The 115,343-nt window shown below is 43.1% G+C and carries 90 protein-coding genes and 4 tRNA genes (2 of these 94 cut by a window edge); 39 read left to right on the top strand and 55 right to left on the bottom strand.

Annotation, left to right across the window (positions count from 1 at the left end):
* The 13 genes from ACIGBM_RS00580 to ACIGBM_RS00640 all read right to left on the bottom strand — a co-directional run.
* Positions 1-773 carry the 5' portion of a hypothetical protein gene (locus ACIGBM_RS00580; protein WP_397476420.1) on the bottom strand. The gene continues 520 nt to the left of window position 1, outside the view, so only the first 773 of its 1,293 coding nucleotides appear in the window; the start codon lies at positions 771-773; its stop codon lies beyond the left edge, outside the window.
* Between the two features lie 136 nt (positions 774-909).
* Complete coding sequence (tatC, locus tag ACIGBM_RS00585; RefSeq protein WP_397476421.1) at positions 910-1,734, bottom strand: twin-arginine translocase subunit TatC; 825 nt, start codon at positions 1,732-1,734, stop codon at positions 910-912.
* The gene (gene tatB, locus ACIGBM_RS00590; RefSeq protein ID WP_397476422.1) at positions 1,731-2,117 is read right to left on the bottom strand and encodes a Sec-independent protein translocase protein TatB; all 387 of its coding nucleotides are present in this window, start codon (positions 2,115-2,117) and stop codon (positions 1,731-1,733) included. The genes tatC and tatB overlap by 4 nt, the downstream gene beginning before the upstream one ends.
* 55 nt (positions 2,118-2,172) lie before the next feature.
* Positions 2,173-2,457, bottom strand: a complete 285-nt coding sequence (tatA, locus tag ACIGBM_RS00595; protein ID WP_057758575.1) for a Sec-independent protein translocase subunit TatA — start codon at positions 2,455-2,457, stop codon at positions 2,173-2,175.
* Between the two features lie 77 nt (positions 2,458-2,534).
* A complete protein-coding gene (locus tag ACIGBM_RS00600; protein ID WP_397476423.1) occupies positions 2,535-5,000 on the bottom strand; it encodes a copper-transporting P-type ATPase in 2,466 nt (821 codons plus the stop codon).
* Positions 5,001-5,140: 140 nt separating this feature from the next.
* Positions 5,141-5,419 carry a DUF5676 family membrane protein gene (locus tag ACIGBM_RS00605; RefSeq protein ID WP_296207164.1) on the bottom strand — a complete coding sequence of 93 codons (279 nt, stop codon included), beginning with the start codon at positions 5,417-5,419 and terminating at the stop codon, positions 5,141-5,143.
* A gap of 431 nt (positions 5,420-5,850) precedes the next feature.
* Positions 5,851-6,336, bottom strand: coding sequence for a DUF305 domain-containing protein (locus tag ACIGBM_RS00610; protein ID WP_397476424.1), 486 nt, complete (start codon positions 6,334-6,336; stop codon positions 5,851-5,853).
* A 27-nt stretch (positions 6,337-6,363) separates the two neighbouring features.
* Positions 6,364-7,488: a copper resistance protein B gene (locus tag ACIGBM_RS00615; protein ID WP_397476425.1), complete on the bottom strand. Its 1,125-nt coding sequence runs from the start codon at positions 7,486-7,488 to the stop codon at positions 6,364-6,366.
* Positions 7,489-7,513: 25 nt separating this feature from the next.
* Positions 7,514-9,214, bottom strand: a complete 1,701-nt coding sequence (locus ACIGBM_RS00620; protein WP_397476426.1) for a copper resistance system multicopper oxidase — start codon at positions 9,212-9,214, stop codon at positions 7,514-7,516.
* 98 nt (positions 9,215-9,312) lie between these two features.
* Positions 9,313-9,960, bottom strand: a complete 648-nt coding sequence (locus tag ACIGBM_RS00625) for a DUF411 domain-containing protein (RefSeq protein WP_397476427.1) — start codon at positions 9,958-9,960, stop codon at positions 9,313-9,315.
* Between the two features lie 139 nt (positions 9,961-10,099).
* Positions 10,100-10,693: a cytochrome c gene (locus ACIGBM_RS00630; protein ID WP_197102716.1), complete on the bottom strand. Its 594-nt coding sequence runs from the start codon at positions 10,691-10,693 to the stop codon at positions 10,100-10,102.
* Positions 10,694-10,783: 90 nt separating this feature from the next.
* On the bottom strand, positions 10,784-11,062 hold the full coding sequence (locus ACIGBM_RS00635; RefSeq protein WP_397476428.1) for a hypothetical protein: 279 nt from the start codon (positions 11,060-11,062) through the stop codon (positions 10,784-10,786).
* Between the two features lie 134 nt (positions 11,063-11,196).
* On the bottom strand, positions 11,197-11,523 hold the full coding sequence (locus ACIGBM_RS00640; RefSeq protein ID WP_189585232.1) for a hypothetical protein: 327 nt from the start codon (positions 11,521-11,523) through the stop codon (positions 11,197-11,199).
* 218 nt (positions 11,524-11,741) lie between these two features.
* On the opposite strand from ACIGBM_RS00640, the gene ACIGBM_RS00645 reads away from it, so the two are divergent.
* Together ACIGBM_RS00645 and ACIGBM_RS00650 are read left to right on the top strand one after the other, a co-directional pair.
* Entirely contained in the window at positions 11,742-12,461 is a 720-nt protein-coding gene (locus ACIGBM_RS00645; protein ID WP_397476429.1) for a heavy metal response regulator transcription factor, read from the top strand.
* Between the two features lies 1 nt (position 12,462).
* On the top strand, positions 12,463-13,932 hold the full coding sequence (locus ACIGBM_RS00650) for an ATP-binding protein (RefSeq protein ID WP_397476430.1): 1,470 nt from the start codon (positions 12,463-12,465) through the stop codon (positions 13,930-13,932).
* Positions 13,933-14,663: 731 nt separating this feature from the next.
* Here ACIGBM_RS00650 and ACIGBM_RS00655 read toward each other — a convergent pair.
* Positions 14,664-15,026, bottom strand: coding sequence for a hypothetical protein (locus ACIGBM_RS00655; RefSeq protein WP_397476431.1), 363 nt, complete (start codon positions 15,024-15,026; stop codon positions 14,664-14,666).
* Positions 15,027-15,061: 35 nt separating this feature from the next.
* Between ACIGBM_RS00655 and ACIGBM_RS00660 the strand changes: the two genes are divergently transcribed.
* Positions 15,062-15,862 (top strand): SIR2 family NAD-dependent protein deacylase, encoded by an 801-nt coding sequence (locus ACIGBM_RS00660; protein WP_397476432.1) that lies wholly within the window; start codon positions 15,062-15,064, stop codon positions 15,860-15,862.
* 102 nt (positions 15,863-15,964) lie between these two features.
* On the opposite strand, the gene ACIGBM_RS00665 is transcribed toward ACIGBM_RS00660, so the two are convergent.
* From ACIGBM_RS00665 to ACIGBM_RS00680, 4 genes are all read right to left on the bottom strand, one after another.
* Positions 15,965-16,963 carry an adenosine deaminase gene (locus ACIGBM_RS00665; RefSeq protein WP_397476433.1) on the bottom strand — a complete coding sequence of 333 codons (999 nt, stop codon included), beginning with the start codon at positions 16,961-16,963 and terminating at the stop codon, positions 15,965-15,967.
* A 200-nt stretch (positions 16,964-17,163) separates the two neighbouring features.
* Positions 17,164-17,688: a TPM domain-containing protein gene (locus tag ACIGBM_RS00670; protein WP_102078696.1), complete on the bottom strand. Its 525-nt coding sequence runs from the start codon at positions 17,686-17,688 to the stop codon at positions 17,164-17,166.
* Between the two features lie 71 nt (positions 17,689-17,759).
* Positions 17,760-18,956 carry a TPM domain-containing protein gene (locus ACIGBM_RS00675; protein WP_397476434.1) on the bottom strand — a complete coding sequence of 399 codons (1,197 nt, stop codon included), beginning with the start codon at positions 18,954-18,956 and terminating at the stop codon, positions 17,760-17,762.
* A 123-nt stretch (positions 18,957-19,079) separates the two neighbouring features.
* On the bottom strand, positions 19,080-19,712 hold the full coding sequence (locus tag ACIGBM_RS00680; protein WP_397476435.1) for a LemA family protein: 633 nt from the start codon (positions 19,710-19,712) through the stop codon (positions 19,080-19,082).
* A gap of 956 nt (positions 19,713-20,668) precedes the next feature.
* Between ACIGBM_RS00680 and ACIGBM_RS00685 the strand changes: the two genes are divergently transcribed.
* Positions 20,669-22,216, top strand: a complete 1,548-nt coding sequence (locus ACIGBM_RS00685) for a sodium:alanine symporter family protein (protein WP_201569401.1) — start codon at positions 20,669-20,671, stop codon at positions 22,214-22,216.
* Between the two features lie 455 nt (positions 22,217-22,671).
* Here the strand turns inward: ACIGBM_RS00685 and ACIGBM_RS00690 are convergent, their stop codons facing one another.
* On the bottom strand, positions 22,672-23,277 hold the full coding sequence (locus ACIGBM_RS00690; RefSeq protein ID WP_057758535.1) for a fasciclin domain-containing protein: 606 nt from the start codon (positions 23,275-23,277) through the stop codon (positions 22,672-22,674).
* Between the two features lie 423 nt (positions 23,278-23,700).
* The gene (locus tag ACIGBM_RS00695; protein WP_397476436.1) at positions 23,701-24,255 is read right to left on the bottom strand and encodes a fasciclin domain-containing protein; all 555 of its coding nucleotides are present in this window, start codon (positions 24,253-24,255) and stop codon (positions 23,701-23,703) included.
* A gap of 577 nt (positions 24,256-24,832) precedes the next feature.
* On the opposite strand from ACIGBM_RS00695, the gene metH reads away from it, so the two are divergent.
* The gene (gene metH, locus ACIGBM_RS00700) at positions 24,833-28,636 is read left to right on the top strand and encodes a methionine synthase (RefSeq protein ID WP_397476437.1); all 3,804 of its coding nucleotides are present in this window, start codon (positions 24,833-24,835) and stop codon (positions 28,634-28,636) included.
* Between the two features lie 199 nt (positions 28,637-28,835).
* Positions 28,836-29,765: a bile acid:sodium symporter family protein gene (locus ACIGBM_RS00705; RefSeq protein ID WP_397476438.1), complete on the top strand. Its 930-nt coding sequence runs from the start codon at positions 28,836-28,838 to the stop codon at positions 29,763-29,765.
* Between the two features lie 318 nt (positions 29,766-30,083).
* On the opposite strand, the gene ACIGBM_RS00710 is transcribed toward ACIGBM_RS00705, so the two are convergent.
* The 11 genes from ACIGBM_RS00710 to ACIGBM_RS00760 all read right to left on the bottom strand — a co-directional run bounded on the left by ACIGBM_RS00710 (position 30,084) and on the right by ACIGBM_RS00760 (position 48,032).
* Positions 30,084-31,544, bottom strand: a complete 1,461-nt coding sequence (locus ACIGBM_RS00710; protein ID WP_397476439.1) for a VWA domain-containing protein — start codon at positions 31,542-31,544, stop codon at positions 30,084-30,086.
* A complete protein-coding gene (locus ACIGBM_RS00715) occupies positions 31,535-33,115 on the bottom strand; it encodes an AAA family ATPase (RefSeq protein ID WP_397476440.1) in 1,581 nt (526 codons plus the stop codon). Before ACIGBM_RS00715 ends, ACIGBM_RS00710 begins: the two co-directional genes overlap by 10 nt.
* 212 nt (positions 33,116-33,327) lie before the next feature.
* Positions 33,328-33,480, bottom strand: coding sequence for a DUF2256 domain-containing protein (locus ACIGBM_RS00720; RefSeq protein ID WP_397476441.1), 153 nt, complete (start codon positions 33,478-33,480; stop codon positions 33,328-33,330).
* A gap of 45 nt (positions 33,481-33,525) precedes the next feature.
* A complete protein-coding gene (locus ACIGBM_RS00725) occupies positions 33,526-33,696 on the bottom strand; it encodes a DUF2256 domain-containing protein (RefSeq protein WP_010196547.1) in 171 nt (56 codons plus the stop codon).
* A gap of 266 nt (positions 33,697-33,962) precedes the next feature.
* The gene (locus tag ACIGBM_RS00730; RefSeq protein ID WP_397476442.1) at positions 33,963-40,166 is read right to left on the bottom strand and encodes a DNA repair ATPase; all 6,204 of its coding nucleotides are present in this window, start codon (positions 40,164-40,166) and stop codon (positions 33,963-33,965) included.
* A gap of 308 nt (positions 40,167-40,474) precedes the next feature.
* Complete coding sequence (locus ACIGBM_RS00735; protein WP_397476443.1) at positions 40,475-42,550, bottom strand: hypothetical protein; 2,076 nt, start codon at positions 42,548-42,550, stop codon at positions 40,475-40,477.
* Between the two features lie 280 nt (positions 42,551-42,830).
* Positions 42,831-43,487: a hypothetical protein gene (locus tag ACIGBM_RS00740; protein ID WP_397476444.1), complete on the bottom strand. Its 657-nt coding sequence runs from the start codon at positions 43,485-43,487 to the stop codon at positions 42,831-42,833.
* Positions 43,488-43,629: 142 nt separating this feature from the next.
* The gene (locus tag ACIGBM_RS00745) at positions 43,630-44,592 is read right to left on the bottom strand and encodes a Xaa-Pro aminopeptidase (RefSeq protein WP_397476445.1); all 963 of its coding nucleotides are present in this window, start codon (positions 44,590-44,592) and stop codon (positions 43,630-43,632) included.
* 377 nt (positions 44,593-44,969) lie between these two features.
* Positions 44,970-45,455 carry an META domain-containing protein gene (locus tag ACIGBM_RS00750; RefSeq protein WP_397476446.1) on the bottom strand — a complete coding sequence of 162 codons (486 nt, stop codon included), beginning with the start codon at positions 45,453-45,455 and terminating at the stop codon, positions 44,970-44,972.
* A 347-nt stretch (positions 45,456-45,802) separates the two neighbouring features.
* A complete protein-coding gene (locus ACIGBM_RS00755; protein WP_397476447.1) occupies positions 45,803-46,909 on the bottom strand; it encodes a lipase secretion chaperone in 1,107 nt (368 codons plus the stop codon).
* Positions 46,910-46,955: 46 nt separating this feature from the next.
* On the bottom strand, positions 46,956-48,032 hold the full coding sequence (locus ACIGBM_RS00760) for an esterase/lipase family protein (protein ID WP_397476448.1): 1,077 nt from the start codon (positions 48,030-48,032) through the stop codon (positions 46,956-46,958).
* 298 nt (positions 48,033-48,330) lie between these two features.
* Here ACIGBM_RS00760 and map point away from each other — a divergent pair, with 298 nt between their 5' ends.
* Complete coding sequence (gene map / locus ACIGBM_RS00765) at positions 48,331-49,122, top strand: type I methionyl aminopeptidase (RefSeq protein WP_371548431.1); 792 nt, start codon at positions 48,331-48,333, stop codon at positions 49,120-49,122.
* Positions 49,123-49,361: 239 nt separating this feature from the next.
* Complete coding sequence (glnD, locus tag ACIGBM_RS00770; RefSeq protein ID WP_397476449.1) at positions 49,362-52,118, top strand: [protein-PII] uridylyltransferase; 2,757 nt, start codon at positions 49,362-49,364, stop codon at positions 52,116-52,118.
* A gap of 81 nt (positions 52,119-52,199) precedes the next feature.
* Here the strand turns inward: glnD and ACIGBM_RS00775 are convergent, their stop codons facing one another.
* A complete protein-coding gene (locus ACIGBM_RS00775; protein WP_394125112.1) occupies positions 52,200-52,871 on the bottom strand; it encodes a hypothetical protein in 672 nt (223 codons plus the stop codon).
* A gap of 261 nt (positions 52,872-53,132) precedes the next feature.
* On the opposite strand from ACIGBM_RS00775, the gene dapC reads away from it, so the two are divergent.
* The 8 genes from dapC (at position 53,133) to ACIGBM_RS00815 (ending at position 62,190) form a co-directional block, all read left to right on the top strand.
* Positions 53,133-54,362, top strand: coding sequence for a succinyldiaminopimelate transaminase (gene dapC, locus ACIGBM_RS00780; RefSeq protein WP_397476450.1), 1,230 nt, complete (start codon positions 53,133-53,135; stop codon positions 54,360-54,362).
* Positions 54,363-54,515: 153 nt separating this feature from the next.
* Entirely contained in the window at positions 54,516-56,483 is a 1,968-nt protein-coding gene (locus tag ACIGBM_RS00785) for a DUF294 nucleotidyltransferase-like domain-containing protein (protein ID WP_397476451.1), read from the top strand.
* An 82-nt stretch (positions 56,484-56,565) separates the two neighbouring features.
* Positions 56,566-57,171: a 3'-5' exonuclease gene (locus ACIGBM_RS00790; protein WP_397476452.1), complete on the top strand. Its 606-nt coding sequence runs from the start codon at positions 56,566-56,568 to the stop codon at positions 57,169-57,171.
* Between the two features lie 151 nt (positions 57,172-57,322).
* Positions 57,323-59,365, top strand: a complete 2,043-nt coding sequence (locus ACIGBM_RS00795; protein ID WP_397476453.1) for a D-alanyl-D-alanine carboxypeptidase/D-alanyl-D-alanine-endopeptidase — start codon at positions 57,323-57,325, stop codon at positions 59,363-59,365.
* Positions 59,366-59,434: 69 nt separating this feature from the next.
* Positions 59,435-59,920: an ABZJ_00895 family protein gene (locus tag ACIGBM_RS00800; RefSeq protein WP_397476454.1), complete on the top strand. Its 486-nt coding sequence runs from the start codon at positions 59,435-59,437 to the stop codon at positions 59,918-59,920.
* A gap of 182 nt (positions 59,921-60,102) precedes the next feature.
* Positions 60,103-60,642, top strand: a complete 540-nt coding sequence (locus tag ACIGBM_RS00805; RefSeq protein ID WP_397476455.1) for a DUF421 domain-containing protein — start codon at positions 60,103-60,105, stop codon at positions 60,640-60,642.
* A gap of 85 nt (positions 60,643-60,727) precedes the next feature.
* Positions 60,728-61,216, top strand: coding sequence for a 23S rRNA (pseudouridine(1915)-N(3))-methyltransferase RlmH (gene rlmH / locus ACIGBM_RS00810; RefSeq protein WP_057758501.1), 489 nt, complete (start codon positions 60,728-60,730; stop codon positions 61,214-61,216).
* 83 nt (positions 61,217-61,299) lie between these two features.
* Positions 61,300-62,190 carry a class III extradiol ring-cleavage dioxygenase gene (locus ACIGBM_RS00815; RefSeq protein ID WP_082624549.1) on the top strand — a complete coding sequence of 297 codons (891 nt, stop codon included), beginning with the start codon at positions 61,300-61,302 and terminating at the stop codon, positions 62,188-62,190.
* Between the two features lie 35 nt (positions 62,191-62,225).
* Here ACIGBM_RS00815 and ACIGBM_RS00820 read toward each other — a convergent pair whose 3' ends face one another.
* Both ACIGBM_RS00820 and ACIGBM_RS00825 read right to left on the bottom strand, forming a co-directional pair.
* Positions 62,226-63,719, bottom strand: coding sequence for an amidase (locus ACIGBM_RS00820; RefSeq protein ID WP_057758499.1), 1,494 nt, complete (start codon positions 63,717-63,719; stop codon positions 62,226-62,228).
* A 324-nt stretch (positions 63,720-64,043) separates the two neighbouring features.
* Positions 64,044-67,406, bottom strand: coding sequence for a DNA translocase FtsK 4TM domain-containing protein (locus ACIGBM_RS00825; protein ID WP_397476456.1), 3,363 nt, complete (start codon positions 67,404-67,406; stop codon positions 64,044-64,046).
* A gap of 547 nt (positions 67,407-67,953) precedes the next feature.
* On the opposite strand from ACIGBM_RS00825, the gene trxB reads away from it, so the two are divergent.
* The 3 genes from trxB to ACIGBM_RS00840 are packed head-to-tail and all read left to right on the top strand — an operon-like array spanning position 67,954 to position 70,247.
* Positions 67,954-68,976, top strand: a complete 1,023-nt coding sequence (gene trxB / locus ACIGBM_RS00830; protein WP_057758497.1) for a thioredoxin-disulfide reductase — start codon at positions 67,954-67,956, stop codon at positions 68,974-68,976.
* Positions 68,977-69,783, top strand: coding sequence for a leucyl/phenylalanyl-tRNA--protein transferase (gene aat / locus ACIGBM_RS00835; RefSeq protein WP_397476457.1), 807 nt, complete (start codon positions 68,977-68,979; stop codon positions 69,781-69,783). It abuts the gene before it with no gap.
* A 29-nt stretch (positions 69,784-69,812) separates the two neighbouring features.
* A complete protein-coding gene (locus ACIGBM_RS00840) occupies positions 69,813-70,247 on the top strand; it encodes a MerR family transcriptional regulator (RefSeq protein ID WP_397476458.1) in 435 nt (144 codons plus the stop codon).
* 93 nt (positions 70,248-70,340) lie between these two features.
* On the opposite strand, the gene rimI is transcribed toward ACIGBM_RS00840, so the two are convergent.
* From rimI to ACIGBM_RS00900, 12 genes are all read right to left on the bottom strand, one after another.
* Positions 70,341-70,835: a ribosomal protein S18-alanine N-acetyltransferase gene (gene rimI, locus ACIGBM_RS00845; protein WP_397476459.1), complete on the bottom strand. Its 495-nt coding sequence runs from the start codon at positions 70,833-70,835 to the stop codon at positions 70,341-70,343.
* A gap of 157 nt (positions 70,836-70,992) precedes the next feature.
* Entirely contained in the window at positions 70,993-72,183 is a 1,191-nt protein-coding gene (gene tuf / locus ACIGBM_RS00850) for an elongation factor Tu (RefSeq protein ID WP_057758488.1), read from the bottom strand.
* Between the two features lie 278 nt (positions 72,184-72,461).
* Positions 72,462-72,779, bottom strand: coding sequence for a DUF6122 family protein (locus ACIGBM_RS00855; RefSeq protein WP_102090523.1), 318 nt, complete (start codon positions 72,777-72,779; stop codon positions 72,462-72,464).
* Between the two features lie 209 nt (positions 72,780-72,988).
* Positions 72,989-73,063, bottom strand: a tRNA-Thr gene (locus tag ACIGBM_RS00860).
* A 103-nt stretch (positions 73,064-73,166) separates the two neighbouring features.
* Positions 73,167-73,240: transfer RNA gene (locus ACIGBM_RS00865), tRNA-Gly, on the bottom strand.
* An 84-nt stretch (positions 73,241-73,324) separates the two neighbouring features.
* Positions 73,325-73,408: transfer RNA gene (locus ACIGBM_RS00870), tRNA-Tyr, on the bottom strand.
* A 67-nt stretch (positions 73,409-73,475) separates the two neighbouring features.
* Positions 73,476-73,551 (bottom strand) — tRNA-Thr (locus ACIGBM_RS00875).
* Between the two features lie 192 nt (positions 73,552-73,743).
* Positions 73,744-75,240: an anthranilate synthase component I gene (gene trpE / locus ACIGBM_RS00880; protein WP_397476460.1), complete on the bottom strand. Its 1,497-nt coding sequence runs from the start codon at positions 75,238-75,240 to the stop codon at positions 73,744-73,746.
* Positions 75,241-75,415: 175 nt separating this feature from the next.
* The gene (locus tag ACIGBM_RS00885) at positions 75,416-76,489 is read right to left on the bottom strand and encodes an FHA domain-containing protein (RefSeq protein ID WP_397476461.1); all 1,074 of its coding nucleotides are present in this window, start codon (positions 76,487-76,489) and stop codon (positions 75,416-75,418) included.
* A gap of 157 nt (positions 76,490-76,646) precedes the next feature.
* Positions 76,647-77,498 (bottom strand): RsiV family protein, encoded by an 852-nt coding sequence (locus ACIGBM_RS00890; RefSeq protein ID WP_397476462.1) that lies wholly within the window; start codon positions 77,496-77,498, stop codon positions 76,647-76,649.
* Positions 77,499-77,700: 202 nt separating this feature from the next.
* Positions 77,701-79,296, bottom strand: a complete 1,596-nt coding sequence (locus tag ACIGBM_RS00895; RefSeq protein WP_397476463.1) for a peptide chain release factor 3 — start codon at positions 79,294-79,296, stop codon at positions 77,701-77,703.
* A 205-nt stretch (positions 79,297-79,501) separates the two neighbouring features.
* Positions 79,502-80,404, bottom strand: coding sequence for a hypothetical protein (locus tag ACIGBM_RS00900; protein WP_397476464.1), 903 nt, complete (start codon positions 80,402-80,404; stop codon positions 79,502-79,504).
* Positions 80,405-80,672: 268 nt separating this feature from the next.
* Between ACIGBM_RS00900 and ACIGBM_RS00905 the strand changes: the two genes are divergently transcribed.
* The 4 genes from ACIGBM_RS00905 to ACIGBM_RS00920 all read left to right on the top strand — a co-directional run bounded on the left by ACIGBM_RS00905 (position 80,673) and on the right by ACIGBM_RS00920 (position 85,823).
* On the top strand, positions 80,673-81,086 hold the full coding sequence (locus tag ACIGBM_RS00905; protein WP_057758473.1) for an Ohr family peroxiredoxin: 414 nt from the start codon (positions 80,673-80,675) through the stop codon (positions 81,084-81,086).
* Positions 81,087-81,348: 262 nt separating this feature from the next.
* Positions 81,349-84,327: a DNA polymerase I gene (gene polA / locus ACIGBM_RS00910; protein ID WP_397476465.1), complete on the top strand. Its 2,979-nt coding sequence runs from the start codon at positions 81,349-81,351 to the stop codon at positions 84,325-84,327.
* Positions 84,328-84,691: 364 nt separating this feature from the next.
* Positions 84,692-85,150, top strand: coding sequence for a hypothetical protein (locus ACIGBM_RS00915; protein ID WP_397476466.1), 459 nt, complete (start codon positions 84,692-84,694; stop codon positions 85,148-85,150).
* Between the two features lie 289 nt (positions 85,151-85,439).
* Complete coding sequence (locus ACIGBM_RS00920; RefSeq protein WP_397476467.1) at positions 85,440-85,823, top strand: hypothetical protein; 384 nt, start codon at positions 85,440-85,442, stop codon at positions 85,821-85,823.
* Positions 85,824-85,937: 114 nt separating this feature from the next.
* Here ACIGBM_RS00920 and hemH read toward each other — a convergent pair whose 3' ends face one another.
* On the bottom strand, positions 85,938-86,957 hold the full coding sequence (gene hemH, locus ACIGBM_RS00925) for a ferrochelatase (RefSeq protein WP_102090514.1): 1,020 nt from the start codon (positions 86,955-86,957) through the stop codon (positions 85,938-85,940).
* A gap of 468 nt (positions 86,958-87,425) precedes the next feature.
* On the opposite strand from hemH, the gene ACIGBM_RS00930 reads away from it, so the two are divergent.
* From ACIGBM_RS00930 to ACIGBM_RS00950, 5 genes are all read left to right on the top strand, one after another.
* Positions 87,426-88,796 (top strand): homoserine O-acetyltransferase, encoded by a 1,371-nt coding sequence (locus ACIGBM_RS00930; RefSeq protein ID WP_397476768.1) that lies wholly within the window; start codon positions 87,426-87,428, stop codon positions 88,794-88,796.
* A complete protein-coding gene (gene metW / locus ACIGBM_RS00935) occupies positions 88,793-89,401 on the top strand; it encodes a methionine biosynthesis protein MetW (RefSeq protein ID WP_057758464.1) in 609 nt (202 codons plus the stop codon). The genes ACIGBM_RS00930 and metW overlap by 4 nt, the downstream gene beginning before the upstream one ends.
* A 413-nt stretch (positions 89,402-89,814) precedes the next feature.
* Positions 89,815-90,396 (top strand): tetratricopeptide repeat protein, encoded by a 582-nt coding sequence (locus ACIGBM_RS00940; protein WP_057758462.1) that lies wholly within the window; start codon positions 89,815-89,817, stop codon positions 90,394-90,396.
* A gap of 150 nt (positions 90,397-90,546) precedes the next feature.
* Positions 90,547-91,674 (top strand): HNH endonuclease, encoded by a 1,128-nt coding sequence (locus tag ACIGBM_RS00945; RefSeq protein WP_397476468.1) that lies wholly within the window; start codon positions 90,547-90,549, stop codon positions 91,672-91,674.
* A 191-nt stretch (positions 91,675-91,865) separates the two neighbouring features.
* The gene (locus ACIGBM_RS00950) at positions 91,866-92,939 is read left to right on the top strand and encodes a rhodanese-related sulfurtransferase (RefSeq protein ID WP_397476469.1); all 1,074 of its coding nucleotides are present in this window, start codon (positions 91,866-91,868) and stop codon (positions 92,937-92,939) included.
* A gap of 149 nt (positions 92,940-93,088) precedes the next feature.
* Here ACIGBM_RS00950 and serA read toward each other — a convergent pair whose 3' ends face one another.
* Positions 93,089-94,315, bottom strand: a complete 1,227-nt coding sequence (serA, locus tag ACIGBM_RS00955) for a phosphoglycerate dehydrogenase (RefSeq protein WP_057758460.1) — start codon at positions 94,313-94,315, stop codon at positions 93,089-93,091.
* Between the two features lie 336 nt (positions 94,316-94,651).
* On the opposite strand from serA, the gene ACIGBM_RS00960 reads away from it, so the two are divergent.
* Positions 94,652-96,088, top strand: a complete 1,437-nt coding sequence (locus tag ACIGBM_RS00960) for an FAD-binding oxidoreductase (protein ID WP_397476470.1) — start codon at positions 94,652-94,654, stop codon at positions 96,086-96,088.
* A gap of 98 nt (positions 96,089-96,186) precedes the next feature.
* Here ACIGBM_RS00960 and ACIGBM_RS00965 read toward each other — a convergent pair whose 3' ends face one another.
* A complete protein-coding gene (locus ACIGBM_RS00965; protein ID WP_397476471.1) occupies positions 96,187-96,816 on the bottom strand; it encodes a BLUF domain-containing protein in 630 nt (209 codons plus the stop codon).
* A 537-nt stretch (positions 96,817-97,353) separates the two neighbouring features.
* Between ACIGBM_RS00965 and ACIGBM_RS00970 the strand changes: the two genes are divergently transcribed.
* From ACIGBM_RS00970 to lspA, 4 genes are all read left to right on the top strand, one after another.
* On the top strand, positions 97,354-98,991 hold the full coding sequence (locus ACIGBM_RS00970; protein WP_102094613.1) for a carbon-nitrogen hydrolase family protein: 1,638 nt from the start codon (positions 97,354-97,356) through the stop codon (positions 98,989-98,991).
* A gap of 196 nt (positions 98,992-99,187) precedes the next feature.
* Complete coding sequence (locus ACIGBM_RS00975) at positions 99,188-99,736, top strand: protein disulfide oxidoreductase (protein WP_397476472.1); 549 nt, start codon at positions 99,188-99,190, stop codon at positions 99,734-99,736.
* 449 nt (positions 99,737-100,185) lie between these two features.
* A complete protein-coding gene (gene ileS / locus ACIGBM_RS00980; protein ID WP_397476473.1) occupies positions 100,186-103,047 on the top strand; it encodes an isoleucine--tRNA ligase in 2,862 nt (953 codons plus the stop codon).
* Positions 103,040-103,684: a signal peptidase II gene (lspA, locus tag ACIGBM_RS00985; RefSeq protein ID WP_397476474.1), complete on the top strand. Its 645-nt coding sequence runs from the start codon at positions 103,040-103,042 to the stop codon at positions 103,682-103,684. Before ileS ends, lspA begins: the two co-directional genes overlap by 8 nt.
* A gap of 144 nt (positions 103,685-103,828) precedes the next feature.
* On the opposite strand, the gene ACIGBM_RS00990 is transcribed toward lspA, so the two are convergent.
* Positions 103,829-104,497 carry a DUF1294 domain-containing protein gene (locus ACIGBM_RS00990; protein WP_397476475.1) on the bottom strand — a complete coding sequence of 223 codons (669 nt, stop codon included), beginning with the start codon at positions 104,495-104,497 and terminating at the stop codon, positions 103,829-103,831.
* Between the two features lie 183 nt (positions 104,498-104,680).
* Here ACIGBM_RS00990 and ACIGBM_RS00995 point away from each other — a divergent pair, with 183 nt between their 5' ends.
* Together ACIGBM_RS00995 and ACIGBM_RS01000 are read left to right on the top strand one after the other, a co-directional pair.
* Entirely contained in the window at positions 104,681-105,178 is a 498-nt protein-coding gene (locus tag ACIGBM_RS00995; protein ID WP_397476476.1) for a peptidylprolyl isomerase, read from the top strand.
* Between the two features lie 100 nt (positions 105,179-105,278).
* Positions 105,279-106,319, top strand: a complete 1,041-nt coding sequence (locus ACIGBM_RS01000; RefSeq protein ID WP_397476477.1) for an aldo/keto reductase — start codon at positions 105,279-105,281, stop codon at positions 106,317-106,319.
* 158 nt (positions 106,320-106,477) lie between these two features.
* On the opposite strand, the gene ACIGBM_RS01005 is transcribed toward ACIGBM_RS01000, so the two are convergent.
* Entirely contained in the window at positions 106,478-107,278 is an 801-nt protein-coding gene (locus ACIGBM_RS01005; protein WP_191114729.1) for a 1-acyl-sn-glycerol-3-phosphate acyltransferase, read from the bottom strand.
* Between the two features lie 306 nt (positions 107,279-107,584).
* On the opposite strand from ACIGBM_RS01005, the gene hflX reads away from it, so the two are divergent.
* The 4 genes from hflX (at position 107,585) to ACIGBM_RS01025 (ending at position 111,821) form a co-directional block, all read left to right on the top strand.
* Complete coding sequence (hflX, locus tag ACIGBM_RS01010; RefSeq protein ID WP_057758442.1) at positions 107,585-109,012, top strand: ribosome rescue GTPase HflX; 1,428 nt, start codon at positions 107,585-107,587, stop codon at positions 109,010-109,012.
* A 376-nt stretch (positions 109,013-109,388) separates the two neighbouring features.
* Positions 109,389-109,823: a CidA/LrgA family protein gene (locus ACIGBM_RS01015; protein ID WP_397476478.1), complete on the top strand. Its 435-nt coding sequence runs from the start codon at positions 109,389-109,391 to the stop codon at positions 109,821-109,823.
* Between the two features lie 16 nt (positions 109,824-109,839).
* Entirely contained in the window at positions 109,840-110,529 is a 690-nt protein-coding gene (locus tag ACIGBM_RS01020) for an LrgB family protein (RefSeq protein ID WP_397476479.1), read from the top strand.
* 485 nt (positions 110,530-111,014) lie between these two features.
* Positions 111,015-111,821 (top strand): lytic transglycosylase domain-containing protein, encoded by an 807-nt coding sequence (locus tag ACIGBM_RS01025; protein ID WP_397476480.1) that lies wholly within the window; start codon positions 111,015-111,017, stop codon positions 111,819-111,821.
* Positions 111,822-111,992: 171 nt separating this feature from the next.
* Here the strand turns inward: ACIGBM_RS01025 and tsf are convergent, their stop codons facing one another.
* The 4 genes from tsf to ACIGBM_RS01045 all read right to left on the bottom strand — a co-directional run.
* Positions 111,993-112,874 carry a translation elongation factor Ts gene (tsf, locus tag ACIGBM_RS01030; RefSeq protein ID WP_290175556.1) on the bottom strand — a complete coding sequence of 294 codons (882 nt, stop codon included), beginning with the start codon at positions 112,872-112,874 and terminating at the stop codon, positions 111,993-111,995.
* Between the two features lie 360 nt (positions 112,875-113,234).
* A complete protein-coding gene (gene rpsB, locus ACIGBM_RS01035; RefSeq protein WP_335731855.1) occupies positions 113,235-114,026 on the bottom strand; it encodes a 30S ribosomal protein S2 in 792 nt (263 codons plus the stop codon).
* Positions 114,027-114,489: 463 nt separating this feature from the next.
* A complete protein-coding gene (locus tag ACIGBM_RS01040; protein WP_057758429.1) occupies positions 114,490-114,939 on the bottom strand; it encodes a chemotaxis protein CheX in 450 nt (149 codons plus the stop codon).
* A 35-nt stretch (positions 114,940-114,974) separates the two neighbouring features.
* Positions 114,975-115,343, bottom strand: partial view of a chemotaxis protein CheX gene (locus ACIGBM_RS01045; protein WP_201607363.1) — the 3' portion only. It continues 81 nt past the right edge of the window; only the last 369 of its 450 coding nucleotides appear in the window; its start codon lies off the right edge, out of view; it ends in the stop codon at positions 114,975-114,977.

A 115,343-nucleotide genomic window follows, 5' to 3' on the forward strand; every position in this document is an offset into this window, starting at 1 on the left:
TGGTTAGGGTTTTCAAATGCAAAGTCGACCAGACGATTGTATATCATATCGATTTTCTGTCCATGGGCTGTCAGAGCACCATCGACATAGTCGAGTTCAGAGGGATCTAGTATCACAGTGTCAACGCCCTTAGCTTGGAGCAGTTGACGTGCTAACTGGAACTCCAAAAACATGAACTGATTCTTAGGGTCATTATCGATAATAGCTATGCGATTAGGCATGGCAGTAGCTGATTGTCGCTGCCACTCTTGTATGAACATGCTAGTGACAGCTTCTTCAAACCCATCAAGCATTTTAGTAATATCAGCACTTTGCTCAGAAGGGTGGCAGCATTGTTTTTGTGCACGGGCAAGTGCTACGTTTAAAAATGCGCCTCCAGCGTTAGTATTGATCTCAATAAGTTGAGGGCCATCGCTACCTAAGTGAAAGTCATAACCCATAAAGGCTCCTATTGGCCCTGGATCGAAAGCAGCAATTTTGGGTGCCCATGACAATACTTGCTGTTGGTAAGATGGAAGTTTAGCAGCCGACTCAATAGCTGCGACGATTCGCACCATTGTCTCTATCTCTGTTTTAGGGACGAACACTGGTGTTGCTGAAAAAAGCTTATTAAGCTCGTTCGCTCCTATTGGATTGTTTCTAGTTTCCATTAATTGATCTTGAAGGCTTGTATTGAGCGCTTTACGATTGAGAGTAATGCAGTAGCACTCTTGATTCAGTTGATTTGCAAGACCGTCATTAGTTTCTTCGTTGTTGCTGGTTAAGTGTTTCATTTAAACCTCGTCGTTAAGTAGAGTGCTTACGCTGACATACTCTAGTAAACAGCAAAAAACAAAAGGGGTATTTGGCGTTTTTACGATGATGCTAGTTGCTTTTTAATGTCTCACTTCCTGAGTCTAAAGCGGTGCTTCATTCCTCTTTGATTAACATTTTTGCTAAGAATAAACCCAACTCAAACAATAGCCACATAGGAATCGCTAGCAAGAGCATGGATATGCCATCAGGCGGTGTTACTACCGCTGCAACCGCAAAGCAGCCGACAATGATATAACGACGCTTGTCTGCTAAACTCTGAGTAGAAACGATTCCAACCATTATCAGTAGTAAGGTAACCACTGGAATCTCAAAAGTCAGTCCAAACACCATAAACAACTTGAGGGCAAAGCTCAGATAGCTATCAATATCGGTCATCGGTATAACGTTCTGCGGCGCGAATAGGATAAAAAATTTCAATACACCTTTGAGCACGACAAAGTAGGCAAAAGCAACCCCCGTATAAAATAGAAATATCGAAGACAACAGCACAGGAATAGCAATTTTCTTCTCTTTTTTATATAAGCCAGACGCTATAAATGACCAAATTTGATACAGGATATAAGGCATCGCTAAAAATGCAGCGACAAAAACCGTTAAGCGAATGGGTGCCATAAAGTTTGACGTTATATCAGTGGCAATCATGGTCGAATTGATGGGTAACTGCGCCACTAATGGGTCTGATAAAAGATTATAGAGCTCTCGTGAAAACCCTACCAATGCTAAGAATATAATCAAGACGGCCACGCATATTTTGATGAGATGCTTGCGTAGTTCAATCAAGTGTTCAGTGATAGGCATATCACTGAGCGTACCTAACCTATCTCCAGACTCATTATTCTGTGTTGTATCTGTTGGCGCCTCAAGTTCCGTAGCAGCGATTTTTTCTTGTCGACTTTTTCGCTTTTTAAATAGGCTCACTGATCCGCTTCCTGTTTAATGAACGAGGAGGAAGTATTCGGTTGATGCTCTTTATCATAAGAGGTGATTGGTTGATGTGAAGCGTCTAAGCTTTGGTTCTGCGACTGCTCAAATTTTTGCATACTACCGCGCATCTCTGCTAGTTCACGCTTCATATCTGACTCAGTCTGACGAATTTTTGCAAGCTCATTTTGCATTTGTTGGCGCGTTTCAGCCAGATCAAGCTCAGCTTCTATTTCAGACTGTAGAGTGGATACTGTACGGCGCAGTTTGGCATACCATTGCCCAGCCGTACGCGCGGCCTGCGGCAGTTTTTCTGGACCCAATACGATTAAGGCTATGACGCCAAACAAGAGTAACTCGGAAAACCCGATATCAAACATAACAGTCACATATATTAAAAGACTATTTAGTGCCGCTAATTATAAGCGGTTCGCTTCATACTTTGTGCTGATCATCAGTGGTGACAGGGCTGATTTCTGTATCATCAGCCTGAGCCCCTACCTGTGTATTTAAATCATTACTTGCAACTGGACTACTATTTTCATGGTCAAGTGCACGATTATTGCGAGCATGCTCGGTTTCTTCATCTTTGACTGCTTCTTTAAAACCCTTTACTGCACCGCCTAAATCTTTACCAGCATTTTTAAGCTTAGCGGTGCCAAATACGACCACCACCACAACCAATAAAATCAGCCAATGTGTAATAGAAAAACTACCCATAACGATATCCTTATTTTTAAATTCTAATAAAACCCGTATTGGGCATTACGTTTTGACAATTTTTCCTAACATTCATATCACAAGTCTAACCTACGTAGTCTAAGCGCGTTAACAATCACCGAGAATGACGACAAGCTCATAGCTGCCGCTGCTATCATTGGACTAAGTAGAAGCCCAAATACGGGATAGAGCACACCTGCGGCAATTGGGACACCAAGTGCATTGTAAATAAAGGCAAAAAACAGGTTCTGTCTGATATTGCGCATGGTGGCTTGGCTAAGCTTATAAGCTTTAGCAATACCCATTAAATCACCTTTTAGCAGGGTAATACCCGCACTCTCCATCGCCACATCTGTTCCTGTACCCATAGCGATACCAACATTCGCCTGCGCTAGTGCGGGCGCATCGTTGATACCGTCACCTGCCATTGCTACCAATTTACCGCTATCTTGCATCTCTTTGACGATACGGTTTTTGTCCTCTGGTGAGACGTCGGCATGGACTTCATCGATACCTAATTTATTGGCGACTGCCTGCGCGGTTTTTTCGTTATCACCCGTTAGCATGACGACTTTTAGTCCCGCGTCATGAAGCAGTGAAATAGCCTCTTTGGTGCTTGGTTTAATAGGGTCAGCGACTGAAATAATACCAGCAGCTTTACCATCTATAGCCACAAACATGACTGTTTCACCGTCTTTTCTACGGACATCAGCTTTAGTAGATAAATCCTGATCGAAGCTGTTTAAACGCTCCATAAGCTTAGAGTTACCAATAGCGATGTTCTTACCATCGACCACGGCTTGTACGCCTTCGCCAGTAGTCGAATTAAAGTCAGTAGCTTTAGGAATAATGAGTGATCTTTCTTGAGCCGCTCTAACGATAGCTTCTGCTAAAGGATGCTCGCTTGCACTTTCTACTGCAGCTACCAATGCGAGGAACTCGTCTTCATCTTGACCTACCTGCGCGTCAATTGCAGTAAGCTCGGGCTTACCAGCGGTCAGTGTTCCGGTCTTGTCGACGACAATAGTATCGACTTTTTCCATACTCTCTAACGCTTCAGCATTTTTGATAAGGACGCCATTCTGAGCACCCTTGCCAGTACCGACCATAATCGACATAGGTGTGGCGAGTCCTAAAGCACAAGGGCAAGCGATGATTAACACTGCAATAGCGTTGACCAGTGCAAAGGCCATAGCGGGCTCAGGGCCGAATATCGCCCAGACAATAAAGGTAATGACGGAGCAGATAAGCACGATCGGTACGAACCACCCAGCTACCTTATCTACCAATTTCTGTATAGGTGCGCGGCTACGCTGAGCTTCGGCAACCATTTGTACAATTTTGGATAATACCGAATCTGCTCCGACATTGACCGCTTCGACCAATAGCGTTCCGGTGCCATTTACCGTACCGCCAGTGACTGTATCTCCTTGTGCTTTTGATACAGGGATTGGCTCACCCGTTACCATTGATTCATCAACATTACTATTGCCATCGATCACTGTACCATCTACGGGTAATTTCTCACCCGGTTTAACCCGTAGCTTATCGCCAGTGACGACCTCATCAAGCGAGACTTCGACTTCGTTGCCATTTTCATCGACACGTCTTGCAGTCGGCGGTGCGAGCTCAAGCAATGCTCGAATCGCGCCTGAAGTTTGACTTCTGGCTTTGAGCTCTAATACTTGACCCAAAAGTACTAAGGTTACAATGACAGCTGCCGCTTCGTAATACACACCGACTTGACCATTAGCGTCTCTGAAACTGTCTGGGAAAATATTGGGAAAAAAGGTCGCGACAATACTAAAAATATAAGCAGCGCCTACGCCTATCGCAATCAAAGTAAACATATTGAGATTGCGGCTTTTTATAGACTGCCAACCACGGACAAAAAACGGGGCGGCGCCCCAAAGCACGACAGGGGTCGCAAGCACTAACTCAGCCCATTGTAAGATCTGTGAGGAGATACCATACTGACTGAAATTAACTACGTTTACGTCAAACATACCGCTCATCACATATATTAATAGCGGTACAGTCAGTACTGTACAAACCCAGAATCGACGAGTCATATCATCGAGCTCTGAGGTATCTTCTTCACCGATAGTAAGCGTTTCAGGCTCAAGTGCCATGCCGCATATTGGACAGCCACTATTCTCAACATCTCTGACTTCAGGGTGCATAGGACAGGTGTAGACCGTGCCATCATAATCAGCAGGAACTTTGTCGTATTTACCGCCTTTGATAGATTTTACATCAGTGCTGTTAGAAGTATCCGCTCCATGACCATGACAACTTGCATGACTGTCTTCATCAACAACCTCGTCTTCAGGTTTAAGGAACATGCCGCATATCGGACAATCGCTCTTTTCAGTATCCCTGACCTCAGGATGCATAGGACAGGTATAAACGGTTCCGCTATAGCCAGTTGGCACCTTATCGTAAGTGGTATCTTTATTAGGTTCTATGCCTGTATTCACTGTACCGTCACAGCAATCATGGTCTTCGCTGTCCGAAGTATTTTTTGTCGTATCGTGTTTCATGACTATGTTCCCGTTATTGATTGCAATGATAGTTTAGGGCTAAGTCGCCAGCTTTTGATCCCATCCAAGATTAGGGCACTGTTCGTCGTTCTAAGCATAGCTGACCTATCTGAGCCGAAGATTCAATGGCTACGCTAGACTCATCGTGCTTTGGCAAACCAGCGATATAGCGGTACAAACACAATCGCGAAATACCAACCATAAAGATAGGATTCGACAAATCCAATTAGGAAACCTGACCATGTCAGCCATTCAAAACCAGGTAGCAGCGGTGCCCAAGCCTCATGCATACTTATCTGCTCAGGTGCGAGTAGGCCAAAGACTATGCACAAGAGATAGCTGATGAGCAGAAACAGAGAAACGCTGTTGCCCACAGGACCAATTCTTAAAGTATTCGCTTTTGAATTCAATTCGTTCATCTTGACTCTCCTTGGTAGATGCTATACACCGCTTTCGTCACCACCAAACAACGGTATGGTATATGACCCGAACATCCGAACCAGAAAGCTCTGCGCAATAATTATATAAAATTACATCAGCAGAGCATTAAAACTGGTCGTCAAACAGTCTCTATATACTTGATGCAAGTACGTCGCAGCACCGCCAGCTGACGGGTAAGCGTTAGAGATTTTGATATAGGAGTAAGCACTAAAAGAGACAACAATTGCAGCAGCCAAAAGGCCAGTGGGGAAAGTGAACCATGCATACTCAGCCTTTTATTGCTTTTTCATGAGCAATGTTTTGATTCTGCAGTGAAAGTAGCTTTGAATAAAAAGACCTATATGCTTACGTCTATTATTTGATAGACCATTATTTTATTTGTTTAAAATACTCCTATCAGTATAGATCGTTATTCAAGCTCATCAATCAATTGCTTCATCTCAGCGATCTCACGCTTTTGCGCTTTTATAATATCGTCAGCAAGCTTTTGTACACGCGGATCTTCAATATCAGCGCGACTACTAGTGAGAATGGCAATCGAGTGATGCGGTATCATCGCTTGCATCCAATCGACTTGGTCGACCGTTGCTTGTGATCTGACGCCCCAGATACCGACAGCAAACATCAATACACTCAGGCCATAGATCATCAAATTGACCTTGGTCTTCTTATACATATTGGTCATAAATGCCAACATGACCACTGCCATACCGGCACCCATGTAAAGCGCCATATAAGCTCGGGTCTCACTAAAGTAAATATGATCCCATTCATAAGTATTGAAATACATCATGATGTACATCACGATCGTAGACGTCACAATCATCAGGGTGAACTTTACATACGGGTTCATGCCCTGTTGATGATTCATGGTGCTTTGACCTGAAGTATTCATAGTATATCCCCTATTATTTTAATAATATTAGAACCAGAATTTGACCCCCGCAGTCAAACTACTGCTATCAACCGATTCATTTTCTTGACGTCGTAGACCACGAGCCTTGCCAAGCGCTGTCTCATAACTAACACCCACATAAGGGGCTAATTGGCGACTGAACGTCTCGTAAGTCAGCCTGACCTCAGTTTCCATCTCATTGAAGCCTTTGGTAATGCCATTATCATGGTCATCTTTACTAAAGGCAGTTAATTCAACCTCCGGTATGACCACCCAATGCTGATCTAAACGCCATTCGTACTCTGCGCCCAAATCAAGACGAAGCTGACCATCGGTATATAAGTAGGCTCTCGCATCCGTTTCGATGAAATACGGTGCGGTACCGACGATGCCTGCCATCACGGCAGCGTTATCGTTTTCAGTATCATAAGCGACACCAGCTTCACCATTCCAAAAAATACTCAGTGGTTTCCAATAAGCAAGCGAGCTCAAGCTATCAATTTCTTTATCATCTTTAGTCTGAGCACTACCTTCCGTGCGTAGCCTTATACGATTACTATCAGTACCATACCAACCCGTCGCCTCGAAGTTGATTTGATCCTCATCAAACTGATAGCCCAAGTCATCTACTGAGACTCCCCATAATGGCATGCTGCCCATCATCATTGGCTTACCATACTGCCCGTATGGAACTCCGTTTGAATAGTCTGGACTGCGAGCATCGGCTGGTGGCTGCCCGCCTTGCATCCCAGACATATCCATACTGCCATGATCCATGCCCGACATGTCCATGCCACTGTGATCCATACCAGACATATCGCCCGACATGTCCATACCGCTGTGATCCATACCAGACATATCGCCCGACATGTCCATACCGCTGTGATCCATATCAGACATATCGCCCGACATATCCATGCCGCTGTGATCCATATCAGATATATCGCCTGACATATCCATGCCGCTGTGATCCATATCAGACATATCGCCTGACATATCCATGCCGCTGTGATCCATATCAGACATATCGCCCGACATATCCATACCACTATGATCCATATCAGACATCTCAGCAGCTGTTGCAAAGGATGATGTGAGCAAGACTAGCGATGACAAACCAATAAATGGCAGATTTTTCTTAGATATTTTCATAATAAGCCTCATATTTGAAGGTTTGTTAAACAACGGCAACTTCTCGGAACATACCGGCTTCCATGTGATAAAGCAGATGGCAATGCCACGCCCATCGTCCAAATTCACCCGTCACATCAAAGCTAATCTTTTGCGCAGGTTGCACCACAATCGTATGTTTACGTACCTGAAAGTCTCCAGATGGCGTGCGCAAATCGCTCCACATACCATGCAGATGCATCGGATGGTTCATCATCGTGTCATTGACTAAGGTGATACGCACGCGCTCGTTAGGCTTAATATTTACAGGCGTTGCATCCTTAAACATGACACCATCTAACGCCCAAATATAGCGCTCCATGTTACCCGTTAAATGTAGCTCGATCTCTCTAGTAGGCTTGCGCTGCTCCGCAAATATAGCCTCATCCACGGAATGTAATTGGTCATAAGTCAAAACCTTTCTATCAATATCACGCAGGTTGATACCGGGGTCATCGAGGTTTATACGTGGACTGTCGACACGCATATCAGATTTGAAGTCATACTCGGTCTTAGCATGCTTTGCTTTGTAGCCTTTGTCACCCATCGCACCCATCATATCGGCCATGGTCAGCCACTCAATCTTGTCCATAGCAGGTATTGCAGCTCGCGCGCCTTTTTTGGTCGCAAGCGTGGTCGCGACATAGCCTGAACGATCGATATTTTGGGCAAATATGGTATGTGCGTCTTGAGTCGGCGTGACAATGACGTCATAAGTCTCAGCAACGCCAATACGGAAGTCATCAATCGCAACGGGTGCGACGTCAATACCATCTGTTGCCACCACAGTCATTTTGAGACCCGGTATACGCACATCAAATATCGTCTGTGCTGAGGCGTTGATAAAGCGTAGTTTGACGGGCTGTCCCGCTTTCACTAGCTGCGTCCAATTGGCTGCGGTGGTCTTACCATTCATCAGATACGTAAAGGTTTTTTCACCAGATAGATCGGTGAAATCCGTCGGCATCATGCGCATCTGATTCCACATTTTGCGCTTGTCATAAGCGGCTTCTAAATCTGTTGCGGCAATATCAGACAATAGCTTTTTGAAGTCTGGCAAGTGGTAGTTATCAAAGTCAGCACGCTGCTTTAAAAGTTTCAAGAGGTTATGCGGATCGCGGTGCGTCCAATCACTCAGCACGATTACATGGTCTTCAGCGACTGGATGACGCTCACGGCCTTTTGGCTCAATCACAATGGCACCCAGCATACCGGTTTGTTCTTGGAACCCACTGTGTGAGTGATACCAATAGGTGCCTGATTGTTTGAGTTTGAATGTATAGGTAAAGGTACTGTTCGCAGGAATGCCATCGAAACTGATACCTGGCACCCCATCCATCTCAAAAGGTACGAGCAGACCATGCCAATGGATAGAGGTTGATTCATCCATCTGATTATGGACACGGATGATGACTGTATCGCCTTCACGCATCTTTAGCGTTGGTGCTGGCAATGAGTCATTGATGAGTGTCGCCATGCTCTTTTTACCGTTCACAATAGCGGACTGTTTACTGACGTATAAGTCAAACTCTGTACCGGTTAGAATGGGTACGATATGGTCAGCTTTATCACTGTTGATGGCTACGTTTTGTTGCCCTTTACCGAGCGCACTATTGGCAATAGACGGCAGCGTAGATAGCATGGATGCCCCTAACAAGGTAGAAGATCCTGTCAAAAAACGCCTGCGATTGAACATATTCTTGTTCATAATAATTTACCTAACTTAATCCGTGAAATGGGAGTTGAGTTCATATAACTGTTGGCTCATTAATAGAACAGAATGAGCTATGTAATGCTTTAATCAAACTAGATTTGCTGCTGCGGTGAGTCAATGGTTGCATAAATGGCTGTTGAGCCGTCTTTGTTAAGCTGCATCACTTTATACGGCATAAATTTATCTTGGTATTCCATACCTGGGCTACCGACTGGCATGCTCGGTACGGCAAGACCAATCGCATCACTTGGCGGATTCTTTAGAAACTGCGCCATATATTTGGCAGGGACATGGCCTTCAAAGACAAAGCCATCGGTAGTAACGGTAGTATGGCAAGAGCGCATTTGCTGTGGTACGCCATAACGATCTTTAAACAAAGACACGTCGGCAACATCATGGACAGCTGCGCTTAACCCATTGTCTTCTGCGTGGCCGACCCACTCTTTACAGCAACCACAATTGGCATCTTTATAGACGGTGGCTGACACATTTCGCAAAATAGTTGATTGGGTATCTAAATGAGCACTGACAGGTATTATTCCGGCTTGTGGTTGCTCTATTAGCGCGGTTTTTTGCGTAGCGGTAGTTGGCTCAGTCGCTGGTTTTGAGTCAGTAGCAGCGGCATTAGGTTGACTACAAGCGGCAATCGCTAGCGATAGTGGTAATACCACGATCGCTGAGAGCACACGGCCAGATATCAGATTATGTTCATTAATAAATCTATTAGTATAGCGTCTCATAAAACCACTCCTGAGCGTCTATCTGACGGTCACATTTATAAAAATTAAAGCCGTAACACTGACCAAAGTAGTACTGGTAAAGCTTAAAACTCAAATCGCAAAAGGCAGCACTATTAAGCACTGCATCTTTTACGAAAAATCAATGTTGCATTCCGGATCCATCACCTGACATATCCATCTCACCATCAAATGACATGCCCAACATATCATCGTCTATCCTAGTGGTTAGCATGGTGTACTGGTTTTCATTCAATTCAGGTAACGATCTGATAAAAGCGACCATTGCCCACATTCTATCATCATCGTGCGAAGCGCCCCATGCTGGCATACCTGATGCCATAATACCGTGTTTAATGGCCCAAAAGGCTTGCTGAGCACCGGCATCTGTTTTATAGCGTTCAACCAATTCAGTATTGGTAAAATTGGGCGGCTTTGGATATAAACTTGCACTAAAATCAGTACTTTCTACTCCAGGAGATAAGTGACAGCCTGCACACATATCTTTATAGTCTGCCCCGCCCGAGCTGATCATTTCTGTCTTTTCTAGGTTTGGAACCGCAATGTCCTTACTAGCATTCGCTATTGAACGCGTACGTGCCGTTTCTAAAAAATTGTAAACCAGTGGACTATGGGCTTGATCAGCACCGATATTTATCACGCCACTGGTCACCACAATAAAAATGCCCACAATAGCGACAAAGACAGTAAGCAGTATTCCTAGTAAAAACTTCATAGGTTTGTCCTAAAAATCCATTTTTGTTAATACCCAATTACTGCTCGACAAAACCATCTAACAATAATATTGAATTTCTACGATCAATGTCTAAGAATCACTTTTACTAGTAACACAGTGCTTTTGGTACATCGCTTTCATTTTTCCCATATTGGTCATCATAGCTTTCATAGCAGGATCCTTCATATCCATTTTACTATGATCCATTTTGCCCATCATTTGCATGTGCTTTTCCATTTTTTCACAATTCATCTGATCTTTTTCAGCATGCATTTTTGGGTCATGTGCCAAAGCAGAGGTTGAAACAACTAAGGCTATAGCAGTTGCTACGATTGATTTAGACAGTGGCATTGATTTGAATAGTGACATGGTAAATCCTTATTTGATTTGGTATAAAGTCAAAAAATCTTTGGGATGTTAAGTTATTTTAAAGCATACTTCATTGATTCTGACAGAGAGATGACAGCAAGATTACAATATTGTCATCTTGCTGTTTTTAGTTTTTAATGTTGCTTGTATTCATTTAGTATTGAGGCAGCATTAGAATCACGATCACGTCCATACTTATCTACGAAATACTTTTCAGACTGTAGATGCTGATCTTTGTGTTCGATCTCACAAGCCACTCGTGCATCATTATAGCGCTTCATTTGCGTACTAGAAACTTGCGCATCGTTGTGATCCAAGTTTTTTGCAAAGTCAGTAACCGCATCACAGTTATTGATGACTGACGTACTTAGCTCGGTAGTGTGCGCATTAGCCGCAGTAATACCAATAAGTACAGAAGCCGATAGTAGTACTGCTTTTTTGAATGAACCATATGTTTTCATGTAAAACCTCTTTTGTAAGTTGTTAGATATTTGAATTGATTACCTGTGAAAATAATTCATAGTCGCTAGGTATGAACAACTATGTTTCATTCATACAGATTAGCAAATGAAGACTGACAATCTGATTACGAACAGATGACATCTTTGTCAGCTACCAGTCAATTTTGTCATCTGTGTGGGTTAAAATTAAATAATTATAATCGTACTGAGGAATTACCATGAAAGTACTGCTGGTAGAAGATGAGTTGAAGCTTGGCGAGTACATAAAAAAAGGCTTAACGGAAGCTGGGTTTATTGTGGATCATCACCTAACAGGTTTAGATGGCTATCATGCATTGATGACGGAAGAATTTAGCGTGATACTGATGGATGTCATGCTACCTGATGTTAGTGGCTTTGAGCTGGTGCGCAATTACCGAGCGGCAGGTAAGCGTACTCCCGTGCTGTTTTTAACGGCAAAAGATGACTTAAGTGACAAAATAAAAGGGATTGAAATTGGGGGCGATGATTATTTAACCAAGCCTTTTGCGTTTGCAGAATTGATCGTCAGAATCAAAAGCTTATTACGACGTGCCAATCAATCCGATTATCAAAGTACGATTATGCAAATAGCGGATCTTAAAATGGACATTGCCAAGCGCACTGTGCATAGAAAAGACAAGGCTATTAAGCTCACGGCAAAAGAGTTCTCATTATTACAGTTTTTATTAGAGCGCCGAGGTGAGGTGCTACCGCGCTCAGTCATTGCTTCTCAAGTATGGGATATGAATTTTGAAAATGATACCAATGTGATTGATGTGGCGATAAGGCGTCTTCGCATAAAAATAGATGATGATCATGAGGCAAAGCTGATTCATACTGTGCGTGGTATGGGTTACCGATTGGAGGCACTAGCTACTGAAGTCCAAAGTGGTGCGGACGGAGACTATTCTAAATAGCATGAACCATACACTCAAAAATCGGCGCTGGTCATTGCTATGGCGAACTATTTTCTTATTAACAGTCTTCGTTATTATCTCTCAGGTCACCATCTATGCGTGGGTGCAGCGCTCTGTGAGTGGACACTTTGAGCAAATGGACTCAGAGATTATCACCCATGCGGCTTTTAACCTGCGCAAACGCATGATTGATGTTAACGATCACATAGAACCATTCACAGTGTCAAAGTCCCAATCACTCATTAATGACAATCACTTGCATTCCTCTTGGCTAGATTATGATTTAAAAACCTTAGTAGCAGATAAAAAAGGCAAATTATTATCCAGTGACCCTAGTAATTTCATTCATAATTTACCGCCCGATTTTAGCTTGTTATCACTATGGCAGGATCATCACGATCAGCAGTTTATGATCAAGATAAATAATAGGCATTACCGAGCAATTATTATTCCAAATCAAGAGGTTTTGGCGTTTATTGCATTACCTATCGATGTGCATCATCAATATCTTATCCAGTTCAATCGCCAGCTGAGCTTGATACTTACTGCCATCACCTTATTATTGGTTTCAGTAGCGGCATTAGGTGTTTATTGGGGTTTTGCTCCTCTGGCCACTATCGTACAAAAAATGCAAGGCATAAACCTCCAAAGGTTAGACGAAAGAGTTGGGGTTTACGATATGCCGTTAGAACTGCGGCCACTAGCAGAGTCTTATAATTCGATGATGGTCAAGCTTGAAAGCAACTTTGAATCTTTGTCACGATTTTCAGACAATATCGCTCATGAGCTGCGTACCCCAATAGCGACACTGAGTACACAAACGCAGGTCATGCTAACTAAGCCAAGAGAAGGCAACGAATACATCGAGCAACTGCATCATCAGCATGATACGTTAGAGCAGCTGTCAGCCATGATAAACAATATGTTGCTACTGGCAAAAACTCAGAAAGGATTAAGTGACTCGCAAATTAATCACGTAGATACTGAAAACCTAATCACCAAGCTCGTTGATTACTATGAAATGATTGCAGAGGATCGAGGGATAACTTTTGAAAGATCAGGCGAATTTAAGACAGTATTAGGTGATGAAGGCCTATTGCAGCGGCTGTTTGCCAATCTGATGTCAAATGCCATTTATTACGCCGCTAGTGACAGTATTATCACAATATCCGCTACCATCCTCACCTCAACCACCTCACTTAATGTGGCTAAAGATGAGGTTCGACCCTCAAAGCAGCAATGGTTAAGGATAACGATGACCAATCGCTTAGACAAACCGTTAAACCAGAGTGAAGTTGATAAGTTATTTGAGCGATTCTATCGTCACGATAAGACCAGCCATCAGCATTCAGGCACAGGATTGGGGTTATCTATCGTTCAGGCTATCGCTAATGCTCATAAAGGTACGGTTAGTATCACTATCAAAGATGAGTATTTTTTTGAGGTTACTGTAGGATTATTGATGGCTTAACAAGGTAAATCAAAAGAAGATAATCTAAAAACGTTGTTGTCAAAAACTCAATATCAGAGTATTTGCAAGTGTAGTCCAGAACAGTTTCTTCAACGCATTCGAAAACTCGTTAAGATCTAAACTACGGCTGAAATGCCTGACTGTTTTTTCGAAATTATAGCAACTCATTTCTACAGTAATTTATTCCGATATTACTTTGATGAGTTAATAATTCGCTTAATCAGTAATTTCTGAAAAATTTAAGTATAAAATACATACATTAAAACCATAAATAATGTCTAAATTTTATACTTAACTAGTGACCAAAATTGATATCAATGTTGCTATAAAATACTTTAAAATACGCTAAACGTCATGGCATAAAATTCTTCCTATCCCTTTATTTATAACGTATAGTAGGTTTATATACATCAAAGTCATTTAACGAAATATGGTGGTTCTAGCCTCCGAAGCCGAGGGTCGTGGGTTCGATTCCCGCCGAGCGCACCAATCATACTGTTTACAATCTTGCTCTACCCTTCCCTTAGTACTCTCTTAAACTTCCTATACTTATTAAACCTACATATCAAAATATTTGTGGTTTTTCTGTGCTTGTATACTTCTAGTGCTCTCACCTATAGTCGATTCAGTATAATTTGGATACAAGGAAGCCGAGTGAAAGTACTACAAGTAGTAGACTGAGCGAGACTGACACCGTAGCCAATTGATAGAGGATTGACTATATAGCAAAATTACTCTGCATCTTGTAAATTGGCAGTCAATTGAGCACGGCTGGGTATACGGTGATAATTAATCACTGGCACATCACCCAAACGGCGCTGACCTTCAGCAATCTTTTTATCAATCGTAATTATCACAATTTTTTTATCTTGTTTGCTAACGAGCAAATGATTTGCCTTACGTGTGACTCGATAATCAGCAAAATGCTGTTTTAATATCGCTGATGTTTTTTGCAGCACATCATTCGGTGTTGCATTTTTTGATTTTGCGCCGCTATGCTTTTCGCCTACTTTTGTGCCGCGCGATTTTGCCACGAACCATAAAACTGCGATGACAGCGAACAATATGACAAGCCACCAAATACCGTCTATCATAAGTAAAAACATCCATTATTAGCAAGGGTTGGCTCATGTTAGCAGAATTATCACTAGTGTTAATAGCAGAAGTAAAACTTGCAGCACAACTACTGGCGTCGAAACAGCGTATTTGCGTTTTGACTGGAGCTGGCATTTCAGCAGAAAGCGGCATCCCAACGTTTCGAGATAAGCAAACAGGACTGTGGGAGAACTATGGTGTCGAAGACTTGGCCACCCCTGAAGCGTTCACTCGTGATCCAAAGCTGGTGTGGTCATGGTATCAGTGGCGTCGGCAAATGGTCGCAGACAAAGCACCAAATCCTGCCCATCATGCGTTGGCTCAGTGGCAGTATCATGCGCAAACCTCCGATCAGCAAGTGACACTCATCACCCAAAATGTCGATGATTTGCACGAGCAAGCTGGTAGCGCAGTGACTCACCTGCATGGTCATCTGTGGCGTAACCGCTGTGGTCAGTGTGAGACACCCTATCAAGATCAATCGAGAGCGTCGTACGACAATCAAGGCACCATGAGCTTTGATAAAACACTGCTTATCTGCCCGCATTGCGACGATTACATCAGACCAGATATTGTTTGGTTTGGCGAAGCTCTACCTGTACAGGCCTGGCAGGCTGCCGAAGATGCTGCGGCTAATTGCGAAGTGTTTATCAGTATCGGTACCTCAAGCTTGGTTTATCCGGCTGCTGGATTATCACAGCTAGCCAAACAAAACGGCGCGCAAGTTATTGAGATAAACCCCGACCCAACGCCAAATACTATCGTCGATATCACATTAGCAGAAAAGGCAGGAATCGTTTTACCACTGCTTATAGAAGAGATTACTACTTTATAAATGCTACTACTTATAAACATTGCTGCATGACAGACAATAAAAAAGGCTTAACGATTTATATAAATCATTAAGCCTTTGCTACTAAGAATAAGCTCGTTAAAGTTATTTCAATGCAAGATCAACTCTCGCCAAGTAAGCTTCTTTTAACTCATCACTGATAAATGCCGATTTAAACGAGTTTTTGACCAACGTGATAACATCGTCTTCCGTAATCGGTAAATTCTCATATAGATTGATAAAGTTTTGATTCACGTAGCCTTTGAAATACGCAGGATCATCCGAGTTAACGCTGATATTTAGACCGTAATCTAAAAGCTCTTTAATATTGTGCTCTTTATAAGTCTCAAAGACTTTTAGCTCGATATTTGAGTTCGGGCAAACCGTCAGTGGCATCTGCTCATCTTTAAGTCTTTGCATCAACTCTGGGCTTTTTATAGACTGCACACCATGATCGATTCTATTGATATTCAATAAATCTAGCGCTTCATAGATGTACGAGAAGTCTGCTTCCTCGCCTGCATGAGCGACCAACTTAAAGCCTTCTTCTTTGGCCTTTTGGAAGACTTCTTTAAATTTCGATGGTGGGTTACCCAACTCTGATGAATCCAGACCAACACCGATGATGTCGTCTTTATACTCTAGTGCTTGCTCTAATGTCTCAAACGCTTCTTCTTGCGATAAATGACGCAAGAAACACATGATGATACATGACGTGATACCGTATTTTGCTTTGGCATCTGCAAGCGCTTCTTTGATACCTGTAATGACCGCTTCAAAAGGCACGCCGCGTTCGGTATGCGTCTGCGGATCAAAGAATATCTCTGTGTGAATGACATTATCTTCAACACATTTAAGAATATATTCCCACGTCAAATCATAGAAATCATCTTTGGTAAGTAGAACGTTGGCACCCGCATAGTAAATATCTAAAAAGGTCTGCAGATTGGTGAAGTTATAAGCACTACGTACATCTTCGATATCTTTATAAGGTATTTCTACGTTGTTCTTTTTGGCCAGTCTAAACATCAGCTCAGGCTCTAGCGAACCTTCAATATGTAGATGAAGTTCAGCTTTCGGTAGTTTCTTTATTAATTCAATCATAGTATTCCAATAATGGTGTTATCGAGACGAGCCCTAGTAAATGTTGCACAGTAGGATAATCAAACTGTATATAAGGCGTTATCTGTCCCAGAAGAGTCATTTTAACACTAAAAGCATATCGCCTAAAACAAAACCCTTTGACCGTATAGATAAGCTACTTATAAAAGTAGCCTTCTTAATAAAACCGTATAAGGCGCGAACTACTTTAAAAATACCACTGTATCAGACAGCTCATTGCCTTCTGGATCGTGCTCTAAATGATAGTATTGACGTAACACTTGCCCCACTTCGTCTAGCAGTTCAGCCAAGCTCTCTTCTGTCTTTTGAGTAGCAATACCAGATACCGCCTTTTCACACATTGCATTCCATACCGTTGGACTAACGTGAGCGCTGATACCTCGGTCTGCGACAATCTCTAGTTTTCGCTCGCATATATTGACATAGATTAAGACACCCGTATTTTCTTCGGTATCCCAGACGCGATATTCGCTAAACAAATCAATCGCACGCTCACGGCAGTTCATGCGATAGGCTTCTTGGATAGGCAAATGATTTTCTACAATCAAGAACACCTCACCACGATGCCCACGCTCGGCTCGTGTCACAGCATCTGTTAAACGCGCCTTAGATTCTGTTGTTAGCCACTTACTATGTAATAAAGGGACGAACAAAACTTGACGCCACCAGCGGGCAAAACTGGGGTTTGAAGCGTTGTCTTCTACCATTATATTATTTCCTCAAGTACGTCATTTTCGATGGTTATGTAGAGTTTATTTTGTTTGCGTATGCGGAATACTTACCACGAGCCACCTGCACCGCCGCCGCCGAAACCACCGCCGCCACCGCCAAAGCCGCCGCCTCCGAAACCACCACCGCCAAAGCCGCCTCCACTGCCGCCGCCCATACCGGGTAAGAAAATTATGCCGCCTCTGCGCCCACCTTTACCGCCGCCGCCTTTTCCACCGCCACCGCCGCGTGAGATCAAAAACATCCAGATGAAGATTGCCATAATCAGCGTCATGAAGAAACCGCCGCCTAAAGCCATCGAACCTGCAAAAAACCCGCCAGCGGTAATGATAGAACCAAATACTCGGCCCAATATATTAGTAATAAAGCTACCAAAAATCATCGCCATGATAAATAAGAAAATAGGTGACGGCAGCTCGTCTGAGCTTTGCTGAGCAGTACGTTCTGCGGCTTGTGCATCAGCACGGGCTAAGACTTCAGGATCAGCAGTCAAGCGTGTTTTAAGCGCTTCAACGCCAGCGATTATCCCTGCACCATAGTTATTTTGCTTAAATAACGGCGTGATATTTTCTCGAATGACACGGTTGACTGCCGCATCAGGTAAGACACCTTCTAGTCCATAACCCGTTAGGATATACATATCACGATCATTAACAGCGACGACAATTAGCAGACCATCATCGATAGCTTCATCACCCAATTCCCACTTCTCAGCAACTTGCAAGGCATAATCAAATATTGGTACGCCATTGGTAGTTGGTACGATAACCACTGCTGCTTGTGCTAACCCCTGCTGATAGATACTTCGAAGCTGTGCTTCTAAACGTAGCTTCTCTTGGGGATTTAGGATATTGGCCTGATCAACGACTGGTTCATTGAGTATCAACTTATCAGCGTCAACGCCCTCGGCACTGGAGCGTACAGGTGGCTGAGCGGTTGTTTGGGCATTTGCTGTATCATTTGCTGTATCATTTGCTGTACTTTGGCTACCTGCGTTTTGATTGATAGCGTCGTTGCCAAGCACCGCTTCATTGATGGCATCATTATTTAAAACAGCATCATTGATTGCTTCGTTAGACTCGCCTGCTTTAGCAACGGCCACTAACTCTTCGACACTACGGTTTTGCAGATCCGAGGTGCTATCTGTCGCCACCGCTGTATCATTGGGTGCAGCATGCAATGCAGGCACGCTGACGACACCTAACGTAAACAGTAATGCTGATAAGATTGCTTTTGAATTATTCATCTAATCTATACCACCTCAGATAACATCTTTACCAATTGATAGACTCTAACTAATCATTGTCAAACCATTAGCTAAATGAACAGAGCTGCCTATGCCGCTCTGTCGTCACGTTCATTCTAAATTTTATTCAGCTGACTGTTCTGCAGAGTCGCCAAAATCAACACTTGGTGCGGTTGAAATCGCTTCTTCATTGGCCACACTAAAGTTGGGCTTAGTGTCCATCCCAAATACTTTTGCAGTGATGTTTGTTGGGAACTGACGTACCGTTGTATTGTATCCCTGCACTTCTTGAATATAGCGGTTACGAGCCACAGCAATACGGTTCTCAGTGCCTTCTAACTGTGCCTGCAAATCCTGAAACAGTGCATCTGATTTTAGATCAGGATAACGCTCAGATACAGCCATCAAACGTGACAATGCACCTGTCATCTGCTCTTGCGCTGCTGCATAACGCTCCATCGCTTCTGGATCATTAAGCACTTCTGGCGTTACCGTGATACCACCCGCACGTGAGCGAGCTTCTGCCACTTGGGTAAAGACTTCTTGCTCTTGCTCGGCATATTGCTGTACGACTTTGACTAAGTTTGGCACCAAATCAGAACGGCGCTGATACTGGTTGACCACTTCTGACCATGAAGCAGTGACCTGCTCATCTTGTGCTTGCAGGTTGTTATAGCCACAGCCACTTAGACCAACCGTAGAAGTTGTCAATAAAGCGGCTAGCAACATCGGCTTCATAATAGATTTACGCGTCATTGTTGATTCTCCTAATAATGATAAATAACAAATATCCAGTACCACATTTTTAATATTTCTAAGTTTTCTTGGTATTCATACGGCAGTCATGCACTCTATATATTGTATATCTGCGCATCACTCTATCAGCATGATATCAAAAGAAGTTGTCCTAATGATGGCGTTATATACGGCTTTTTACAATTGACCGTTACCAAAACACAACCGCATAGCGTTAACGATAACGCGTTTTTATCATGATAGATATAGAGCAAAAATTTAGCAGTCTAGCGCAATCAGACTAAATGTTATGAAAGTACAAACAATTATTTATATATTATCTAAATCTTGCTAATGTATCAGCCAAATAAAATACGAATATATCTACCGTCTATAAAGAAATTTCTAGTAATTAGTACAAAAATATGGCAAATTGCAGTTACGTAGCCGTACGGTTTGAATACATTTGGTAGTGGACTTATAGTTTGATTAGTATTAGCGAGTTTTTAATTTCTTAATAAAAACATCAATTAACTGTCAAATTATCGCTAAATACTGTCAATTCGCCATACCAGTCATGTATTTATTCAAGACAGCTCATAGTAAGTTGAATGCCATCATGGTGATGGATATTTAATTATATAACCGCCTGTTTTATCCGCCGGTCAACTTATGACTCATCTGATGTATAACATGATGATAGAAGACCGCAGTAGTTGAGGTTGTAGAATAATAGTAAACGCAGCTGATATTTATATTGTCAGTGATAAGCGCTATGCAAATAGTCCGTATTACTGACGAGATACGCGGGTAAATACAGACAACTACAGTCCATTCTTGGTGGCCAAGCACATGAGACTTAGACAACAAATAAGTCGATGCAGAGACTTTAACTGCTTAACTTAAATAAGTAAGTTAACCAGTTAGTTTACTCCTAGCAAACAGTGCCACCTTGAGACAGTACTAGGAACATAAATATGGAAGGTTTAGTTAACTTAGTAAATGGAATTATCTGGAGCCCAGCGCTGATTTATCTCTGCTTGGGTGCCGGTCTGTTCTATTCCATTATGACGCGCTTTGTACAAGTACGTCTATTCGGTGAGATGATCAAACTCCTATTCACTGGTAAATCTAGTGCACAGGGTATCTCATCATTTCAGGCACTTGCCGTCTCACTCGCCGGTCGTGTGGGTATGGGTAACATCGCTGGGGTAGCTGCTGCTATCGGCTTCGGTGGCCCAGGTGCCGTATTCTGGATGTGGATCGTAGCCTTCCTAGGCGCATCTACAGCCTATGTCGAATCTACTCTTGCTCAGATTTATAAAGAAAAAGATGTGGTAACTGGCGAATATCGCGGTGGCCCAGCTTATTACTTTGAACGTGCCCTTGGTCAAAAGTGGTACGGCATCCTCTTCGCAATCGCTTCTATTTTATCATGTGGTATGTTCTTACCTGGTGTACAGGCGAACGGTGTTATCAGTGCATTTGCACAGGTAATGGGCGAAGGTACGATCATGAACGTTGCAGGCCTAGAAGTTGGCTCTATGCGTTTGGTCGGCTTGGCTATCATCTTAGTCGTGCTAGGTATCATCATCTTTGGTGGTATTAAGCGTATTGCAACATTTACTGAGTTTGCAGTACCTTTCATGGCATTAGGTTATATTGCCCTAGCGCTAATCATCATGTTCAGCAACTTCAGCTTGATTCCAGATGTATTTGGTATGATTGTTGGTGATGCATTCACTGCACAAGCAGGTTTTGGTGCTGCTATCGGTTGGGGTGTGAAACGTGGTATCTACTCTAACGAAGCTGGTCAGGGTACAGGTCCTCACGCTGCTGCTGCTGCCGAAGTTGAGCATCCATCACAGCAGGGTCTAGTTCAGGCATTCTCAGTATATGTTGATACATTACTAGTATGTTCTGCTACTGCATTCATGATCTTATCTACTGGTATGTACAACATTCAAGGTACGCTACCAGATGGTCAGTTCATCGTACAGAACGTTGCTGCTACTACTGAAATCAATGCTCCTGCGTTCACGCAAATGGCAATGGAATCTGTATACGGTACGTTTGGTAATGCGTTTATCGCAATCGCTGTATTCTTCTTTGCCTTTACCACAATTCTGGCTTACTACTACATCGCTGAAGTCAACGTCGCTTACTTAACACGCTTCCTTGGTCGTAGTGCGAACAGAACTGGTCTATTCCTAGTGAAAGTGCTTATCATGGCGATGGTTGCTTATGGTGGTCTAAACTCAGCTGGTTATATCTGGGCAATCGGTGATATCGGTGTTGGTCTTATGGCTTGGCTTAACATTGTTGGTATTCTTGTCATCTTCATCGTGGCCCGTCCAACCCTTACTATGCTTAAAGACTATGAAGCTCAGCGTAAAGCTGGCGTCACTCGCTATAGTTTTGATCCTGCTAAATTCGGTATCAAAAACGCACCGTATTGGGAAGAGCGTCATCTGGCACAGCAGAAAAGCATGAACGCTGATCCATTACGTAAAGATAAAGTGTAAGTCGATTTAATAAGATTGCTCCTTAGTCTTATTGAATAAAAAAAAGCCCGAGACCATGTTCTCGGGCTTTTTTGTTTGAATGTTTTTCTATACCGTTACAGAATAGCTTACCGAAAAAACATCAAAGTCCACGTTCATACGAGCTGATTCAATACTCCAAAACTACCTTTTATTTTCTAAAGTTAATCTGCATTTGAAACAACATATAACTGATATTTTGTATTTTGCCTGCCTTTGTATAGAGCTTACTTTGATATTTTATAGCCTTATTTTAATTAGGTAGCCGCACACGTATAGTTAACCCATAGCTTATCTCATCGCTTAAACTTCTGCGCCTTAACTTCCCTATTCTTGATTTCTGCGTTCTTAATTCATAGACGTAAAAAAGCCTAGCGCGATGGCTAGGCTTTCTTTAACTAACTTGTAGATTCAAAACCTACAAACTAAGAAATAGCTTATTCAGGCATTAACACTGCATCGATAGTGTGAACTACACCATTGGTTGCCATAATATCTGTACCAGTGATATTTGCTGTGTTACCAGTAGCATCAGTAATTACGTTGTCTTCACTGATAGTAATGGTTTTACCGTTCGCTGTTTCGATCTCAGTACCGTATGGGATATCAGCCGCTTTAACTTCCATTGCTAGTACATGGTAAGGAAGGACCGTTTTTAGCAAGTCTGTATTGGCCAATAACTCTTCTTTAGTCACGCCTAGTTTTTCTAGTACTGGAGCAAACGCATCATCAGTTGGGGCAAATACAGTATGCTTAGTTTCTTCCATTAGCATAGTATCAAGACCAGCAGCCTGTAGCGCAGCGGTTAAAATAGTTAGATTTTCGTTTTCTGCTGCGATTTCAGCGATAGTTTGAGTCGCTTCCATGTCCATTTCGGCCATTGGCTCTGCTTCAACAGCTTCTGTCTCAGCAACTGGCTCAACTGCCATTTCTTCAGTCGCTTCTGGTTCAGTTGGCTCTGCAACAGTCTCAGTGTCATTACACGCTGCTAGTGACATGGCTGCAGTTACAACTGCGATAGATAACAAGTTCTTCTTTAACATAGGTAATTCCTTTTTGGATAAATAATTGATTAAGAGATTTATTTAAATTAATAACTTTCGATAAATATAATGGCGACCAATGATTGATAAATGTATCAATTACTTAGTCATACTATTTAGTCCGTTATATTGATAGTTCTCAGTCTAACTGTTTAATTTTCAAATGGTATTTACTTAGGTAGCAACACTGTATCAATCACGTATATAGCATTGTTTGCTTGTATATCAGTTATTGCGATATTTGAGACAAAATGATGTGGATTAACTATTTTCGGATTTTTATTTAGAAAATTCTAACCTAAATAGGAACTTATATAGATAAAGCTCTAAAGTCTAAAACAGCCATTGTCTAATAGTGAAATCATCACAAACAATGGCTGCTTAGTCTTATAATAAATACAGTTGGTATGCCTCAGTTAATACTTATTTAGGCAACAATACTCTATCGATTACATGGACGACACCATTGTTAGCAGCGATGTCAGTCTTCACGATGTTGGTTGTGCGACCATTCTCATCCATTAGTTTGCCTTCCTTAGTCACCATGAGCGTGTTTTTGCTAGCGGTCATTACGTTACCAGGCTTCACATCTTTGGCATACATAGCCATATCACCAGCGACTACGTGATAACCCAATACTTTGGTCAATAGTGGCTTATTAGCAAATAACTGTGCTTTGGTCATACCTGTTTCTTGCAATGCTTGCATAAAGGCAGCATTGGTCGGTGCAAATACCGTATAGTGGGCGTTAGGATCAGACAACATATCGACTAGACCTGCTGCTTGTACCGCTTCTACCAATACTGAAAAATCAGGATTGCTTTGAGCAACTTGTACAACATTCATCTTAGCCATACTCTGACTGTGCATTGGTGCTTTCATATCACTTGTCTTCGCTGGCATCATATTATTACAAGCACTTAGACCTGCGATTGAGATAGCCAATGTACCGATGGTGGCAATTTTAGTAAGTTTCATAACATTTTCCTTAATGATTTGAATTTCTTTGACGTTGGTATTGTTTCAACTATGATATTACTGTCTTACAGATCATCCTGCCCGCTAATGCCATTTGCTCACTGTACTGCACTGCACTGCTAATACCGATACTTTTGATACCAGTTATTGCTAATAAATGAGCCTGTATTTATAAGTAGGACTTACTAAGACCTTGTATTTCTGAAATTAAATTAACATGTAAACAATCTTTATCAACCTGCCTTTGCGCAATTTTTTGTGGTATGGATGTAAATTCTGTCTGAATTCTGAGCATTCCCGTTGGCTTTCATTTGCAAAAGAAAAGCTTTATGTAAGCCCTTAGCGAAATGATATTCATTTGTGCGTATCTGCTTTATGAAATAGACTCTAATACCTTGATTTGTTACTTAGCTCTCCTCTTATTTATCTATTGCCAAAGAGGAATATGCAGTATCCCTATGTAGCAAACTTTTCATGCTAAAATAATGCAAATTTGCGGTCCTCTTCGTGAGACTCTGCACGCTACTGGTTTGTTATTCCTTCTTTTTTTAATAATTACGATATAAGCAGCACACCTATGATTCCAACGACGACCTCACCAACCGATTCTCATACCGATACCGCCTCTAGTTCCTCATCCGCTAATGACTTTATATTAACGCCGCCTGCTGTGTTTCCATTTAAAGAGCAGCAGCTAACCGCACGTGCCCGTATCACTGAGCAGATGGCATCACGCATTTTGATGTTAGACGGTGCGATGGGTACGCAGATTCAGACCTATAAACTAGAAGAAGTGGATTATCGTGGTGAGCGTTTTGCTGATATCGACCAAGATGTACGCGGCAATAACGATCTGCTGGTACTGACTCAGCCACATATGATTAAAGACATTCATCACGATCATCTGCTAGCGGGCGCTGATATCATCGAGACCAATACCTTTAACGGTACGCGTCTGTCGATGGCTGACTATGACATGCAGTATCTAGTGCCAGAACTGAACAGGACGGCGGCCAAGATTGCTCGAGAAGCTGCTGATGAATTTACCGCAAAAACGCCTGAGAAACCGCGCTTCGTTGCGGGCGTCGTGGGTCCGACGTCACGCACATGCTCGCTATCGCCTGATGTCAATGATCCTGCATTTCGTAATATTACCTTTGACGAGTTGGTACTCAACTACCGTGAAGCGACCTTGTGCCTGATAGAAGGCGGCGTCGATATTATTTTGATTGAGACAATCTTTGATACGCTCAATGCCAAAGCGGCGATATTTGCGATCACTGGTGTGTTTGACGATATTGGCTTTGAATTGCCAATTATGATTTCAGGTACGATTACCGACGCGTCAGGTCGCACGTTATCGGGACAAACGGCAGAGGCGTTTTATAACTCTATCCGCCATGCCAAGCCATTGTCTGTTGGCTTTAACTGTGCGCTAGGTGCTGATGCGCTGCGTCCGCACATTCAAACGCTATCGAACATCGCTGATACTTACGTCTCTGCGCATCCAAACGCTGGTCTGCCCAATGAGTTTGGTGAGTATGACGAAACTGCTGAAGAAACGGCTGCCTTACTTGAAGGTTTTGCCAAAGCAGGTATCTTAAACATCGTGGGCGGCTGCTGTGGTACGACGCCTGAACATATCCGTCAAATCGCCAAAGTCGTGGCTAACTATGCGCCGCGTATCATCCCTGAGATAGCGCCTGCCTGCCGCTTGTCAGGACTCGAACCATTTACCATCAACTCTGATAGCTTGTTTGTCAATGTCGGTGAGCGTACCAACGTCACAGGCTCCAAAAAGTTCTTACGTTTGATTAAAACTGAAGCCTATACCGAAGCACTCGATGTCGCTCGCGATCAAGTCGAAGGCGGCGCGCAGATCGTCGATATCAATATGGACGAAGGCATGCTTGATTCCAAGCAAGCGATGATTCATTTCGTCAACTTAGTTTCAGGCGAGCCAGATATCAGCCGTGTACCACTGATGATTGACTCGTCTAAATGGGACATTATCGAAGAAGGTCTAAAGCGTACGCAGGGTAAATCGGTCGTTAACTCTATCTCATTAAAAGAAGGTCATGCTGAGTTCGTTGAACGTGCAAAATTATGCATGCGTTATGGTGCCGCGATTATCGTCATGGCATTTGATGAAGACGGACAGGCTGACACTTACGAGCGCAAGATTGAAATATCTAAGCGCAGCTACGACGTACTGGTCAATGAAGTGGGCTTCCCATCAGAAGACATTATCTTTGACCCAAATATCTTTGCCGTCGCCACAGGTATCACCGAGCACAACAACTACGGTGCTGACTTTATCAATGCCACACGTTGGATTACGGAAAATCTACCGAACGCGATGGTCTCGGGCGGCGTATCCAATGTCTCGTTTAGTTTCCGTGGTAACCCAATCCGTGAAGCGATCAACTCCGTATTCTTATACCACGCGATCAAAAACGGTCTGACCATGGGTATCGTCAACCCAGCCATGCTTGAGCTGTACGATGATATTCCAAAGGAAGCCCGTGACGCTATCGAAGACGTCATGCTCAATCGCAATCAAGGTGAAACTGGTCAAGATGCCACTGAACGTCTAATGACCGTCGCTGAAAACTACCAAGATGGCGGCAAGAAAAAAGACAGTACTGTCGATATGAGCTGGCGCGAAGGCACGGTAGAAGAACGCATCGCCCACGCACTGGTCAAAGGCGTGACGACCTTTATCGAAGCGGATACCAAAGAAGCATGGGAGAAGTACCCTAGACCGCTAGAAGTCATCGAAGGCCCACTGATGGACGGTATGAATATCGTCGGTGACCTATTCGGTGCAGGTAAGATGTTCCTACCGCAAGTCGTAAAATCTGCCCGCGTGATGAAGCAATCTGTCGCATGGCTAAACCCGTATATCGAAGCGGAAAAAGTCGAAGGCGAAGTCAAAGGTAAAATCCTAATGGCAACCGTCAAAGGTGACGTGCATGATATCGGCAAAAATATCGTCGGCGTGGTACTTGGCTGTAATGGCTACGACATTGTCGATTTGGGTGTGATGGTCCCTTGTGAAAAAATCCTCGATACCGCCATTGCAGAAAAAGTCGATATCATCGGCCTGTCTGGTTTGATTACCCCAAGTCTCGATGAAATGGTCTATGTCGCCAAGCAAATGCAAGAGCGCGGCATGACGCTACCATTGATGATTGGCGGTGCCACGACGTCGAAAGCGCATACTGCGGTCAAGGTCGAGCCGCAATATCAAAACGATGGCGTCATCTATGTATCGGATGCTTCACGCTCCGTCGGTGTGGTGACCAAATTGCTATCAAAAGAGCATCGTCAAGCGCTGATCGATGAGACACGTGAAGACTATGCCAAGGTACGTGAGCGTCTGGCCAAGCGTCAGCCAAAAGCGGCCAAAGTCACCTATGCCGAATCGGTCAAGATTGGCTTTCAGTATGATTGGGAAACCTATTTGCCACCAGTGCCAAATAAGCTAGGACAAGTGATATTGGATGACTATCCAATCGCGAATCTGCTACCTTATATTGACTGGACACCATTCTTTATCTCTTGGGGTCTGACAGGTAAATACCCGAAAATATTGCAAGATGATGTGGTTGGTGAAGCAGCTCGCGATCTATTTGAAAATGCAGAAGAGCTGCTACAAAAGATGATTGATGAGAAATCAATCGTAGCCAAAGGTGTGTTTAAACTCATGCCCGCTCGCCGTACTGGTGCAGATACGGTCACCGTCTATGACGATGCGCCTGCTGATGGCGGCAAACCGACTTACCAGTTTGAACACTTACGTCAGCAAAGCGACAAAGCTAGTGGCAAGCCAAACTTTAGCTTGGCAGACTTTATCTCGCCATCAGAGACACATACCGATCACTTGGGCGGCTTTACCGTCTCTATCGTCGGTACAGAAGCACTCGCTGAGCAATACAAAGCGGCAGGTGATGACTATAATGCCATTATGGTACAGGCGCTGTCTGACCGCTTAGCCGAAGCCTTTGCCGAGCATCTACATGAGCTCATCCGTAAAGAGTATTGGGGCTATCAGCCGACTGAGTCACTCACCAATGATGAGATGATTAAAGAGAAATACGTAGGCATCCGCCCTGCACCTGGCTACCCTGCCTGTCCTGAGCATACCGAAAAAGGCAAGTTGTTTGATTGGCTAGGTACGGTAGATGCAATCGGTACGACGTTGACCGAAAGCTATGCGATGTGGCCTGCGTCATCGGTCAGCGGATTCTATTACTCACATCCTGACAGTGAATACTTCAATGTCGGTAAAATCAGTCGTGACCAGTTAGAAAGTTATGCTGAGCGTAAAGGCTGGGATATGAAAACAGCTGAGAAGTGGTTAAATCCGAACTTGTAGTTGATTAGCTAATGCAATTATAGAAACCTAATAGTTCTTTTTTGGCTTACTTATTTAATATAAGTAAGCCATTTTTTATGGCAGTCTATTTTGCCTACCCTCAGCAAACTTATCGCTACGTTCATAGCAAAATACTTTTATCATTTACTGACAAGAACCATGCTAGATTATTGTCTACTTTATTATTTTGAGACAGGCTATGAATCAGATTGCATTACTTTCTAGTTGGATTGGCAAAACCTTTGCAATCTGGGCATTGGTCAGTGCTGTTCTGGGATTTATTCTTCCTGAATTTTTTGCCTCGTTGGCTTTTTTGATCGTTCCTATACTTGGCATCATTATGTTTGGGATGGGCATGACGCTCAAAACGGAAGATTTCCTAGAGATTGTCAAACGCCCCAAGCCTGTACTGGTTGGACTATTAGCACAATTCACGCTAATGCCTCTCATTGCTTACTTGTTGACAGTGATTTTCAACCTTGATCCTTTAATAGCAGTCGGTGTTATTTTGGTTGGTTGTTGCCCGGGCGGCACGTCGAGTAACGTGATTACGTTCTTGGCAAAAGGCAATGTGGCGCTGAGTGTGGCGATTACCTCTATCTCCACCCTACTTGCGCCCTTTCTAACCCCTATTCTATTAAACGTATTTGCCGGTCAGCTGATCGACATCGACCTAGCCAGTATGATGATGACCATTACGAAAATCGTAATCTTGCCCATATTACTGGGTGTTATCTTCCATAAGTTTTTAGGTAAAAAAATCGAGTTTGTCACCGAGGTATTACCGATGGTGTCGGTATTGGGTATCTCTATTATCATCACGGCAGTGGTCGCAGTGTCTAAAACAACCATCTTAGATAGTGGTGCGATCGTCTTTATTGTCGTTGCTCTACACAATATGACTGGTTATACCTTGGGATATGTCATTGCTCGCTTGTCTGGCTTTACGGAGAAACAACGCCGCGCCATTATGGTGGAAGTGGGTATGCAAAACTCTGGTCTGGGCGCTGCCCTTGCGGCAACTTATTTCAATCCTGTCGCAGCCTTACCTAGTGCGATATTTAGTGTCTGGCATAACTTTAGTGGTGCGTTGGTTGCGAATATTTTTGCTAAGAGAGATGCTAAATAAGTAATGGTTTTATGGCTTGCGGCTTGGTTATAGGTGCTTTAATTTTTAGTAAGAAGAATGACGAGAAATGGTTAAATCCGAATTTGTAGAGATGGTTTTAGCTAAGGCTTCTTAGAAAAATATTTGAGGTGAGATTGATTGCTTAAATAACCAATCTCGCTTTTGCTTGTATCTGCTTATACACTTCAAACAACTGTGTTTGACCGTAACATTTCTTCTCTTCTGCTAACCATTGTAGTTTGACACTGACCGTTGACCATACTCACTAAAAATCTACTTAGCTGAGTTTCTGGCGGCAGAATTCAGTAAGATTAGAAATCACCTACTCTTCTGCAGCGCAGTAAATTGAAGTAATTCCTGTATTTGGTGTGATTTAGGGTTATATATAAACTCATTATCAAAGTAATTTTCTACGCGGTTATACATAAACAGATCACCTATCACTAGTGAATTAAACTGATTGCCATTCAGTTTTTGTTGCTCTAAATCTTTCAATAAGCTTTCTGGCAAGTCGCTCATCACGAAATCAGATATTACTAATACATCTGATTTTTCATATTTTTCAGTTTCTAATAGTTTTATCGCATAACGAAGTGCTGGAGCAACATCCGTACCCCCATGAAATGACTGACTAAGGAAACCTGTCAATTCAGCTATACCCGTTGTACCAGTTACTTCAAACGTTTCTATATTAGTAGAAAAATTAATAACAAAACATGGTCTATTTTGGTTTTTAGCTTTAACCCCCAAGAAAAGAGTAACTGCTTTTGCAATGCTCTCTGGTGTACCTTGCATGGAACCACTTGTATCAACGCATAGTATCATCGGACCTAGCTTTTCTTCTGTCTCTTTTTCTACTTCAACAGTTATTTCTACTTCTGTCTTCTGATATGCCAACCCTTGTAACTCAAAGCAAAGCAACTTCGCTTCTAGATACTTTAAATCAAAAAGAATTGCTGTATCTGGGTCTGACATTAGAGCAAGTTCAGACGGTAGCGCATGCTCTAAATCTTTGGCTAAACGTAAACCAATAATCTCTTCTTTCGAATTGCTATCGACGATTGGTGTTTGTAACTCGATAGTTTGCTGTACACGCTCTATTTCACTTGTGTGTTCTATTTGGCGCATTTTACCCAATAAGTCCGATATTTTCTTAATGCCCTCATCATTTTGTAAGTAATTTAACCAACGCTTGAGAACATCAATATTCTGCTTACTTAAACTACCTAAACTGTCATCAAACCAAACACCTAGTTCAAATCCGAACTCACATAGGTTTTGGTCCAGCTGTTTTATTAACTCCATCCATTCAATTAACTGCTCTAAAAACTGGTCGCGTCGTAATTGCAACTCTTCTAATTGCCAACGTGCTTGGGCGACATCCAAATGCTTTTGCCATTCATGTAGCAAAAGTTGAAAGTGTGGCTTTTTGTCACTTGTTTGCTTTGAGGTGTCTTTGTTCTCTTCTAAAGCTTTCTTCCAATAAGATAAGTTTGCAGGAACACCAACCTCTAAGCAGAAACTTAAATACTCTTCGACAGCTTTCGGGTTCAATTCATGTGAGTCTTTAGTATAAAAATCAAGCCACTGGGTCAATTGACTCTGATGCTCAGAAAATATGTCTTGTTGTAAGATTTCTAATTTAGTTTTATATTGCCAATCCTCTATTTGGGCAGTGACTTGTCGGGATATATCATTTTGACTGTATAAATACGCATATTTTTTTTTGACAACTTCTTCAATGATATTTTTACCGTGGGTTGAGAAGCCTAGCGACATAACGCCTCCAGACGCTCACAGTCTGCAATTCGTAATTTAAGCTGCTCTACCTGTTTAGTTATTCCTGTTATAGCAGTACCAACCTCTTCTTCCGTCACAAAAGGACTAGCAAGATGTTTCTTATATTTGATAGACTTTTCTTCTACTTGCTTTAGAACTTCGGTTAATTCTTGGCGGATATCTTTTACAGACTTTGCTAATGAGCTAACTAACCTTTTATTTATGTTTTTCTTTTTATCACCTTTCTTACACAAAATATTTGGACGAAAAGTAAAACTATTATAGTTATTATATCCGCGATTACTAAATGTTAACTCACAGCTACCTTGACCTCCAAATGTTCCTTGAATATCATTAAATAAGTTACCTGACTCATCGACTACATTAAATTCTTCATGAGTTTTAAATTTATCAGCAGGAATATAAAGTTTAAAAATTTTACTCTCGTCCTGATATCTCTCGTATCCTTTGCGTGTAAATGTGGCAGTAACTTCAAAGTAATCCTTATCGTTATTCAGTTGAACTACATCATAAATATCTTTAGAGTAATAAAGCTCTTTATTTACCTCATTATCCAGTGTTTCTTTCTCTTGATCGAGTTTGGCTAGATTAATATCAGTATCAAATCCACAACTTTCAATTGTACTCGTCACAATATTTTGTACCGCTCCTCGATTATCCATTGTCGTCCACAGACAGTATTTCAGCAATAACGCATCGCTATGATTCGTCTCCGTACGCCCATTGCAAAACGCTGAAGCTTTTAGTAGCATTGCGGCTCGTTGCCAACGGCGATCAGATACATAAACTTCCAGCTCTTCTGACTTTGAGATCAGCTTTTGTCGTATGTACTTGATCACCAATAAGGTATCATCGCTTAACGTCACTGACTGTAGGCTATTGCGCCATTCTTCTATCTCATCATAACTAATAATTAGGTCAGGACTAACAGATGGGCTTTCAGAACTGAGTCTGCTGTTTATTAGATGATTAAAATTATTCTCTTGCTCGATAGGTGGTACAAATAACCGAATCACAAAACGATCATAAAGTGCTTCTAACCCTTGGTTTGGTGGTGGTACTTCATTAGAGGCAGCAATCAAGGACTTCAATGGTACTTTAATGATTTCTTTACCATTTCTGAAAGTATGCTCATTAATGATAGTCAATAAATTATTCAAAATTGCTGGACTAGACTTCCAAATCTCATCTAAAAATGCGAAATCTGCGGTTGGTAAGTAATCGTCAATTTGGCGAATATAACGATCTTCTTTTAACTCTTTGATAGACACAGGACCAAATATCTCTTCTGGCGTACTAAAACGATTCATTAAATATTCAAAATATTTAGGAACCTCAAAGGCAGCTGTCAGTCTTCTTGATATTAGACTTTTTGCTGTACCAGGTGGACCTAATAAGAAAGTGTTATGTCCTGTAATAGCACCTAGCAAAGCAATTGCCATGGTTTGATTACGCTCGTACATATCAGCAGTTAACTCTTCCAATAGCTTTGATATACGTGCTTGAATATTTAAATTTACATCGTTTAGTTTTTGAGTCTTATTCGCCATATTTATTCAATGTCCCATTGATTGTATTAAAAGTTATTTAAATTTTTAGCTGCTATATGGTCACAACTGAATTATAAGTGGTTCTCAAATGAGAGTTAAGTACATCATTAATGCAAATGAAATACCGATAGATAATAATAAGCGTGCTATTAACTTAGGAAAATAGAAACATTAAGTAGGGCTTGCTTTAACTTTAGCACCTATCAATCTAGCTATCCTATGTTCTGATTCTTCCTACTCCGCCGACACCGCTCAGAACAATAAATTACCTGTTCCCAATCCTTCTCCCACTTCTTACGCCACGTAAATGGGCGCTGGCAGACGGGGCAGGTTTTTTGCGGTAGGTTTACCTTTTTATGTGCCATCGTCTGCTCCCTTATGTCTACATAGCTCTATTTCATTACTAACGACTACTTATCTTCTTTTTGATGATCTAGCCCTTCATACTTTTTCACCCGTCGGCATTGGTCGGAGCAATAGACCATGCTCTCCCAGTTTTTATCCAGCTTCTTCGTCCAACTAAATTCGCGCTCGCAGACAGGGCAAAGTTTTTTGCGGACGTTCTTTTTTTTGTGCGCCATAATTTTCTCATTGGTTTGATATAGTCGATTCACTACCATCGGATACGGTGTCAGTCTTGCTTAACCTACTGTTTGTAGCACTTTTACTCGCTGTCATTGTATCCAAAGTAGCTGTTACCGACTATATTACCATTGTCTTTTGATCATAAGCCCTATTTATAGGTGCTATTCATAAGTGATGTTCATAAGTGCAAGTCATCAACATTGCTCATAAACGTTAATAATCAATCATTAGTTGTTAATCGTCAGCTATTAATCAGTAGTGATTAATCATAGTCGTCAAAGATTTTATTAAGTCTGTTGAGACTATTGACGATTAACTTACCAGATTGATCTGTGCTGGTATCAATCGCTAGCTTTTCGTCCATCCGCATCGTCAATGGCTCTAACGCTTGCTTGAGGGCAGTTGCCATCAGTGCCGTTTGATGATGAATATCAGGGATATCGCTATCGGCTGTTTGATTCTCATCACTCTTAGCTAAGGTCTCAGTTAAACTACTAGACAAGCTATCCGCCATTTTCTGTGCCAGTTGTTCAACGGCATTGACCAGCTGCACCATGAGCTGTTTTTGTGCATATTGGTTTTGCTTGAGATACTCGCCTTCTGCCTTTCCAGCATTGTGATCGTGCTTATATATTTGCAGCAATTGGCTCACGCTTTTTTCAAAGCCATTATCGATACTGTCGCTGACGACTTTGGCATTGTTAATGACGCTATCGGCAAGTATTTTTTGTGCTTCTAATTGGGCGTTTAGCTGGGCATCGAGTTGCGCTTGCTGTCCTGCTTCTCGTAAGCGAGCGATTTGCTCTGGGTCGTTTTTCGTTAAGTATGTCTCAAACTGGCTACTGATGGCATTGAAGCCACTGGCCAAATCGACCAACTGGGCGACGATACGTGCGCCAGTATCACCATCTTCACCGCCCATGGCTTTGTTACGTAGGAAGTCGGCTTTGATCTGCGCCCAACGCTCTGTTTCTGCTTCGGTCAAGACACCACGCATCTCACCAAGCTTGAGCAAGTTGCTCTCTGCGCCTTGGGTCAATAGCTGTGACTCGCCTAGATAATGATCATCTATCAGCTGGTTCAGCTCGCTTTCATTCATGACTGCCGATAGCTTTTCGGTCATCTTATTCATATTACGATAACTGCCCTGTAGCTTAAATATCGGCTCAACACGATACTTATCATCTTGCGAGGCGGAGGCAATATAGGCTTGGTTGACATCCAGAATGACTTCTTGCACCCTAAACATATGACGCAAAATAGCGATAATCTCGTTAATTTCTGAGGTACTATACGGATACGTCAAATCGCTGCTTTGTGCTTGGACAAGATTCGCATTGTCCGTTTTTGCCATTTTAATCAAACGATGGACATCGCTTAAGTCACGGTTGGCCATTGGTGCGAGGACGGTATTAGAGGTCAGCGAGTTTTCGATATAACTGAGTGCAAACACCTCTTCCATGCCGCTCATGATATCGCCTAAGTTATAGATATCGGCACGGTTAGCGAGCATGTCAGGGACTTTAAAAGCTTCACCACTTTCGGTATATGGGTTACCTGCCATGACCACGCAGAACTTTTTGCCACGCATGTCATAGGTCTTAGTCTTCCCTTGCCAGACACCATCGATACGGCGTGTGCCATCGCCCAATGAGATAAACTTCTGCAAAAATTCCGCATGGGTATGCTGAATATCATCGAGATAAAGCATGACGTTATTGCCCATCTCAAAGGCCAAGTTGATTTTATTCAACTCTTCTCGCGCAGTGGCATTGGGTGCTTTTTCGGGGTCTAATGAGGTGACGTCATGACCGAGTGACGGACAGTTAATCTTCATAAAGATAAGGCCGAGACGGTTTGCCACGTATTCCATCAGGGTGGTTTTACCATAACCTGGTGGCGATATCATCATGAGGATACCCATCAAATCGGTACGCTTATCCTCGCCGACCGTACCCATCTGTTTGGCAAGATTGTCACCGATGAGCGGCAGGTAGCTCTCATTAATCAGACGGTTACGCACAAATGAAGACAATGGACGCGGCATAAATTCGTCCAGTTGCAACGTCTCTTTTGAGTCATGCAATATCTCTGAGCGCATGGCCAGATAGCGTCTATAGGCAGGGATAACTTGGGTATCATGATGATGCAAACGATTTAAGAAATCATCGACGGCAAAGGTTAAGGTCTGCTGATGAATACGTATATGCTCACCCAGCAAATTATTGACTTGTATCTCAAGCGATACCTTACCCGTGCTACGTTCAAAACTTTGCACTTGATTAAGCGGATTATTAATACTGGTCAATGATGTAGTCGATGACGTAGCCGACGAGGTGATTGAGGAAAATGACAAGGCCGATGGTGTGCCACTTGCGCCTGTACTGTTTAAACCTTGATTACCCAATCCTTTAGCACTTAACCCTTTATTAAAAGCCCCTTTATCAAAGCTAGCACCTGAATCAATCAGTCGTTGCACCAAAGCTTCACGCTGAGCATCATTTAACTGGGTAAGCAAGACGGCAATGGCTTCTGGCACATAATGACGGCCACTCTCTAATTGCTGCTTGCGTAGCGCGTTTTGTGTTTCAATCTCAGCAAGCTCCTCTTCACTGAGTGCCTCGCCTGCTTCATTGGTGCCATCAGTCGCTACGTTAACCGACTCAGTACCACCATAAGTCTTATCAAGTAGTGCATGAAACCATGTGGCTAGTAGCTCATAGGCTGATTTGGGTTGGAATCCAAGCTTACTGATAGAAGACTGTAGTTGATCAAAACTGGCCGTATTTTGCGTGCTGCCTGAGGCACTATTCAATGTTTGGCTTAGCTGCTCACACAACTGCTGCGCTTGTTGACTGGTTTGCCATTTTATTGTGTTATATGCACCTGCATTCGATTCAGCCGACTGCCCCATGACGCTCACCAAATATTCACAAGCAAGCTGAACGTAGCTTGATTTGAAGATGTTGGCGTTATGAGTATCACTGGTATTTGAATCTGGTTCTGAATGCTTGCTAGCACCGTTATCAGCGCTAAGACTGTCGTCATTATGAGCCATAACAAAATAACGCATCACTTGGCTCATGTCCTCGACCAATAGAGACTTCGCAGTATCGCTGCCCAATGCACGGCGCAGTTGCTCAGCGGTAGCAGCTCTATCCGTCCAGTTATTTGCGCGTGTCAGCACTGATTCATTTAACCAAGCGTCATAACCAAATTGACGCAAGCTGTCTAGACCAAGTGCTTGTACAATGTTTAGTTGCCAATAGAATAATTGCGCCAACGCACGTACTTGCGGGGTATAAATCAGTAGCCCTGCCTCACGCAACGTTGGCAATATTTGCATCAATAATAGCGTGGCATCATGGTCATGAATGCCTTTGTCATAACCAAGCTGATAGCGAGGTGTGGCATAAGCTTTGACCAACTTGGACAATGGACTGTCGTTATCAATGTCGCCATTAATGTCTAGAGTAATAACAGTTGCATCGTAGGCTTGATATAGGCGCGCTTCAGTCAAACCCTCCTGGCTGTTCTTAGCACTTTCGATAATGCTATAGGCCAAGTACTCGGCGCGGTACACCTTGTCAGACTCGGAGGCGATATTCATGTCCCAATACGGGCGCAAGGCGTTTAGCTCAGCATTATTAAGCACTTCATAATAATCTGTACCCGTTAGATGCAAATTCAGCACACGCTTGCCGTCTGACTGTTGACGACTTAATAAGGTCAAATCAAGCGGCTGAGTATTGACCGAAAAACGGTGCTTACCCAGTTTGATGATTTGGCCACCATCTTCAAACAAGTCCGACTTGTCTTTTAGACTCTTATAGCTCTCGATTTGGATGGCTTTTAGACGCGCATCGATGTCATCAGCTTTGACGCTAAAGCCCATCGCTTGCAGCTCTTTTGCGATGTTGCGGACTTTTTGCACCAGACCATCAGCGGCAAAATACGTATTTAACGCTTCTTCCTCTGTAAAGCCTGTGACGCCTGTGCTTTGCGTGCGTTTTTTAATACTCTCAAGCATCCGCAGCGCGCCATCACCTAAATTTTGCGCTTTGCGATTACGAGCATCAAGCAGTTGCTGCTTATGGTTTTCAAAGGTTTCGTAAATCTCTTCACGCTTGCTGATGATATCTGCTAAAAACTGATCGCCACTATTGGTCTCTGGATCAGCGAACTGACTTTCCAACTCTTCTAGCTGTACCAGCAATTTTGCCATTTGCTCATCTGATTTCTCAGGCGTATTGGCAATGGATAACGCATTGGCTATGGACTGACCAAACAGCTTAAACTGCGCCCCAAACTGCGCCACGGCCTCAGCTGAGCCTAGATTTTTGCGTTTATGATTGAGCTTGGCTTTACTCTGGTTTAGGCTCGCATAAATGGTCGATATGTCATCGATGATTTGCGTACGCACTGTGGCATCGGCCACATCTAGCGTCCCTAGCAACTCGGTTAATAGATCTAACCCTTGCGCTGTTTCATCGATTTTTTCTAGTACGGGTTTTAGTTCAGCATTGGTTTCAGCGGTATTCAAGCGCTCACTGACATCGACCAATATGCCTTCGTAGCTTGATAGCGCTTCTTCGCCGCTTAAAAACAGCACCGTTTTTTCAGCCAGCTCGCTTTCGGCTTCTTCTAACTGCTTTTGCAGCGCTTGTAGCTTATCGGCATCTAGATAGCGCAAATCCTCCAAGCTGACCAAACGGCCTTTTTGGCGTCTTAATGCTGACAACTGATCGACATAATCACTGGCAGACTCAAAGCTAGTAACGCGTATCTGCCGCAAAATCTCACTTTGCTGCGTATCAGCATCGGCTAGCGCGGTTTGAGTTTGCTTTTGGATACTTTGTACTTTGGCGAATTCATCAATGACCAGCTCAGCCGTGGCCGTCACTTCCTTGATACTACTGGCGACTTCGCTTAGCTCAGGCTCAGACAGCCAATAATAGCTGTCAAAGAGACGACTGGTATTGTCAGCCAACTCTTCATAGAGCTTTTGAGAGACACTTTGATTATCAATCAGGCGGGTAATGCTATAAAGATCTGAGATACCGCGCACCAGCTCTTTATTGCCAATCTTGCCATAAAAACTCGTGCTCTCTGGCAGCTCACTCACATACTCGTGTGAGGCATAAGGGGTATGCCATATCTGCATCGGGTGAATACGAGATGGCTCACTTTGATCGCTAAACAGCACCAAACGACCATTCTCAGCCAAAGCCATACCGTTGCAATAGATAGGGTTTGCCAATTGCTTTTTGATCAAATTATAAGGAAACAACCCCGTGATACCCAAGTCTCTATCATAAAATAAGAATAAAACGTCTTCCCCATTTGGCGATATGATTTTGCGTTTGAACTTTAAGTCTTTGGCGTCCACGTTATTGGCATCAAACAGTTTATATTCGCCCGTTTGCAGATAGTAGCCACCCGGAAATATGATGCCGTGGTCTTCTGGTAGCTGCACACACGATTGTCCAATCGCATCCAAACGCAGCACCGCTTCGGTCAAGGTGTTATAAACAAAATAACGGTAGTCCTCTTCACGATAGGGCAATATTTTGAGCAGTATTAAACTGCCCACTTTGGCATACGCAATCTCAGCATCCGTCAGCGACTGGGTACGGTCATTAACTGGTTCGCTATAAATACCCTGACCGGATTGCGTATTGTCCTCAATCTTAATGGTCAAATCACCACCAACCGTTTCTACAAATATCGTGTCTAAGATATTCATATGGGGATACTTGCCATTCACCATTTGATCGCGTGTGGTCTCAATCCAGTCAAAATCATAAGCAGGCGGCAGTTCAATGTCACGCTCGCCTCGATTGTCCACATAAGCGACTTGTGCCGACTCTGGCGTACCTTGGCTAAAATCTAACGCAAAACGGAACACTCGAATATCAGTGATGCGCTCACCAATCTGAAATGCCAATAGCAATTTGCTGTCTTTCACCGTTATTTGAATCAGGCGCGTTTGCTTATAATATCGATACAGCTCATTGAAGTCTTGGACAAAGGCGTCTTGAGCCAAAAAAGTGCCTTTTAGGTCAACCTCTTCGAGCTGATACTCTTCTTCATTACCAGCTGGCTCGTTCAGACGATATAACGACAATACATCCTTAACATTGCTCGCACGTTTGAGTCCCATAAAAACGTTGTAGCCAAACAGTAGATATTCGCCTACTTGCACCATATCCTGCGCCACACAGTTATGTTCGGTACGGATACGCGTACGGGCGATGACTTGCATTTGAGTACTGCCGAACTCTTCAAGGCGTGCAGTATTTAGCGTGGCCGTCTGTTGCTCTAAACGAGCACCTTGTTCTGTCAAACGTTTTTTGATGAGCTCATAAGCATTGCCCGAGGCAACCGCCTGATCAGTTTGGCTTGCTTGACTAGCATTAGGGTTGTCATTGCTATCTGGAGTGGTTAGGTTTTGCGTGTCCGCCATTGTTGCTCGTCCGTTTCTGTTTTTACATAATAAGAGAATTTTTTGGCAATAAGGAAAATAAGAAGTTATTTGAGATAAAGATCATCGAAAGTAAAGAAGCACTTGGCTAATCTAAAAAAACGATTCATCACTGCTGATTTTTTAGATTAGCCAACTCATTATTAATAATAAGTTGGCTATCGCTCTATGAAGATGTATAGAACAAGTTGGTTAGATTCAGCCTGCCTCCTAAATGACAGGCTAGTTATCAAGGGAGAAATGCATTAATTTTGGCGCGTGTCTTCAATCTATAAAGACATGTCTTAATATTAAATGGTTTTATCATCATTTTGCTTGGTTGCTTTCATAGCTTGACTAGCCATCACGCCATTGATAATACCGCTCAACGTATCTGACTTACCTGCTAGGCCATCGATGGCTTTGCCGATAGATAGTGACTTGGCAAAGTTATCAAAGAAATGCGCTTCGCCGCCAACAATATCGATTTTGGCTTTCTGTAGCGCCACTGCCAATACTTCAGCATTTTCTTTCGCAATCTCTTTACCAGCGTCAATAGAAGCAAGCGCTTCTTGCAATGCTGTCTCAAGACTCATACGGAACTCTTCGTGCTCACGTGCTTCTTTGCTCATGCTACCCATGGCATTGAATTTCTCGACCAGACCATCTGCTTCGGCTTGGAAATGCGCACGAGTAACTTCGGCTTTTGCCAATCCAACTTCACGTTCTGCTTTGGCATTTGACTCACCGCGAGCCGCGATGATTTGAGCATCTGCCATACCTTTTTCACGCTCAGCTCTGGCGGTAGATTCACCGCGAGCGGTGATGATTTCTGCATCGACCATACCGATATCACGCTCAGCTTTTGCCTTGGATTCGCCACGAGCCGCGATAACCTCAGCATCTGCCATGCCTTTTTCACGATCTGATTGCGCTTCAGCTTGTCCAGTCGCTCTAATAATATTGGCTTTCGCAATGCCTTCTTTTTCCAAAGAAGCCGCTTTGACTTCTTGGATAGCAGCTTCAGCAAAGCCATGTGCAGACTCTTCGGCTTTAATACCTTCAGCCATTCTGATTTTGGCTTCTGACTCTTTGGCAGAGGCTTCAAGGTTAGCCGTAGCAAGCGTAGTGATTTCAACGGCTTTATGCTTGGCTGACAGCTCTTCGGCTTCGGCTTTTTTCACCTGACGTACTTTGATTTCTTCAGCATCCGCTTCAGCAGCTAGGACGCGTGTTTGCTTAGAACGCTCAGCCTCACTAACTTCGCGAACTTCTTTGATACGCTCTTCTTCTTGCGCCACTGTTTTGTCGACCGCAATACGCTCGCGGATGACATTGGCGATTTCTTTTTTCTCAAGTTCAATCGCACGTTCAGCCTCGATACGTTGCAAGTCAACTTCACGCTCACGAGAGACGATTTCTAAGTCACGGGCACGCGTAACCTTCTCTTCTTCGATGACAACTGCACGCAGACGATTTTGACCTGCTACTTCAATTTCACGTTGCTGATTCTCTCGCTGAATCGCTAAGTCCTGCTCAACCATGATGACGGCCGTTTCTGACTTCTTACGCTCTTCTTCTTCAATCTTACGAGTTTCAGCCGTTTCACGGGCAATCACTGACGATATTTCACGCTTTTGCTTGGCTTCAGCATCGGCTTGTTGACGCTCAAGCTCTAGCATCGCCTCTCTGGTTTCAACGTTCTTTTTCTTAACCGCTAGCTCTTCATCACGCTCAAGCTCATTGGTAATAACGTTTTGAAAAGCCGTTAGTTGAGTAATCTTTTTGATACCTTCAGCATCTAGGATATTACTTGAGTCCAATGACACTTTCGGTGTTTGCTCTAGATAATCGATCGCGACATCTTCTAAGACATAGCCGTTTAGATCGTTACCGATTTCTTGAACGATACTGTCACGAAACTCGCTGCGGTTTTCAAACAATTTAACGAAATCTATTTGCTTACCAACTGTTTTTAGCGCTTCTGAAAACTTGGCATTAAACAGCTCATTAACAGCGACTTTATCTGATGCTCTCTCAACTCCAACCGATTTGGCAACTTTTAATACATCTTCTTCGGTTTCATTGACACGTAGATAAAATGCGACTGTAATATCAGCACGCATATTATCGGCGCAAATTAGTCCTTCTTTACCGCGTCTGTCCACTTCTAACGTGATGAGCGAGATTCTCATCAGCTCTTTTTTATTAATAACTGGCCAAACAAAGCCACCATCAAAACGTACGGCTATTTTGCTCACACCGTTAATAATTAGTGCTTTGCCCTGCTCAACCTTGAAGTAAAAGGCTTTGAGCATCAACAGTGCTGCCATAATGAAAACAAACGCCAGCACCACAACCACGCCGACGATAATGAGTATGTCCATGTTTATTCCTTTAATTGAAACATTCTATAGTCAGTTCTATATCCATCAGATGTTCGGTCCGGTTTGCTCAACTACTCTATGTAGCAGTTTCACTTGCCTTTTCTCATACCTAAACTAGTTGAACCAACAATAACTAAATTTAAAACCGTTCGTATGATGTGAAAAATAGAGATTTTTTAGCTCAATGGCTGTTTATTATTTATCAAGGCTTATCTTATTTTCGAGTTTACTCTATGCTAAAAGCGATGATAGAAAGTCGTATCGACTAAACGATTTATAATTATTTATCTTCAACACGAGCGACTTGATAGGTATTTTTTTCTTCTAAATACGCGATCAACATCACTCTATCGCCCTTTTTCAGTAAGCTAGTACTGTTGTCTGAACGAATCTTGAGTATCAAACCTGCACCGCCATCATTCAATTCTGCCTCACCGTGCTTGTCCGTCACACTAAGTGTGCGCACAATCGCGATTTTGCCTACATTATTAGCAGAATTACGTTTGGGGATTCTGGCAATGTTTTTGCGGATGGGTGAAATGATAATGCCTGTCAGCCACATAGAAACGACCAATACGAATATTAGTGCCCCTGTGCCAAACACGTAATACAGAACACCAGAGTCAAAATTTTGATGTAAGAAACTGGTATACAAATAGCTCAACAACCAACCGATTAAACTAATTAAGCTTAATATAATGACTAAAGGCACACCGTAGAGACCAAACTTCAACATGAGACCTGTAAAAAAACCGGTCGATGATAAATCAGAGACAGCAGCATCACTACCTGTCTCTACAGCATCCACGCTGTCCATATCTGCCATGCCGAGTAAAGATACCACCCAATATAGAGTAACGAACATCACAAGACCGGTGAAAACAATCGTTGGATATAAACTTATTTTGGTGATGAACACGAAAAAAGCCTCTTGCATTACGCGGGTTCTCCCTTTGTGAACCTAATCTTCTATTTGTAATAACCTACTACAAAAGCTAAGGCTCTTCACTTAATATTTATAAACTTATGTTGTTTTACAAATAAGTTTATATACATATCACGACATAAAACATACTTCTCTAACGACCCCATATCGGTGAGCGTACGACTCCACCATTTTGACCGCTAATGGCATAGCTGATATTACCTGACAGCGAATGGATAACTAGACTACCACCATTTTGGCTTGCTACTTGCCCGCCCACACTCAAGCGGCGAGTTGGATAGACGGCATAATTGCCAGAGGGAGATAGACGTGCAGGCTCATCAAGCCCTGTTTCTGCCAGGTTGACCACCTGTCCAGTCGTCAAGGTCATGACAGCCGCCTTGCGACCATTTAGATAAGCCATACGCTGACCATCTAAGCTAAGCTGAGGACTAGCCACATACCCATTTGTTGATACAGGTGTCGCATTGCCTGTAGCGAAGTCATAACGATAAATTCGCGGTCGTCCAGCACGGACTTTATCACTGGTATAGACAAAACTCTTACCATCCGCAGCATAACTTGGCTGTACCTCTGTACTCGGCAGAGTCGTTAACTGCTGGGTACTGCCATCACTCAGACGCATCTTATAGATATCAGCATTACCACCGACAGTAGAGCTATAAAGCAAATCTTGACCATCGGGTGAGAATGACGCTGACATATTGCTGCCTTCAGCATTTACCACTAGATTGCGCGTATTGCTACTACGATCATAAATATAAATTTTGGGATGCTCACGCGAGGCTTGTTTGCTATAGGCAAGCAGTTGTCCGTCTGCCGACCATGCTGGCGCATAGATATAGCCATTAAGCTGATCGATGAGCTGACGATCGCTACCGTCAGGACGAATACTATAGAGTGCCGATACTTTCGCCGTACCTACGCCCTGCTCTTCTATATAGGCAATATATCCTTGGCGATCAATCACTGGCATACGTGCAGTCAGCGGACTGGTCTCAACTGTACTGATTGGCTTTTTTACTGAGGTAGTAGGTAATGTCTGGCAACCGTTAAGCACAGCAAATACGCCGATGGCAATAGGTGTTTTTATCATTAGCCTATCTATGTTTGATTTAGATAGACTTCCTTTACATATGGTTGTTTTATTTATGGCAGTTTTCAGCATAGCGTCATATCCAACAGAACTTGATGATAAAAGTCTTATAAATATCTAAAAAAGCGATCGTTATCGACATAAATTCAGAGCCATCACCATCAATTTAAAAAATCAAATATATTACAGAAACATTACTCTAGTGTAACCTAAACTGGACTAAATTTTGGATAAAAAAATGCCCCACTTGATAGCGAGGCATTTTGCGTTTCAAGAAGAGTAACTTTAAATGAGCAATTTTAAATGAGCAATTTTAGACAAATAATTTTAATTGTTTAAACTCACGAACCAGTCAAACTGTTTACTCAATCATTAAGCTATTTTGTAACGGCTTTAAAATAAGCGACTTGATCATCGTTTTTAATGGTCAAGATAGGCACATTATTGGCATTCTTACTAAGGCTATACTTACCTTGTACAGTGGCTAGTGTGGCAGTATCAAAGCTGGCTTGCGGTTCAGGACATGCCATCATAGTACTGATGCCGTTTTTAATCTCTACCTCACCGTTTGCGACACTATATCCAGCGCCCATGCTATTACAGGTATTCATAAATGCCACGTAATCCCTACCGTTATCATTCATAAAATTCAACGTTAATGGCTTGGCTGGGTCAAAAAACAGCTGAGTCACTTTATCACCATTGCTGCGTTTGGCATCAACGAGCTGCCAGTTGTGTGCTTGCAAGACATCTGCAGTGATTGGCTGACTGACTGGCGCAGGCAAATTCGACGTCTGGCAACCCGCAGCAAACGTACCAACTGCCAATGTCGCGACCATCATTACTTTAGTCATGTTCTTCATTTCAACTCCTCGCTTTATTACATCCGATACTTTTACTAAACACACTATCTGCATGCGCCATCAGCGCTAATAGACAGGCGATTAGCTCTAATAAACATAGTAAAAGCTCAGACTTATTATGATTCATTTATTGTTTTATTTAATGCTCTAAACAATGGCAATATTGTGCATGACTCACAGGGAGGTGTCATCATAAACTGAGTAGTTATTCGGAATGCATTTTGTACTACTTTGCAAGTATCTAGCTACTTGCTCTTGCCAGTACCTAAATGAGCTGCTAACTATAATCTTGCTCACTCTATCTATCCGTATCAACGATGGTTATTGACGGTAGCTAGTGACAGTAATTATGGATTATTGACAGCTTGCTGTCGTTGCAATGCCGCATAACCATCCAGACGCTTACGCTCAGTATCATCAAATAATTGCTGCTCAAGCTGATCTATCTGAATTTGCACTTGGGCTGCATCGACACCTTGGCTTAATAAGCGACTTTTTTGAGTTTCATACTGGGTGAAGCGTTGGTCAAAATTAGCGTCTTCTTGATCTACTTGTGCAAGCCTTTCTGCTGCTGGTGCACCTACTAGCTCTCGGCGCATATTATATAATTCCTCAGGCGTTGCACCGCGAGCTTTCATCTGTTCAGTGCGAGTCATTAACTTGCTAATATTGGCCTGTTGCATGATATTGGCTTTAGTAGCATTCTCTGGCAATCGACTGATATAGTCCTGACGGGCAGCTTGTTTTTGTACGTCAGACATCTGCTTATTTTGGTCAATTCTGACCATCTCTATACTATAGTTATCGTAATCATCCTCTGCGCCAAAAAATGCTGTGATGGTTTGCTTATCAAAGTACTGCTGTCGTAGATTAGCGATGTCTTGTTTTTGCTGGGCAACTGCGTTCAAGTCCAGCTCACCACTTTTGGTCGCCTGTAATTGCAGATTGCCGTAGCGCTTCTCTATCTCAGGAAGTGCTTTAAGGTAAGCAACATATTGATTAAAAATATTGACCGCTTGGCTAGCGGCAGGCTCTGGTGTGTGATGGCGAATATAACTCTCCACACGGGCAAATATAACCGCTTCTTCTTCCTCACCTAGGGCTGATAAAAAATAATCAAACAAACGTCGCAGACCTTCAGTGACGACTAACTGTTTATTTTCATCGATGATGATTTCACCATCAATTTGGGTGCCCTTTAATGAGCGTGGTAAATTTTCTAATCCTGTGACAAATTGAGACTGGCTGGGTGTCGTTGTCGCTTTCACGACTTGTCCCGCAGCCAGCTCAGCTGTCACTGACTCGTTAGTCTCATTATCAGAGACCGACGGTTTGATTGAAGTTGAATTTACATCATTACTAGGCTTAAACCACAAAATAACCGCCGCTGTGGCAATGATAACCACAGCGATGATAGCAATTGTTGCATAGGTTAGACGGCGGTTATTTGACATAAACGATATTTCTCAATCAATGAGCATTCTTGTTTTGTAGTTCAGCTTATAGGTTGGCGTTTTTCAGACGATTTACCTGAGTACGATAGATAGATTTTGGCTCAGACTCTCCCCATGCCGTCAGACCCAAGACTTGATCAGCAGAATCCAAATGGTTCATTCTATAATTATCACGAATCACATAGCCAAGACGACTTGAGCAAGCAGATACCAATCCATCGTTAGACTCACCTGCAAACGGTACGCCCGTTGCGGCCAATAGATAATCGCTAGGGTCAAGTGCGCTCGTTATTTGCCCAACACCACTAAACGAATAATACTTGATGCCATTGACCGCCGTACTAGTCGGTTGACCACAATAGTTTTTGGGCATTGCTGCAGGAAATTTGGCATTGAACTTAGCAGCACCATCGGTCGATAGAGCCACGAGCGCTTGCCAGCCATCTTGTTGTTGAATTTGGTTGAAACTGATACCAGAACCAATATCTGTAAAGCCACCAATCAGATTAAACACGCCTGATACTAGCTGGGTGGTGACATTAGATGGCTGTCCAGAAGTATTATTTGGCTCAAGGACATTTTTAACAAAATCAGCGGTTTTTGATCCTTGCTCTGGGCTTGATACCGCAGTTACTGAAGCCACGTACTTTGGCGCGACGCCAGCGACATAACGGATATCTATACCGCCCTGACTGTGTCCAAATAAGTTGACTTTGGACTCACCTGAAATGGCAGCAATGGTCTTGACCTGTTGTAGCAGTTGCTCACCTCGAACTTCGCTGTTATTGACCGCTGACGTTTTGGTGGTATATACCTCTGAGCCACCTTTCATCAAGTCTTCAGGAATCCCGTTAAAATAATCAATGACTCCAAATAACGTCGTGAAGCCGCCAAGTCCATGTGCCAAGACGACTGGATATTGAGTTTTAGTGTAACTAGAAGTGAAGTATTTACTGTCCACCAACTTGCAACCGTTAGCATTGGCACAATTATAGTATTGTCCTGCAGCTTGAGCAGAAGTGGTTTGCATGGTCATTAGAAGTACACCAGCACTGATTGAACCTAGTAGTGGTAACAATGTCTTTGGTGCGAGAGCTGCACGAATGTACAAAGAAAGCGTCATAACAACATCCTTGTTATCATTGATTTGGTTATTTTTACTGCACAACTACAGTAAAAATTGCTGCTAATTCCGTTAGCAGGCAAAATTACATTACTTATATATTCTGCAACATTCAACTAATTTGTCAAAATATGAATATATTAGTCTGACTAATGAGTCATATAAGCCTTAGCTACGCTGTAAAGCAATTATTATCAATGATAATGATAGGTACACTATCACTTAACGTAAAAGTGTCACTAGTACGTTTATGGTATAATCTATCCACAATGAACCCATAATTATAAGATATACGATGATGACTAAAAAATCCCTTATCCAGTCTCCAGAAGCCATAGAAAAAATGCGTGTGGCCGGTAAACTCGCTAGTGATGTCCTCGTCATGCTCGACGAGCATGTCAAAGTGGGTGTCAGTACCGAAGCACTCAATCAGATCGCCCATGACTATATTGTTAATGTACAGCAGGCTATCCCTGCCCCACTTAACTATAATGGTTTTCCAAAATCTATCTGTACATCAGTCAACCATGTTGTTTGTCACGGTATCCCAACTGAAAGCAAGCTACTAAAAGATGGTGATATTATCAACATCGATGTGACTGTTATCAAAGATGGTTACTATGGCGATACCTCAAAAATGTGGATCGTCGGCAACGGCTCTATCATGGCACAGCGTATTTGTAAAGTGGCACAAGATGCTCTTTATGCGGGTATGAGTGTAGTTAAAAACGGTGCTCGTCTCGGTGATGTCGGCGCTGCTATTCAGGCCGTTGTCGAGCCTGAGCGATTTAGTATCGTTCGCGAGTTCTGTGGTCATGGTATCAGTGATGAATTCCACCACGAGCCACAAGTCATGCACTATGGCAAAAAAGGTACTGGCTTTGAGTTAAAAACAGGTATGACGTTTACCATCGAGCCTATGATTAACCAAGGCACGTGGCAAACTAAGATCTTGCCTGATGAGTGGACAGCGATTACTAAAGACCGCAAATTGTCTGCTCAATGGGAGCACACCATGGTCGTAACAGATAATGGTTGTGAGGTATTTACTACTCGCCCCGAAGAAGATTTAAGTTTTTTGACGCAGTAGTACAATCAAAGATCGCTTAGGCGGTCTTTTTTTTGGTCTTTAATTAGGGCATATTGAGTATTGTGCTTATAGGCGCTTTGTCTTTATACTCAGATGACCTGATAACTTCTATTGATATATTTATCAGCACTTTTATTGATAATTGCTATTCGTGACTTTTATTAGCCATCGTCATATTAGATGCCCAATAGCGCTCAGCTCAAACGTTCTATTTCTAAACTCTTAACTGGATAACACTCATGTTTAATTGTGATATCGCCTCTGTTGATTTGACGCCTTTACCGATACTACCAAGTGAGGTGGCGATAGACTCATCCCCACTGTCAGCCAAAAATATGACAGACAAGAATCTGCTTGGCATTCCTGAATGGTTGGCCCAGATCAACGACGATATCAGCCGCTCACTAGAACGTGGTACTAATATTCGCCAACTGGTTTCAGCACGTGCTTGCGCTATCGACAGCCTATTGATTGCATTATTCAAATGGTTTGAGTTAGATAAGACTGATTTGGCGTTTTTTGCGACTGGTGGTTACGGGCGCGGTGAGCTATCGCTTTATTCAGACATCGATATTTTGCTACTGTCTCCTGGTGAAATAGGTGCTGATGCCAGTAGTAAAATCGACAAACTGGTCGCTCTACTATGGGATATAGGACTAGAGCCTGCGCTCTCTGTACGTAGTGTCAATGATGCGCTAGAGGCCGCGCTTGACCATACTATTGCCAGTGCTCAGCTAGAGGCTCGACTCCTAATCGGCAATGAGGCATTGCAAGACATGCCTGCTCAAATCGTCAATAAACAATGGTCTCCGCGCGCATTCTTTGATGTAAAAATGGAAGAATCCAAGGCGCGTTACTTGCAGCACAATGCAACCGAGTACAATCTTGAACCCAATATCAAAACAGCACCGGGCGGGCTACGTGATATCCATATCATCGGCTGGGTCACCAAGCGTTATTTTCGCGTGAGCAAGCTATATGATTTAGTGCAACAGAACTTTTTGACCGAAAAAGAGTTTGACGAGTTGAGCTTTGCCGAAGGGTATTTATGGCAAATTCGTCATTACTTACATGTACTGACGGGCCGTAATGAAAACAAGCTGTTGTTTGATTATCAGCGTGAGATTGCTCAGCTAATGGGCTACGAGACCCAGCCTGATGACCAGCCTAATGCTGCGGTCGAACGGTTTATGCGCGACTACTATCGCTGTGCGATGCAGATATCAACGCTGTCTGAGATGCTAACCAATCATTATTATGAAACGATAATAGAGCCACAGCTGCCTGACGATGAACGTCCAAAAAAACAACCTATAAATGCGCGATTCAACCGTATTGGCAACCAGATTGCCATCGCACATCATCGAGTTTTTGCACAGCACCCAGAGTCTATTTTAGAGATGTTTTTATTGATGGGTCAGCATGGCATCGATAAAGTTCGCACCCATACTTTGCGCGCACTCAAAATTGCCGCACGCGGCATCGATCAGATATATAGAGACAACCCTACTCACAAAGCGTTGTTTTTATCGAATCTAAAAGAACAGAATTACCTATTTCATCGTCTACGTACTATGAATCGCTACGGGGTATTGGGTAACTATATTCCTGCTTTTGCGCAAGTCACTGGCCTCATGCAATATGACTTGTTCCATCGTTATACAGTAGATGCGCATACCTTGTTTTTGATTAGAATCTTGCATCGATTTACAGATCCGACATTTCACGAAGAGTTTCCGTTGGTCAGCTCTATCTTTCAGCGTATCGAGCGTAAAGAGATTTTGGTGCTGGCAGCGATGTTCCATGATATTGCTAAAGGCCGTGGCGGTGACCATAGTGAGCTTGGTCAAACAGAATCGATTGAGTTTTGCTTATCGCATGGTATGAGCTTGGCGGATGCGAACTTGGTTGGTTGGCTCACACGCTATCATCTTCTTATGTCGATTACTGCACAGAAAAAAGATATCTCAGACCCTGAAGTGGTGACTATTTTCTCTGATCTCATTGGTAATGTAACTCATCTAAACCATCTGTATGTACTGACGGTGGCTGATATGAATGCGACCAACCCACAGCTATGGAACAGCTGGCGGGCGACCCTCATGAAACAGCTGTATTCACAAACTCGGCGCATCTTGCGCGCTGATATCGATGCGCCTACCAATCGTCAAGATATGATTAGTGCTACACGCAAGCAAGCGTTGACGATGCTAGATAATGTCAATAACCAGCATATGAACCGCGATGAAGTATTACGTCTATGGGATGACTTGGGCGATGAGTATTTCTTGCGAGAGATTGCAGAAGATATCTTATGGCATACTGAAGCTATTTTGAATCACCCACCGATTGGATTGGCTTCTAATGCTGACAGTCCGCCACTGGTCGTTTTGCGTGAACATCGCGAATTGGCGCTTGATGCGGTACAGGTATTTGTTTACACCCAAGATCAGATGAACCTATTTGCTGTTACCATGGCCGTATTTGATCAGATGAATCTCGACGTTTTAGATGCACGTATTATCACAGCGACCCGTGATTTTGCTTTGGATTCTTATGTATTGCTAGATCCTAGTGGCACATTGCTGGTTGATGAAGACAGTCAACAAGAGCTAAAACAACGCTTAATTGACTCGTTCAAAGACCCTACTGTGCTTAAACTGACGAACAAGCGTATGCCACGTCAGTTGAGACACTTTGAAGTGAAAACGGTGATTAACTTTGAATTCAATGAAGCATCAGATCAGCACATCATGAGCTTAGAAACGCTTGATCAGCCGGGGCTATTGGCGCGAGTTGGACAAGTGTTTTTGCAAGAGCAAATCGAAGTTCATGCTGCGCGTATTACCACTCTAGGTGAGCGTGCGGAGGATATGTTTTATATCAGTGATCAAAACGATAAGCCACTCTCACCTGATAGACTTGAAGCATTGAAAGCAGCGCTATTAGCCAGTCTTACCGTTCAGAAAGAGCATAATAGCGTAATATATTTTTGATACGGCTAGATAGTTTCGGTTAGCCATTATTTTGAATATTAACTAGCAAAAGTAGTCTGATAGTCATCATAGAAGTACGTTTTATAGTGTACTTCTATAAGTTATCTCGCTAGCATGTTCGTTCAGTTCATCATCAGCAAGCTCTGGCGGCAAAACACCTACTTCATGTGGCTGCTGCTCCATGATTAATCGTCCAGCATCGACTTCTTTTTGTAGCAAACACTGCAAGCTTGCTAGGTGAAACTGTCCATCTAGATAATCGTCTAATGCTTCTAAAGAAATAGGCGATTTAGCATGTACATCAGGATACAGACTATCCTCTGCCAAAATAATCATCTCATTGAGCGCCTCTTCGCGCATCAGCTCATCGTTGTCTATTTTGCGCTGTAGTTTGTTTGCCAACTGGCCTTTAGCAGCAAGGGCGCTGACAAAAAATATGGTCTGTATCACAAATAAAGAGACGTATTGCCATAGCGGTAATGAGATACCGAATATATTATTGAGCAGCATCAAGGCCATTGCCACTACCACGTAGCTGACTAATTGCCACAACAGCCACATAATTAGGCTGTTTTCACCATACCAAAACATTTTCTTTTCTTGACGCTCGATCAGTTGCTGGCGCGCTTGCCACCAGCTCTGTTCACGCTCTTTGAGCAGTTTATACAGGTTAGAGCGCTGTAAATTGTTATCAAGTTTTTCATTATTGATATCTTTAGCGATGAGATCATCATTATTTAGCACACTAGACATATCAAACTATCCTTAAAACGATCTACCACGTTTGTGATGTAGTCATTTTTTATATTGTTATAGGTTATACATTATGAAATGTTCAAAAGACTTTTGAGCGACTACCTATTTGGTAGTCATATGATGAATAGCTTACGCTTGGTAAATGCCTATTCACGATATAAGAAGAAAAGGACAAAAAATTAGAGAAGTGCTACACTGCTCTAATGTAAATTTTCTTTATAACTTTATTATTAATTGTCTATTATAGTTATCACACTTATGAATCACAACTTAAAGCATCTACATCCTTATCCATTCGCAAAGATGGCAACCTTGCTTGCCGATAGCAAGCCTGCCAACGGTTACAGTGAAATAAAGCTCGGTATTGGTGAGCCAAAACATGAGCCACCTGCATTTGTGCTGGACGTCCTACGCGAAAACTTGGACAAAATAAGTCGTTATCCAACCACAAACGGTATGTTTGAGCTACGTCAAACTATCGCCCACTGGTTAGAGAAGCGGTTTTTTCTTAATCACGTCGATGCTAATACTCAAGTATTACCAGTAATGGGCACACGAGAAGCGATTTTTAGCTTCGTACAAGCGGTCGTTGATCATGATGTAGCTGACACAGAGAGCAATTCTCTAGCGTCTAACACATTGCCTACAGTCGTCATGCCCAACCCGTTTTATCAGATATATGAAGGCGCAGCGATACTGGCACAGGCAACGCCTTACTTTGTCCCTTGTACATCAGATAATGGCTATAAAGGTGACTATCGCGCGGTGCCAAAAGACGTTTGGACACGTACGCAGCTATTGTTTGTCTGTAGTCCAAATAATCCAACAGGCGCCGTCATGACGATGGATGATTGGGAATACCTTATTCGTCTATCAGATCAGTACGGTTTTATTATTGCCAGTGACGAGTGTTATAGCGAACTGTATTTTGATACAGCTCCGATTGGATTGCTTCAAGCCTGTGCGGCCCTTGGTCGCCGTGATTTTAAAAACTGTATCGTGTTCCACTCTTTATCCAAACGTTCAAACTTACCGGGTTTGCGCTCTGGATTTGTGGCTGGTGATGCCAAAATTTTGCAGGCTTATTTGCAATATCGTACTTACCAAGGTTGTGCGATGCCGATACCTCATCAGCTCGCCTCTATCGCTGCGTGGCAAGACGAAAAACACGTCGCTCATAATCGAGCGCTATATCAAGAAAAGTTTGCCCTATGGATGTCTGAGCTTGGTGAGTTGCTAGAGTTACGCATGCCTGATGCTGGGTTTTACTTCTGGGTCAAAGTGCCTGAGCAATTCGGCGGTGACGATGAAATCTTTGTCAAAGCGCTGTATGAGCAAGCCAATATTCATGCATTGGCAGGGCGCTATTTGTCACGTGAAGTTGATGGTCATAATCCTGGACAAGGTTATGTGCGTATCGCTCTGGTCACGAGTGTCGATGAGAGCCGAGAAGCAATCAGTCGTATCCGCAAATTATTAGGTGCTTAAAGCTAATTAGAAAAATCTAATGTAGCTGGAATAAATGTCGCAGTAGCAAAAAGCCTCCAATAACCACAATATAAATAGGGTTATTGGAGGCTTTTTGTTTTATTAATGCTATAGTAAAGTCTCTGCCGAAAATATGCCATCAAGGATGATGCCATGCCCCATCTTGATTTTAGCCAACCGCCCTTTGATGTATTGAGCTTAGCCGAGCGTCAAAGCATTAGAAAAAACACCCAGATACGCTACCTTGCCAAAAATGAAAGCTTGCCTGCAGAAGAATTGCAATGTCTATATGTGGTCATCAAAGGGCAAATCGAGCAATCACTAGATGGTGAGTTTGTCGCGTCCTATGTCGGTAGCAATCACGCTGACGGTCTGAATAATAATGATTGGTTTGATAGTCGCCGCCTGCCTGAATCACTTGCCAAGGATAATCAACTAGAGCCTGAAAGTACGTCTATACAACCCTATCAATTCCGAGCCAATGAAGAAACCTTACTGCTCCAAGTCGATGGCGCCGCTATCGATAAAATCAGCGCGCAAAATCATTTGGTACGCCAAATGCTATCAGACAAGCTGCCTGAACGATTAAAAGCATTGCGCCAACGACATCATAATAAAACGCTAGATCCTGCCAGCTATACTGACCAACAAGAAGTACAGCAAATCATGTTGCAGCCAGTGGTAGATGTTCATCTATTACCAGTGCATATCGTCGATGCCAATGATAGCTTGTACGAAGCGGCCCGCATCATGACCAAAGCTGGATTAAAACATGTACTGGTCCGACCGCTACATAGCTTATATGATTTGAATGACTTAGATGGCTCACAAATAGCGCAACTTGAGACAAGATTACTCTTAGGGATTTTGACCGATACTGATATTTGTCGCGCTGTAAGCGATAAACAAGATCTTGCTACTGCTCCTTGCCAGCGCTATGCAAATTTTAATCTCCGTACAATCAAAGCCAGTGATGAGATTGGCGATGCGCTGCTGACCATGACTCGCTATCGTATTCATAGACTGCCAGTCGTTGATAAGAGTGGTGATGTCGTCGGTGTGCTTGGGCAAAGTGATATGCTCGCTCATATTGGTCATCATTCGCAGCTGATTAGTATTCAAATCGAACAGGCACAAGACTTATCGAGCCTAGATACCGCTGTTGAGCTAATCGGTCGCTACATTCGGGCACAGCATCACAATGGTGTCAAAATCGGCAATATCAGTCGTATGGTACAGACGCTAAATGCGCAAGTATTTACCAAACTATGGCAGCTGATCGTACCTGATGAAGTGATGGCCAATACCTGCCTTATCGTTATGGGTTCAGAAGGGCGCGGTGAGCAAATCATGCGTACCGATCAGGACAATGCGCTCATCATTCGTGATGGCTATACGCATCCCGACCTAGCACAGTTCACTGATACTTTTAATAGCCATTTAGCAACGCTTGGCTACCCACTGTGTGATGGCAATATTATGATGACCAATCCTATGTGGCGACAACCGCTCGAGCAATTCACTGCGCAAATTGGCCTATGGTTTAGAAATTCAAATCCAATGCATGGTATTTACTTGTCTGCGATACTAGATGCTGAATACGTCTGCGGCGATGAGTCACTGCTGACTCAAGTACGTCAGCATTTAAAGCTTGCTCATAGCCAGGCAGATCCTATGTTTGTCAGGCAATTTGCCCGGGCAGCGCTACAGTTTGGCGATGTTAATCAATGGTGGCAAAAATTTGTACCTTTACTAGGTGGCAAATCAGCATCGTCCGATATCGACCTAAAAAAAGCCGGTATCTTTCCCTTAGTTCATGGTATCCGCACTTTAGCATTAGAAAACAATGTGCTCGATGTGCCTAGTACCAAGGCGCGTTTAAAGGGCTTGGTACAGATTAAAGCTATGACTCAAGAACGCGCCGATACTTTGCTTGAAGCCTTAGAGTTTTTTATGGCGCAGCGCTTGTCCGTGGCACTCTCAACCGACGATAAGCATGCACGGCAAGTAGATCCAACGACTTTGACCGCACTTGAACGTGATCTACTCAAAGAGTGTCTGGCCGTGGTCAAAAGCTTTAAAAATCAGTTGCGTCAACACTATCAATTAGAAATCGCATAAATGTGGCAGTTTTAATACAGAGGCTCCATGGATAGAGAAAGTTTATAAATACAAAAACAATATAGATGGATGAACGACTAATATGAGCTGGTTACAGCAGTTATCTTGCGCTTGGCAAAAGACGCAATTGCAGCGTCCAGAGCTTGCCTCAATGTTTACGACACCTTCGGCTGAGCAGTGGGTGGCGATTGACTGCGAAATGACAGGACTGAACCCCAAGAAGCATCATCTGCTGTCTGTAGCAGCGATACATATTAATGGTAATACCATCGACACGGGTAATGGCATGCATTTGGTTTGCAGGCCTCCTGTCATGCCAGACCGCGACACTATTGTCATTCATGGCCTGCGTACCGCCGATGTTGAACATGGCATGAGTTACGATGACATGTTGGCCCTACTATTACCACTCATAGGTAATCGACCAATTGTTGGATTCTGCACACAGCTAGACATGGCTTTTTTAAATCCATTGGTCAAACGCTATATGGGAACGTCTCTACCAAACGAAGTTATAGATTTGCGGCACTTGTACAGTCGGCGTATCAGTGGTCATACACAAGGGCTGTCTGGCCAAGCTCAACATCTGAATCGTATCCTAGCCCATTACAATATTCCTGAACTGGGCGCGCATGATGCTTATAACGATGCTGTCATGACGGCGATGGCTTTTTTGCATGTGCGTTAGCAGCAAACCATGCTCTCAGTTCAATCTATAGTTAGAGTTAGTTATATAAATAAGGGCGTTGTTATTGCTAAAATTGTGCTTCTGACGTCGTGTGCGAAAACAGCAACTCATGTTACCATAGGCTGTTTTTGCCACCTGATGAAAGATGCTCATGCGATACCCTTCTAAACGCCGTCATTACTCTACTGCTGCAACCAAAATCACCATGCTTTGTCGTCATTTGCGACCGCTGAACCAACCTAATAAACGTCTATCTAGGTTAGCGTTATTGGCAGCGGTTGTAGTCGCGCCGATACATGCACAAGCCGTGTTGCCAGCAGCCATTCAAAAAGCCTTGGCGCGTGCCGACTTGACAGAAGCAGATATCAGCATCGTGATTACCCCTGTGGGTGACAAAACTGCCAGTCGTCTGCCGACTCCTATTCAAGTCATTGATAGTAATGAATCTGACAGCCAATCTGCATCTACTATAGTATCTGAACACCCAGTTATAAACGCCTCTACGGATACAATTAGCAGCGACCCGAGCCATCAGAGCGCGTTAATGACCATAGAGCAGCGCACCATTGAAAAGCACGAGCAAAAAATACATGCTTATACCGATGACCCTTATACTTATCAGAGCGTAGAGAGCATTCCAACGGTTATCCCTGATGAATCTCAGCATACGCTTACTCAGAATGCCAAAGCCCAAAGCAACGCTAGCACCGATAAAAACGCTATAAAAATCTCATTTTCGCCTTTGCTAAATCATCAGTCCGATATCCCTCGCACGCCTGCCAGCACCATGAAGCTCGTGCCCAGTTTTATCGCGTTAGACACGTTAGGGGCGGATTTTGTGTGGCATACGCGGGTGTATCATACTGGCCTTGTCATCGGTGACCGTCTATATGGTGACTTGATTATTCAAGGAAGTGGCGACCCAAAAATGACTCACGAGCGCTTAAAACAGTTACTGTATAAAGTGCAAGCATCAGGTATTCGTCATATCGATGGTGACATCATCATTGACAGCGCAGTTTTTAATAATGTTAGTAAAGATCCTGCCGCCTTTGATAACTCACCGCTACGCCCTTATAACGCCAGCCCTGATGGGTTTTTGGTTAACTTTAGCACCATTGGCATCAAAACTTACCCTCAAGATAATGGCCAAGCAAGTGTGACCTATAAGCCGCGGTTAGCAGACTATCAGCTGCCTGCTACAATCAATACCCGTGCAGCCAGTTGTGGGCAAGCAAGCTATAGCCTAGCGCCGCAGTGGCAAAACGCGCAGCTTGTGTTAAATACCAGTCTGCCAGAGAGCTGCGGCGAGCATGTCTTTTACGTGGCATATCCCAATGCCAAAGAGTTTGCTGCACACGTCATCGCTGCCAAATGGCAAGCGTGGGGGAATACTTTGAGTGGACAAGTAATCTCACAAGAAACCCCTTACGATATGACCAAGACGACAAAACGAGCGCACGGGCTTACGGCTATCGCGATGTCTCCTCTACCTATGGTCAGCTATCCGTCATTGAATTTAACCGAGCAGATTCATGACATTAACCACTTCTCAAACAATGTCATGGCTGAGCAAGTGGCGTTATCTATAGGCGCTTACGATAAAGGAAGACTGAATCAATCAATACCGTCTAACACAACTGCGACTAGTCCAAGCAGTCATGAAGTCAAAGCTAGTAATGAGGTGGATAACAAAGTAGCGGCTGATAAATCTAGTGGCAAAAAGGCTGATAGCTTATATCAGTTTGGTAAACCTGCTACGACAGACTATCCTACGGCCTTACAAACCATCAATCAATGGTGGCAAACCAACCTCAGTACGCCGCCGCCCCATTTGACCAATGGCTCAGGACTTTGCCGTGAGTGTACAATCACTGCCGCCAACCTAAGCGAGCTCCTGACTTATGCTTATAGTCGACCAAATTTTGATGCTTATGTCGATTCGTTAGGTGTCGCTGGGGTTAGTGGCACTATTGCCGCCCATAGCAATCGCTTGCCTGAATCTGTAGCCACTGGCCGCGCATGGATAAAAACTGGCACGTTAAATAACGTCACTTCAATGGCAGGTTACGTCAAAGGACTGTCAGGACAGGATTACGTTGTCGTCGGTATAATCAATACTGATCAAGCATTAAATCCTTATGCAGCGCGACCTGTATTAGATGTCATGCTCGACTGGACAGCACAGCGTTGATATTTTAATTAACGCTTTAAGTCGACTTATTATCAATAATCTATTTTTTACCTTTATAAAGGTTAGCTTATGTCACGCCAGACAACCAGTCTCAACAAACCTCAGATGCTTATACAAGTGCAGCCTAAACTGGCTCGATATGTCGGTTTTTTTGCGATTGGATACACGCTCGCTAGTACCATATTTATGATGATACAGACCAAGCTTGCGCTCAATCCACAACTGGTCATGGTAGTTTCTGTTATCGTGGGTGCTTACATCGCTGTCAGTAAATTTATCAAACATCAGAAACGAGTATTAGCGCGAGATGAGATTAATAAGTTGATGTTTGGTGGGGTTGTGATTGTCTGGATGCTGACGGTCATTTATTTTTCAGCTATCTGGTTTTGGCTGTTTGATACGATAAGCCGTGAGGTATTGTTTGAGATGGCGATGCAACGTCCACTACCTCTGCTTTCATCATTAATGCTAATGCTGGTTCTCACTCTAGTCAGTGCGCGAATCAGTCTATGGGCTATCAATCGATTATTAGACCCTATACGCAAATCAACGTAAGTACAAACCATCATCTACAAGGTGCTACAAAGTTTTCCCCTGCTAATGCGTAAAATCCGTTAGGCTAAGTTTAGGGCGTGTCATTATTTTAAGAATAGTACTAAAAATGAGACAAAGTAAGACGCGCCCTAGTAAGTAGTATTTTAGCGATGACTTGTTTTACCTTTATAATAGGAGCGAACATGATGGACATGATCTTTTTTGACAACATAGACAAGCTTGGTCGTATTGTTTTGACGACTGTTATGGTTTACGTGTTGATCGTGACAGTCACCAAAATCTCTGGCAAACGCTCAACGTCGCAGCTTAACAACTTCGATTGGATCGTGACGGTCATGATCGGCTCGTTGGGTGCCAGTACAATTTTGCTCAAAGACATTCCCTTTGTTGAAGGGGTTTCGTCTATTTTAGTGCTGTACCTATTGCAATTTGTGGTGACCAAATATGCGTCTGTTTCACCGCAATTTAGTAACTTTATTTTGTCAGAGCCGCGTATCGTTTTTTATCAAGGGCAGTTTTTGCCAGATGCCATGCGTGATGAGCGTTTGACGCGTCAAGAAATCGAATGTGCCATGCGTTCTGAAGGGATTAATAGTTTTGATGATGTCGAAGCTATTGTTTTTGAGTCTGATGCAAAGCTGACTGTCATTCCAAAGCCAAGCCAAACGGACGATCGAAGCGCAAGTAGCAACGTATCAGAGACGATTAACCCTCTGATGTAAGTTGCAGACAATGAAGAACGAGCGATACAACTATCAAGAACACACCCTAGTAAGCTTGAATTCAATTATCGAGATGGTAAGTATTATGAAAGTAAGGATTTTGACCGTTGGCAATAAAATGCCTAGCTGGGTACAGACGGGTTTTGACGAATATTACAAACGCATTCAACCGATGCTAAGCACAGAAATTGTCGAAATTGCGGCAGCCAAGCGGGCAAAAAACCCTTCAGATGCTAATTTGGCACAGTACCGTGAGCAAGAAGGTCAGGCCATACTAGCCGCTCATAATGCATCAAGCCGCGAGCAATTATGGGTACTAGATGTTAAAGGCAAGATGATTTCGACCGAAGGACTGGCTGATAAACTCGCTGATGGCATGCTACAAGGCGATGATATTGCCTTGGTCATCGGCGGCGCAGATGGCGTCTCACCAGAAGTATTGGCAAAGGCCGATGCAAAATTATCACTATCAGCACTGACATTGCCGCATCCGCTAGTACGCGTCGTACTTATGGAACAATTGTATCGCGCGATGAGTATCAATAATAACCACCCTTATCACCGTGGTAATTAAATAAAATACTAATCTATTTTTTGATTTGAAACATCAACCCTAAAATAGATTGAAAAACTGGCGCACGCCCTAATAAATGCAACATGAAATATCCAAAACGTGCGACACCCAACGCCTCTAAGACCTCTCATCAACGTGATGACCATCATAGTGTGCAGACGCCTATCACAGCGGCTGCCGCATGGGAAAATACGTCTGATGTAGCGACGAATACATCTAAGCTACCAGCGCTCTTTATTTCGCATGGCGCGCCTACGCTTGCAATTGAGCAGTCTGCGACGACCAGTGCACTGGCACGTATCGGTCAAAACTTACCTAAGCCACGAGCCATCGTCATTATGTCAGCGCATTGGCAGTCAGCAAAGCTAGAGATTAGCAGTAATCCACAGCCAAAGACGTGGCATGACTTTTCAGGATTTTCGCCTGAACTTTACGACATTCAGTATCCTGCTATAGGCCAACCAGCGCTGGCTGAGACACTTGCTCAGCAGCTGACCGCACGTGGTATCACTTGTAGTGTCAATCCAGTACGTGCCTGTGATCATGGTGTGTGGGCACCGCTCAGACACCTGTACCCAGAAGCCGATGTGCCTATCGTACAGATATCATTGCCGCAGCATTATGACAGTATTGCCTGCTATCAGTTAGGCGCGCAGTTAGCACATTTACGTGATGAGCAAATCCTCGTCATCGGTTCAGGTAACATTACGCATAATTTGCAAGCATTGCGCTGGGAAGCTGACAGCATCGATCAAGCAGCCAAAACGTTTAAGCAGTGGTTGTTGCAGCAGCTCAAAATAGACATTCCCACGGCGCTCGACTGGCAGCAGTACCCAGACTACAAGGACATTCATCCAAGTGATGAGCACTTGCTACCGCTGTTTTTTGCATTAGGTACTGGTCAGCGCGTCTCTGTCGTTCATCAAAGTATGGCTCATCATAGTTTGGGTATGGATATCTATCGTTTTGACTGATTGAGTGCGACCAATGCGAACACTAAAATTTAACCCTACTTCTCAAAAGCGTGTTTGGTAAATAAACCTGCACGCTCCATCTCGCCCGCCACACTGAATAATGTTGCTTCATCATTCATGCGCCCGATTAACTGCATACCAATCGGTAGGCCTTTTTTGCTCATACCGACTGGTACTGACATCGCGGGTAACCCTGTAACATTACCCAATAGCGTAAAACCCATCTTACCTAATACAGGGGCACTGAGCTTTTCTATCATGCCTGAGCTAAAGGCGTATCTACCCATATTAAAGCCCTTGTTAAGCACCTCGGCGCTACGCATCATCATCTCATCCATACGGCTAGGCGGTAGTACACCATGCTTTACCGCAGGTGTGGGCACAGTCGGGCACAAAATCATGTCGTAGTCTTCTAGCAATAGACCCGTCTGATACTGGCTATGATGCCAGCCATGTTTGGCATGTGCCAAATCAACCGCTGACAATGAGCGCCCAAGCAGCGCCATATTATAAGTTTGTGGCTCTAGGTTTTTGATGTGATCAGCCCCAAACTCACGCTCGATATTATCAATCGTAAAAGCAGTATGCGCGCAGACTACAACGATAAAGTCATGCCAAAACTGCTCGATATTGATGTTTGGCTCGGCTGGTACTACTTCATGACCCATAGACTCTAATTGCTTAGCCGTTTGGTCAAGTACCGCCAGCACCTCTTTGTCCACTGTCGTATTGGCTATCAAAGGCTGCTGATGCAAAGCAATTTTTAGCTTTCGCGGTGCCCGCATTGCCGCTTGCAAAAAAGTGCCGTCTGGCGGAGCTATAACATAAGGGGCACCAATCTCTGCTCCACTAGTGGCATCTAGCATCGCTGCACTATCGCGCACTGAACGCGTAATCACATGGTCAGCCACGGCGCCTTCCCAGCCTTCACCAAGATTAGGGCCCATTGGATTACGTCCGCGGCTTGGCTTTAACCCAAACGTACCGCACCAAGCAGATGGAAAACGTATCGAGCCGCCACCATCACCGCCGCCTGCCATTGGTACAATACCGCTCGCAACTGCTGCTGCACTGCCCCCTGACGAGCCGCCAGAACTGTAGCCTTTTTTAAAAGGATTGTGAGTAGCACCATGCGCTTTTGGCTCAGTAGTGATAATCAAACCAAACTCAGGCGTGTTAGTCTTGCCAAAGGTGTTGACCCCTGTCGCTTTCATCCGTTTGACGATTTCGCTGTCTTTTTCTGAAATGATATTGACACTGCGGCTACCCATTGTAATCGGCTCGTCAGCGAAGCTAAATGACAAATCTTTTAGTAAATACGGCACGCCAGTAAATACACCTGAAGGCAAACCCGTCTGCGCAGCATTGTATGCACGCTCATCAAAACGATGCACAATAGCGTTTAGCTTAGGGTTGATTTGATTGGCTTGATGGACAGCAGCATCTAGCAATTCCTTTGCGCTGACCTCACCTGAATTAACCAATGCCGCTAAGGCGAGCCCATCATACTGAGTATATTCTTTAAACATAACTAACCTTCCTTGGAGAGTAACTTTATTAAGACTATGTAGCACTCATATTTTCTAAAACTGATGACTATTTTTTCATCAACTCTTGTCAGTTTAGTATAAAAAACCGTGCCTGATATTTCATAAACGGACTCGTTAGTCATCTGGTCGATTTCGGCAACCAATGAACCAGTATGCGAATCTGCTCTTCAAGCCCTAGAACGTATTTAATAGTAAAAGCTTACTTCTAAACCTACAATTTATGAAAGTATTATCAAGTTTTTTCCATAAAAAAACGAGCCATTCTCATGACTCGCTTTTTCGTTATCAACTTAATAATTAATCCTACATCAATAGTTCACGTTTGCCACTTTTGCCCATCGAGCTGACCAATCCAGCTTCTTCCATAGAGTCGACAATACGCGCAGCACGGTTATAGCCGATGCTGAATTTACGCTGAATGCTTGAAGCAGAAACTTTACGTGTTTCCATGATAAAGGCCACGGCATCATTATATAAATCATCATCTTCACCAGAGGCATTGGCTGTACTACCACCGCCTGGGCTAGACAATTCAAAGTTGCCTGCCATGTTATCAATATAATCAGGAGCGCCGCGCTCACGCCAAGCGTCACAGACACGGTTAACTTCTTCATCGCTGACATAGGCACCATGTACACGATCTGGCTCAATTTGCCCTGGTCCCAAGAACAACATATCGCCGTTACCCAGCATGTCCTCTGCACCGCCGCTATCTAGAATCGTACGTGAATCGACTTTTGAGTTGACTCGTAGTGCTGCACGCACTGGGATGTTGGCTTTAATCAGACCCGTAATGACATCGACTGACGGACGCTGAGTCGCTAGCATTAAGTGAATACCAGCAGCACGCGATTTTTGTGCCAAGCGTGTGATGAGCTCTTCAGCTTGTTTACCGACCTGCATAATCATATCGGCGAACTCATCCGCGACAATGACAATCATGGGTAAGGTTTTTAGCTTGGGTGCTTGGCTAATACTTACGCTGTCATTTGGTCGCCATAGAGGATCGAGCATTGGATTGCCTGACTTCTCCGCCGCGATGACCTTCTTGTTAAACTCATTGAGCTTACGAACCTTTAGCAAACTCATCAGCTGATAGCGACGTTCCATCTCGGCCACACACCATGACAAGCTACTGGCCGCTTCCGTCATATCGGTGACTACTGGCGTTAGTAAATGCGGAATATCATTATAGTTAGCAAGCTCTAACTGCTTTGGATCAATCAAAATAAGACGAAGCTCATTGGGTGTATATTTGAGTAGCATCGATAGTAGCATCGAGTTGACCAATACTGACTTACCAGAGCCTGTGGTACCAGCGACCAGCATATGCGGCGCACGCGCAAGGTCGGTAATGATTGGGTTTCCACCGATGTCTTTGCCCATCGCCATGCTAATCTGCGCTTTCGGGTCTTTGAACGTTTCTGTATTGAGCAGTTCAATCAAACGTACCATTTCACGTTTCTTGTTAGGCACTTCGATACCGATGTAGGGTTTGCCTGGAATTACTTCGACCACACGCAAAGAAGCCATTGATAGTGAACGCGCTAAATCACGCGAGATACCTGTGACTTTACTAGCCTTCACCCCAGCAGCCAACTCCACTTCGAAACGAGTAACAACAGGGCCAGGGATGGCATTAACCACAGAAGCCTTTACGTTAAATTCTTGTAGCTTAATTTCTAATAACTCAGATAACTTTTCAAGCTCAGCCACAGTGTAGCTAGGCTTGCGGTCAGGATCAGGCTTATCCAATATAGAGACTTCTGGAATAGGCGTTAGACTGCTGCGATAAGCTGCCGTTTGCATCGAGCGTGATTTCTGACTGAAGGCTGCATCATCACTAATATGCGGCATAACCGGTACATTGATGTCGTCATCACTGTCGTCCTCTGGCATCATATCAGTGATATGGTTGCTGCTATCGCCCTCTGGGACAGCAAAACTAACAGATGGTTGCACGGGCGCTTTAGGCTCAGACTGTACATTTGAGACTGGGCTAGTTACTTCCACCGTTGGCGCTGCTTTTGGATTGGCAGGAGGCGTATTGGTTGGTGTCATGTCTGACACATCTGACAATGCAGGCTCAGTCTCTACTGTTATCGGAGCAACTTCAGACTCAGAGACTACTGCTGTCTTTTCAGTATGGGGCAAATCTACAGGCGTATCAAACGGCTGATTGGCTGAATCCTGTGCAAAGATAATAGGCTCTTCTACGATAGGTTCTGGCGTCTTCTCTGGTACGATTAGCTCAGCTGCTACAGTTTCCTGAACAGGCTTAGAGTCTTCAGACGTTTCTACAACAGATTCTGTAGGTTCTGATATATCAGCATGCTCCGCCAACCATGCTTCTGCCAACTTATCCACTTCTGCAGTCTCATGTGTCGTAGAGATTTTAGGCTCAGCAGGTTCAATGACTGGCTGACTGGCTAAATTACTACTTACTGACTCATCAACTGATGACTGAGCTAATGATTCTTTATCATATATATCTGGTTGATCAACCGCTTCCGTCACTGTAGTTGCTGTAGTGGCAGGCACTGCTTTCTCTAATGATGCTGTGGTACTAGTACCCGTTTGGGAATAGTTAGGTACAGGCATAGCCGAACTGTCCATGCCATTGGCACTGTAAGCCATTTGCTCACTTGCGAGCAAATCATCGACAGTATTGGCATCATTCCACGCAAAGCTTGGCTCAACTTTGCGAGTAACAGGTGCAGTCAAGTTTAAGGCTAACGGCTGGACTGTACTATTAACCGTATTGTCAGTAGAGTTATTAATCGAGCCTATATCGGTATTTGCCTGCTCATTTTTGACATTACTAGGTGTTGCCGCTGCTTTCGCTGCGATGACAGAGGCTTTGACACTATCTGCCAGCCCTGAGGTTGCCAAAAAGTCTGACAATACACTACCGAAACGCCCACTACTGCTGACGTCTTGAGTACCGCTATTATTTTCCGCAGACTGCAACTCAAGTGGCAGTTGCTCATGCTCTAATTTTTTATCTACCGACTCATCTAAGTTTTGGCTATCACCTTGTAATGCAATACTCGGTTCAGTAGCGTCGATAGTATCCTGACTTTTTACACCTGAGCCAAGCCATGATAGTGCACGAACCTTTTGATATATCGTCATCCAATGGATATTAAAGGCAAACGTAGCGGTAATCACAACAAATACTGCTAAGAAAACCACACTCCCCCACTGCGATAGCAGCTGTGCCAAACGCGCCTGTAACTCTAGCCCAATGATACCACCAGCGACACCTTCGAGGCCGATTGCGTCAGGGTTCGTGACTTGCTGAACTAGAGAAACCAATTGTGCGAATAATGCGCTAGCACTTAATAGCAAAAACACATAAGCGACCAATCGCATGAGCCAAAACGTTGGCTTGTTTTCCCACCAAATTAGAATAGATTCGTAAACCACAAACGCCAAAAACCACCAAGCACCAAACCCAAAAAAGCTATAAAGCAAATCGGATAACCATGCGCCTGCCTCGCCGCCCATATTATTAATCGTGGTCATATCACTACTGATGTGCGACCAGCTAGGATCGTTGCCTGTATAAGTCATCAAAATGACAAACAGATAAACGGCCAGTATTAACCCAAGGAGGGTAAACATTCCCTTTTTTAAATACTCAATAAGCGGTGCTGATATCACGTAAGATCTGCCTTGTTATTAATACTAAATGGTCGCCAATGCATGACTAAGCCTAATCATGCTGACATAAAGTGTTGACATAAATGTACCGCGCGAAGTGTTTATTTGGCATGTGCCGATCATAGAGCCTTAAAACAACCGTTATCGCTTGGCTCCTACTACACTTGGCATAACTTCTTATAATAACAAATACATAGGTGCAGTGGCGACAGTCTTATCAAGAAAGCGTGTAAGAAAGTAAATCAGTAGACACTTTGCGTAAGAAAACAGCTGGTTAGCGAAACACGAGTGGCAAAATATGGCTAACTGTATTGCCTAAATTCTATAAAATAGTCTCTGTTTTTGCACTTATGTTCCAAAGTTATTTATTCTTTGATTCTAATGATACCTGTGTTTGTTTTAGCAAACTTGCACTTTGTGCGCTGTGCCCTTATGTTATTATCACACAGCAATTAGAAGAAGCATATTCGTAGTCATTTTTGATATTCCTCTTTTATTATATTTATAACTTACATTTTTAATTCGTATATTTAGCAAGGAACAACTCATGGCAACTGACACTACTGCTCCACGTCACGAAAAGCTCATTATTTTAGGCTCAGGCCCTGCTGGCTACTCTGCAGCCGTTTATGCAGCGCGCGCTAACCTTAAGCCAGTTATGGTTACTGGTATGGAAGTCGGTGGACAATTAACCACCACTACTGAAGTCGACAACTGGCCTGGCGATGCGCATGATTTGACAGGTCCTGCATTGATGGAACGGATGAAAGCGCACGCTGAACGTTTCGGTACTGAGCTGGTCTATGATCATATCAACGAAGTAAACCTAAACGAGCGTCCTTTTCAATTGACAGGTAACAACGGTAGCTATACTTGTGACGCACTCATTATCTCAACTGGTGCCTCTGCACAGTACTTGGGACTAGAATCAGAGACTAAGTTCAGAGGGCTTGGTGTATCAGCCTGCGCCACTTGTGATGGTTTCTTTTATAAAAACCAAAAAGTTGCGGTGATTGGTGGTGGTAATACAGCGGTTGAAGAAGCTTTGTACTTATCTAATATTGCGTCTGAAGTGACCTTAGTACATCGCCGTGATAGCTTGCGCTCTGAAAAAATTCTGCAAGACAAGCTATTTGAAAAAGCCAAAAATGGTAATGTCAAAATCGAATGGAACCATCAAGTAAAAGAAGTGGTCGGTGATGATATGGGCGTCAATGGCGTCGTTATCGAATCGATGATTGATGGCAGCACTAAGCAACTAGATACAATGGGTATGTTTGTCGCTATTGGTCATAAGCCAAATACTGACTTGTTCAAAGGTCAATTAGACATGAAAGATGGCTATCTGATCGTTAATAGTGGCTTGAATGGTAATGCCACTCAGACCAGTATCGAAGGTGTGTTTGCCGCAGGTGACGTAGCTGATCACGTTTACCGTCAAGCCATCACTTCTGCTGGCACTGGCTGTATGGCTGCGCTAGATGCTGAAAAGTACTTGGATGCACTGGGCGAAACCGTCGCTCGTGATCACACTTACGATTCAACCCTAACTGCAGATAAAGAAGCCTAAATGGGCAACTTTACTCAACAGCACGCTAAACACATTACGCCTGAGACTTTAAAAAGTCTTGGGCGTTATGACTTTCCTGATCCCATTTCTATCGATCCTGATGGTATTGGCATCGTCGCGATGGGCGGTGACCTAGCACCTGAAACGCTGATATCAGCCTATGCTCAAGGACTATTTCCTTGGTTTAACGAAGATGAGCCTATTGCTTGGTGGTGTCCCGAGCCGCGTTGTGTGATTGTTCCCTCTGCCTATCAACCGAGTAAGTCTCTACGTAAGCAAGCAAATCGCGAACGTTGGCAAGTGACGCTTAATCAAGCTTTTGACGATGTCATACATGCCTGTAGCTTACCGCGCAGTGATGGCCTTAATGACAATCATCCCGAAGGCGAGCATACTTGGATTCATGATGAGATGATCGAAGCTTATACTAAATTGCATGCACAAGGCTTTGCTCATAGCATTGAAGTTTGGGACGAAGCAGGTCAACTGATTGGCGGATTATATGGGTTAAAAATAAACGGCATCTATTTTGGTGAATCAATGTTTCACCGAGCCTCTAATGCGTCAAAGCTAGCGTTTTGGGGTCTAATGCGCCTGTGTGAGCAAAGTGATGTCGCACTCGTCGACTGTCAGCTACCGAATGATCATTTGATGAGCTTAGGTGCGACTACCTTACCGCGTGCTGACTTTCTAACTCAGTTAGACAACTTGATAGGCAGCCAGTCTGTGCCATGGCAAAAGCACTCTCATAAACCGTTAGCCGTATCGTTACTGGATAGCGAATCGCCTTGGCAACCAGAGCTATGATTATCATAGCGAAAAAATAAGAGGTTATTATGGCACTTGATACATCGTTTCTATTGATTGGAGAGCTAGCAGCAAAAGCCAATACGACCAAAGATACGGTTCGCCATTACGAGCAATTAGGCCTACTAAAATCTCGCAAGCGTCAGGCAGGCTCACGTTTATATACTGAATTTCATCCAGAATGTATCGAACGCATAGAGCTGATCAAAAGCGCACAAGCTATTGGCTTCACCCTTACTGAAATCAAAAACAGTCTAAATGATTATTATGATGGTCACTTGGATATCGATTCGCAGCTTGAACTAACACAGCAAAAGCTAGAACAAGTTAAAAAACAGCAAGCCAATATCAGCATAATGGTGGAGTTACTGAGCGAACGCTTGGATATTTTAGGTCGAATGAAAGCCGATAGTGATTATCAGCTTGATGTGGAAGTCTGTAAAAAGAAAATTCCTTTACAATAAAGTTTAAATCTTAGTTAATTCCGTTTTTATATAGTAGCTGTTATAGCCACTTTTATTATCGCCGTTTATTTTTATTAAGCTTTACTCACTTCATTAAATATAAGTATGCTGCATGATTAATGCATCGACTGCTGGTTTATGTGGCATTTTATAATAGCCTTTGCGTCTATGAATGATGCTAAACGCTTGTTGCTCGTATAACGCTATTGCCGCTGTATTATCTGCACGTACCTCTAACAAAAGACTTTCTACCTGATTAAGCTGTAACAGCTCATGCAGCCTATTCAATACCTGCGAAGCAATGCCTTGGCGTTGGTGCTCTGGCTCAGTTCCGATACGCAACACCTCTGCTTGCTCAAAAGTCATTTGATATAAGCAATAGCCAACTATCTCACGATGAGAGACACCCTCCTCTTTCGCTTGATCATAAGCAATCAATAGGCAAATACTGTCCTGCTCAAGTAACTCAGTCAATGTTTTCTGGCTCCAAGCATCATCTGGTTGCACCATCGCTTCTATATTAGCGACAGTTTGAATGACGTTTTTGAGTTCTACTGCATTCGTTGGTAATACTTCTATCGCAAACATGATGTTCCTTTCATTTAATTAGTCTCATCATTTGGTTGTACTTAGATTATATAAGTAAGTAACTACATTATTTATTCTTTATCATAAAAAAAGGCCACCCTAAATAGGATGGCCTTTTTTATGACTAATTCATAAGCTCATTGCTGAGACTTAAGTCTTAGTTCAATACGTTAGCAACAACACCAGCGCCTACAGTACGGCCGCCTTCACGAATTGCGAAGCGAAGACCTTTGTCCATAGCGATTGGGTGGATAAGCTCTACGCCCATCTCAACGTTATCGCCAGGCATTACCATTTCAGTACCGTCTTGTAATTGGATTGCACCAGTTACGTCAGTAGTACGGAAGTAGAACTGTGGACGATAGCCGTTTAGGAATGGTGTGTGACGACCACCCTCTTCTTTTGACAATACATATACTTCAGCGTCAAACTTGGTGTGAGGAGTGATTGAACCTGGCTTAGCTAGTACTTGGCCACGTTGTACGTCTTCACGCTTAGTACCACGTAGTAGTACGCCACAGTTTTCGCCTGCACGACCTTCGTCAAGCAGTTTACGGAACATCTCTACACCAGTACAGGTGGTTTTTTGAGTGTCACGGATACCAACGATTTCGATCTCGTCGCCAACTTTAACGATACCAGATTCAACACGGCCTGTTACTACAGTACCACGACCTGAGATTGAGAATACGTCTTCGATTGGCATTAGGAATGCTTTGTCGATGTCACGCTCTGGCTCTGGGATGTAGGTGTCTAGTACGTTTAGTAGTTCTACAACAGCTGGTTGGCCGTATTTTTCTTCTGAGCCTTTTAGGGCTTCAGTAGCAGAACCTTTAACGATAGGAGTGTCGTCGCCTGGGAAGTCATAGTCGTTCAATAGTTCACGAACTTCCATTTCTACTAGCTCTAACAATTCTTCGTCATCAACCATGTCACATTTGTTCATGAATACGATGATGTACGGTACGCCAACCTGACGTGAAAGCAAGATGTGCTCACGAGTCTGTGGCATTGGGCCGTCAGTTGCAGATACTACTAGGATTGCGCCGTCCATCTGGGCAGCACCAGTGATCATGTTTTTAACATAATCGGCGTGACCTGGGCAATCTACGTGTGCGTAGTGACGGCTATCTGTGTCATATTCTACGTGTGAGGTGTTGATTGTGATACCACGTGCTTTTTCTTCTGGTGCTGAGTCAATAGACGCGTAGTCTTTGGCTTCGCCACCAGAGGTGATTGCAGCTACGGTTGCGATTGCAGCGGTAAGGGTTGTTTTACCATGGTCAACGTGTCCGATTGTACCGACGTTGACGTGTGGCTTGTTACGTTCAAACTTGGCCTTTGCCATGGGTATTTCCTCTTTTTTTGGTGAATGATCAATAAAAAGCTGTTTAATGGCTCATAATAGAATTAAATCATCATAAACCTAGCTATCAACCGCACGAACCACTGCTTAAACAATGCTCCGAACTAATTCTTGTATCCGTTATTATACGCTGACTTGTCTTAAATAGTCATACATCTCTCAATCGAAATCAACTTCTCTCTAACTAGTAGATGTAAAACTCGATTGATTATAACCTTTCTTATAACCGTATAATTATCTTGATATGCAAGGTCGCGATATTAGCTGACCGACATCATCAAACAATCCGTAAAATCCGTTAACATATGGAACAACAATCCAATTCCAATGATATTAAAAGGCTTACGAAGAAAGAGTAAAACAAAATACACTAGCATCGCATAATAAGTATGTAACGGATGAAAATTAATGCTACATCTATTTGCCTGAAATATTGGGTTTGCTACCAGATGATCTATATCAACCAGCATGGTCGCAAGCAAAATCAGATATGCTTTCTTCCACTCTTTTTTAAAAAACGCAATCGCGATAAAAAGAGGGAAACCAAAGTGCAAAAAATAGTGTATTAATGTCTGCATACTGACCTATTAGTTTTAGTCTTCTCTATATGAGACCATCAAAACCAATATTTATTAATATACTGACAGCACTAAAAGGCAACACCTCAGTGTCACCTTTGAATCATTGTCTACCGCACTACTGTTATATATTTCAATATTCTATAATTTCGATATCGACGCAAAGTTATATAAATAGCAAAACAAGCATAAAAGGTATAAACAATAAATGGAGCTCATATCGAGAATTGAACTCGAGACCTCTCCCTTACCAAGGGAGTGCTCTACCGCTGAGCTATATGAGCGTATATTGAAACCTTTGAGTTGCACTAAAAAAAATATCACGATGCAGCAATAATTACTGACTCTCGTGATGATTTATTGTTATGCTTTGCGATGGTGTATATATGGAGCGGGTGGCGGGAATCGAACCCGCGTCATTAGCTTGGAAGGCTAAGGTGTTACCATTATACCACACCCGCATTTACTCTTATTCCGGATAACTCTAATCGAGAGTTATGAGATATAGAGAGCATGCTTGGCGCTATGACAAACTTTAGAAAATATGGTGGTGGGGGAAGGATTCGAACCTTCGAAGCTTTCGCGACAGATTTACAGTCTGTTGGGTTTGACCGCTCCCCAACCCCACCTTAGGTTGCTTTGAACAAAAATGACTTACATTTAAGACAAATTCATAAAAAGCTACTTTAAGAGAGATGGTGCCGACTGCCGGGATCGAACTGGCGACCTACTGATTACAAGTCAGTTGCTCTACCAACTGAGCTAAGTCGGCTTGTTCTCTTAAAGTGGTGGCTATTCTATCAAATTTTTTGAGATGCGCAAGTACTTTTTCATCTTTTTTTAAATTAATTTAATATAAATATTTAAGTCACTGATTAAGCTAGTTTTTTTATAAATAAAAATATGGCAATAAATTGGCTTTTTGCTTGCAGCCTTTATTTTTGCCATATCACTGGCTATTTGATTAGCGAATACGCAAGCCATTACAGGCCATTTCTACCGCTTTTATTAATGCCAATGCTTTTTTATTGGTTTCATCCCATTCTTTTTCTGGCACAGAATCAGCAACAACCCCTGCTCCGGCTTGAATATGTATTTCACCACGGCGCATCACCGCAGTACGGATAGCAATGGCCGTGTCCATATTACCATTCCAACCTAAATAACCTACTGAACCACCAAACACCGTTCGGCGTACCGGTTCTATCTCATCGATAATTTGCATGGCACGGATTTTGGGTGCACCTGATAGCGTCCCAGCTGGGAAAGTGGCACAAAATACATCTAGTGCATCTTTGTCAGCTCGTATCGTACCCTCAACATTAGATGCGATATGCATTACTTGTGAGTAGCGCTCTATAAACATCTTTTCTGTGACCTTGACACTGCCATACTCGCAAACGCGGCCAATATCATTGCGACCTAAATCAATGAGCATCAAATGCTCGGCCGTTTCCTTCTCATCATTTAACAGCTCTTGCTCAAGCGCTAGGTCTTCAGCCTCATCTCGGCCACGTTGCCGTGTCCCTGCCAGCGGCCTTACCGTCACTTTTCCATTTTCGATACGGGATAGGATTTCAGGAGAAGCACCGATAATATCAAAGCGTTTATGATCGTCGAGTGTATAACCATGCACCAAGAACAGATACGGTGAAGGGTTTAGGTAGCGAAGCGCACGATAGACGGCTAGAGAGTCACCTGTATAGTCTGCTGTCAATCGCTGCGCTGGCACTACCTGCATGACGTCACCTGCGGCAATGCAATCCTTTATTTTATTGACATCGCTACAGTATTTTTTGGCTCCTGTTTGCGATATAAATTTAGGCGTAGGCATTACAGGTGCGCGCAAGTTAGACGGTTCTGCTAGCTTTTCCTCGATTTGTTCTAGCTCGCGAATAGCTGAACTGTAGCCATCCTCAGACTGGCAATCAGCATAGACGATGATTGACAGCGTATTCTCTAAATTATCAAATACAATCACGCTCATCGAAAGCATCAGCCACATATCTGGCATCGACATTGGATTGGGCGCATCAGATAAACCGACACTTGGCTCAATAACACGTACCATATCGTATCCGAAGTAACCGACTAGACCACCGCTAAAGCTCGGCATCGTCGGCACATCTTCAGCGGTTGGCATTTGATATTGTGCCATCAGCTCACGTAGGTAATCAAAGGGATTCTCTACTGACTCTGTATCAATATGATCGTTTCGTTTGGTCGTCATATTGCCATCAGCGTACTGCAAAATCAGATCGCTACCCAATCCAATCATAGAGTATCGTGCCCAGCGCTCACCGCCTACTACAGATTCAAATAGATAGGCAGAGCCATTCAGATCACGTACTTTGGAGAATACAGATACGGGAGTCTGCGCATCCATCAAACGCTTTTTTACTAGCGGTGCGTGACTAAAGCCTCTATCTCTAAAAGCTTGGTATTCTTCAAAAGTCATCATAATAGCGCTCTCTTAGCAGCTTATAGGAAATAGTAAAACTATAAGCTGCTCTATAAAATATAGCGCCAATATTCGCTAAAATATCGACGCTATAATGAGTCATTTGTTTAAAAAACGGCAAGCATAACAAGGCTCTCTATCAAAAATTACAACAAAGACCTAGTGTAGAATTAAATTATGCACCGCCCATATTAAACAACCATAAGGCCAAACCGATAATTAGAATGGTCACAAATACCCATATAAACCAGCCGCCGCTCGCTTTTTTCTCTACATGACCTGCATGAGCAGGGTTGCTTATTTCTTGATCCATCGCATTATTGCCTTCGGTACCAAGATCGCGCGGCTGCCCTAAATTAGCCGTGCCTGAAAACTGGGCACTAGCTGCTTGTTTGGCTTTTAAAACTTCAGGGTCAGCTTCTTCTTGTAGCTCTGTTTTTGTCGTTTTGTCGTGTTCGTCTTGGACTGCTGGCTCTTCATGCATTACTGGCTTTTCATGCGCTGCTGGCTGCTCTTCTACCACTGGCGCGCTATCAATAGATGCTGCATGTGATGACTCTGTAGACGTCACAGCTTCTGTTTGGGTTGCTGTTGGTACAGATGTGTCATCTACCCCTTCTGTAGCAACTGGCGTTTCTTCTACTGGCGTAGGCGATGCCGCATCCTCGTCAGACAGTACTTCATCAATCCCTGTTTCTTTGACCACTGGCTCATTGCCTGTTTGCTCTATGATTGGATCTTCTTCAAGAACGCTTTCCTCAACTACTTGCTCTTCGGTCACAGGCTCACTAGCAGGAGTTTCTAGCACAGTAGCCGTGTCAGCATTCTCATGTGCATCTGCATCTGCATCTGCTACTAGCTTCTCTGTGGTCACTGGCGCTAGCGTTTCACTCTCTGACGTCGTCACAGGTGCAGCAGATGCCTGTACTTGAAAGCTAAAGCTTGCAAAGCTAAGCGTATCATCTGCTTTTAGATGACTAGATTCATTACCTGCAATACGTTGCTCATTGATAAACGTGCCATTAGAAGAATCTAAGTCCTTCACATACAACTGACCATCTAGCACACTGAGCACTGCATGGTTGCGAGAAACCTGCTTGCTACCTAGTACTACGTCGTTATCACTACCACGACCTATAGATAAGCTATCACTAACCGTCAGTGTCAGGTCACCTAATGCTTCCGTCAATGCATTCAGCTGCCAAGTTGTATTTGCTGCCGTATTCATACTGTCTGTCTCGTTTGTCATGTTATAACTCCTTATTTTTCTATTGAATATCCAATGATGCTAAAAATAATAACTCTAAAATATTACTGCCAATTTATGATAAGTATTGTCGCTATTTCTTTAATAATATTTGCCTAGTACGGTTTATTAAGTACTTTCCTCAAACACCATACAGTATTTACTTTGGTATAAAGCGAGGTTTTATAACTTTATCAAGCTTGCTATAGGGGATATTAAGGATAGGCATACCGTAAGCATATGGACCGATAGAGTAATGCTGATAACGAATGCTAATGCCTGTATCAGTCAAGGTCACATTATCGCTTAACGTAAATGGCCAGTTTTTCTCATAACTGCTCACGTCTTCGGCAACCGTTTTAACCCACACTTTATATGCATCATAGGCAAGTGCCTCAAAACGAGGTTTTTTATCTGAGATAAGCATGTCGTCAAGCGTAATTTGCTTTTTGGTACTTGGGTCAAATATTAGGTACTCGCTATAAGGCATGCCGTGTGCACCGCCCGTATAGACATAGGAACTAATCTCAAACAGTTCAAAGTCATCGACATGACCTAAGTAATGAGGCGCTACCATCAGATTATAACCCCACGACACATCATCAGGCATATCTTGGAATTGCGAGCTCACAAAGCCATCAATAGCAGCTGTAACTTCTTTTTCACTACTTTTACCTTTAATAGGCGCTGACTCTGTCATCTGACTATTGACGACTAAGTTATCGATACGGGCATTGGCAATCTCATCTATCCAGTTTTGACTGCTTTTGAGATATTTAACTTCAATCTCTGGACAGTTATCACGCTTGCCACATATCTCTTGTATATTACTGGGTAGCTGATACGGTAGATACTCCGTGCTGCTAATAAAACTTCCTGCATTGACCGACATACTAACGGCACTTAACAATAGGCTAGCAGTCAACATAGCAATTGAACGTCTCTGGCTTACCTTTATCGAAAATAGATCAGCCGATATCGATTTATCATCAGTTTGAGTCGTAGTATGCATATGTCCTCTTTTACAAATATAAAATGCCATTCAATATTCTACCGTAACAATTGCAATGTATTGTAGGAAGACTGTTCACGTTTTTGAGGTGATGTAAGCGAACGATTATCTAACTCTTACTATTTGAGTCGTAAATACAGGCAATAAAAAAGACACGGCTGGCGTGTCTTAATCAGTAAACGATATAAGCGTATAAATAAATTTAATGTTCGCGAGTGCTACTAAAAGTCACTTCTGGATAGCGGTCTTGCATCAGCTGTAGATTAACCCTTGATGGCGCAAGGTAAGTCAGATAACCACCACCATCTAATGATAATTGGTCATGGGCTTTTTTCTTGAACTTCGCCAATGCTACTTCATCATCGCAATGAATCCAGCGTACCGTAGCTATCGATACTGGCTCAAAGGTACATTGAACCTTATACTCTTCTTTTAGACGATGCGCGACCACTTCAAACTGTAGGACACCGACTGCGCCTAAGACCAAATCATTATTAATCTGCGGCATAAACACCTGCGTTGCACCCTCTTCGCTCAACTGCTGCAGGCCTTTTTGCAACGCTTTTGATTTAAGCGGATCTTTTAGTACCACACGGCGGAACAGTTCAGGGGCGAAATGCGGAATACCTGTAAAGCTTAACTCTTCGCCTTCAGTGAAGCTGTCACCGATAGAGATGGTGCCATGGTTATGCAAACCAATGATATCACCTGGATAGGCTTCTTCTAGCGCCTCACGGTCACCTGCTAAAAAGGTTAGAGCATCGGCAATACGTACGTCTTTACCCAGACGCACGTGCTTCATTTTCATACCCTTCTCGTACTTACCAGAGCACACTCGCAAGAACGCAATACGGTCACGGTGACGCGGGTCCATATTGGCCTGAATCTTAAAGACGAAGCCTGTAAAATCTGTCTCAGTGGCTGATACTTCACGCTCAGTCGTTGGATGGGCTTTTGGCGGCGGTGCATACTTGACCAAGGTATCAAGTACCATGTTTACCCCAAAGTTACCCAATGCCGTGCCAAACAATACTGGTGTCATCTCGCCAGCCAAAAATGCTTCAACACTGAACTCTTCTAGCGCCATCTGTACCAGCTCAAGCGACTCTTCGAAAGCGTCAAACATCAGCTTACCCAAACGCTCACGGATATCTGGATAATCGTAGCCTTCTCGGGTCTCAGAGACCGTCATCTTGCCGCCATTACCTTTTTCATAAAAGTAAGTTTTATTTTCAGTCAAATGATAGACACCGATGAAGTCTTGACCCATACCGATAGGCCAAGTCACTGGGATACATTTGATTTTCAATACGGCTTCGATTTCGCTAAGCAACTCAAGCGGCTCACGAATCTGACGATCTAGCTTGTTGACGAACGAGATGATAGGTGTATCGCGCATACGACACACTTCCATCAGCTTGATGGTTCGTTCTTCCACACCTTTTGCACCATCGACCATCATCAGCGCACTATCTACTGCGGTCAAAGTACGGTAGGTATCTTCACTAAAGTCGGCGTGACCTGGGGTATCTAGTAGGTTGACCATATGGTCTTTATACGGAAACTGCATGACAGACGTCGTGATTGAGATACCACGCTCTTGCTCCATGCTCATCCAATCTGAGGTTGCATGACGATCTGTCTTACGGCCTTTTACTTCACCCACTACCTGAATCGCTTGACCCCATAACAGGAGTTTTTCGGTCATGGTGGTCTTACCAGCATCGGGATGCGAGATGATGGCAAAGGTGCGGCGCTTAGCAACTTCTTTGTTTAATTTCTTTGGATCTACGCTCATAATTTTCAGCTTCAACAGTTATGTGATTTAGAAGTGACTCTAAATAAATAAAATAAATAATGGGCGTATTGTAGCGGATTTAGCATCAGGGTGCAGAGTTAGCGTATAAAAAAACACGCCCCGTTATTTAAACGAAGCGTGTTTTTGGGCTTTTTAATTGCGATCATCCTGCTTAATTAGCACGACTAATAACCATCAATTCATCTCAATAGTAGCGTTCTATTTGCTCAGCCAAGAAGTCACCAGCCACCTCATTGACGACTGTACAATCGACTACGTCAAAACGACTGTCTGTGTTCGGATCAGTGCTACCTTTGGCGACATAATTTGCTTCATAGACGTCTTTTCCGTATTCAACACCGCTATATTCATAAGCAGGCTGATCATCATACTCAAAAAACATAACTTGCGCGGCTTGCTGCTGATTGCCTACGCCAACTCCGAACTGAGAAGTTCTATGATCTCTATCTGCACTAAAGCGAGTTTTGGCCACTTCAATCCATCTCTCTATGGAGGCGTATCCAGTCTTGTTTTTCTCATTAAATGCCAAAAACGAACGCTCACTGGTTACCACAGGGATATAACAAACCGACCCTTCAGGAAAAGCAACATTGGTCGGAATTTCAGAATAGTTATTTAAGTCGGTAATAATACCGTATCTATTGTTCACGTTTGTACTAGCAACATAGCTGTTAGCACGCAAACCTGACAAATTGAGCGTCTTATAAGTGGTTTGGTAATCTAGCTGGTTGTTGGTGTTTTTTTCATAAATGGGGCGTTTGACCGTCCGATTATTAACCTCGATGTCTTTATTTTCAAGTCGACCCTCGAAGTCATCTGCCAGTACGGTTCTGTCTAAATCATTCAGGCTTTGATTGCTATAACTGTTGATAATATTGGTTGTTTTGATTTCGCGCGCACCAGTACGATACGTTTCATCAATTCGCGCAATCGCCGTAGCATTGGCTTTGCTATCATAACTATTAGCAAAGCTTGTCAATGTAATCTCGCTACTAGCCGTCCCATAAGCGCCGTCTTCTTCCTCGCATCCTATCAAAGCAAGCGTCGTCAAAAAGCAAACACTAGGTATCGCAATCCATCTATTCATCAAACAATGTCCTTATGATTCAGATTTCTATTATCCGTACTGATAATGTATATATGGCTCATTACCGCTATTGTACCTCTTTGGCGGCTGTACGATAAGCTCGTAAATATAAAAACGAATAAAACTGTGTCCGAAATCTCATTTACAAACTAGCAGTATATATTTACTCTCTATGCACTGAGCTGCGTGAGCGATTTGTTATGCTAAGTTTCATATTAAGACTTACCACTCAAATATAAACATAAAAACTCACAACAAAGGATGTGTCATGAAATCTCTATACTCTACCAAATCTACTGTTACTGGCGGCCGCATGGGTACAGCAACCTTAAGCGATAGCGATCTTGAAATCAATATGGTACCACCAGGCGGTAATGAAAAAGGTAATAATCCTGAGCAATTACTCGCGATGGGTTATGGCGCTTGTTTTGATGGTGCTTTAGGCGTAGTTAAGAAAATGGAAAGCGCAACATTTGGCTCAACTGTTGAGACCTCTGTAGACCTACTACAAGGTGACAATCACGAATATAAGCTTGCCGTAAAAATCCATGTCATCGCTGATAATACAGACCTATCTGCTGACGAGATCCAAAAATTGGTCGAAAAAGCGCATGAAGTATGCCCATATTCGAAAGCAACCAGTGGTAACATCGATGTTGAAGTCTCTTCAGAAGTAAAATAACGTATTCAAAGATTCCTTATCAACTACTTAATAACAAATAGTTGATAGTCATTTCTACTAGAAGAACTCAGATTATCTGGGTTCTTTTTTTGTTTTTAGCAATTTGTTTGTCCTAGACATGAAATATCAAAACTCCAATATAGATTTCAATAAAAAAGAACACGATAGAACATCTCGTAACGGTTAAGCAGTTCGGCACGCGCTGATTTTATCGTTATAATAAGCGTATATATTTTTATCTAATAGCTGATAAGTGACTTTTATGACTGATGACATAGCTGACAATACCACCGATAACGACCACAACTCTCACCAAGCGCTTGACCCAAAAGCATTACCGAACTTCGATACCATGCCTAACGTGGCGCTGATGGATACCAGTCATGTAGACAAAGATCAGCCGCCTTTTATTTTGGTTGATGGCTCCTATTATCTGTTCCGCACTTATCACGCCTTGCCAAAAACCATGCAAAACTCGCAGGGCCTAATCACCAATGCGATACGCGGTACACTTAACGCATTACTGAAGCTGATGCGTCGCTATCACCCTACCCACATGGCTGTCTGCTTCGATACCAAATCACCGACTTTTCGCCATCATATGTCCGCTGATTACAAGGCAGCTCGTCCGCCCATCGATGTCGAGCTGGTAGAGCAAATTCCTTATATTCATCGTTTAGTCACTGCATTAGGTATTCCGCTGTTACGTATCGAAGGTGCAGAAGCGGATGATATCATCGGTACACTTGCCCATCGTGCTGTCGAGCAAGGTCATCATGTGGTCATCTCGACGGGTGATAAAGACATGATGCAGCTGGTCAACGACTGCGTGATACTGGAAGACAGCTTTACGGGCAAAGTCACGGATACACCAGCGGTAATCGATAAGTTTGGCATCAATCCAAACCAAATGATCGATTTCTTAACGCTAATGGGCGATGCCTCTGACGGCATCAAAGGCGTACCGGGTATCGGTAAAAAGACCGCTAAAGACCTACTCGTTGAGTACGGTGATATCGAAAATATGCTCAAGCATATCGGCTTTATCAAAGGTCGCGGGGCGAAAGGTCTGATTGAACACGCCGACGATATTCCTTTTAATAGGAAGCTAGCCACCATCGTCACTAACTTAGCCATCGGTCAAGATTGGAATGACCTAAAAATCAATACCGACCCTTGTGCGCATATAGACGAATTGCGCGACTTATATAATGAGCTTGAGTTTAGAAATGAGCTGGCATCGCTTGATCACCCGAATCACCCTGCCAATGGCTCTAAAAGTGTTGCCGATAGCCAAGCTGATACTGAGTCACAGGCACAGGTGGCAAAATCGCTCCAATCGACCAAGAGCGACAACATTGAAGATAGCGCTAACCATGATAAAGCGTGGCACACTATACTCGACGAGCCAGCGTTTGATAGCTTGGTCGAGTTGTTAGAAGCTGCTCCGCATTTTGTCATTGATACCGAAACCACTAGCGTTCATTGGCGTGACGCACAAATTGTCGGTTTATCCTTTGCGTTGCAAGCGCATGAAGCATATTACATTCCGCTTACGCATAGCCTAGAAGGTGATGAGCTAACTGCCAAGCAGCTTGATCGCGATACAGTATTAGCTCGCTTAAAACCTGTCTTAGAGAACCCAAATATCGGTAAAATCGGTCAGCATCTAAAGTACGATGCGCACATCCTCGCTCACTATGATATCGATCTAGTCGGCGCCATACATGAGCAGCCAAATAACTGGGCAATGGATACGATGCTTGCCAGCTATATCATCAATGCGGCAGCTACTCGCCACGGTATGGATGATTTAGCACGTCATTATCTGCAAACGCAAACCATCAGCTTTGAAGATGTAGCAGGTAAAGGCGCTAAGCAAGTTACCTTTGACCAAGTGGCCATCGATATCGCGAGCGACTATGCTTGTGAAGATGCCGACATCACCTATCAATTATTTGACGTGTTCAGCGTTGAGCTGGCTAACGATGCCAATAATGCCAAACTGTTACACGAGCTAGAGATTCCAACAGCAGAGATACTTTGCCAAATGGAAGCGCATGGTATTTTGATTAAACGCTCCTTCTTAAACGAGCTATCAAAACGCTTTGATGAAGAAATTATCGCTCTAGAGAAGCGCGCCTATGAAGTAGCAGGTGAAGAGTTCAATCTTGGCTCTCCTAAGCAGCTCGGTGAAATGCTGTTCGAAAAGCTAGGCGTCGCTGGTGGTAAAAAAACCAAGTCTGGTCAATACTCGACTGGTGAGGCTGTACTATCAAAAATTGATCATCCATTGGTCGATATTACGCTAGAGTATCGCGGACTGTCCAAGCTTAAAAGTACTTATACTGATGCGCTTGATAATGTCGCAGATAGCGAAACCGATCGCGTGCATACTAGCTACCATCAGGCATTAACGAGCACTGGGCGTTTGTCATCGACAGATCCTAACTTACAAAATATTCCGATTCGTACTGCGACTGGTCGTTTAATTCGTCAAGCCTTTATCGCCCCAGAAGGTCGCGTTATTTTGGCTGCGGATTATTCACAAATTGAATTGCGTTTAATGGCACATTTTTCAGGTGATAAAAACTTAACTCATGCCTTTAATGAAGGGTTAGATATTCACGCGGCTACTGCTGCCGAAGTACTTGGTAAGGATGTCGCAGACGTCACTTCGACCGAGCGCCGTAATGCTAAAGCCATTAACTTTGGTCTGCTATACGGGATGAGTGCCTTTGGACTTGCCAAGCAGCTACAAATGAGTCGCGGTGAAGCGCAAGACTATATCGATATGTACTTTGAGCGCTATCCAGGCGTCAAAAACTATATGATCAATACCCGTGCCAGCGCCTATGAGCAAGGTTATGTCGAAACAATATTGGGTCGTAAGCTCTATACGCCTGATATCAATCACAGCAATCGTATGGTCAAGCAAGGTGCTGAGCGCGCGGCGATTAACGCCCCACTACAAGGCTCTGCTGCTGATCTAATCAAGCTTGCTATGATTGCCGTTGATAAAGTGCTGCCAAAAGAGCAAGCTAAAATGCTGCTACAGGTTCATGATGAACTGGTGTTTGAAGTGAATGCCGATAAAGTAGACGAAGTTAGCCAGCTGATTACTGATGCTATGCAAGATGTATTGACGACTACAGCAGTAGAAAAAGGCTGGAATGTCGACTTTGCAGTGCCTTTATTAGTCGAGACTGATAGTGGTCAAAACTGGGATGAGGCGCACTAGACATTAACTGTCATTTAATTAAGCATATAAAGTACAGTTATTCATATACCTTGCAGATATGAGAGTTTTTGATAACTGATACTACAATGAGTCATTATATATTGTTTATATTAACAATCACTTATGACCAGTTAGTTATATTTCATAACAGTAATATCTAGGTACGGGGTTTATAATAGGTCATCTGTTAAACACTAACTATTCGATATTTTTGCTTTAAAGTGAGCCTTTGGGCTCACTTTTTTGTTTTTAACACATTCTTTTTGATACGCAGGAGCCAGTTATTTTGAGTTCAGATGGCATCATTGAAGTCCCTGGCATTATACTTTTGATAATATGCCTATTGCGCAGTTCACAATATGTTATGAAAAGTCATGTCAAACAAATTAAGGCTTTTTGGCTGGCAGCCGTACTTATATTTGTCTCTGTCATTCGTCGAGAGTTGAACTATCTACCAGACTTACTGGTTCCAAGCGACTTTTCGATGCTTGGTCAATCTTATGACTGGTGGGAGGACAGCGTCCTTACCGTTATCTATCTCGTCGCGCTTGGTTTGCTGGCCTATTCGAGGCATTACCTATGGGCAGTGCTAAAAAACGTGCCAGTTTCGCTCTATCTTAGCGTTACTGTACTGGCTATCATTCAGTACATGGGTGAGAACGCTATTGTGTTCCCGCATACATTTGGTGAAATTATCGAAGAGCTGGCTGAGACTGCCATTTATGGTATCGCCTTGACCTATTTATGGCGATTTAAACTGGCTGACTATCAGTCATGTCTAGTACAAAAGTTAAATTATAAGTTCGACCACGCCAATAATTAACACTATAAGTTTGATTACTTATGTAGCAATCTTGCTATCGTACAAAGACTTAGCAAAAATTTTATAAACAATTACGGCTACTCATCTTGAGTAGCCGTTTTGCGTTCTAATCATCGTCTTACATTTTTTGAACATCCTGTCACACCTTACTACTAGTGAAAAGTTGAATAAGCGTACAAACTGAGAAGCATATTATTTACATTGCAATGAGCGATGACTTTAACAAGTCAGCGCGATATTTTTATTTCTAATGATGGCGACATCTAATAACTACAATAAGGAATTATTCATGGAAAATTCAAAAAACCCACTACCAAAAGAGATGGATCATATTGACGGTAATCGTCGTGACAATAATGACAACGTCGATAATTCAGATAATTTAGATAACAACAATCAGGATGAACAAGACAACCAATTGGTCGATTTGGACAATCCTATGCTGCATACTATTGATAACGATGATGTGATTGATAATAGTGCGGGATTTAATAACTCAGAAGTCGGTAGTGATGCGACCCAAGGGCTGACACCTGCGCATCGTCAAAATATCGATGAGTCACGTGTCGATGAGATTTTGGTTCAGGACAACCTTGATGACAGCGATTATCCAGATGCCATGGATATTGTTGATAGAGAAGCGGCCGAACGTAGCAACGATGATGATTTTTAGAACTTAACATAACTGTTAATACAATTTTTAGTCATAAAAAAGCACGCTTAACTATATTAAGCGTGCTTTTTTTATTCTACTATTCAACTTACTGAAACAGCGACTCTTAATTGACTAAACCCAGCCATCTAGCGTGCCAGCCCAACCTTTTACTAGAGGCAAGCTCAACGCTTCAAGCAATTCAATATGTGTTTCATCAAGGTTTAGTGCAGGAATATAATGATACTCTTGCCCGCCAGCATTAAGGAAGTTATCACGGTTTTCAATGGCTAGTTCCTCTAATGTTTCTAGACAGTCTGCTGAAAACGCCGGACTGATCACCTGTACCGAGCGCACACCTGACTTACCCCAATCTTCCAACACCACATCGGTATATGGCTTAACCCACTCTTGCTTACCAAAGCGTGACTGGAAACTAATAATCCACTCATCTTCTGTCAAGCCAAGTTCATGCGCCACTTGCGCAGCCGTACATTTACAGCGTTTAGGATAAGGATCGCCTTTATCAGCATAAGGCTGCGGAATACCATGAAAACTAAACATCAATTTTTCAGGCTTGCCATGCTTCTCTTGAAAACGGCGAATAGAGTTGGCCAATGCTTGAATATATAGCGGATGGGCAAAGTAGTCTTTGACAATCGTATAGTTTGGCAAATTGCGTTGCTTGAGCGTCCACTTCGTCAGCGCATCATATACTGCACCGCCTGAAGAGGCAGAGTACTGTGGAAACAACGGCAGTATGACAAAGTGATCAACTCCTTCACCACGTAGCGCGTCCATGACATCAGGCAAACCAGGATTACCATAGCTCATCGCAGGATGCACAGAGACACGAAAGGGTGCCACACTATCGGCCAAACGTGGTTCTAATAGCTCAACTTGGCTTTTTAGTATTTTACGAATCGGTGAGTCACCTTCCCAGATACTGGCGTATGCCTTTGCTACGCGCTTAGGACGACTGGGCAAGACAAATAGATTCAGAATAATAGCCCATAGAAATTTGGGAATCTCAATCACTCGTGGGTCTGACAAAAACTGTTTGAGGTAGCGACGTACGGCAGGTGCCGTTGGCTCATCTGGTGTACCAAGATTCACTAACAAAACGGCAATACGTGGGGGCAATTTAGGTTTCATAGCAGCACTTTATTAGCAGTAAGTTATTAAGGGTGAGGTCAAAATAATAAGAGACGATACTGTTAAGACACAGTTGAATGAACACCTTACTAGTGTAGCATTTTATCTATTAATGACGCGGGCTAAAAGCGCACCTATACAATTTGATACGCAGTTGCTATTTATTGACTCTTGATTACTTGATGCTGGCGGCTTACTCGTTATTCATTTCTAGCGCACCTTCTATAAAAACTATGATCGATGCGCTCGAAAGGCGCGCTCGACGGTTGTACTCCAACGCGCATCACCATACAATAGGCAGGCCCAGTTTATAAAAACCGTGTAGGTAAAATAGCCTGTTAGCAACGTGCCATTTTGCTTTTATTTTATTGATGATTGTAGTCTTGCGAGGTAGCTTTGAACGCACGCTCTGATAATACCAGTGACCAGCATCCTGATTCACAACCTCACCTTAATAGCTCAGCCAATATTGAAAGTGCTATAGGGTCTGTGGGTGTCGTTACGCCTCAGAATTTTCATTTTGCTGAGCCCTTAACGTTAGAATGCAACCGTACCCTGCCCTCGTTTGACTTGATGGTAGAGACTTACGGTACACTCAATCGCGATAAATCAAATGCAATTCTGATTTGCCACGCGTTATCGGGCAATCATCATGCAGCTGGCTTCCATAGCGCTGATGACAAAAAAGCAGGCTGGTGGGACAATATGATTGGTCCCAATAAAGCAATTGATACCAATCAGTTCTATGTGGTGTGTGTCAATAATATCGGTAGCTGTTTTGGTTCAACAGGGCCTACCACTATTAACCCTGATAGCGTTGGTTCGGATAGTATTAGTTCGGACAGCCTTGATGCAAATAGCAGCGATGAGCCGCAAGTGTATGGCCCTGATTTTCCGCTGATCACCATCAAAGACTGGGTGAAAACCCAAGCAATGCTCTCAGATCGTCTAGGCATCGACGTTTGGCACGCCATTGTCGGTGGCTCAATGGGCGGTATGCAAGCGCTACAGTGGTCTGTTGATTATCCAAAGCGGTTAAAGCGCTGTGTGGTCATCGCCAGCACACCCAAGCTATCTGCTCAAAATATCGCCTTCAACGAAGTGGCGCGCCAATCTATATTATCCGACCCTGACTTTAAAGATGGACGCTATATACAAGAAGGCACTTATCCTCGTCGCGGACTGATATTGGCGCGTATGGTTGGACATATTACCTACTTAACTGATGACGCGATGAAAGCCAAATTTGGCCGTGATTTAAAATCAGGTAAATTCATGTATGGCTACGATGTTGAATTTCAGGTCGAAAGCTACCTACGCTATCAAGGCGAACGCTTTAGTGAAAACTTCGACGCCAATACTTATCTGCTCATGACCAAAGCCTTAGATTACTTTGATCCGACGCGCGACTACCCATCAACCGTAGTAAAAGACACTACAGAGTCGGCAGTGCAAATAGAAGACTCAATCGCGGCGTCAGTCGAGTCTAGCAAAGCCAATGCACAGAGTGAGTTAGAAGATGCAGTAACGACGATTGAAGATATTGAGTCTGATCGTCAGCAAGAGCTCTCTGCGCTTAAAGCTGCCTTTGCTCATACACAATGCCAATATCTAGTCGTGTCATTCACCACTGACTGGCGTTTTGCACCTGAGCGCTCGCAAGAGATTGTCGATGCGCTGATGGCCACTGGCAAACCAGTCAGCTATATCAATATTGATGCGCCGCACGGACATGATTCTTTCTTATTTGATATTCCTCGCTACATGGGTGCGGTTAAAGGATTTTTGACTGCACCATTTATCACCCCTAGCCGCCCAGCCACAGGAGAGCGCTCATGAGAATGGATCACCAACTGGCAGAGCGCTGGATTGCGCCGCAAGCACATGTACTGGACTTAGGTTGTGGCAATGGTGAGCTGCTTGCCCACTTACAGCAAAAACTAGGCGTAACAGGTTACGGACTAGAGATTGATGAAGACAAAATCAATGAGGCAATTGGCAATGGCTTGTCAATTGTCGAGCAGGACCTCAACGATGGTCTAGCGCGCTTTGCTGATAACAGCTTTGACACGGTCGTCATGGCACGTGCCCTACAAGCAGTAAAAGCACCTGACGAGTTGTTGCTTGATATGCTGAGAGTTGCCCGTGAAGCAGTCATTACCTTCCCTAACTTTGCGCATTGGCAAAACCGCATTCATTTAGGGCTTAAAGGTATGATGCCTGTCTCTGAAGCGCTGCCTTACGAATGGTACAACACGCCAAACATTCATCTATGTACCTTTAAAGATTTTGAACTATTATGTGCGCAGCATGATATTCATATTATTAATCGTTTTGCGGTTAGCGATTCTGAAAAGGGCCATACACCTTTGATGAAGGCGTTAATAAGACAAGCCCCTAACTTATTAGCAGACGTCGCTATCTACCGAGTAACCAAAAAATAACCGGTGAATGCTCAGCTATCTTTGTATTTTATAGAGTGCTAAACAGTGCTTTACGAGCTAGTATCAACCTTAATAGATTGTTAACTTAATATAAGTTTTTAGTAACTGTCTGATTTTGTTAAGGACAATCAAGTACAAACGTCTATTAGACCTTGTAATTAGTATTTGAGTTTCGTAAGTTTGGGTGTTAAGCTAGCAAAATATTGTCAGCCACCCCACTATTACGACCGTTTGTCTAATCAGTTAGGGTGAAATCTCTGATCTAGAAATGACAACCCCCTTTTGCTAATGATTAGGTAAGTTCATATCGCAAGATTCCACCTAATTGTTATCGCCGTCTGACTGTCTTTAGCGAGACAATGTTTAGCGGTACAATTTTTTTTGCTTATTAACTGCCTAATTTTGGAGCTGCTATGAAATTATTAAAAGCTGCGTTGTTTACTGCATTATTTTCTTGTGCTGGTTTAGCCAATGCTGAGTTAATATCAAACGTACCGCTTGATACCTCACGTTTTGAGCTTATGCCTGTGAGCGAGTTGTCTAGTCGTGCCGCCCAAGGTAACGATCACGCTCAGTTCTATCTGGCCAAGCGTTTGCAAAAAGGTGAAGGAATTGCGCAAAATACCCAACAAGCAATCCAGTGGTATACCAAAGCCGCTCAGCAAGGCGTTGCCCCTGCTCAGTTGAATCTTGCCATCATGTATTTGCGCGGCGAAGGCGTACAGCCTAACTTACAACAAGCCCGTCTGTGGTTAGAAAAAGCTGCGATGCGTGGCGATAACCGTGCTAGCTACACGCTTGCGCTATTAGACGAAAAACAAAAAAATCTGGTCGATGCCTATAAATGGTATGACTTGGCTGCCCGTGATGGCATGTTAGATGAAAAAGTCCGCAACAAAGCACGCGGTAAAATTGGTCAGTTGGCATTGAACTTATCAAGTGATGACATCGCTAGTGCTCGTAGCAAAGCGGATACTTGGTTTCAGAGTAAGTAAATCTAGCAATATACAGTTTTAGTTTAAAAATAAAAATCCAGCCTTTGAGCTGGATTTTTTGTGTACCAAAGCAAAAAATTTATATAAAGTGAAATCAGCTTAATTATATATGCCTAATAAACTTGTAGCCTCCTAAGTCGAAGGAATGTTATGCAAACAGTTACCCCAATAATAAACCCATACCTATTTGAAAAACAGTACGATGCTTTTATAAAGTTTGTGGAAGAAAAGTCAAATATAGCTTTTGTGTCTTTTGCTTCACATCCTTATACAGATCAACAAGAAGGATATAAGTATCAGATTTACAGAGTTGCTCGCAATAAGCTTTCGCTTCATACATGGAAAAATTATGATATTGGAAGTGGGAAAATTATATTAGCAACTATCGAGGCCATTGAGTTTCCAGATAATAATTTAGTTCCATGGCAAAATCGCTATGGCGAACAAAATCGACCACATCAACCACTTTTTGAAGCAATTGGCAACCCTGTTAAGATAGAAGAAATTGAGAGCGTTTTATTTAACCTTTATCATTCATCAAATGACGAACAAATATTTGATGAGTTGATTAAAATTTTTGGAAAGAATTATTCTCTTTTAGCTTATCTTTATTTTGTTAAAGATAACTCAAAATACTTACCTATCGCACCTACTTATTTTGATAGAGCATTCTCATTATTAGGAATAGAGTTCAAAACTAGTCAACGTTGTTCTTGGGAAAATTACTTTGTTTATTTGCAACTTATTAGCGCTATCAAAATAATGCTAATTGAAGAACTCAAAAATGAGGTTAGTTTGTTAGATGCTCATTCGTTTGCTTGGATGCTTTCTGCACAAATGGAAAGAGAAGATAAGCTTGCTGATGTTAGTGAGTATTTAAGTCGTAGTAGTACAGAAAGAGACTCAATTGTAAAATCACGTATTGGTCAAGGTCAGTTTAGACAAAGTCTTATCGAATATTGGTCTGCTTGTGCTGTCACTGGATGTAAGGAACTAAAACTATTAAGAGCATCTCATATCAAACCTTGGTCTGAATGCGGAGACATAGAACGTCTTAGCCTTTACAACGGCTTACTTCTATCACCAAATTTGGATGTGTGTTTTGATGCAGGTTTTATAAGTTTCGATGATTTAGGTCACATACTAATCTCAAATAAAATCAGTGCCAATGACCTTCAGGCCTTATCTATCAACAAAGAAATGAAACTATCAAATATTTCTTCTGAGCATAGGAAGTATTTACAATATCATAGGGAATCTATCTATAAACAAGGCTGAAAAATACTAAATTTTTCATATAATGTTTTCCATAACATCAAGCCAAGCAATACAAACTATTCAAAACTCTAGCAAAATTTGCTACACTACGCGCGCATTAACCAATTCCACAATTTTGTTAATGCTTTAAATTGAAAAGTTACTTTAACCCCAACGCACTAGGTTTGCGACCTAGCCAGCAGGAGAAAGACATGAGCACCTCTCAAGATAGTAATATCAAAGAAACCGCGATAATTGACAACAATTCAGCCCCTGTATACGATAGTGTAACTAATAATATCGTCGTTGCCGCACTATATAAGTTCACGCGCTTTGCTGATTTTGAGCAATATCGTGAGCCTATCCTAAACACTATGCTCGATAACGATGTGAAAGGTACGTTGTTACTTGCAAGCGAAGGCATTAATGGTACGATTTCTGGTACGCGTCAAGGTATCGATACCGTACTTGACTACCTGCGTAGTATTGAGGCGATTGGTACGTTTACCTTTAAAGAGTCCTATACTGACGCACAGCCTTTTTATCGCACTAAGGTAAAGCTAAAAAAAGAAATCGTTACCATGGGTGTCGAGAATATCGATCCATTGGAATCCGTTGGTCGCTATGTAAAACCAAGCGAGTGGAATGCGTTGATCTCAGATCCTGAAGTTACCTTGATCGACACGCGTAACGACTATGAAGTGCAAATCGGCACCTTCCAAAATGCAGTCAACCCAAACACTGAAACGTTCCGCGAGTTTCCAGAATACGTCTCAAAAGAGCTTGATCCAACCAAGCATAAAAAAGTCGCGATGTTCTGTACGGGTGGTATCCGCTGTGAGAAGTCGACTGCCTATTTACGCGAGCAAGGGTTTGAAGAGGTTTATCATTTAGAAGGTGGTATCCTAAAATACCTCGAAGAAGTCCCTGCCAATGATTCTATGTGGCAAGGTGACTGCTTTGTTTTTGATAATCGCGTTTCGGTCAACCACAACTTAGAAAAAGGCAGCTACGAGCAGTGTTTTGCATGCCGTATGCCGATCACTGTCGATGACATGCAAAGCCCTGCCTATATCAAAGGTGAGTCATGCCCGCACTGTATCGACAAAGCGACTGATGAGCAGAAAGCACGTTTCCGTGAGCGTGAGCACCAAATGCAGCTAGCCAAGAAGCGTGGGGAAGCCCATATCGGTAGTGATGTGATGGATGTAATCGAAAAACGTAAAGCTGCTAAGACGGAAGCGCGTCTACAGGCAGAAGCTGCAAACAACACGAAAGCCAATTAAACTTAGCATTAGTACAATAAAAAAGAAGTGAAATAAAAAAGAGAGGCTCTAATCAATAGAGCCTCTCTTTTTTTATGACAAACTTTCAATGCCTATCAAAACTATTAGCACTGATATAGTTAATCCAATTTGAAAGCGGATTGACTATATTAAAATAAGATACGTACGCGGATAGTCTCTTCGACATCTTTTAACTGGTCTAGTGCAGCGGTCGAATCATTGTAATCGACATCCATCACTAGATAACCAACATCACCTTCTGTCATCAGGCTCTGCGCTAGGATGTTAATGCCAGCTTCAGCAAATAAGCGGTTAATCTGAGACAGTACGCCTGGCACGTTTTTGTGAATGTGTAGTAGACGATGCGAGTTTTCTTTGAACGGAATAGAAACTTCTGGGAAGTTCACAGCCGTCGCCGTATCACCTTGATCAGAGTATCTAACAAACTTATCTGCTACTTCCAGTCCGATATTGGCCTGTGCTTCTTGTGTTGAACCACCGATATGCGGCGTCAAAATCACATTGTCAAACTTACGTAGTGGTGACTCAAACTCTTCGTCAGCTGATTTTGGCTCTTTTGGGAACACATCAATAGCCGCGCCCAAGATTTTACCAGACTCAAGCGCATCTGCCAGATCATCAATCTCAACACACGTACCGCGAGCCGCATTGATAAAGTAGCTGCCTTCTTTCATCTGAGCGAACTGCTCAGCTTTCATCATATAGCGAGTGCTTGGTACATCAGGTACATGCAATGTCACGATATCAGCCGTTGATAATAGCTCTTCTAAGCTACCAACTTGTACCGCATTGCCTAGTGGCAACTTGGTCACGGCATCATGATAGATGACTTTCATACCAAAGCTTTCTGCCAAGACAGACAGCTGCGAGCCGATAGAACCATAACCGACGATACCGATAGTCTTGCCGCGCACTTCGTGTGAGTTAGTCGCAGACTTACCCCAGCCGCCGCGATGTACAGTTGCATTTTTTTCAGGAATACCGCGGTACAGCATAATGGCTTCGGCCAATACTAGCTCAGCTACCGAACGGGTGTTCGAGAATGGCGCGTTAAAGACAGGGATACCAAGATCACGAGCGGCGTCTAGATCTACTTGGTTGGTACCAATACAAAAGCAACCAATGCCGATAAGCTTGTGTGCATGCTCAAGTACTTCACGCGTCAACTGAGTGCGCGAACGAATACCGATAAAGTGAGCATCTTTGATCTTTTCAATCAGCTCGTCTTGATCTAAGGCGTGACTGATATTCTCGATGTTGTGGTAACCAGCTCCTTCCAATACTTTTAGGGCATTGTCATGTAGACCTTCAAGCAATAAAAACCGGATTTTGTCTTTTTGTAGTGATAACGCCATATGAGAACTGTCCTATAATTGTTTTATAAGATTACCTGTTGGATAATCTATGATGGAGGAAACGAAAACAGTCCCGATATCTTACACAAAATTTGAGGTCGATGTTAGCAGATTAGATGAATTATTGGTTATCAAGCCTGAAAAATTTTTATGCTATAGTGAATTATTCTGTTTAAAACCGCTCGAATCAATTATTTATTACTTACCTCTTCTTGTATGTAAAAACTATCATTCACTTATTACCTCTACGAGCTGACTCACCACTGAATTTATAGTTATTTCGCTATATAATAAGCAGTCCCAGCATCGTGCTTACGCCAATATTGAGATTTGACCATGACGCCAACTACCGCTCAGAACACATCCGAAACCAATGCCGTGCAAACCATCTTGAGCACGCTTACTGATACTCATAACTTCGACCCAACCCAAATCAAAACCGATGCTGAAAGCCTAGAGCATTGGGGCAAAGACTGGACCAAGCATTTTCCCCCAGCTGCATCTGCTATCGTCTTTCCAAAGACTACAGAGCAAGTGCAGTCCATCGTACTCCTTGCCAATGAACACAATATTGTCTTGACCCCGAGTGGTGGTCGTACAGGACTCTCTGCTGGTGCTGTCGCTGCCAACGGTGAAATCGTCGTCAGCATGGATAAAATGAACCATATCGGACAGTTCTATCCTGCCGATCGAATAGTTGAAGTCGAAGCCGGTGTGGTCACCCAACAGTTGCAAGAATTCGCTGAATCAAAAGACTTATACTACCCTGTCGACTTTGCCTCAGCAGGCTCTAGTCAAATCGGTGGCAATATCGGTACCAATGCAGGTGGTATCAAAGTCATTCGCTATGGCATGACCCGTCAATGGATTATGGGACTGACTGTCGTCACGGGTAAAGGCGATATCTTGCAGCTGAATCGCGGCATGGTAAAGAACGCCACTGGTTATGACTTGCGCCAATTATTCATCGGTAGTGAAGGCACGCTTGGCCTTGTCACTCATGCGCAAATCAAACTTGAGCGTCAGCCACAAGACTTAAACGTCATGGTGCTTGGCATGGACAGCTTTAACGATGTAATGAACGTACTCTCTGCCTTTCAAGCACAAATTGATTTGACCGCTTTTGAGTTCTTTGACGATGTAGCGATTGATAAGCTGATGGCACATGGTCAAGTACAAGAGCCGTTTGAGTCACGTACCAAATTCTATACGCTATTAGAGTTTGAAGCGCCTTATGAGCCAATCATGGACAAAGCCATGGCCATATTTGAGCATTGTATGGAGCAAGGTTGGGTCGTCGATGGTGTCATGAGTCAGAGCTTGGCACAGGCCGAAGAGCTGTGGAAACTACGTGAGTATATCTCTGAGACCATCTCAGTCTTTACCCCTTATAAAAACGATGTATCTGTCCTAATTAGTCATGTGCCAGAGTTTATCACTGAGATTGATCATATCGTCAGTAGCAACTATCCTGACTTTGAAGTCTGTTGGTTTGGTCATATCGGTGATGGCAATTTGCATCTCAATATTCTAAAACCAGAAAACATGAGCAAAGATGATTTCTTTGCTGAGTGTCAGATTGTCAATAAATATGTGTTTGAGACAGTGCAGAAATATGGTGGTTCAGTGTCTGCTGAGCATGGGGTTGGTATGACAAAGAAGCCGTATCTGCACTATAGCCGCAGTGAGACTGAGATTGAGTACTTAAAAGAAGTCAAAAAAGTATTCGATCCAAACAACATTATGAACCGCGGTAAGATTTTTGATATGTGATTAGGTTGTGAACGCTAAACGCTTAACCCAAATAAAAAGACGCTAACCCGAGAGGCTAGCGTCTTTTTTATTACTTTATAATTCGCAAAAACTACGATTTATAAATATAACAGTATCAGTGCGACGACCAGTAGTATGCTCAAAAACCCTTGAATAATCAGAAACGCCTGATGCGGTGCCGCGATATGACGCACCATATTACCCAATGCATTATAAGTAATACCTGCCGCCTTAATATGGGGTGGACTATCGAAAGTTTTAATAATTTGCAAAAACTGCTCAGTCCGATCAGACGACCAGCCGTGCGGCGCAAATGGTAAAAACGGAGATAATTGTACGGCCTGTTTCTTGGTCGCGGGGGACCACAACCAACGCTCTAAAAACAGCAAGCGCATACGCCAGTCGGCAAAGCTGCGATGATTGATGACTTGTAATAGCAACACTTCTACATTCTTATGACGACTATCGACAAAGATACGCTCTTGCAGATTAAATACGTCTGACTTTTTGCCTTCAATACATTGCAGAAAATGACCATTGCCGTAGCATAGTGTGCCTGTGATGTTATTCTGCTGATTGTAGTTACGTGCATGACCTTCTACTTCATCAAAGATAGAGGTGCTCAAACGCGAGCCAAGAGTCAGCGTACTGACATAAACCAACTGAACCAAAGCGGAGTCATCTATGTCATCCCACTTCATGATTCTATTGGTATGATTTAAAGGCATAATAAAATAATCCTAAGAAGCCGATGAGATACGGCTAAACGAAACAAGCAACACAATACTATGCCTGAGTTGAACCAAAAAATTGACTCACAAAAACGTAGCAAATATTTACTACGTGAGACTGTTATTACCGTTACAGCTTGCTATGATAACAAGCAAAACAAAAGGTGCTGATAGATATTATTTAGATTCTATATTGAGATAATAAATAGCAAGACAGTCGCAGGTACAATGATAATGCAGGGTTATGCGCTTATCGGTGCTCACAAACCCAATAGGTATAAAGTGGTATAGAATGCGGCGTTCGCTATCCTTTAGTCCTCTATGTTAGCCAAAATCATTACTAAATAAAGTGAGCAAAACGGCCTAATATATCAACATAACCTATTGTAAATACGGCAATAAATTATTGTAACGACAATATCTTCCTATTGGAATGTTTTTATTACTTTTTTGCACAAAAATCGGTACATCAACGTGCTATAACACCATTATTTGATACCACTACATTCAATAGCTATTTAAAACAGGAAACTTATGAGTAAGATGGAAAAACTAGATGACTTTCATCTCACGATTGCTGAGATTAAGAAAAAAGATTATCCACAATTAAAAGCCTTAATGGATCGTGTCTATGTAAACTTGGGTGGCGCATGGTCAAAGACAACCATTCATACTTTGATTGATGCTTTCCCTGAAGGTCAGATTGCCTTGTTTGATCATGATCAGCTGATTGGTATCGTGCTCTCTATGCGCGTTGACTATGCCAAATTTTCGAACCCGCATACCTATGACGATTTGATTGGGCAAAAAGAAATCATCAGAGACAATCCAGAAGGTGATGCCATTTATGGTTTAGATGCACTCATTGACCCTGATTATCGCGGCTACCGTCTCGGTCGTCGTCTGTATGATGCACGTAAGGAACTATGCCGACAGTTGAACTTCCGCGCTATCTTAGCCGGTGGACGCATACCTAACTATCATAACCATAAAGATCTGACTCCAGGCGAATATATTGATGCCGTTGAAAGCCGTGAAATTCACGACTCAGCTTTGTCTTTTCAGCTGTCTAATGGCTTTATCGTTAAACGTATTTTGACTGCTTATCTGCCAGATGATAAACAATCAAAGGGCTTTGCTACCTTGCTTGAATGGGCAAATATCTACTACGAGCCTAAAGACTATAAGCCTAATACTCGCAAGTCTGAGGTGCGTATTGGTGGTATTCAGTGGCAGATGCGTGAAGTCGAATCACCTGAGGAGCTATTGCAACAGGTTGAGTTCTTTGTCGATATCATGGCTGACTACAACTCAGACTTTGCCTGCTTACCAGAATTTTTCAATGCGCCTTTGATGGGTCTATGCGAAGAAACCGATCAAAATATTGCCATTCGATTTCTAGCCGGTTATACCGAGTGGTTCAAAAACGAAATCTCGCATTTAGCCGTCAGTTATAACGTCAACGTCATTACCGGTTCGATGCCGTTACTAGATGAAGACGATACCTTGTATAACGTCAGCTATTTATGCCGCCGCGATGGTACCGTTGAAGAGCAACGCAAAATTCATATTACTCCGCATGAGCGCAGCGCTTGGGTAATCGAAGGTGGCGATGAAGTTAAAGTATTTGACACGGATGCAGGCCGTATCGGTATCTTGGTCTGCTACGATGTTGAGTTCCCTGAGCTTGCACGTCTGATGGCACTTGATGACATGGATATCTTGTTTGTGCCCTTCTGGACCGATACCAAAAACGGCTATCTACGTGTTCGCCACTGCGCGCAGGCCCGTGCTATCGAAAACGAATGCTATGTGATGATTTGTGGTTCAGTCGGTAACTTACCGCAAGTTGAGAGTTTGGATATTCAGTACGCTCAGTCGTCGATTTTTTCACCATCAGACTTTGCGTTCCCGCATGATGCGATTATGGCAGAGACCACTGCCAACACGGAGATGGTGTTCTTTTCTGATGTAAACTTAGACAAGCTGACTCACGTTCGTCATGAAGGCTCAGTACATAACTTAATCGACCGCCGTGATGATTTGTTCAGCTTAAAGTGGAAGCGCAAAGCTAAAGTACCAGCGAGCAAGTTAAGTGATGAGCAGCGCCGCGAAAATTCAGGCAGCGTACTGATTGGTGATCCATTACAAAACCGAGCACAAAAGCCATAATAGGTTGACGTCGCACACTTATAGTAGACTTTATAAATAATACGGCTGATTTTCAGCCGTTTATTTTTATCTACTGTCTACTCTTTGTGCAATGATCATATAGGCAATCACGATAAGATAAGCAGTGACGATAAGCCATTATTTGAGAACAACTGAAAATAACTGAAAACAATATGCAAACTAAAAAGCGGATGTCATGACGACTGATATTGAACAAACAGAAATAAAGCCAAAGAAGCAGCCGAAGCCGAAGATAGTTTCGATACTTAAAACGATAATGTTATACGGTCTCATGTTTATCGTGATCTATAGCGTGGTCAATTGGTGGCGACAGCCTGTCATGCCTGCCAACCCTCAGTTGCAACTGACCGATTACCAAGGGCAAACTATCGACTTGGCAGCGATGAGTCATGAGCGTCCCACACTGGTATACTTTTGGGGTACGTGGTGTTCAGTCTGCAGCTTTACCTCACCCACCATCAATAAACTAGCAGCAGATAACTATCCCGTTGTCACTGTTGTCGTACAGTCAGGCTCAAATCAAGAGTTACGCGGCTACCTCGATCAGCATCAGTTTGACTTCACCACCATAAATGATCAACAAGGCAATATCTTTGCAGATTGGCAAGGGCAAGTCACACCGTCCTATGTAGTATTAGAGAATGGCGAGATGACACAAGGACTAACAGGGATTCAGCCATTATGGTCATTGAAACTGCGCTTATGGTTGACGTCTGTTTTTTAGTACTTGAGTCGTACTTTATGTTTCAATAAATCATTGTGTAAAAGGCCTATAGCTATGTCTTCACCAATGATATATGACGCAGATAAACGGTTGATATTGGACAAAATTGGGCTGTCCTCGCACAGCTCTTTTTACCCTACCCTTTTTGTCATATAATAGCTGCCGATCTAAATATTTTTTTGAATTATTTTTACTAGCATATTTTATGTTGCAATCGTCTCGTTACCATTTATTATTGACGTAACTATTTACGGACTAATGAGCGACAATGGTTATTTATTGACATGATGGTTGATAAACCAACTATGATGAGCAATATACCTACTATTCGTAATTGAACATTTCAACACAGCGTAAACCTCAGTATTATATTGAAATACATTGAACATCGAGCCTTGTATCCGGTTTTGAACCGACACACAAACCTACCTTTTAAAAAGATACCTTCTATGACTGATAAAAGCACTGACACACCAAACCAAGATTACAAAGACACGCTGAACCTTGCGGATACGCCATTTGCGATGCGCGCAAACCTTGCCAAGCGCGAGCCAGATTGGTTAGCTGCTTGGGAAGCAGATGACGTGTACGGTAAAATTCGTCAGGCGCGTGCTGGTGCAACCAAATATATTTTGCACGATGGCCCTCCATACGCCAACGGTCAGATTCACTTGGGTCACGCGGTCAATAAAGTACTAAAAGACATTATTGTCAAATCAAAAACCTTATCAGGGTTTGATGCGCCTTATGTCCCTGGTTGGGATTGTCATGGTCTGCCAATCGAACAAAAAGTCGAAGCCAAGGTCGGTAAAGTTGGTCAAAAAGTTTCTGCGACCGAATTCCGTGGTCTATGCCGCGAATATGCGAGTACTCAGATTGAACTGCAAAAAGCAGACTTCAAGCGTTTAGGCGTGTTTGGTGATTGGGACAACCCTTATCTGACCATGAACTTCCATCAAGAAGCCAACATCGTACGTGCGCTTGCCAAAATCTATGACAATGGTCATGTGACTCGCGGTATGAAGCCGGTCAACTGGTGCTTGGACTGTAGCTCTGCCCTAGCAGAAGCAGAAGTAGAATATCAAGACAAAGTCTCTGATGCGATTTATGTCAGCTTTGATGTGCTCGGTACGGATAAAGTAGCCGCATTGGCAGATATCGCAGATAACATCGCTGCTGTTATTTGGACCACCACGCCATGGACACTACCTGCCAACCAAGCTATCTCAGTACATCCAGAGCATAACTATAGCGTGGTTGCTACCGAAAAAGGCAATCTGCTACTCGCAGCGGATCTTGTAAAAACTGCGTTAAATGAGCTAAAACTAGAAAATAACGGCATCTTGGCGACTGTATCAGGCAGCGAGCTTGAAGGCTTACATGCCCAGCATCCACTGATTGAAGACCGTCAAGTACCGCTCATCTTGGGCGATCATGTGACTACCGATAGTGGTACTGGTCTAGTACATACTGCACCTGGTCACGGTCTAGACGATTATATCGTTGGTCTAAAATACAACTTACCAGTGGAAAACCCAGTAAGCGGTACGGGCGTTTATTTAGATAGCGCTGCAGTATTTGCCGGCGAGCACATCTATAAAGCCAATCCAAAAATCATCGCTGCACTACATGAAAATGGCCATCTAATCAGCCATACTAAAATTGAACATAGCTATCCGCATTGCTGGCGTCATAAGTCACCAATTATTTTCCGTGCTACGCCTCAGTGGTTTATCAATATGGAAACCAAAGGCTTACGTGCTCGCGCGCTTGCTGATATTCCATCAGTAAGTTGGACGCCAGCGTGGGGACAGAATCGTATCGAATCAATGATGACGGGTCGTCCTGATTGGTGTATTTCGCGTCAGCGTACGTGGGGCGTGCCGATTACTTTCTTTACGCATAAAGAAACTGGCGAGCTGCATCCAAACACGCTTGAGCTGATGGAAACTGCGGCGCAAAAAATCAATGAAGGCGGCGTAGAAGCGTGGTTTGATGCTAGCTGTGAAGATTTCTTAGGCAGTGAAGCTGCTGACTATGACAAAGCAACTGACACATTGGACGTTTGGTTTGACTCAGGAACCACACATTTTGCGGTACTGGATCAACGTGATAAGTTGACCAACCCAGCTGATATGTATCTAGAAGGCTCTGACCAGCATCGCGGCTGGTTCCAGACATCACTACTGACGTCAGAAGCGATGTATGAGCGCCCACCGTTTAAGCAAGTACTGACTCATGGTTTTGTGGTCGATGAGAACGGTCGCAAGATGAGTAAGTCACTGGGCAATATCATCACCCCGCAAGAAGAAATCAATAAAACAGGCGCGGACATGCTGCGTCTATGGATTGCTTCTAGCGACTATCGTTATGAGATGAGCGCAGGTAAGACGGTCTTTAAAGGTGCGATCGATATGTATCGCCGTATCCGTAATACCTTACGTTTCTTACTTGCCAATACCGATGACTTTAATCCAGCGACTGATAGCATTGATATCAATGAATTGGTTAGCCTTGATAAATTCATCATTGAACGCGCACAAACCGTCCAAGCGCAAATCATTAGCGCTTATGATGCGATGGACTTTCACCAAGTCACGCAACACGTGACGGCGTTTTGCTCACAAGACTTGGGTAGCTTCTATTTAGATATTATCAAGGATCGCCAGTACACTACTCAGGCTGATGGTCAGCCTCGTCGCTCTGCGCAGACGGCTATCTACTATATCACTCATGCGCTGATTCGCTGGATTACCCCAATCCTATCATTCACGGCGCAAGAGGCATGGGAAGTACTGAACCAACGTGATGCGGATAAAGGCGGCTATGTATTTACTCAAGAATGGTATGAGTTCCCAGCGTTTGAGCTAAGTGCTATCAGCAACGATGACTGGCAGCGCATTATGTTCGCCAAAGACATGGTGAACAAACATATCGAGACTGCACGTGGCGAAAAAATCATCAATGCCAACTTATCTGCCGACGTGAGTCTATACGCTGACGGTGCTATGTATGAAAGCCTAGCTAAGCTTGATGAAGAGCTTCGTTTTGTACTAATTACTAGTAAAGCTGCACTAAAGCCAATGAGCGAAGCACCTGCTGATAGCATCGCACAGACAGATGAAGCGACCGACACCAATACTGAAGAGGCTGTAGATTTAGTGGTCCAAGTAAGTGCCGCTACTGGTACTAAGTGCGTACGCTGCTGGCACATTCGTGATGACATCGGTACAGATAGCGCACACCCTGAACTATGCGCGCGTTGCGTGACCAATGTCAGTGGCGATGGCGAGGTACGTCACTATGCCTAACCCAACAGACTCACCTGAAAGCCAGCATGACCAGCAGCCGCAGGTTGAGATTGACCATTCGCCTAAGCCTGCTCATGCAACCACAGGTAGCTCGACTACGCCTAGAAGTCGCCTGACCAAGACCCCGAAAATGGTGGCAAATGGCAGTCGTGCTTTTGTATGGTATATATTGGCATTGGTTATCGTTATCATCGATCAGTGGACTAAATGGTTGGCGGAAACCAAACTGACCTTTCATGATCCAGTGCCAGTAATCGAGCCATTTCTCAATTGGACATTGGCCTATAACTATGGCGCGGCATTTAGCTTTTTGGCAGATGCGGGTGGTTGGCAAAAGTGGTTTTTTTCAGGACTGGCATTGCTCATGTCGCTGTTTCTAATCATTTATCTGATTAAAGCACCTTGCAAAGCCACACTGTTATCTTTCGGCCTAGCCTTAGTATTGGGCGGTGCAGTTGGTAATTTAATCGACCGCTTATTGCATGGTCATGTGATTGACTTTATCCATGTGCATTATGCTGATGTCTGGCATTATCCGATTTTTAATATCGCGGATATTGGTATATCTATCGGTGTATTATTGATTGTCATCGATATGTTGTTTTTGGAAAAGAAGCGTGAAATGCCACGGTCATAATTTTAAATAGTATTATGAATACCGTTTGACTTATAAATAAAAAAGGTGGGTTATGTAATCGTAACCCACCTTTTTTTTGTCGATCGTTTTAGTGCTTTCGTCAGACACGTAGCAATACTGCTGATCGTGAATACACTTATTTATTTACAGAAACGCTGATAATAAACCAGTGACAGTCTCTAACCCGCCACCTGCCAATAGAAACAACAACCCTGCCATGTTCACAACGACGGTCAAATAATAAGTCACTCGAAACTCAGGCTTTTGTGATTTGTGACGCAGATACGTTTGAGCTAATAGCGCGCCTACCCAACCGCCAAGCGCGCTTAGTATATGCAGTGTAGACTCAGGCGTACGCCAGTCGCCACTTTGCGCAGCAGCTTTGTCTTTGGCATACATGCCATAAGTAATAATCCCTAGCACGACGTACCAGCCGACCACTAGCCAGCTTAGCTTATCTGTCGCTGCTAATAAAACTAAAACGCCATAAAAAGCCAGTCCAAGAAATGAGCGTTTCTTTTGGCCCGCTTCAAATTCCGCTTGATGGCTCCGTTTCTGATTGCGCTGACGGATCTGCTGATTTTTTTGTGCTATCTTTTGCTGTACAAACCCAAGCTCTTGTACTTGCTTGGCTCGCTTGCGCCCCTCCGCATCTTGTCCAATGCTAAAGACCACTGCCTCGCCGATATCAGGACGGCGCTGAGCCTTAAACTCACTTATATGAAAGAAGACAGACTCGCCTGCTTCAGTTTCAATAAAGCCAAACCCTTTATCATCCTGCCATTTTTTGACAGTGCCTTGTTGTTTATTCACTACCGACACCTCATATCTTTTAGAATTGCCAATTATAGTACACCATCTGCGTTACATTATTGACGCTTACATCTGGTCTTAGATGGCTTATTATTTCTTACACTATAATACTGCAATTAAAAACACTGTAATCAAACGCATTATTTTCTATTCTTTTATTCTAGCAACCGATGGCTTTTTATTATGACTCAATCTCAATTTATTAACCCAAACGAAGACACTCGTATCGCTCATGGTAGCCTTGTGAAGTTGCACTTTGAAGTTTCACTAGAGAACGGCACCATCATCGACTCAACTTTTAATCGTGATTCACCTGTGTCTTTGACCATTGGTGATGAAAGCTTGTTACCTGGTTTTGAGCAGGTACTAATGAATCTACGCGCCGGTGATACTCGTACCGCACACCTTGAGCCAGAGCAAGCTTTTGGTGAGTGGAATCCTGAAAACATCCAACATTTTAGCCGTACTCAGTTTGCGCTAGTCGCTGACAATCCAGAAATTGGCATGATGGTTGAGTTCGAAGACAAAGGTAAAAACACGCTGCCCGGTACGATTAGTGCCATCGATGAAGATCAAGTCGAAGTAGACTTTAACCACCCATTGGCAGGACAAGACGTATTATTCAAAGTGAAAATCTTTAAAGTCACACCGCCTGGTGTCACAGGTATCAAATTAATGTAGTCACTTAAAGACTATCGAAAACTCGTTAGACGTTAACTAAAATAAAAGCTCGCGACGATAAAAATTAATATCGATAAAAAAAGCCAAAAGGGAGACTTATATGCAGTATCAAACGTTACCGCAACTCGATGAAAAAATATCTAAAATCTGTCTAGGCACGATGACATGGGGACAGCAAAATACTGAGTCCGAAGCACATGAACAAATGGACATGGCGCTCAGTGAAGGTGTGAACTTTTGGGATACCGCCGAGATGTACCCGTCACCACCAGATAAAGACAAACAAGGTGATACTGAGCGCTTTATGGGCACTTGGTTTAACAAGACCAAACAGCGTGACAAAGTCATTCTCGCAAGCAAAATATCGCCAATGAACTTTTTGCGTGATGGTCAAACGCGCTTTAATGCCGAGCACATTAGCAGCGCTATTGACGGGAATTTGGAGCGTCTACAGACAGACTATATCGATATCTATCAGCTGCATTGGCCAGAACGTCAAGCGAATTTCTTTGGTCAGCGCGGCTATGATGAAGAAATGGCAGCACAGTCGTTAGACGATTTAACGCCATTTTTAGAGACTATTCAAGCGTTGAACGATGAAATCAAAAAAGGTCGTATTCGTGCTTACGGCCTATCAAATGATACCGCGTGGGGACTGATGCGCTATCTATGGGAAGCAGATAAAAATGGCCTAATTCCACCACTTACCGTGCAAAACCCATATAGCTTATTGAATCGTTTATACGAAGTTGGTATGGCTGAGATTGCCCATCGCGAAAACGTCGGGCTACTTGCATATTCACCGCTTGGTTTTGGTGTGTTGTCTGGCAAATACCTTGATGGCAAACGTCCAACTGGCGCACGTTTGACCATGTATGATCGTTTCGGTCGTTATGTGAACGAGCAAGCCAAATCAGCCACTGAACAATATGCCAAGATAGCTGCTGATGCAGGTTTGGACATGGCGCAGATGTCATTGGCTTTTGTAAACTCTCGTCACTTTGTCACCAGTAACATCATTGGAGCGACAACGACCGAGCAACTCAAATCAAACATCGACAGTGTCAATGTGGAGCTAACAGCAGATGTATTAGAAGCGATTGAAGCGGTGCATACACAGCAGCCTAATCCATCGCCATAATTGGTCTTTCATAGAGATTGAATTTTAATAGAGCCTGCTGAATAAATAATATTATGTGTGCTCTATTAAATTTCCTATAGAAAAGGGCGCAAATCGTTTCGATTTGCGCCCTTTTATTAACTGGCTTAGATTAGCTACACTAGCTCAACTCTAAATAATCAGTCTTCAACTGGTGTGCTAAGAACTCTTGAATGTAGATCTGCCAATCCTTCGTTCATGCGTGCTTGTAATAAATTGGTCAGCTCGCTTTTGTTACGACCTTCTGGATCTATAGGCGCGAGTGGCAATACGTAAGCGGTCACGTTTTTGCTATCGAGCACTTTTTTCATACTTTCTTTCATCGTCAGCTTACCATAGTATGGCAATGCGTCGCTTAGTGTGCCGTCTTTGTTGACATAAGCGATGATAATCGGTCTGATAGGCACATCAGCGTCAATGGCTGCTTGCAGCAATGTTCCATGAATGCGCTTTACTTTTTTACCACTGGTGGTGGTCGCCTCAGGGAAGAAAATAATCGAAAAACCTTTGGCTAGAAAGTCAGCAATCTGTGCCGATACTGAGCTTGCATCACCGGAGCCGCGCTCGATGAAAAGCGTCCCTGCGGCATGAGCAAGTTTGCCAAATACAGGCCATTCACCGATTTCAGCCTTGGATAAAAAGAACGCTGGGCTCACAGTACCAACGACAGGAATATCCATCCATGATACGTGATTCGATACCCACAAACCATGGAACTGCTCTACAGGTTCCACTTCTACTACTTTTACCCCAAAAGAGCCTGCCATCTTGCGGCAGAATGTCTGGATATAGCGTGGTAGGGTTTCGCGTGGTGGCTGCTTAAATGCACCGATACGCTTTGCCGCGCGTATGCCGCCGACCATGGTTGTGGTCATACCAGCAACCTGCCTGCCTCGGCTCAACTGTCGTCTGAGTGAAAAGCTTGATTTAGCTTGGCTCATCTTCGCCCTCATGATTAAATAACGGGTGTTTAATAGTCAAAAAACGAGCCCAGTATAACAAAGTTCGCACACTCAGTGATAGCTTGTTCACTCAGTGAGTGCTGACTTTTATACAAATGGGTAATAAAGCAGATTTATAAAAAATTATCCGCAGCAAACGCTGTAACATAAAACCATCGTTAATTATGCTAATACGCTTTAATATCAAGTGATAAGACCATATATAGATAATCATATGAACGCTACGTCAAAGCTTATTGAGCTGATTATGGCGAGACATTTACTTTATTAAATAGGTGATACTCTTTGGATTATTTTGAAAGACATGAAGGTGGCGAACGCGCCATTTTAGTACATTTAGACATCCGCCAAATTCAAGATCCTGACGATCTTAGTGAATTTGAGCTGTTGGCTGATTCAGCAGGTGCCGATCGTTTGGCGCTAGTCACTGGATCACGCTCGCGCCCTGACGCCAAATACTTCGTTGGTAGCGGAAAAGCAGAAGAAATCGCAGAACTAGTGCGTGAACACGAAGCAGACATCGTACTGTTTAACCACAGCCTGTCGCCATCACAAGAGCGTAATATCGAAGCGCTAGTGAAGTGCCGCGTGTTGGATCGTACTGGTTTGATTTTGGATATTTTTGCGCAGCGTGCCCGTACCTACGAAGGTAAGCTGCAAGTAGAGCTGGCTCAGCTTAATCATCTATCAACACGTCTGGTACGTGGTTGGACGCATTTGGAACGTCAAAAAGGTGGTATTGGTCTGCGTGGACCTGGTGAGACTCAGCTTGAGACCGATCGCCGTCTACTACAGACTCGCGTCAATCAGCTAAAGAGCAAACTAGAAAAAGTCCGTCAGACCCGTGCGCAAGGTCGCGCCCGTAGACAGAAATCTGATGTGCCGACCATCTCACTGGTCGGCTACACCAATGCGGGCAAATCTACTTTGTTCAATCGCTTGGTCGATGAGAACATCTATGCTGCTGACAAGCTATTTGCGACGCTAGACCCTACTCTACGCCGTTTAGACTGGCAGGGAGTTGGTCGTGTCGTCTTGGTCGATACGGTTGGTTTTGTTCGTCATCTGCCGCATGAGCTGGTTGAGTCTTTTCATGCAACCCTAGAGGAAACGCTAGAAGCAGACTTGTTATTGCACGTCATTGACTCCTCTAGCGAAGATATGCACGAGCAGATTCAGGCGGTCAAAGAAGTATTGGCAGAAATCGATAACGATGTACCTGTGCTCAATGTCTATAACAAGATTGATTTGACTGATGAGCCTGCACATATCGGCTATGCTAGCGAAGGTCAGCCAAACCGCGTCTATGTTTCTTCTAGACAGAACCTAGGCATGGAAGAGCTAACGCTTGCCGTACAGCAACTGTTGACAGGTAAACTGACGACGTTTGATTTAACCTTGCCGTATGATGCTGGACAGTTCAAAAACACTCTATATGAATTGGGTGTTATTGAAGAAGAAAGCTATGACGATACAGGTCGTGAATGTCTGACGATTCGTTTGCCAAGTGACCGCTTAAGACAGCTACTCGGTCAAGCCAACTTAAAACCTATCGATGTATTGCCGCTGGCACAAGCAACACTACTGATGCCGGTACTAGAAGAGTTTGAAAAAGTTGATGACGTTGAAGAGCCAACCATGACAGAGGCTGAAGAAAAGGCGTTTGACGAGTTTGATGCATTACACTCAGAAACAGCTGATTCAGAAAAATAATAGTCGTTTCTGTAGAATAATAACTACTGTTAAAGTGAGTCATTTGCGGCAGTAATCAAATGAACGTTTGATTCATACTGTTAGACCATAGACCCTTATATAGTACGTTAAAATAGAATAGACGATATCCATTGATATCGTCTATTTTTTTTGGATATGATGAGTCACGATGCATAGGCTTTATTAGTTGCCTCACTCTCTATATAATCGCCTGTTATACATTCAACAAATATTGATAGATAGCGTTAATACTTTAAAAGTGAATCATTGCTACTATCAGTATTTATAGCATCATTTTCTACGTTGTGTTCTTGGTGCAACCACGAATTTTATTTTGTACACCATCCATTTATATCTGACTTGGCCAGAATTGCTTATGAAGCCTGCTCACTCTCCCCATCTTCCACTATGGCTTGCGTTAATTCTAACGTTGACCATGGTTATCGTTGTCCGAGAAACGGCAGTTGTTCTCTGTCAAATGGCAGGCATCGAAAAAGCGGCCAATATTGTCGGTTTGGTTGCGATGTTTGTTATTTTGATGGCGTGGCGACTGCTCAAGGGGTTACCGAGCTGGCTCACACAGGCCAGTAATACATTGCTAGTCGATAGTGGCTTTGCCTTCTTACCAGTTTCTGCTGGTGCAGGTTTGTTGCTATTTGCTCTAGGAGATGAGCTATGGGGTGTGATGATAACGATGATCGTTAGTACGCTCATCCCATTGTGGGGACTGGCATTACTGGCCAATCGTTGGCTCAATCACGCTGCAAACACTGATAGTTCGCCTACCACTGAGCAAAAGGGACAGCCCTGAGCTGCGGAGAAATATTATGACTTTTGACAGCGTATTTATGGCAACCCTAGCCGCAATATTATTGACATTAGCAGCACACGTAATTGCACGTGTATTGGCACGTAAATTATCATGGCTACCGATGGTCATTACCGCACTTGTCCTAGTGCTTGTTTTCCTATTTGTACTGCAGTGGGATTACAACAACTATTACAGCGCGGCAAAACCTGTATTTGACCATCTGTTGGGATATGTGACAGTACTTCTGGCTGTACCACTGGCGGCGATGAATTTTAAAGGCTTACCAGTCAAAAAACTCACTCTAATTGTCGCTATTGCTAGTGTCGTTGGTGCATTACTGCCTATGTCGTTGGCTTACTTATTTTCACTCAGTCATGAGACCCTATTGGCTTTCGCTACCCGTTCTGTGACTACGCCGATTGGCTTGAGTGTCGCAGATTTAATCAAAGCACCATTGGCAATGGCTAACCTAATTATCATCGTCTCAGGCCTGATAGGTGGTACTGTTGCTCGCTTTTTGTTCCGCAATATCAATGATGACCGTGCTAAAGGTCTAGCACTGGGGCTAGCGGCTCACGCGTTTGGTACTGTAGAAGCATGGCAAATCAGTCATACAGCCGGACGTTATGCTGCATTTGGCTTGGCAGTGAACGGGTTGGTTACCGCGGTTTGGGTGCCTATTTTTATCAGTGCTATCGGTATCTAGTTATCACTGAAAGTCTACCTACACTATTCTTATATTTTTAAAAACCTAACCATTAATAGGCTTATCTACTGTTAATTTTATATTGAAAATCACCTCGACTATTCAAATGTCATTATTATTTCTTAAAAAATTGAGACACTTTATTTATCTGAATTTATAAACGAAAAAACCGACTACAAATGGTTCGTTAAGTCACTTAGAAAAGTTAGTATATTGATTTATCTAAGATTATTTAATAATAAAAATCTGATTTTACAACTTAGTTTGTCAATCTGATGCGTCAAAAAGTTATTATATGTTATAGTAAGCAACTATTATTTTTTGTATCTATTGCAAGTGGTTCCTTATTGAAAGTGATAATTGCTCAGCTGCTGTCCTTACAGTAGGCTAAATAATTCTGCAAAATCAGTAACCGCTTAAGCGCCTAAATCAATGCATATGTAGGCAAAACAATTTGCTGTTATTCGATAAAAAGTGATTTTACTATGATAAATACGGCTACCTTAATGACTCGCTACTTATCTCCCCTTTTACTAAGTGCCATTGCTCTTTCGACCTTTTCTGTCGCTGCCAATGCAGGCAATATGTATATCTACAAAGACAAAGGTGGACAAGTATTATTGACCAACGTCAATCCTAGTGGAAATTTTGATAAGTTTACGAAAAAAGTAAAAGTAACTTATTATAAAGACTCTAAGATGTATGACGGAAGCAGCGATAGCTATGGTAGCAGTGCCGCTAGCAACAGCGGAAGTCGCAACTCTTACGACAGCTACATTCGTGCGTCCGCTGAGCGCAACGGTGTGGACCCTGCCCTAATGAAAGCGATGATGCATACTGAATCAGCTTTTAATCCAAACGCACGCTCACCAGTGGGCGCACAAGGCCTGATGCAGTTGATGCCAGCAACTGCGCGCCGTTTCAATGTCAGCAATCCTTGGAACCCTGCAGATAATATCGAAGGATCAGCCAAATATATTGCATGGCTCATGCGCCGCTTCAACAATAATGTCGAACATGCTGTCGCAGGCTACAATGCGGGCGAAGGCAATGTCGATAAATACGGTGGCATCCCTCCATTCAAAGAAACACGTAACTATGTTCAAAGAGTGATGAGCCGTTATCATAGCTTGTATAAGAACGATGCAGGACTGTTTGGTGCAAGTATCAGTGCTAACAATCAAACCAGTAGCACCAGTACAAGTAATGGCTTACAAAATGTCAGTTATGGCACCAGCAGCAATGTGAATAGTGCTAGCTATGCCAACTCAGCCTATGCTGCTTTACGCTAAGCCAGTTATCTAAAAGTCAGACATAAAAAAGCCCATTAACGAATTAATGGGCTTTTTTATGTCTGGATGCTTTATATCTTGAGGCTTCATATTTTGATGCATTAAGAGTAATAAAGCCAAACTGTGAGCCACAATTAAGGACTCACAGCCTAGTCCAACACTATTTGATACTTACTTGTTAGCAGCCTGAGTTGCAGCAACTTCAGCAGCGAAGTCTTCTTGCTTCTTCTCGATGCCTTCACCAACTTCTAGACGTTTGAAGCCAAGTACTTTTACGCCTTCAGCTTTTAGGACTTCGCCAACTTTCTTGTCGTTGTCCATAACATATGGCTGACGTAGTAAAGTTACTTCGTCTAGGTACTTACGTAGGCCACCTTCGATCATTTTTTCAACGATGTTGTCAGGCTTGCCAGACTCACGAGCTTTTGCTTCGATGATGTCTTTTTCGCGTGCCAATACATCAGCAGCAACATCTTCGTCATCTACAGCAACAGGGTTGAATGCAGCGATATGCATAGCAAGGTTTTTACCAGTGTCAGCGTCGCCGCCTTCAAAAGATACAACTACACCGATACGTAGACCATGACGGTATGCAGCAATGTTAGTACCTTCAAGTGTTTCAACACGGCGAATCTGGATGTTTTCACCGATTTTCTGTACTAGTGATACACGTGCTTCTTCAACAGTCTGACCTTCGCCATAAGACAATTCAGAGATAGCAGCAACGTCAGTTACGTTGTTTTCTAGCGCAAGGTTAGCAACTTTTTCTGCAAATGCAGTGAAGCTGTCATCTTTTGCAACGAAATCAGTCTGGCAGTTAACTTCTAACAAGAATGCTTTGTTTTCGCCTTGAGCGATGATGATAGCGCCGTCAGCTGCGATGTTACCCGCTTTTTTAGCTGCTTTAGCTTGACCAGATTTACGTAGGTTATCAATGGCAACTTCAACATCACCGTTTGATTCTTCTAACGCTTTTTTACATTCCATCATGCCAAGACCAGTACGGTCACGCAATTCTTTTACCATTTTGGCAGATACTTTTACTTCTGTCATAAGAGTCACCTTAGTATAGTTATGTATAGGAGTGCTGTATTTCTATTCGATATCTTAGTATTACTTAAAATCTTGCAGACAGCTCGTTTTGAACGATTACTAATATAGCCATAGATGATGTCAAACAAATAACATCTCTACAATATAGCGATATGACTAGTAGGAGCGATAATACTCGCCCAATAGCTGCTCGCTTATACGAATGGCATTATTAATAAGGTTTTATTCAATAACAAGGCATGACGAGTAAAACTACATCATGCCTATTATGAGCTTATACGCTGTTCAAAACATTATATGGATGCTGATAGATACACTATCAAGGCATCCTTACAAAGTTAAACTTTTTAAGTCAGCTACTTATTCTGCTGGAGTTGCAGCAGCTTCTTCTGTAGCTGGCGCTTCTTCAGTTGCAGCAGGTGCTTGCTCAGCTTTACCACCAGCTTGAGTTTGTGCGTATTCTTTACCAGCGATGATAGCATCAGCCATAGAAGTTACGTACAAAGTCACAGCACGGATAGCATCATCGTTAGCTGGGATGATGTAGTCAACGTTGTCTGGGCTAGAGTTAGTATCAACGATACCGATAACTGGGATACCCAAGTTCTTGGCTTCTTTAATAGCGATAGCTTCGTGATCTACGTCTACTACGAAGATAGCGTCAGGTAGGCCGCCCATGTCTTTGATACCACCTAGTGAACGCTCAAGTTTTTCCATATCGCGAGTACGCTCTAGCGCTTCACGCTTAGTTAGCTTAGCGAAAGTACCGTCTTCTGCTTGCTTTTCTAGCTCTTTTAGACGGTTGATTGACTGGCGTAGAGTTTTCCAGTTAGTCAACATACCACCTAACCAGCGATGGTCAACGTATGGCATGCCAGCGCGAGCTGCTTGCTCACGTACGATACCGCTTGCAGCGCGTTTAGTACCAACAAATAATACTTTGTTTTTCTTAGCAGCTAGGCCGTTTACGTAAGTCAACGCTTCGTTGAACGCTTTTACGGTGTGCTCTAAGTTGATGATATGGATTTTGTTACGTGCGCCAAAAATGTATGGACCCATTTTTGGGTTCCAAAAACGTGTTTGGTGACCAAAGTGAGCGCCTGCTTGTAGTAAGTCGCGCATTTCGATTTTGGTTGGATTCTTTGTAGCCATGAGAATATATCCTATTGGTTGGGTTATGCCTCCACATCACAAAAACAGCCTATTTAGCGACACGCATCTGCTACCAGTTAGTTTTCATTAGTAAAGCACTAACAGATCACAAATTAATCAAGTCGCCAAACACCCAGCAATTTTTTGCCATGATGTGTGTGTCATTGGTTAGTTTAAAAAAAGAAGCTATTGCTAGATTGAAGTAAATGCCCAAATCTAAACTATAAAGTGAATTATAAAAAATAGCTGCGCTGTATTTTATCACATAACGCCTCAGAATCTCCAGCAGTTTGTTTGTAGCGTATCAATAAGATAAAAACAAAATATGGCGATAATAAAACAAAAAAAGCGACACATTTGCATCGCTTTTTTATGATTATCTTTTTAATAGCTATTTTTCAAGCAAGGTTAATGCTGTCACTCTTTTATAGTTATCACTCTTTTATAGAGGATTGACTATAACTTATGCAATGCAAATACCAATGACCGCCTTGTAACCACGCCACGTAAATGGTGTGATATAGCTTTGACGATCTTTAGGCAAATAAGACACGCTTGGGGCACTCTCTACAATGTGCGGCGGCGAGATAATAAACTCTGAACCAAACTCTGTCCGAGCATTACCTGAGATTGTATTGGCCATTTCACCCAACAAATCTTTCATCATGGTGATTGAAGAGTCAGGCTCGCCCATCACTTTGATGACTTCTCGCAACATCACGCTTGGTGCACTGACATAGACGCAGCCTTCTAAAGGCCCTGATATCTTAATGACACCGCTATAATCAAAGCCAATCGCGCTTTTGTTGTTGTTCAAGTAAGGGGTATCAATTGACACTTCCGAGCCATCGATTTGCGCAAAAAACGCATTGATCGAGCTTAAAAATACACCCAATTTTTCTACTTTAACCATAATATATTAATATCCATCTGTATTACGTGGCAGCATTAGTCTTGCAAACAAACCACAATCTCGCCTACTTGAGAATGCCAAGTGATGGGGATGATAAAAGAACGCTCATCGTTCGGCAACACAATACTTTGTGGCGCACCTTTGAACACAAATGGTACAGAGATATGAAACTCTGAGCCAAACTCTTTACGTGCATTGCCTGCGATGGTATTAGCCACTTCCCCAGCCAGATCTACATAGTTCTCTTCACTTTTATCGGTTTCGCCCATGCTGTCTAAGATTGAAGACAGCAATTCACGCGTCGCCGAAAAATATACCACGCCTTTTTGGCCACCAGATATACCAATCACGCCCGTATAATCGTGGACTTTTGGCTGTTTGTTCTCTAGTAAGTAAGGGGTATC

Origin of the sequence: Psychrobacter sp. NPDC077938, assembly GCF_044542635.1 — a bacterium.
GTDB lineage: Bacteria > Pseudomonadota > Gammaproteobacteria > Pseudomonadales > Moraxellaceae > Psychrobacter.

Coding starts and splice junctions, on each gene's coding strand:
- dapC (WP_397476450.1), top strand. CDS start 53,133: ATGAATCACAACTTAAAGCATCTACATCCTTATCCATTCGCAAAGATG.
- ACIGBM_RS00885 (WP_397476461.1), bottom strand. CDS start 76,489: ATGACAAACGAGACAGACAGTATGAATACGGCAGCAAATACAACTTGG.
- ACIGBM_RS00615 (WP_397476425.1), bottom strand. CDS start 7,488: ATGAAAATATCTAAGAAAAATCTGCCATTTATTGGTTTGTCATCGCTA.
- rlmH (WP_057758501.1), top strand. CDS start 60,728: ATGAAAGTAAGGATTTTGACCGTTGGCAATAAAATGCCTAGCTGGGTA.
- ACIGBM_RS00805 (WP_397476455.1), top strand. CDS start 60,103: ATGATGGACATGATCTTTTTTGACAACATAGACAAGCTTGGTCGTATT.
- ACIGBM_RS00970 (WP_102094613.1), top strand. CDS start 97,354: ATGAGTAAGATGGAAAAACTAGATGACTTTCATCTCACGATTGCTGAG.
- ACIGBM_RS00915 (WP_397476466.1), top strand. CDS start 84,692: ATGAAAAGTCATGTCAAACAAATTAAGGCTTTTTGGCTGGCAGCCGTA.
- ACIGBM_RS00745 (WP_397476445.1), bottom strand. CDS start 44,592: ATGATAAAAACACCTATTGCCATCGGCGTATTTGCTGTGCTTAACGGT.
- map (WP_371548431.1), top strand. CDS start 48,331: ATGACTAAAAAATCCCTTATCCAGTCTCCAGAAGCCATAGAAAAAATG.
- ACIGBM_RS00760 (WP_397476448.1), bottom strand. CDS start 48,032: ATGACGCTTTCTTTGTACATTCGTGCAGCTCTCGCACCAAAGACATTG.
- ACIGBM_RS00815 (WP_082624549.1), top strand. CDS start 61,300: ATGAAATATCCAAAACGTGCGACACCCAACGCCTCTAAGACCTCTCAT.
- ACIGBM_RS00790 (WP_397476452.1), top strand. CDS start 56,566: ATGAGCTGGTTACAGCAGTTATCTTGCGCTTGGCAAAAGACGCAATTG.
- ACIGBM_RS00710 (WP_397476439.1), bottom strand. CDS start 31,544: ATGTCGCTAGGCTTCTCAACCCACGGTAAAAATATCATTGAAGAAGTT.
- ACIGBM_RS00670 (WP_102078696.1), bottom strand. CDS start 17,688: ATGGTAGAAGACAACGCTTCAAACCCCAGTTTTGCCCGCTGGTGGCGT.
- ACIGBM_RS01000 (WP_397476477.1), top strand. CDS start 105,279: ATGCAGTATCAAACGTTACCGCAACTCGATGAAAAAATATCTAAAATC.
- tsf (WP_290175556.1), bottom strand. CDS start 112,874: ATGACAGAAGTAAAAGTATCTGCCAAAATGGTAAAAGAATTGCGTGAC.
- ACIGBM_RS01005 (WP_191114729.1), bottom strand. CDS start 107,278: ATGAGCCAAGCTAAATCAAGCTTTTCACTCAGACGACAGTTGAGCCGA.
- ACIGBM_RS00650 (WP_397476430.1), top strand. CDS start 12,463: ATGAACCATACACTCAAAAATCGGCGCTGGTCATTGCTATGGCGAACT.
- ACIGBM_RS00630 (WP_197102716.1), bottom strand. CDS start 10,693: ATGAAGTTTTTACTAGGAATACTGCTTACTGTCTTTGTCGCTATTGTG.
- ACIGBM_RS00840 (WP_397476458.1), top strand. CDS start 69,813: ATGGCACTTGATACATCGTTTCTATTGATTGGAGAGCTAGCAGCAAAA.
- glnD (WP_397476449.1), top strand. CDS start 49,362: ATGTTTAATTGTGATATCGCCTCTGTTGATTTGACGCCTTTACCGATA.
- tatB (WP_397476422.1), bottom strand. CDS start 2,117: ATGTTTGATATCGGGTTTTCCGAGTTACTCTTGTTTGGCGTCATAGCC.
- ACIGBM_RS00800 (WP_397476454.1), top strand. CDS start 59,435: ATGTCACGCCAGACAACCAGTCTCAACAAACCTCAGATGCTTATACAA.
- trxB (WP_057758497.1), top strand. CDS start 67,954: ATGGCAACTGACACTACTGCTCCACGTCACGAAAAGCTCATTATTTTA.
- ACIGBM_RS00695 (WP_397476436.1), bottom strand. CDS start 24,255: ATGAAACTTACTAAAATTGCCACCATCGGTACATTGGCTATCTCAATC.
- ACIGBM_RS00720 (WP_397476441.1), bottom strand. CDS start 33,480: ATGGCACATAAAAAGGTAAACCTACCGCAAAAAACCTGCCCCGTCTGC.
- ACIGBM_RS00740 (WP_397476444.1), bottom strand. CDS start 43,487: ATGCAAGAGGCTTTTTTCGTGTTCATCACCAAAATAAGTTTATATCCA.
- ACIGBM_RS00685 (WP_201569401.1), top strand. CDS start 20,669: ATGGAAGGTTTAGTTAACTTAGTAAATGGAATTATCTGGAGCCCAGCG.
- ACIGBM_RS00750 (WP_397476446.1), bottom strand. CDS start 45,455: ATGAAGAACATGACTAAAGTAATGATGGTCGCGACATTGGCAGTTGGT.
- ACIGBM_RS00820 (WP_057758499.1), bottom strand. CDS start 63,719: ATGTTTAAAGAATATACTCAGTATGATGGGCTCGCCTTAGCGGCATTG.
- ACIGBM_RS00775 (WP_394125112.1), bottom strand. CDS start 52,871: ATGTCTAGTGTGCTAAATAATGATGATCTCATCGCTAAAGATATCAAT.
- ACIGBM_RS00855 (WP_102090523.1), bottom strand. CDS start 72,779: ATGCAGACATTAATACACTATTTTTTGCACTTTGGTTTCCCTCTTTTT.
- ACIGBM_RS00665 (WP_397476433.1), bottom strand. CDS start 16,963: ATGATTGAATTAATAAAGAAACTACCGAAAGCTGAACTTCATCTACAT.
- ACIGBM_RS00610 (WP_397476424.1), bottom strand. CDS start 6,336: ATGAATACTTCAGGTCAAAGCACCATGAATCATCAACAGGGCATGAAC.
- ACIGBM_RS01040 (WP_057758429.1), bottom strand. CDS start 114,939: ATGGTTAAAGTAGAAAAATTGGGTGTATTTTTAAGCTCGATCAATGCG.
- ACIGBM_RS00945 (WP_397476468.1), top strand. CDS start 90,547: ATGCAAACAGTTACCCCAATAATAAACCCATACCTATTTGAAAAACAG.
- ACIGBM_RS00940 (WP_057758462.1), top strand. CDS start 89,815: ATGAAATTATTAAAAGCTGCGTTGTTTACTGCATTATTTTCTTGTGCT.
- ACIGBM_RS00905 (WP_057758473.1), top strand. CDS start 80,673: ATGAAATCTCTATACTCTACCAAATCTACTGTTACTGGCGGCCGCATG.
- ACIGBM_RS00785 (WP_397476451.1), top strand. CDS start 54,516: ATGCCCCATCTTGATTTTAGCCAACCGCCCTTTGATGTATTGAGCTTA.
- ACIGBM_RS00690 (WP_057758535.1), bottom strand. CDS start 23,277: ATGTTAAAGAAGAACTTGTTATCTATCGCAGTTGTAACTGCAGCCATG.
- ACIGBM_RS00755 (WP_397476447.1), bottom strand. CDS start 46,909: ATGTCAAATAACCGCCGTCTAACCTATGCAACAATTGCTATCATCGCT.
- ACIGBM_RS01025 (WP_397476480.1), top strand. CDS start 111,015: ATGATAAATACGGCTACCTTAATGACTCGCTACTTATCTCCCCTTTTA.
- ACIGBM_RS00920 (WP_397476467.1), top strand. CDS start 85,440: ATGGAAAATTCAAAAAACCCACTACCAAAAGAGATGGATCATATTGAC.
- ACIGBM_RS00900 (WP_397476464.1), bottom strand. CDS start 80,404: ATGAATAGATGGATTGCGATACCTAGTGTTTGCTTTTTGACGACGCTT.
- ACIGBM_RS00725 (WP_010196547.1), bottom strand. CDS start 33,696: ATGGCGCACAAAAAAAAGAACGTCCGCAAAAAACTTTGCCCTGTCTGC.
- ACIGBM_RS00645 (WP_397476429.1), top strand. CDS start 11,742: ATGAAAGTACTGCTGGTAGAAGATGAGTTGAAGCTTGGCGAGTACATA.
- serA (WP_057758460.1), bottom strand. CDS start 94,315: ATGGCGTTATCACTACAAAAAGACAAAATCCGGTTTTTATTGCTTGAA.
- ACIGBM_RS00625 (WP_397476427.1), bottom strand. CDS start 9,960: ATGAGACGCTATACTAATAGATTTATTAATGAACATAATCTGATATCT.
- metH (WP_397476437.1), top strand. CDS start 24,833: ATGATTCCAACGACGACCTCACCAACCGATTCTCATACCGATACCGCC.
- ACIGBM_RS00640 (WP_189585232.1), bottom strand. CDS start 11,523: ATGAAAACATATGGTTCATTCAAAAAAGCAGTACTACTATCGGCTTCT.
- ACIGBM_RS01015 (WP_397476478.1), top strand. CDS start 109,389: ATGAAGCCTGCTCACTCTCCCCATCTTCCACTATGGCTTGCGTTAATT.
- lspA (WP_397476474.1), top strand. CDS start 103,040: ATGCCTAACCCAACAGACTCACCTGAAAGCCAGCATGACCAGCAGCCG.
- ACIGBM_RS00680 (WP_397476435.1), bottom strand. CDS start 19,712: ATGACGCGTAAATCTATTATGAAGCCGATGTTGCTAGCCGCTTTATTG.
- ACIGBM_RS00795 (WP_397476453.1), top strand. CDS start 57,323: ATGCGATACCCTTCTAAACGCCGTCATTACTCTACTGCTGCAACCAAA.
- ACIGBM_RS00660 (WP_397476432.1), top strand. CDS start 15,062: ATGTTAGCAGAATTATCACTAGTGTTAATAGCAGAAGTAAAACTTGCA.
- ACIGBM_RS00675 (WP_397476434.1), bottom strand. CDS start 18,956: ATGAATAATTCAAAAGCAATCTTATCAGCATTACTGTTTACGTTAGGT.
- metW (WP_057758464.1), top strand. CDS start 88,793: ATGAGAATGGATCACCAACTGGCAGAGCGCTGGATTGCGCCGCAAGCA.
- ACIGBM_RS00600 (WP_397476423.1), bottom strand. CDS start 5,000: ATGAAACACGATACGACAAAAAATACTTCGGACAGCGAAGACCATGAT.
- polA (WP_397476465.1), top strand. CDS start 81,349: ATGACTGATGACATAGCTGACAATACCACCGATAACGACCACAACTCT.
- ACIGBM_RS00995 (WP_397476476.1), top strand. CDS start 104,681: ATGACTCAATCTCAATTTATTAACCCAAACGAAGACACTCGTATCGCT.
- rpsB (WP_335731855.1), bottom strand. CDS start 114,026: ATGGCTACAAAGAATCCAACCAAAATCGAAATGCGCGACTTACTACAA.
- ACIGBM_RS00730 (WP_397476442.1), bottom strand. CDS start 40,166: ATGGCGGACACGCAAAACCTAACCACTCCAGATAGCAATGACAACCCT.
- rimI (WP_397476459.1), bottom strand. CDS start 70,835: ATGTTTGCGATAGAAGTATTACCAACGAATGCAGTAGAACTCAAAAAC.
- ACIGBM_RS00705 (WP_397476438.1), top strand. CDS start 28,836: ATGAATCAGATTGCATTACTTTCTAGTTGGATTGGCAAAACCTTTGCA.
- ACIGBM_RS00635 (WP_397476428.1), bottom strand. CDS start 11,062: ATGTCACTATTCAAATCAATGCCACTGTCTAAATCAATCGTAGCAACT.
- ACIGBM_RS01020 (WP_397476479.1), top strand. CDS start 109,840: ATGACTTTTGACAGCGTATTTATGGCAACCCTAGCCGCAATATTATTG.
- tatA (WP_057758575.1), bottom strand. CDS start 2,457: ATGGGTAGTTTTTCTATTACACATTGGCTGATTTTATTGGTTGTGGTG.
- aat (WP_397476457.1), top strand. CDS start 68,977: ATGGGCAACTTTACTCAACAGCACGCTAAACACATTACGCCTGAGACT.
- trpE (WP_397476460.1), bottom strand. CDS start 75,240: ATGATGACTTTTGAAGAATACCAAGCTTTTAGAGATAGAGGCTTTAGT.
- ACIGBM_RS00965 (WP_397476471.1), bottom strand. CDS start 96,816: ATGCCTTTAAATCATACCAATAGAATCATGAAGTGGGATGACATAGAT.
- ACIGBM_RS00890 (WP_397476462.1), bottom strand. CDS start 77,498: ATGCATACTACGACTCAAACTGATGATAAATCGATATCGGCTGATCTA.
- ACIGBM_RS00950 (WP_397476469.1), top strand. CDS start 91,866: ATGAGCACCTCTCAAGATAGTAATATCAAAGAAACCGCGATAATTGAC.
- ACIGBM_RS00620 (WP_397476426.1), bottom strand. CDS start 9,214: ATGAACAAGAATATGTTCAATCGCAGGCGTTTTTTGACAGGATCTTCT.
- ACIGBM_RS00960 (WP_397476470.1), top strand. CDS start 94,652: ATGACGCCAACTACCGCTCAGAACACATCCGAAACCAATGCCGTGCAA.
- ACIGBM_RS00975 (WP_397476472.1), top strand. CDS start 99,188: ATGACGACTGATATTGAACAAACAGAAATAAAGCCAAAGAAGCAGCCG.
- ACIGBM_RS00655 (WP_397476431.1), bottom strand. CDS start 15,026: ATGATAGACGGTATTTGGTGGCTTGTCATATTGTTCGCTGTCATCGCA.
- hemH (WP_102090514.1), bottom strand. CDS start 86,957: ATGAAACCTAAATTGCCCCCACGTATTGCCGTTTTGTTAGTGAATCTT.
- ACIGBM_RS00895 (WP_397476463.1), bottom strand. CDS start 79,296: ATGAGCGTAGATCCAAAGAAATTAAACAAAGAAGTTGCTAAGCGCCGC.
- ACIGBM_RS00605 (WP_296207164.1), bottom strand. CDS start 5,419: ATGAACGAATTGAATTCAAAAGCGAATACTTTAAGAATTGGTCCTGTG.
- tuf (WP_057758488.1), bottom strand. CDS start 72,183: ATGGCAAAGGCCAAGTTTGAACGTAACAAGCCACACGTCAACGTCGGT.
- ileS (WP_397476473.1), top strand. CDS start 100,186: ATGACTGATAAAAGCACTGACACACCAAACCAAGATTACAAAGACACG.
- ACIGBM_RS00715 (WP_397476440.1), bottom strand. CDS start 33,115: ATGGCGAATAAGACTCAAAAACTAAACGATGTAAATTTAAATATTCAA.
- ACIGBM_RS00735 (WP_397476443.1), bottom strand. CDS start 42,550: ATGGACATACTCATTATCGTCGGCGTGGTTGTGGTGCTGGCGTTTGTT.